Here is a 100,782-nt window from a genome sequence, read left to right as displayed (position 1 = left end):
AAAATGCCCGCCGCGCAATGCGGCGGGCTTGAGCAGACGCGCGAGCCCGCGCCGCGGCGTGGCCGCTCAGCCGCGTGCCGGGATGTTGAGCCCGCGCGCGACGGCCGGACGTGCGACGAACGCGTCGAGCGCGCGCTTGACGTTCCGGAATTCGCTGAAACCGACCAGGTCGCCCGCTTCGTAGAAGCCGACGAGGTTGCGCACCCACGGGAAGATCGCGATGTCGGCGATCGTATAGGTATCGCCCATCACCCACTGGCGGTTCGCGAGATGGGCGTCGAGCACGGCGAGCAGGCGCTTGGACTCGTCGACGTAGCGGTCGCGCGGGCGCTTGTCCTCGTAGTCGCGGCCGGCGAACTTGTGGAAGAACCCGACCTGGCCGAACATCGGCCCGATGCCGCCCATCTGAAACATCACCCACTGGATCGTCTCGTAGCGGCCCGCGAGATCCTTCGGGATCAGCTGGCCGGTCTTGTCCGCGAGATAGAGCAGGATCGCGCCCGATTCGAACAGCGGCAGCGGCTTGCCGTCGGGGCCGTTCGGATCAATGATCGCCGGGATCTTGTTGTTCGGGTTCAGCGACAGGAATTCGGGCGACAACTGGTCGTTCGTGTCGAAGCGCACGAGGTGCGGCTCGTACGGCAGGCCGGTTTCCTCGAGCATGATCGACACCTTGACGCCGTTCGGCGTCGGCAGCGAGTAGAGCTGGAGACGGTCGGGATGCTGGGCCGGCCACTTGTGCGTGATCGGGAAGGCGGACAGGTCGGGCATGAAGGTTCGCTCGTCGAAGTGAAGGATCCGCGCTCCGCCGCGCTGCCACGCGGATGGACCGCGGTGCGGCGGCGGGCCGGAGCGCGCCGAAAACGCCCACTGTAGCCGATCCCCGGAATCGATGCAGGCGTCGGCCCGCTCGTCCCGCGCCATCCCGCCTGAAGCAGCCCGAAGCCGTCAGAAGTTGTGCCGCAGCCCGATCATCGCGGCCGTCGTGCCGACGCCGGGCGCGACCGGCTGCCCGTACACGAGCATCTGGTCCATCGTGCCGCGGTTGTTCACGCGGCCGACCTGCGCATAGACCATCGTCCGCTTCGACAGGCTGTAGTCGGCTGCAAGCACGACCGCCGTCGAGCGGTTTTCCGAGCGGTTGCGGTCCTTCAGGTAGTACACGGCGGACGTGACCTGCAACGCGGGCGTGAAGCGATAGCCGACGCCGGCCGACAGCATGTCGAGGTTCACCTTGTCCGCGTGCGACGGATTCCTGCCGTTGCCGTACGACGCCGACACCGAAAAGTCGTGGATCGTGTACTTCGCGCCGACGTAAAAGAAGCGGTTGTTGTCGACGCCGGTCGGCGCGACGCCCGGCGCCGGATTCGTGTCGTGCCCGTTGTAGTAGACGGCCGACGCGTTCAACCCGTAGTTCGCATACCTGAGCACGACGGATTCGCGCGTGCCGCCCTGGAACTGCCCGGCGACGCCGCCCGGCGCGTATTCGAGCGCGATCGACGCGCCCGCGAACGTCGGCGACTGGTAGACGAGCGCGTTGCTGTCGTACAGCGCGCCGATCGCGCCGTTGGTGCTCGTGCCCGGCCAGCCGGCCGCGGTGTTCAGGCCGAGCCAGGCGGTCAGCACGCTGCCGAAGAACTGCGCGTTGCGCACGTCGGTGTCGGCCATCGCGTAGATCATCGGCACGATCTGGCGGCCGGCCGTGAACGCACCGAACGGGCCCGACACGCCGAGCGACGCGACCTGGTTGAAGATCGCGACGGCGCCCGGCGTGTCGCTCAGTTGCAATTTGCCGGTGCCGCTGTCGAACGAACCCTGCAGCTTGAAATTGACCTTGTAGCCGCCGCCGATGTCCTCGCTGCCGCGAATGCCCCAGAAGCTCGAATAGATGCCGCCGTCCTTCATGCGGAACACCTTGCCGGTATTCGGCGCGCTCGGGCTGAACGACGCGGCCGACGTGCTCTGGTACAGCAGGCCCGAGTCGATCACGCCGTAGAGCGTGACGGAGGATTGCGCGTGCGCGAGGGCCGAACAGCCGGCAAGCGCCGCGAGCGCGGCCAGTTTCGTCTTCATGGAGTCTCCGGGGTTGTCGTGGCCGGAACGGGTTCGAGCCCGCCCCGGTAAAGCGGGGAAACATCAAGGCAGGCGGGCAGGCGCGACATGGAGCGCCGGTGCGAGCCATGCGGAAAGACTACGCAACGGCGCGTGGCCGCTCCCCCCCATGCGCGGGGGGCAGGGTTGCGGAGAATCGAAGGAGGGAGGGCAGCTACGCTGCCGCGGGAGGCCGGCTCAAACGCGCGTCAGGGCGCGCTTTCGAGCAGCCCGAGCACCAGCGCACGGCGCACCGCATGCTTGCGCGAGCTGGCGTCGAGCTTGCCGAACAGGTTCTTCAGGTGCCATTTCACGGTTTCCTCGCCGACGGCGAGTGCGACCGCGATCTCCTTGTTCGACAGGTTGCGCGCGAGCAGCTCGAGGATCGCGCGCTCCTTCGGCGTCAGCACGACGCTCGGCACCGCGCGCGGGCTCGCCACGCCGCGCGGCGCGGGCGGCACGATGCGCGGCTGCGGCAGCGCGTGCCGCGCGGGGCCGGCGCCGGCGGCCGCCTCGTCGCCGACGCGACGCGCCCAGTCGGCGACGGCCGGATGCGCGTCGGCGAGCGTGCGGGTGAGCCCGAACATGTCGGCGAGATTCATCGCCTCGTCGAGGAGCGCGCGGCCGCCGCGCCCCGACTGTTCGAGCGCGAACGCGCTGAGCGCCATGATCTCGATGCGCTCGCGCCCCATGCTCATTTCACGCGCCAGCACGGCCGCTTCGTCGAGCGCCGCGCTTGCATCGTCCCAGCGGCGCGCGGCGAGCGCCGCGCCCGCGTGCGCGGTCGCCTGCAGCAGCACGACGGGGCGGCGCCACAGCGGCCCGTGCGCCGGAAACTCGGCCGCGGCGATCGCGTCGATCCGTTCGACGAGCGCATGGCAGGTCGCCTCGCGATAGCGCGCCGCGTGAATGCGCACCTGTTCGGCGAGGCTCGCGACCGACAGGCGCGGCAGCCGGCGCGCGACACCCATCGCATCGAGCGCTTCGAGCAGGTCGATCGCGCGGTGCTCGACACCGCGCAGCAACGCGATGCGCGCGGCCGTGCGATAGCCGAGCAGCACGGTGTCGGGCGTGCCGGCGTGTTCGAGCACGTCGAGCCGGTTCGCGAGCAACGCGGCGGCCTGGTCGACGCGGTCGGCCTCGTACGCGATCGCCGCGCACATCGCCGCGAGCATGCAGGTCAGCGGATGGCGTCGCCCGAGATCGGCTTCCGCGCGCGCCAGCGCCGGCGCCAGCACATCGTCCGCGAGCCGGATCTGGCCTTCGCGCAGGTAGCTCAGGCCCGTGATCAGCTCGCCCCAGCGCGCGACGTAGCCGAACCCGGCCGCCGTTTCACCGCGCGGCGCGGCCTGCTGGAACCGGCGTGCCTGCGCCGGTTCGCCAACGATGATCGCGCGCGCCGACAGCCGGTTCGCGTGCATCTGCGCGAGCCACGTCGCTGCCGGCGGCGTGAAGTCGGCCCACGGCTCGAACAGCTCGACGAAGCGATCGATTTCGTCGGCGTAATACGCGGCCGCGCTCAGGATCAGCGCGCATTCGTAGCGCATCGCGGCCGGTGTGCCGTTATCCGCGAGGATGCCCGCGATCTGGCGCCGCGCCTCGACATGGCGCTCGCCGAGCGCCAGCGCCCACGCAACCGCAATCCGCAGCGTCGGGCGCTTGTCGAGCTCCGCGTCGGGCAGCAGGGCCAGCCAGTCGAGCACGTCGTTGATGCGGCCCTGCTTGATCGCATCCTCGAGGCAGCGCTGCGCGAGCGCGTACGCGGTCTCGAACTGGCCGGCCGCGTACGCGTGGCGCGCGGCTTCCTCGGTCATCCCGTGGGCATCGAGCCATGCCGCCGCGCGCGCATGCAGCGTGCTGCGCTCGGCGTCGGCGCGGGTGGCCAGGCGGTCGCGCAGCGTGTCGCGCACGAGCGGATGCAGACGGCACCAGTCCGAATCGTCCGAGGCAATGAACAGCGGCGTGTCGCGCGCGAGCCGCGCGAGCCGGTCGGGCGCGTGCGCATCGTCGAGCAGCGCCGCGCACAGCGACGGATGCAGGCGATCGGCGACGCTCGTGCGCGTCAGGAACGCGGTGTCTTCCGCCGACTGGTTCGCGAGCAGCAGCTCGACGAGCCGGTCGCGCGTGCCGTCCATCCGTGCGGCGAGCGCATCGACCGCCTGGCGCGGGTCGGCCGAGCGCGCCATCGCGGCCATCGCGAGCTGCAGCCCGAGCGGCCAGCCGTCGACACGCTCGAACAGCCGTGCGCACGCGTCGGCGTCCACCCGTTGCGCAAAGCGTGCGCCAACCAGCGCGATCGTCTCGTCGAGCGTGAAGCGCAGCCAGTCGGGGCCCGCGAGCGTGCATTGGCCGCCGGCGAGCAGGTCGCCGGCCGCGTGATCGAGCCCGCGCCGCGCGGCGACGACGACATGCAGGTTCTGCGGCGCGTTGTGCAGCACGTAGGTCAGCGCCTCGAGGCCAGCGGCCGGCAGCCGCTCGGCGTCGTCGACGATCAGCAGCGCGTCGATCGACAGTTGGGCGACTTCGGCGAGCCACGCGGTCAGGCCGTCCAGCGCGCGTGCCGCACCGCCCGGGACCAGCCGCCCGAAGCCGGGCCGCGCGCAACCGGTGCGCACCGCCTGGACGAGCCCCTGCAGCAGCCGCGGTGTGTCGTCGCGCTCGTCGGCCGACAGCCACACGACCGCGCGGCCGAGTGCAAGGGCCTCGCGGCGCCACTGCGCGAGCAGCGACGTCTTGCCGTACCCGGCCGGCGCCTGCACGAGCGTGACCGGCCGGCCGTCGAATGCAGGCGCGGCGAGGCTCAGCCGCGCGCGGGCGAGCAACTGCGCCGGCACACGCGGCGCGGTCGTCTTCAGGACCAGTTCGGTGGGGGGCGCGTCGGCGCGATCGGGTGGGTGGGCCATCGGGCTGCTGTCGGAGTCCGGCGCCGGCCGTGCAGGCCAGCGTCCGGGGTGGGCGTGGGGGGAAGGATCGGTCGAACCGCGTTCGCCCGTCAATCCCCCCCGCGACGAGTGGGGCCGCCCCCGCAACGCGTCGATAGCATGGGTTCCAATGCATGACGAACACCACGAGGAGCCCACCCATGAAGATCGTATCGACCGGCACGCGGCGCAACGCGCCGACCGCCGGATAAGCGGAGCGGCACGATGTACCGCCATCTGCTCGTGATGGTCGACGGCGTGCCCGGCGGCATCGACGCGATCGGCCATGCGCTCGAACTGGCGCGCGCGGTCGGCGCACGCGTCACGTTCGTGCTGCCCGGCACCGCGCCGGACTCGCGTTTATCCGGAGCGCGGCTGCCGGAACACGGTGCGAAAGTGGAAGCCGCCGCCCGGGCGCAGGGCCTGTCCCATGCGATCGCGGGGGCCGGCCATCCGGCGGCCGGCGATCCGGCGGCCGGCCATCCGGAAAGCGGCGACGCATCGCCCGGCGCGCTTGCCGGCACGCTCGGCTGCGACCTGATCGGCGTCGCGGCGCTGCCGCCCGATGCCGATGCGGCGGCCTGTGCGCAGCGACAGCAGTTGCTCGCGACGAGCGGCGTGCCGGTGCTCGTCTGCACGTCGCACCGGACGCCCGCCGAGGCGCGCGTGATGGCGCGTTGTCTCGACGCGCATCGCATGGTCGGCGTGCTGCTGCAGGCGCTGATGGCGTCCGGCGCAGCCACGAGCGGGCCGCAGCGGCAAGCAGTCGACGCGCAGCGTGCGCTGGCCTCGCTCGCCGCGCTGCAGAACGCGCGTTTCGGCACGGACGCCGAAGCGCGGCTCTTCGCGGTATTACGTGTCCGCGCGGAGTGCGTCGCGGCCGAGCTGGACGAACTCGACCGCCAGCGGCAACGCGATGCGCAGGCGCTCGACGCGCTCGGCCGGATCGCCGCGGACGGGCTGCCGTCGGCCGCATTCGATGCGGCGCTCGCGCGCTATGCGCACGGCGCGTTCGAGCAGATGGGGCGGATGGAAGGCGTGATTTTTCCCGCCGCGCGGCGCTACCTGGGCGACGCCGACTGGAGCGACCTGGACGAACCGCCGGCGGACCGCGCAACCGCGCCGCCGCCCGGCATGAATGAACCCGACGATGCGCGACGCGCATCGGACTGACAACATACGGAGAACACGATGGCACATGCAGTGCGATTTCACGAAACCGGCGGCCCCGACGTGCTGCGCTGGGAAGCAGTCGACGTCGGCGATCCGGGCGCTGGCCAGGTGCGCCTGCGGCACGAGGCCGTCGGACTGAATTTCGCCGACACGTATTTCCGCAGCGGCCTGTATCCGGTGCCGCTGCCGGCCGGCATCGGCGTCGAGGCGGCCGGCGTGGTCGACGCAGTCGGCCCCGGCGTGACGAACGTCGCCGTCGGCGATCGCGTGACCTACACGGGCTTCCTGAACACGCTCGGCGCGTACAGCACCGAGCGGCTGATCCCGGCCGCGCCGCTCGTCCGGCTGCCGGCCGGCATCTCGTGCGAAACGGCCGCCGCGATGACGATGCGCGGACTCACGTCGGCCTACCTGCTGCGTCGCATCCACGCGTTCGCGCCGGGCGACACGATCCTGCTGCATGCGGCCGCCGGCGGCGTCGGGCTGATCGTGTCGCAATGGGCGAAGCTGCTCGGGCTCACGGTGATCGGCACCGTGTCGAGCGAGCACAAGGCCGCGATCGCCCGTGCCCACGGCTGCGACCATACGATCGACTACAGCCGCGAGGACGTCGCGAAGCGCGTGCGCGAACTGACGGACGGCGCGGGCGTCGACGTCGTGTTCGACAGCGTCGGCAAGGACACTTTCGAAGGCTCGCTCGATTCGCTGAAGCGGCGCGGGCTGATGGTGTGCGTCGGCACCGCGTCGGGCCCGATCCCGCCGTTCGATCCGCAGCGCCTCGCGATGAAGGGCTCGCTGTACCTGACGCGCCCGGCGCTGGCCGACTACATCGCCGATCCGGCCGAGAAGAACGACCTCGCCGGCGAACTGTTCGCGCACGTCGCGGCCGGCCGCATCAGGATCGAGATCAACCAGCGCTATGCGCTGCAGGATGCCGCGCAAGCACACCGCGATCTCGAATCGCGCAAGACGACCGGTTCGTCGGTGTTCATCGTCTGAGGAGACGCGCATGCGAGTCGAACCCCTGACCTGCGCGATCGGCGCGGAACTGCTGGATGTGAGCCTCGCCGACGCCGTGCACGACGACGGCCTGTTCGCCGAGCTCCGCGCGCAGTTGCTGCGGCATCGCGTGCTGTTCCTGCGCGATCAGGACATCACGCGCGCCGAGCACGTTGCGTTCGCGCGGCGCTTCGGCGAGCTCGAGGATCATCCGGTCGCCGGCAGCGATCCCGAGCACCCGGGGCTCGTGCGGATCTACAAGTCGCCCGACCAGCCGAACGACCGCTACGAGAACGCGTGGCACAGCGATGCGAGCTGGCGCGTGGCGCCGCCATTCGGCTGCGTGCTGCGCTGCATCGAGGGTCCGCCGGTTGGCGGCGACACGATGTGGGCGAACATGGTGCTCGCATACGAGAACCTGCCGGACCACGTGAAGCAGCAGATCGCCGACTTGCGCGCGCGCCACAGCATCGAGGCGAGCTTCGGCGCGGCGATGCCGATCGACCGCCGCCTCGCGTTGAGGGCGCAGTACCCGGACGCCGAGCATCCGGTCGTGCGCACGCATCCGGAAACCGGCGAGAAGGTGCTGTACGTGAACGCGTTCGCGACGCATTTCACGAATTTCCACACGCCCGGCCGCGTGCGCTTCGGCCAGGATGCGAACCCCGGCGCCGGCCAGTTGCTGCAGTACCTGATCAGCCAGGCCTATATCCCCGAATACCAGGTGCGCTGGCGCTGGAAGAAGAACAGCGTCGCGATCTGGGACAACCGCAGCACGCAGCATTACGCGGTGATGGACTACCCGCCGTGCGTGCGCAGGATGGAGCGCGCGGGCATCGTCGGCGACGTGCCGTTCTGAGCGCGCCCGCACCTTAACCGACTCGCAACCCTACATACGACGCGCCGGGCTCGCCGCCCGGCACGGCGGGATACGCACGCCCGTACGCCTGCACTAGAACGATTTCCACTGGAGGACGACATGCAATTTCTCGACGATTCGCTGCACCCGGAAAACCAGGACAAGGTGGTCATCACGGTCGCGCCGTATGGCCCGGAATGGATGCCCGCCGATTTTCCGGAAGACATTCCGGTGACGATGGACGAGCACGTGCAGAAGGCCGTCGACTGCTACAACGCAGGCGCGACGGTGCTGCACCTGCATGTGCGCGAACTCGACGGCAAGGGCAGCAAGCGACTGTCCAAATTCAACGAACTGCTCGGCCGGCTGCGCGAGGCGGTGCCCGACATGATCCTGCAGGTCGGCGGCTCGATCTCGTTCGCGCCGGAAGGGGACGGCGCGGAAGCGAAATGGCTGTCCGACGACACGCGCCACATGCTCGCCGAGCTGACGCCGAAGCCCGACCAGGTGACGGTCGCGATCAACACCGTGCAGATGAACATCACCGAGCTGATGAACCGCAAGGACATCGCCGGCACGTCGCTGAACGAAGCCGCGCTGTGGGACGCGTACCGCGAGATGACGGTGCCGGCCGGCCCCGGCTGGGTCGACGAACACCTGCGCCGGCTGCAGGCGGCCGGCATCCAGCCGCATTTCCAGCTGACCGGCATGCATGCGCTCGAAACGCTCGAGCGGATCATCCGGCGCGGCGTCTATCGCGGCCCGCTGAACGTCACGTGGGTCGGCATCGGCGGCGGCTTCGACGGTCCCAATCCGTACAACTTCATGGAATTCGTGCGGCGCTGTCCGGACGGTGCGTGCATCACGCTCGAATCGCTGATGAAGAACGTGCTGCCGATCAACACGGTCGCGATGGCGCTGGGCCTGCATCCGCGCTGCGGGATCGAGGACACCATCATCGACCAGAAGGGCAACCGGATGACGTCGGTGCAGCAGGTCGAGCAGTGCGCGCGGATCGCACGCGAACTCGGCCGCGACATCGCGACCGGCAAGGAAGCCAAGGCGATCTACCGGATCGGCGTGCAGTACGACGGCATCGACGAGACGCTCGCGCAGCTCGGGATGGCGCCGAACCGCCGGCCGGGCCAGGTGAGCGTGCCGCTGCGCGCGGCCTGACGCGCTGCGCATCCGGGCGGCTCGCCAGCGCGGCAGCCGCCTGCCGATCGTTGTGGCGCGGCACCCACCCCTGCGCATGGTGCAGGGCGGACTCCGGTCGACGGAGCGGGGCCGCGCAAGCCGCGCCGGCGCATTGTCGCCCCGGTGCCGGAGGAGACACGCATGTTGATTCATCATGTCGAGCCGTCGCTGCAGGACCTGACGGCCACCGAGCGGCGCGCGCCTGCGTATGCGTGGCTGGTGTTCGGACTGACCGTCGGGCTGCTGCTGTCGGACTACATGTCGCGGCAGGTGCTCAACGCGGTGTTTCCGCTGCTCAAGCACGCGTGGGCGCTGTCGGACACGCAGCTCGGTTCGCTCTCCGGCGTCGTCGCGCTGCTGGTCGGCCTGCTGACGTTTCCGCTGTCGGTCCTCGCCGACTGCTTCGGGCGCGTGCGCAGCATCGTACTGATGGCCGCGTTGTGGAGCGTCGCGACACTCGGTTGCGCGCTGTCGACCAACTACGCGGAAATGCTGGTCGCGCGCGGCCTCGTCGGGCTCGGTGAGGCCGCGTACGGCAGCGTCGGCGTCGCGCTGATCCTCAGCATCTTTCCGGCCCGGCTGCGCGCGACGCTGACCGGCGCATTCATGGCAGGCGGCGCGTTCGGCTCGGTGTTCGGGATGGCGCTCGGCGGGCTCGTCGGTGCACATCTCGGCTGGCGCTGGTCGTTCGGCGTGATGGCCGCGCTCGGCATCGTGCTGCTCGTCGCGTATCGCTGCGTGGTGACCGAGCGGCGGCTCGCCGCGTGCCGCATCGAACCGTGCCGTCGCGACGTCGACGCACCGCACGACCTGCGCGGCAGCATGCGTGCGCTGATGTCGGGGCTGTTCGCATCGCGCTCGGTGATCTGCGCGTATCTCGGCAGCGGGCTGCACCTGTTCGTGCCGGGCGCGCTGTTCGCGTGGCTGCCGAGCTACCTGAACCGCTACTACGCGATGGCGCCCGACCGCGCGGCCGTGCTCGCGGCCGGCTTCGTGCTGATCGCGGGTGTCGGGATGGTCGGCTGCGGGATCGTCACCGACCGCGTCGGGCGCGCCGACGGCTCGCGCAAATGGCTGACCGCGATCGCCTATTGCGTATTGACGGGCATCTGCCTCGCGATCGCGTTCCGGCTGCCGCCGGGGCCGCTACAGCTCGCGCTGATTTGCGCGGGCATGCTGGTCGGCGCGGGCGCGTCCGGCGCATCGGGTGCGATGGTCGCGAACCTGACGCCGGCCGCGATCCACGCGTCGGCTTTCGCGACGCTCACGCTCGCGAACAACCTGCTCGGCATGGCGCCGGGCCCGCTGCTGACGGGGTGGGTCGCCGATCGCGCCGGCCTCGTCGGCGCACTTCAATGGATTGCCGTCGTGCCGCTCGCGGCCGCCGTGCTGTTCGCGATCGGACGCGCAAGTTACGCGGCCGATCTCGCGCGCGTCGAACGTGAACGGCGCGCATCTCAACTTTCCTGAACCCTCCCGGAGGCAGCATGACCCTGGCGACCGCGCCCACCATCCTGATCGTGCCCGGCTTGCGCGATCACGTCGAAGACCACTGGCAGACGCATCTCGAACGGCGCTTGCCGAATGCGCGCTCCGTCGCGCCGCTCGAAGCCGACAAGCTGAGCCGCGCCGCACGCGTCGCGGCACTCGATGCGGCACTCGCCGAGATCGACGGCCCGGTGATCCTGGTCGCGCACAGCGCGGGCGTGATGATTACCGTGCACTGGGCGCGGCAGGCCACGCGCGCGATTCACGGCGCGCTGCTCGCGGCGCCCGCCGATCTCGATAGCCCGATGCCCGCCGGCTATCCGTCGCCCGACGCGATCGACGCACATGGCTGGACGCCCGTGCCGATGCAGCGGCTGCCGTTCCCGAGCATCGTCGCCGCGAGCCGGAACGATCCGCTCGCGCGCTTCGAGCGCGCCGAGGCGTTCGCGGCCGGGTGGGGCAGCCAGCTTGTCGATCTCGGCGAAGTGGGGCACCTGAACCCGGCGTCCGGCTTCGGCGAGTGGCGTGATGCGGAACGGTTGATCGAAGAGGTGATGACGCTGGGTGAAGGCGACTCACCCATGAGGAACTGATATTCGGGCATCGTTTGCCGGCCTTGGGCCGTTTTCGTCCATTCATCGGACGCCATGAATGACAGCGACGCGACCGCTACATCCGATTGACGGATAGTCGGCCGATCGCTGTCTTTTTTTTGGGGCGGAATGCTGTCATGGATACCAAACGAGAGCTGCTGTACGGCGTTGAGTTGAAACCCCGCCCGATCGTGCGTCTCACCAACGAGGTCAAGGCTTCGTCCGAAGCCGCGAAGAGCGACGTGCTACGCGCGGCGCGAAAAGTCATTTCCGAACACCGCGATGTGTTGATCGCTCTGAAGGGCCGCTGATCGAGCGGACCGGCCCAACGCTGACGGCGCCGAGCCACTGGGAGGCCCGTTGAATCCGCTTCGCCAGGATTGGCCCCATGGAGATATGACGTCGCAAGACGACAGGATGTCCAGTCGCGATCTCAGGCCTATCTTGTCCGGTAACCGAATTACCATCCACCGGAAGGTGTTTGTCAGGGAAAGTCCCGCCCCGGGCTGCTCGGGTTTTTGTTGACCGACATCGTATAACGCCGTCATGATTTCCTGAAAAGAAAGGTCCCATCCACCGACCGAAGTGAGGAGACATGAACACCACCACGATCGCTCGCCGTGTCCGCCGGATCGCACTCGCACTGGGTTTCACGCTGTCTGCCGCGGCGGCCGTCGCGGCTCCCGTGTCACTGAATATCGTCGACGTCGCAGGTAACCTGCAGCTCACGCAGAAGGCCATCGAGGCGTTCCGGGACAAGAACCCGACCCTCGTGTCGAACGTCACGTTCACGAATGCGCCGGCGCCGCAGCTGCCGGGCAAGATCAAGGCGATGCAGGCGGCGGGGCGCTCCGACATCGACCTCGTGCTGACGGGCACCGACGCACTCGCCGCCGGCATCGAACAGAACCTGTGGCGCAAGCTCCTGCCCGACGACGCGGCCGCGTTCCCCGGCGTGCTCGACAGATACGCACCCGGCCCGCGCAAGATGCAGGATCTCGCGCAAGGCTTCGGCCTCGAAGTCACCTACATGCCGGCCGGCCCGCTGCTCGAATACAACCCGGCGAAGGTCAGCGACCCGCCGAAGACGCCCGATCAACTGCTCGCCTGGTGCAAGGCGCACCCGAACAAGCTGATCTATGCGCGCCCGGCGAACTCGGGCCCCGGCCGCACGTTCCTGATGGGGCTGCCGTACGTGCTCGGCGACAAGAATCCGCAGGATCCGATCAACGGCTGGGACAAGACCTGGGCGTTCCTGAAGGCATTGAACGACTGCGTGCCGTACTACCCGGGCGGCACGTCGGCGGTGATGAAGGAGCTCGGCGAAGGTACGCGCGACATGACCGTGACCGTCACGGGCTGGGACCTCAACCCGCGCGCGCTCGGCATCGTGCCGGCCGAGTTCAGGATCCAGGCGTTCGACAACATGACGTGGGTCAACGACGCGCACTACATGGTGATCCCGAAGGGTGTGCCGAAGGAAAAGCTCGACGTGCTGTTCAAGCTGATGAACTTCCTGCTCGAACCGGCGCAGCAGGCCATGACGTACGACGACGGCTACTTCTATCCGGGCCCGGCGGTCAAGGGCGTGACGCTCGAGATGGCCCCCGCGCACAGCCAGGAAGTCGTGCGCAAGTTCGGCCGCCCCGAGTACGCGAAGCTGCTCGCCGAGCGCCCGCACGTGCAGCCGCTCAGTGCGCAGGCGATGGTTGCCGCGTTCCAGAAATGGGATCGCGAGATCGGTTCGCAGAAGTCGAAGTGACGCCTGAACCGGCGGGCGCCACGGCGCCCGCGTCGATGGAGTTCGCGCAATGAAGCACAGTTTCGAACGGTTGCGGCTCGACGGCGTGTGTCGCAGTTTCACCAATGCGCAAGGCGCGCAGGTCGCCGCGCTGAACGGGCTCGATCTCGAGATCCGGCGCGGCGAATTCATCGCGCTGCTCGGCCCGTCGGGCTGTGGCAAGTCCACCGCGCTGAACTGCATCGCGGGGCTCCAGCCGCTGACGAGCGGTGGCATCTGGCTCGACGACACGCGCATCGACGTGCTGCCGCCCGAGCGGCGTGGCTTCGGGATGGTGTTCCAGAACTACGCGCTGTTTCCGCACATGTCGGTGCTCGACAACGTCGGCTTCGGCCTCAAGATGCGCGGCATGCCTAAGCAGGAAGCGCGGCGGCGCGCGCACCAGGCGCTCGAACTCGTGCAGCTCGTCGGCCACGAGGGCAAGCTGCCGGGACAACTGTCGGGCGGGCAGCAGCAGCGCGTCGCGATTGCGCGCGCGATCGTGATCGAGCCGCCGCTCGTGCTGATGGACGAACCGCTGTCGAACCTCGACACGAAGCTGCGCATCGAGATGCGCGCCGAGATCCGCCGCATCCACACGCAGCTCGAACGCGCGACGATCTACGTGACGCACGACCAGGACGAAGCGTTGTCGATGGCCGACCGCATCGTCGTGATGAAGGAGGGCGTCGTGCAGCAGGTCGCGTCGCCGAAAGACGTCTATACGCGCCCGCACAACCTGCACGTCGCGCGCTTCATGGGCTACCGCAACGTGTTGCCGTTCGCGCTCGAAGGAATGGCCGGCGATCACGTCCGGGTCGCCGCCGGCGGCGTACGGCTCACGGGCGTACCGATGGCCGGCTTCGACGCGAAGGATGTCGTGGTCGCACTGCGCCCCGACGACATCGAGCGCGCCGACGAAAGCGGCGACAATGCGTTCGACGCGACCGTCGAAACGGTCGAATACGGCGGCCGCGACTCGCTGATCCGTGCGGTCACGCCGTTCGGCGCGATCTGGGCGCGCGTCGCCGGCGAATTCGCGGAAGGCGAGCGGTTGCGGCTGCGCATCGCGCCTGCCCGTACGCTCGTCTACGCAGCGGAGCCGACATGAGCACGCTCGCGTCCGGCACGCCGCGCGACGCGAAGGCGTGGCTCGTCACACCCGCGCTCGCGTTCATCGCCGCGCTGTTCATCTATCCGTTCGCGTACGGTCTCGTGCTGTCGTTCCAGCCGATGAACGGCGGCGGCGCGCTCGCGAACTACGTGCAGTTCTTCACCGATACCGCGATGTGGCCGACCGTGCTCGTCACGCTGAAGCTCGCGGTGCCGGCGACGCTGCTCAACGTCGGCATCGCGGTGCCCGTCGCGTTTGCACTGCGCCGCCATTCGCCGTACCAGAAGTTCGTCACGACGCTGCTCGTGATTCCCGTCACGCTCGGCACGGTGCTCGTCGCCGACGGGATGCTCACGTATTTCGGGCCGAACGGCTGGTTCCCGCAGGCGCTGCAGGGGCTGCACCTGTACACCGACGAAGTGCGCCTCACGCACAACTACTGGGGCGTGCTGCTGTCGCTTATCGTGTCGGGCTTTCCGTTCGCCTTCCTGCTGATGCTGTCGTACATCAGCGGCATCGACCCGACGCTCGCGCGCGCAGCGGCCACGCTCGGCGCGAACCCGTGGCAGCAGTTCCGGCAGATCTACCTGCCGCTGCTCGTGCCGGGGCTCACGATGGCCGCGTGCCTGTCGTTCGTGCAGGCGTTCTCGGTGTTCCCGTCGGCCGTGCTGCTCGGCGCGCCGGCCGGGCCGACGCGCGTGATCTCGATCGCGGCGGCCGAAGCCGCGTTCGAGAGCTACGACTATTCGCTCGCGTCGGCGATCGCGATCGTGATGGGCTTCGTCCAGTTGCTGGTGGTCGCGTCGATGCTCGGCGCGCGCCGCTTCTTCTATACGGGCGCGGTGACGGGAGGCAAGGGCTGATGGCGACCGACAATCATGCCGCTCGCGCGTGGCCGCCGAAACCCGACGCACCTGACACACGGCCCGTCGACGCTGGGAAACCGCACCGGATGAAAGGCAACCTCGCCGGTCGTGCGTGGAAGGCGCTCGTCTGGGGGCTGATGGCGTTCTTCCTGCTGAACGTGCTGCTGCTGATCGCGACCGTCGCGGTGAACTCGGTCGCGACGCGCTGGTTCGGCACGCCGCTGCCGCAAGGCTTCACGCTGCACTGGTACGCGAAGGCGTGGGAGGACTTCCAGCTCGCGAGCGTGCTGTGGGTGACCGTCGAGGTCGTCGGCGCGGTCGTGCTGCTGTCGATCGCGCTCGGCGTGCCGGCCGCGTATGCGCTCGCGCGCGTGCAGTTCCGCGGCAAGCGCTTCGCGCTGCTGGTGTTCCTGCTGCCGCTGATGGTGCCGCCCGTCACGTACGGGATTCCGATGGCGACCGTGATGTACAAGGTCGGGCTCGCCGGCACGCTGCCCGGCGTGATCCTCGCGAACCTCGTGCCGGCGCTGCCGTTCGTGATCCTCGTGATGACGCCGTTCATCGAGCAGATCGACCCGAACCTCGAAGCCGCCGCGCGCATCTTCGGCGCGAACACGTGGCGCTATTTCCGCTACGTGCTGCTGCCGCTGCTGGTGCCCGGCATGCTCGCGGCCGGGCTGCTCGTGCTGGTGCGCACGATCGGGATGTTCGAGCTGACGTTCTTCACCGCGGGGCCGAGCACGCAGACGCTCGTCGTCGCGCTGTATTACGCGGTGTTCTCGACCGGCGTGCGCGCGCCGCAGTCGATCGACGCGATGGCGATGATCTACATGGCCATCACGCTCGTATGGGTCGTGATCGCGCTGCAGTTCGTGAGCCCGACGCAGCTGGTCAGCCGCGTGAAGCAGGAGCGCCAGTAGGCGAGGGCGTCGCACGGTCGTGCCGGGCATCCGTGCAATTGGTTACAAATGGATACCGCGCCCGGCGCGCGGACGTTGCAGACTACGCGGCGTTCCCCCGATCGACGGATATCCATGAAGTTTCACACGCTGCTGACACTCGCCGGCGCCTCGACGCTGCTGGCTGCCTGCAACCTGCTCCACGACGGCCCCGGATCGGGCGACGTCGACGCGGCCGTGCGCCGCGCGCTCGAGGCGGAAAACCACGGCGGCCTGAATGCGCTGTTCGGCCAGCCGCTGCCGGTCTCGGCCGATGTCGTGTCGGCCAAGCCCGACGGCGACTGCAAGAAGCTCGGCGATCGCACGTACTCGTGCGATGTCGTCGTCACATGGCGCAATGCCGATTACTCGCCGTCGCGCGCGAACCTGACCTTCGTGAAGGCCGCCGACGGCTCGTGGCAGACGTCGGGCGTCGATGCGGCGCTCGTGACAGGCACCGCGAAATCGCTGATCGACCACATCGGCAAGGCGTGGCCGGGCAATGCAGCAAGCGGCGCGTCGACGCCGCAGTGACGCACTGACGCACTGACGCGCCGGCGGCCAGTCTTCTTTCCCTTCTCCCGGTACGCGACCTCGTCCTGGCGGGCGGCACCCGCTCGCGGTTCGCGCCAAAAAAGGGCGCGAGCATCTGGCCCGATCTCGATTGAATGCATCCTCGGTATGCGGGCTGACTTATAGGGAAAACCCTTATTTCGAGATATAATCACGGCCTAAGAGAAAGGTCGAACCATGCCTGAACGTTTCCAAACCCTTGAAAAATTTGTGTTTTCCCTCGTCGTGATGTCCGCCGTGATGTGCTCGGCATTCCTCGCGTACGAGCGTCACCCCGAGATCAAGATCGCGCTGCACGAAGGCGAAGCGCTGATGCGCGAGAGCGCCAAGTACTCGGTCATCTGCTCGCCGTCCAAGGTCGATCCTTGCGTCGAGATGTCCGCATACTGAGCGTCGTTTCGGCGTTGCCCCACGTCATCGTCGGTCTGAATTCCCTGAAGTAGCGCTCATCAGGTATTCGGAAACCGGTCGCGAGACAGGGCCGATGCACGAACCCGTTACGTGCCGAGTCGCTGGCGTAAGCAGCCCCCGAATTCAGCCGGCCCCGCTTCGAGCAATCGAGCGGGGCCGTTCTGTTTTTTGCGCGCGGCGCTACACGACATGCCGCGGCTCGCCGCCGACGAACGCCGCAACGTTGTCGACCAGCTGATCGGCGAGCGCCTGCATCGCCTCGTCGCTCGCCCACGCGACATGCGGCGTCAGGATGAACGCCGGATGCGACAGGATCGCGTGGAACGGATGCGCGGACGGCAACGGCTCTTGCGTGACCACGTCGAACCCCGCGCCCGCGATCTGCCCCGATTGCACTGCGTCGACGAGCGCGCTTTCGTCCACGAGCCCGCCGCGCGCGGTATTGATCAGCAGCGGCCGGCGCGCCATGCGCGCGAACGCGTCCGCATCGATCAGGTGCCGCGTCGCGGGCGTAAGCGGACAGTGCAGCGTGATCACGTCGCTGTCGCGCAGCAGCGTGTCGAGCGGCACATGGTCGCCACCCGTGGCATCGCCGTGCGCCGCGAACAGGACGCGCATGTCGAGCGCACGGGCGATGCCGGCCACCGCGCGACCGAGCACGCCGTCGCCGACGATCCCGAGCGTCGAGCCGGCCAGGTCGCGGATCGGGTGATCGAAGAAGCAGAACTGTCCGCTGTCGAGCCAGCGTCCCGCGCGCACCGCGTCGCGATAGGCAACGAGACTGCGGCGCAGTGCGAAGATCAGCGCGAACGTGTGTTCCGGCACCGTGCGGACCGCATAGCCGCGAATATTGCTCACGACGATGGCGCGCGCCGCACACGCATCGAGATCGACGATGTCCGTGCCGGTCGCGGCGATCGCGATCATCCGCAGTTGCCTGGCATCGGCCAGCGCCGCCGCGTCGAGCCGCACCTTGTTGGTCACGACGATGTCCGCGTCGCCGATGCGCGCGGCGATCTCGTGCGTGGCCGTCCGGTCGAACGTCTGCATCACGTGCGGAAACGGGAACGGCTTCAGCACGGTCTGCGGCGACAGCGTCGCGCGGTCGAGAAACACGATCTTCGCGGGAGAGGAAACAGAAAACATGGCGGGTCTCGCTGACAGGCGCCCGGTGGCGCGGAACGGCTTCGATTCTGCCGTTGGCGCGCGCGCCGTCGTTTGACCGTTGCGCGAGCGCGCTTTCCCGAATGGAAAGGCCAGCGCGCTGCACGACAGCCGTCGCGACGTGCGTGCGGACGCGCGCCTTTCCGTTTCGGAAAGGCTGGTTGAGCATCGATCGATTTTCGCTGCGCGCGAACGCCGTCATGATCGCCGTCATCGATCCCACGATTTCATCGGAGACAGCCATGACACGACCTCTCGACGGCATTCGCGTGCTGGAACTCGGCCAACTGATCGCCGGACCGTTCGCGGGCCGGATGCTCGCCGAATTCGGCGCGGACGTGATCAAGGTCGAGCCGCCCGGCGTCGGCGATCCGCTGCGCAAATGGCGACTGCTGCACGACGGCACGTCGGTCTGGTGGGCCGCACAGTCGCGCAACAAGACCTCGCTCACGCTCGACCTGCGCACGCCCGAAGGGCAGGACGTCGTGCGCCGCCTCGTCGCCGAGACCGACGTGCTGATCGAGAATTTCCGGCCCGGCACGCTCGAAGGCTGGGGGCTCGGCTGGGACGCGCTGTCCGCGATCAACCCGGGGCTCGTGATGCTGCGCGTGTCGGGCTTCGGTCAGACGGGCCCGTATCGCGACCGCCCCGGCTTCGGCGTGATCGCCGAGGCGATGGGCGGCCTGCGGCACCTGACCGGCGAGCCCGGCCGCACGCCGGTGCGCGTCGGCATCTCGCTCGGCGATTCGTTGTCGGCGCTGCATGGCGTGATCGGCGTGCTGCTCGCGCTGCGGCATCGCGAACAGCAGGGCGGCAAGGGGCAGGTCGTCGACGTCGCGCTGTACGAATCGGTATTCAACCTGATGGAAAGCCTGCTGCCCGAATACGCGGCGTTCGGCGCGGTGCGCGAGCCGGCCGGCAGCAGCCTGCCCGGCATCGCGCCGACCAACGCGTACCGCTGCCGCGACGGCAAGTACGCGCTGATCGCCGGCAACGGCGACAGTATCTTCCGGCGCCTGATGGAGTTGATCGGCCGGCCCGATCTCGGCAACGATCCCGCGCTCGCGCGCAACGACGGGCGCGTCGCGCAGGTCGAGCGAATCGACGCGGCGATCGGCGAGTGGAGCGCGCGCCACGATCTCGACGCTGTGCTCGCCGCGCTGAACGACGCGCGCATCCCGTCCGGGCGCATCTACGACGTGGCCGACATCGCGGCCGACCCGCATTACCGCGCACGCGACATGATCGTCGACGCGGCGCTGCCCGACGGCACGCCCGTGCTCGTGCCGGGCATCGTGCCGAAACTCGACGCCACACCGGGGCGCATCGACCGCCCGGCGCCCGCGCTCGGCGCGGATACCGACGCGGTACTCGCGTCGCTCGGCATCGATGCCGCGACGCGCGGCGACTGGCGCACGCGCGGCGTGATCTGAATCCGACCCAGGAGACAACAACATGAACGGGCAACGCAAACGGCTCTATATCCACGAGGTCGCGACGCGCGACGGTTTCCAGAACGAAGCGGCCTTCGTCGACACCGACGACAAGATCGCGCTGGTCGATGCGCTGAGCGCATGCGGCTACGCGAAGATCGAGGTCACGTCGTTCACGTCGCCGAAGGCGATCCCCGCGTTGCGCGACGCGGAGGCCGTGATGCACGGCATCGTGCGCGCACCGGGCGTCGTCTATACGGTGCTCGTGCCGAACGTGCGCGGCGCCGAGCGCGCGCTATCGTGCGGCGTCGACGAAGTGAACCTCGTGATGTCGATGAGCGAAAGCCACAACCGCGCGAACCTGCGGATGACGCGCGAGCAGTCGTTCGCGCAGTTGCGCGACGTGATCGACGCCGTACGCGGCTCGCAGGTCGCGATCAACGTATCGCTGTCGACCGCGATGGGGTGCCCGATGGAAGGCGACGTACCGGCCGAAACGGTGCTCGCCTGGATGCAGCGCTTCGCCGATCTCGGCGTGCACGGCTTCACGCTGTGCGACACGACGGGCATGGCCTTTCCGTCGCAGGTGCGCGATGTGGCCGAACGCGCGCGCGAGCGCTTCCGCGCGCTGCAGCTCACGCTGCATTTCCACAACACGCGCGGGATGGCGCTGGCCAACACGCTTGCCGCGCTCGACGCCGGCATCGACCGCTTCGACGCATCGCTCGGCGGGCTCGGCGGCTGCCCGTATGCGCCGGGGGCGACCGGCAACGCGTGCACCGAGGAACTCGTGCACATGCTCGAACTCGACGGCTACGATACGGGCATCGACCTCGCGGCCGTGCTCGCGGCGTCGGCACGGTTGCCCGCGCTGATCGGGCACGATGTGCCGAGCCAGATCCTGAAGGCCGGGCGCCGCTCGGACCTGCATCCGCCACCGCACGCCGATGCCGGCGACATGCCCGCGCAACGCGCGTTTTCATGAACAACAGGAGCGACATCCATGGCGTTGATTGACCACCTCGACCATCTCGTACTGACCTGCGTCGATCCGGACAAGACGAAACATTTCTACACCGAGGTGCTGCAGATGCAGCTCGAAACGTTCGGCGCCGGCCGGCTCGCGTTCCGCTTCGGCAACCAGAAGATCAACCTGCACGTGCGCGGCGCCGAGTTCGAGCCGAAAGCGCATGTGCCAGTGCCCGGCGCGCTCGACCTGTGCTTCATCGCATCGGTGCCGCTCGACGACGTGATTGCGCACCTGCAGCGCGTGGAATGGCCGATCGTCGAAGGGCCCGTCGAACGCACGGGCGCGACGCAGAAGATCCGCTCGGTCTACGTGCGCGATCCCGACCTGAACCTGATCGAGATCTCCGAGCTGATCTGACTCGGGCGACGACAGGCGGCGCGCCCATCAGTACACGGCGTTCGCAGTCCTTCGCCGAAAGCGGACAGGCGAACGCCGCGCCCGCCGATTCCGGATAGCAGGGCGCGGCCACGCTGCGGATAATGGTGCAACGGCGTCGGCCCGGCCGACGCCTTCGCAACGCGCACGGCGAAGCTGTCCCGCGCATCCGCAACCCGACCCAGGCGCTCCCGAATGACGATCCTCTATCGCGGCATGGACCGCGCGGCGCTCGACGCCGCCTACCTGAACACGAAGGCTGTTGCCGATTTCCCGGCGCTGCTCGCGTCGTGCCAGGCGCGTAGCGTCGCGCTGTACGACGCGACGCCCGGCCGCCGCAACCTGCGTTACGGCGCGCAACCCGCGCAACGCTTCGACTGGCTGTCGTGCGGGCAACCCGATGCGCCGCTGTTCGTGTTCATCCACGGCGGCTACTGGCAGCACTGCACGAAAGAGGATTTCGCGTATGCGGCGAGCGGGCCGCTCGCGCGCGGCTTCGACGTCATCCTGGCCGAATACACGCTCGCGCCGATCGCGACGATGACCGAGATCGTCGCCGAGATCGGCATGCTGCTCGATCATCTCGCCCGCGACCCCGACGGCCTCGGCACCGCGCAGCGGCCGATCCACCTGAGCGGCCACTCGGCGGGCGGCCACCTGACGGCCATGCATCGCGCGCATCCGGCCGTCGTGTCGGCGCTCGCGATCAGCCCGCTCGTCGATCTCGAACCGATCTCGCTGTGCTGCCTGAACGACAAGCTGCAGCTCACCGCGCGCGAGATCGACGCATTCAGCCCGTTGCATCATGTCGGGCCCGGTGCGCCGACCGTTGTGGCGGTCGGCGACGCCGAACTGTCCGAACTCATCCGGCAGGCAGACGAATACGCGACGGCGTGCGACGCGGCTGGCGAACGGATTGCACGGACGTGGCTGCCCGGCATGAAGCACTTCGCGGTGCTCGACGATCTCGCGCGGCCCGACGGTGCGATGCTCGCCGCGTTGCACGCCGTCGCATCGCGCTAGCCGCACGCCGTATCGCACGGGTCCGGCCGCGCGTATGATCGGCGTCAGGCCGGTGCAATATGGCGTGCGCCGCGCGGCCCTCCCAGGACCCACGACATGGTGAACCCGCTTCATTTCGATCTGCAGTCGTTGCGCGTGTTCGCGCTCGTCGCCGAGCACGGCAGCCTGACGAAGGCGGCCGAACACGGCCAGCTCACGCTTTCCGCGGTCAGCAAGCGGATTGCCGAACTCGAAAGCGTGACCAGCAGCGCACTGTTCGTTCGGCATGCGCGCGGCGTCGAGCTGACGCCCGCCGGCCGTGCGCTGCTCGATCACGCGACGAAAGTGATCGAGCAGGTCAACCGGATGGCGCACGAGATGAGCGACTACGTCGCCGGCGTGCGCGGCCACATCCACGTGTGGACCAACACGTCCGCGATCGTCCAGTTCCTGCCCGCCGACCTCGCCGCGTTCCTCACCGACAACCCGGGTATCAAGGTGAGCCTGGAGGAGCGGCTGAGCCACGAGATCGTCGACGCGCTCGCATCGGGCAAGGCCGATCTCGGCGTATTCGCCGACAACGTGCCGGCCCCCGGCATCGAGCGGCGGCTGTACCGGCGCGACGAACTCGTGCTGCTCGTGCCGCGCACGCACCGGTTCGCGTCGCGCGACAGCATCCGCTTCGCGGATACGCTCGACGAGGACTACGTCGGCCTGAGCGACGGCAGTTCGCTGCTCGCGCGCATGACCGACGCCGCATTCGCGGCCGAGCGCTCGCTGAAGCTGCGGATCCAGGTATCGAATTTCGACGGCGTGAGCCGGATGATCGAAGCGGGGCTCGGCATCGGCGTGCTGCCGCGCGATGCGGTGACGGGCGAGCGTGCGGCACGGCTCGGTATCGTGAAACTCGACGATGCGTGGGCGACACGCTCGCTGTGGGTCGGCGTGAAGGCGGGTGGCGTGCTGACCACCGATATCGCGAAGCTGTTCGATTTCATGTCGGCACGCTGAGTGCGATGAAACCGCGATGCACGGGGCACGCTTGCGCGCCACCCCGTGCTGATCGCCGCATTACACCGGATTGATCTCATCCTGGCTGCGCCGCGTGGTCAGCGGCCCGAGCACGCGCAGCGTCACCGCGACGATGCCGAGTGCGACGGAGATCACGCCGAACATCGCGCCCGCGCCGTAGCTGGCGAGCACCGGCAGCAGCACGAACGGCAGCGCACCGCTGACGATCCGCGACAGCGCATAGGTGCTGCCGATCGCCGTCGAGCGCACGCGTGCCGGGAAGATCTCTGCCTGGTATACGTGATACGCATTACTGAACACGTTCGACGCGCAGGTCGTGAGGAACCCGAAGCCGACGATCAGCACGGTATTGCCCGAATACGCGAAGCACAGCCCGAATACGGCGATCGACAGGATCGACACGATCACGAGCGTGCGGCGTTCGATCCAGTTGAGTAGCGGAATCGACAGCAGCGACCCGACTGGATAACCGATGAACGACAGCGCGATGAACAGCGTGCTGTCCGTCACGTCGAAGCCACGGCTCTTCACGACCGTGCCGGCCAGCGTGCCGAACCCGTAGTAGCCGAAGCCCTGGAACAGGTGAAAGATCGCGAGCATCACGTAGCGTGCGCCGTACGGTTCGCGACGCAACAGCGCGATGCGCTCGCCGAGACCGAGCGGCCGCTGCGGCTCGACCGGCTCCGCGAACTGCTCGGGCATGCGCACGCCGGCGCTTTCCGCGAAACGCCGCAGCGCCGCGTGCGCGTCGGCCGTGCGGCCCTGCGCGAGCAGCCAGCGCGGGCTCTCCGGCAGCCGGTGCTGGACGAGCAGCACGTACACGGCGCCGAGGCTGCCGATCGCGAGGATGATGCGCCAGCCGGCCACGCCAGCCACATGCAGCGGATTCAGCCACAGCGCGAGAAAGCCGACGAGCGGCACCGCGACATACGAAGTCGTGTAGGCCCATGCGGCAAGCCGCCCGCGCTTGTCCTTCGGCAGGATTTCGGACAGGAAACTGTCGGCGACGGGATAGATCGCGCCGACGCCGATGCCCGTCAGGAAGCGGCAGGCAACGAGCATGTCGGCGTTCACCGAAAATGCGCCCACCAGCGAGAACGCGCTGTACCACACGAGCGTCAGCAGGAACGCCTTGCGCCGGCCGATGCGGTCGGCGAGGCTGCCGAGGCACATCGCGCCGACGAACATGCCGATGAACGCGGACGCCAGCAGCAGCTTGAAATCGGCGCTTTGCCGGCTCAGCCCGTATTCGTTCTGCAACGCGGAGCCGATCGTGCTGACGAGGAAGATCTCGTACATGTCGAAGAACAGCCCGATGCCGATCACCCAGACGACGAACCGGTGCAATGCACCGACCGGCAGGTCGTCCATGAAATCGCCAAGTGTGATGCGACGGGCGGGGAGGGCCGCCGCGTCGGCGCCGACGCCGGAAGAAGCGGCCGGCAGTCGGGCGGACGCAGGTCCGCCCGCGTTGCCGCCGAGATCGAGGGATTGGCTGTTCATCGTGTCTCCTGATTGTCGATATGCCGTGGCGCGCGGCCCGGCCGTTTTCGGCCGGCGTGATGCGTCCGGCCACACGACACGGCGGCAGCCATTGCAGGGCCCGGGAAAGGGCCGGATGTGCACGCTGCGCCGATCGTCCGACACATGGTGGGCAAATCGGCTGCGCGTGATAATTGCGGATGTTTCAAGCGTCCTTTCCCGGGCAGAAAGGGTAGGAGCGCGCGGCAGCCCGGATTCGCGCGGCAGGCCGTTGCAGCCTGCGTCGCACGCGGTGGTGTACCGAAAGCGGTGCGTCACCTCGCAACCTGACGGACCGGGAAAACCATGAGACCTGTCGCGTGGCCGTCGGCGCAACAGCCGTCGGCAGCGACACGGTCATGCTCGATCGGCCGGCACGAAAGCCGACCCGTGAAACACGCGCAGGGGGTTCCCGCACGCCGGCGCAAAGTGCTGCATCCGCCGCTACGAATCGCGCGCTCGAGGCGATGCTGCTGCGCCTGGATCTGCCGCTGCCGACAGAAGCGCACGCTGTCCGGTACGAAGTCCGAGGCGGCGATGTCGTTGTGCGCGCCGGTACGCCGCGTGTCACCGCGCCGTACCGGCGACACGCATCATTTCAGCTCCGGAGCGCGGCGTCCCAGTCGCTTTCGGCCGAGGCATGTTGCGCGAACGCGAGGCAGGTAGCTACGCAGCCGATCCGGAACAAGTTTCGGGCAGGGGATTTCATCGTGGATTCCGGTCTCAATGCGCGACGATGATGAAGGCCGTGAGCGCGATCGGGAACAGCGCCACGCCGAGCAGGCCCACTGCGCCATCGGCCGCCATCGTAAGCGGCGACAGCGCGAGCTTCGCGCCCTGGCCGAGCAGCGACGGCCGCTCGATGACCTTGACGTTGTAAGGATGATTGAACGCCTGCGGAATAGACGACGGCGTGACGTCGTTCGGCTGGTAGCGCTTGCCGCTGATCGTGCCGCGCTCGGTCAGCTTGTAGCGCTCGTCCTTGAAACCGTCGGCGAGCGCGCGCGCCCGCAGTTCGGAGCCGGGCGGTGCGTCCTCGCTCGAAAGCTGCAACACGTAACGCCCGGAGATCTTGTCGCCATGCGTCTCGAAATCGTCGAAATCGGTGTCGAGCTTCGGACGATAGGGTGCCGTGAGGTTGACGGCAAGGGCCGGCGGCACATCGAAGATGTAGTGGTACTGCTTGCCGATCACGACGAGTGTTTTCCCGTCGGCGCTGATCAGGAATGCCGACAGCGTTTCCCGGTATTCCGGGTCCTTCATCATGCGATTGGTGATCGGGCCGATATCGGCGTTGGTGCAGCCGGCAAGCATGCCGGACGCCGCCACGGCGGGCAGCGCGAGGAATGTTCTTCTTTTCATGTGTGCTGTACTTGTGTTGTTGGTTATTCAGCTGAACCGCTTGAATGTCGGACCTGGCGTTCGATGAACGCGGTGCCCTGACGGCCGTTCGTGCGGTTTCTTCGTTCGCGCATTGTAGGGCCAAAACGACAAGTGCGGCATCCCCGCTGTCAGGCGGCCTGGCCGCGTGCGGTAGACTGCACGCTCGCTTGCCCGCCGCCCACACACACGCCATGGATCGAATCGATGCGATGAAGGTGTTCGTCGCCACGCTGGACGAGGGCAGCCTCGCGGGCGCGGGCCGGCGGCTTGGCCGCTCGCCGGCGGCAGTCAGCCGCGCGATCGCGTTTCTCGAGGAACACACCGGCACCGCGCTGCTGTACCGCACCACCCGGACGATCCGACTGAGCGAGGCCGGCGAACGCTACGCGGCCGCGTGCCGCCGCATCCTGTCGGATCTGGAAGAAGCCGACATGCTGGTCGCCGACGAACGCGCCGCACCGCGCGGCATGCTGACGGTCACCGCTCCGGTCGCCGCGGGCGAGGACGTGCTGCGCGCGTTGCTCGACGCATTCATCGAACGGCATCCAGCCGTGTCGATCCGCCTGCAACTGCTCGACCGTCCCGTCAGCCTGGTCGACGAAGGGATGGACGTCGCACTGCGCATCGCGCACCTGTCGGATTCGACGCTCGTCGCGATTCCGGTCGGTTCCGTGCGGCGGGTCGTCGTTGCATCGCCCGACTATCTCGCGAAGCATCCGGCGATCGACGCACCGGCCGATCTCACGCAGCACCGGATCATCTCGATGACGCACTTCGGGCTCGACTCGTGGAGCTTTCCACCGCCGGGGCCGTCGGCACTGCCGCAGGTCGTCCAGTTCGCCCCGCGCTTCATCATCAACACGATCCGCGGCGCGGTCGCGTCCGCCGTCGCTGGCCACGGCGTCACGCGGCTCTTTTCTTATCACGTCGCCGAACACGTGCGCGACGGCACGCTGCGGATCGTGCTGCGCGACAGCGAGCATGCGCCGCTGCCCATCCATCTCGTTACGCCTTACGGACGACTGTCCGTCCCCAAGGTACGCGCGTTTGTCGATTTCGCGGCGCCGCGCCTGCGCGAGCATTTCTCGCGGCTGGCGGCCATCACCGACGGCGATTGAACCGAGATGCGGAAGAATGGCTTTCGCGAGACGAGGATTCTACCGGTACTCGACTCAATCTAGACTTTCTTCAACCGACGGACGTGCACGGCACCCGTCCAGCGAATGGAGGTCGACATGAATCGGGCACTTCTGGATCAACCGCATGGGCGCGCAGTCAACGCGTCGCCCGGCACGGCGGACGCGATGAGCACGACCGCCCACGCACCGGCCACCACGCGCGCCGAGGGGCCCGCCGCGAGCTATGCCGAACGGAACGCGCGCTACTGGCGGCGCAATCTTGCCGTGTGCGTGTTCGGGTCGTTCACGACGCTCGTCAGCCTGAGCATGCTGCTGCCTTTCCTGCCACTGTACGTGCGGCAGCTCGGCGTCGATTCCCAGTCAGCCGTCATCCAGTGGTCGGGCATCGCATTCGGTGCGACGTTTCTCGGCACGGCCGTCACCGCCCCGCTGTGGGGGCGCCTCGCGGACCGCTTCGGCCGCAAGCCGATGCTCGTGCGCGCGGCGATCGGGATGGCGATCGTGATGTCGCTGATCGGCGTCGCGCACAACGTAGTCGAACTTGTCGCGCTGCGGCTGATCGCGGGGCTCGTCGGCGGCTACGCGTCGGCGTCGACCGTGATGGTCGGCACGCAGGCGCCGCGCGAGCGCGCGGGCTGGGCGCTCGGCATTCTGTCGACCGGCGCACTAGCGGGCAATCTGGTCGGCCCGCTCGTCGGCGGATTGCTGCCAGGCTGGGTCGGCATTCGCGGCACGTTCTTCGCCGGTGGCGCGATGATCGCCGTCGCCGCGCTGCTGACGATCTTCGTCGTGAAGGAAGACTTCCACGCGGGCACCGACGCGCAAGCACACACCGCCGGCACGGCCACGGTCTCGACGCACCGGACGAATCGCGCGGCGGTCGCCGCCTTGCTGGTGACGGCGATGATGGTGCTGCTCGCGAACATGTCGATCGAGCCGATCATCACGGTCTATATCGGCGGCCTCGGCGTCACCGGCGACCACCTCGCGCGGATCGCCGGCGTCGTGATGGCGTGTTCGGCGCTCGGTAGCATGCTGACCGCCGCGCGGCTCGGCGCGCTGGCCGACCGGATCGGCAGCTGGACCGTGATCATAGCCTGCCTGCTGCTGACCGCGCTTGCGATGGTGCCGCAAGCGTTCGTCACGCACTGGTGGCAGCTTGCCGCACTGCGCGGACTGATGGGCATGACGCTCGCGGGGCTGCTGCCGTCTATCGGCAAGCTCGTGCGGCAATCGGTCGACGAGCGTTCGACGGGGCAGATGCTCGGCTACCTGCAGTCTGCGCAATTCAGCGGGCAGGTGATCGGCCCCGTTATCGGCGGGCAGATCGGCGTCGCGTTCGGCCTGCATTCGGTGTTCTTCGTGACGGGCGCGCTGCTGGCCGCTTGCGCCGGGCTCGCTCACTGGGCACGCGGCCGCTAGCGGTCGGCCCGCGGATCGACGTCTGGCGTACGATGGCGCAGTTGCTGGTGCCGCGCCGGGACGCAGGTAGCGCCACACGGTCGCCCATCTATTTCTCATGGCCGGCTGCGCGCGCAGCACGATTCGCGCGTGCCGGTCCGAGCGCTGACCCACGCGCTTCGGTCCGCATGCGGCCGGCGCCTTTCGATCACGGATATCGCAGGAGACAAGCAACATGAATCAACCGACCCACAACCGGACGCTGCTGCGCACCCTCGGTATCCGCGCACCGATCGTCCAGGCGCCGATGGCCGGCGTCAGCACGCCGGCGCTGGCCGCCGCCGTGTCGAACGCGGGCGGGCTCGGCTCGCTCGGCGTCGGCGCGACGAACGCCGACGGCGCGCGCAAGATGATCCGCGACACGCGCGCGCTCACCGACCGGCCGTTCAACATCAACGTGTTCTGCCACAGTCCGGCCCACGCCGATGCGGCCGTCGAACGCGCGTGGCTCGACTGGCTCGCGCCGGTGTTCCGCGAATACGGCGCGACGCCACCCGCATCGCTGTCGGAGATCTATACGAGCTTTATCGCGGACGACGCGATGCAGGCGATGCTCGTCGAGGAGAAACCTGCCGTCGTCAGCTTCCATTTCGGGCTGCCTGACGCTGACGTAATCGCCGCGCTGAAGCGTGCGGGCATCACGCTGTTCGCGGCCGCGACGAATCTCGACGAGGCACGGCAGATCGCTGCCGCCGGCATCGACGCGATCGTCGCGCAGGGCATCGAAGCCGGCGGGCATCGCGGCCTGTTCGATTCGACCGCGCACGACGATCGGCTCGGCACGTTCGCACTGACGCGCCTGATCGTGCGCGAATGCGCGCTGCCCGTGATCGCCGCCGGCGGCATCATGGACGGCGAGGGCATTGCCGCCGCACTCGCGCTCGGCGCGCAGGCCGCGCAGCTCGGCACGGCGTTCGTCGCGTGCCCGGAGACGTCGATCGACGACGGCTATCGTCGCGCGATTCTTGGCGACGCCGCTCGACGCACGACGTTTACATCAGCGATCTCGGGCCGGATCGCGCGCGGCATCGCGAACCGGCTGACCGCGCTCGGCGACACCCCGGACGCGCCGGCCACGCCCGCGTATCCGATCGCCTACGACGCGGGCAAGGCGCTGCACGCGGCCGCGAAGGCGAAGGGCGAATTCGGCTACGGCGCGCAGTGGGCCGGACAGGCGGCGCCGCTGGCACGCGCGGTGCCGGCCGCCGAGCTGTTCGCGACGCTCGAACGCGAAACGCGCGCGGCGATCGAGCGGCTGCAGTACGCACTCGACTGATCGCGCGAGCCGCAGATTTGCAACGTTCTGTATCTGACAGAAACGCGGATACAGCGCGATACATACGCCGTGCGCGGGTTCGCTATAAAGCAGGCATGACCTCTTCCGGAGTCCATCATGTCTGCAACGTGGTTCAAGGGATCCTGCCATTGCGGGGCCGTCAAGTTCGAAGTCCGGGCGGCCATTACGCCGGCCGTTCGCTGCAACTGCAGCCTGTGCCGCCGCCGCGGCGCGCTGATGAGCCTGATGTTCGCGGCCGCCAACCTGAACATCGTCGAAGGCGAGGGCGCGCTGACGTGTTACCGCTTCAACACGCGCACGGCCCGTCACTATTTCTGCAGCCGGTGCGGCGTCTATCCGTTCCATCAGACGCGGAAAGACCCGGCATGCTGGCGCGTCAATCTCGGCTGCCTCGATGGCGTCGACCCGTATGCGCTCGACGCGACGATCGCCGACGGCGCGAGCCTGTCGGTCGTGGAGGACGCATGAAACGCTGGCTGATGATCCTGCTGTTTGCCGCAGGCGGGCTCGCGACCGAAATCGCGCATCCGGTGCAATGCTCGCTGCTGTCGGTCAGCCGTCAGCCAACCGGCAAGCGCCGCCGGCAGGGCTGAGGTCACATCGGTTCATCGAGAACGATTATCATGCTTCCGATAAGATCGCATGCGATATATAATGCGATCGTCTGCGACCGTTCACGTCGCTGGAGGAAGCCCATGAAACCGCCCGAAGCCCCATCGCCTGCCGCGCCGAAGCTGTCCGAATTCCTGTGTTTTGCGATCTACTCGGCGAACCTCGCGTTCGGCAAGGCTTACAAGCCGATCCTCGACGAGCTCGGCCTGACGTACACGCAGTACATCACGATCATCGCGCTGTGGGAGCAGGACAACCAGACCGTCGGCCAGCTCGGCGAGAAGCTGTTCCTCGAATCCAATACGCTGACGCCGATCCTGAAGAAGCTCGAAGCGATGGGCTACCTGGAGCGGCACCGCGATCCGTCCGACGAACGCCAGGTGCTCGTCAGCCTGACGAAGAGCGGCCGCCGCGTGCGCGAGAAGGGGCTCGACATGAATCTGGTCGAAGCCACCGGGTTGAAGCCGGACGAATTCGCGAAGGTGCAGAAGGCGATCGTCACGCTGCGCGGCAACCTGATCCGTTCGACCGAAGCGTAATCAGATGAACCATCAGCGGCCGGCGCGTGCCACGCGTCGGCCGCTTCGTCATGCGTGCGCGTCGCCCAGCACCAGCAGGCGCATCTCGCGACGCACGACGAAACCGAGCGCGACGTAGCGCTCGATCGCCACCTGGTTCGTCGTGAGGACGTGCAGGAAAGGCGTTTCCGAGCGTGCGCCGATCGACGCGATCAACGACCGGATCAGGCGCGCCGCGAGACCTTGCCGCCGGAATGCGGCATCCACGCACACGGCGCTGATCTCCGTATACCCGTCGAGCCGCATCCGCTCGCCAGCCATCGCGGCCAGCCGGCCTTCGCTGTGCACGCCGATATAGCGGCCGAGCTCGAACGTGCGCGCGCCGAACGGGCCCGGCTGCGCCGAGGTAGTCAACGCGAGCATGTCGGGCACATCGGCTTCACCGAGCGTGACATGCTCCGACTCATACGCCGGATCAGGCGTGCCTTGCCAGACCATTTGCAGCAATGTCGCGCGCCGGATGACCGGCAATCCCGCAGGCGGCTCGATCTCGTTCGGCGTGACAAGGGCCGTTGGCCCGTGCGCGGCGACCAGTTCGCGCAGCGCGTCGAACGAAGACGCGCTCGTGTCGGCGATCGCGGCGAATGGCGCAATGGCCGCCGGAAACCGCCACGCGCGGTCATTGCCGATTGCAAAGCGGCGCTGCTTGCCCGTGAGGGCGTTCCAGACAACCCGGTCGAGCACGTGCGTATCGCCTGTCGTGGTACCGGTCGTAGCATCCCGCATCGGGTGCTCCTCGATTGATGGTGGGGTGCCGCACAGCATAGACCGGTTCGGTCGCGCAGATCGCACTGTCGATCCGGATTCCGTTACCCTCAATAACAAAAGCGCACGCGATTACATCGCATGCGCTTTATATGACTGGGGTTGGCGACTGTTTTCGTCGCGCGACGCTCAATGACCGAAATAAATCGAGCGCTCGGCCGTGCGAACCACGTTGCGGCTGCCGGATTGCGTCGCGCTGCCGGCGTCGCTGCCGTAGCCGGCTGCCTGCGTATCGGCCTCGACGGCGCCACTGTCGTGAATCCGGCTCAGCGCCGCCTGGATATTGTCCGGATAGTTCGGATCGTTGGGGCGGTTCGGCAGGTAGCCGGCCTGCTGCAACGCAGCCAGTTCCGCCCGCACCTGCGCGCGCGTGACGCTGCTTTCGCCGGCGAACACCGGGGTGGCGACGGAAGCCGACACGGCAACGAGGAGGGCTGCAATCAGTTGGGTCTTCATCATTTACCTCGACAGGGAAACAGGGTTTCAGAAGTTGCGCACCGCACGCCGGCCATCGGCGCCGCTCGCGGTTTCATTCAATGGCCGAAGTAGATCGAGCGTTCGGCGATGCGCGTCGCAGGCCGGTTGCCTGACTGCGTCGTGGCCTCGGCGTCGCGGCCATAACCGGACGAAGCGGACGATGCGGACGAATCGGCCGCCACCGCATCGTTCGCGTGAATGCGCGTCAATGCGGCCTGCAGGTCGTCCGGGTAATGCGGGTCGTTTGCACGGCCCGGGCGATAGCCGGCTTGTTCGAGCTGGACGAGTTCGGCACGCACCTGTGCGCGGGACACGACGGCCTGGTCGGCGAATGCCGGTGCAGCAGCGGAAGCGGAAACAGCGACGAGCAGGGCAGCGATCAATTGGGTTTTCATCATTCACCTCGATAGAAAAGGAACCGGGAATTCGGACGGGCGGCGTTCAGCCGCCCGATACAACGTTCAGGCGATACGGATATCGACGTCGATGTTGCCGCGCGTCGCTTTCGAGTACGGGCAGGTCTGGTGCGCGGCATCGACGATCTGTTGCGCGACGTCGCGATCGAGCCCCGGCACGCTCACGTTCAGCCGGGCCTGCAGGAAGTACGCGTTGCCGCCGGTGCCGAGATCCACTTCGGCGTCGACCGCGAGATCGGCCGGCAGCGTGACCTTCGCGGCACGCGCCGCAAGCTGCATCGCACCGATGAAGCAGGCCGACCAGCCAGCTGCGAACAGTTGTTCCGGGTTGGTGCCGGTGCCGGCGCTGCCCGGCGACGACAGCTGGATGTCGAGGCGGCCGTCGGAACTGCGCGCCGCGCCGTCGCGGCCGCCGGAAGTCGTATGCGTCTTGCCCGTGTACAGCACTTTTTCGATCTTGCTCATCATTTACTCCGTCAGTTGAGGTTTGTTTCAGATGCGATTCGATCGCATGCGATGCAGTTTGGCCGCGTCGACCACTCACGTCAAGCGCATTCGATTAAATCGCATGCGATATTTTGTATTTCAATGTATCTGGAACGTGTCGAGCCTTTCTGGATAAGGATTTCGAGTGATCGCCCCCTGATATCGAACGGATCGATGAACGTGCCGGATTCCGGGCAGGGCACACGAAAACGCCCGCGAGACGGGATGACCGCCCTGCAGGGCGGCCGCTCCATCATGCTGCGTCGATCTCGGCGATCACGACGAGGATCACGGCCGCATCGGCCGGCAACTGGCGCTGGGAGAAGGCCGAACGCGCGTGTCCGGCCTTCTCGCCGAGCACGGCGGCGAACAGGTCGGATGCACCGTCGATCACGGCCGGCTGCCCGAAAAAGCCGTCGGCCGAGCTGACGTGCCCTTCCACTCGCACGATCTTGCGCAACCGGCCGAACCCGCCCAGATGTTTGCCGATCTGCGCAAGCACGTTCAGCGCCGCCAGCCGGGCCGCGAGCTTGCCTTCGTCGACATTCAACTGCTCGCCGACGCGGCCGGTGTAGGCGACCTTGCCGTCGACGAGCGGCAGCTGGCCCGACACGAACAGCAGGTTGCCGGCTTCGCTGACGGCCGTATAGCTGCCGAGCGGAGTCGGCGGTTCGGGTAACGCAAGGCCGAGTTCGGCCAGTTTCCGTTCGATGGTCATGTCGTGCTCCTGGTGGAAAAGGGTTCGGGCGATCGATATTGCCTGTCAGTCACTGTAGTCATGCGGCCCGAAGCCGGTAAATGTCAGCTGCGCAATTGATTCGGGACGCCGTGTAACGAATCGCGCGCGCGGCGCTGGCTGGTTTCCCGCGCGATATTCATGCACACTCGTTGCTCCATCGCGCGCCACATGCCGGAGCCGGCAGGATTCGCCCCATGCAACGTAAATTCGACGACCTGCTGCTGGGCAGCATCGAGCTGTTCTGCCTCGCGGCCGAACTCGGCAGCTTCACGCTGGCGGCCACCGCGGCGAGCGTCACGCCGGCCGCGGTCAGCCGGTCGGTCGCGCGGCTCGAAGAGCGTCTCGGCGTGCGGCTGTTCGTACGCACGACGCGGCAGATTCGCCTGACCGACTCCGGCCGGCGCTATTTCGAGCAATGCCGCGATGCGCTGTCGCAACTCGTCGACGCGGAGCGCGAAGCGACCGGCCAGCAGGCGACGCCCGCCGGCGTGCTGCGGATCAGCATGCCGACGCCGTACGGGCACTATCGCGTGCTGCCGCTGTTGCCCGCGTTCCGCGCGCAGTATCCGGACGTGCGCGTCGAAACCCACCTGAGCAACCGCAACATCGACTTCGCAGAGGAAGGCTTCGATCTCGCGATCCGCGGCCGCGCGCCGGCCGATTCGAACCTGGTCGCGCGCAAGCTGGAAGATGCCGAACTCGTGATCGTCGCGACACCCGGCTACCTGAAGCGGGCGGGCACGCCGACCGCGATCGACGATCTGCATGCACACGAATGCATCCAGTTCGAACTGCCGAGCAGCGGGCGGCCGGTTCCGTGGCTGTTCGACGACGGATCGGACGAACTCGACGTCGCGACCACCGGCAGCTACGGCACATCGGGCGACGTCCTGGCCGGCGTGACGCTCGCACGCAGCGGGGCGGGGCTGTTCCAGACCTACCGTTTCATCGTCGAACAGGACCTGCGCGCCGGCACGCTGGTGGAAGTGCTGCCCGGTCTCGGCGGCCGGTCGCGGCCGTTCATGCTGCTGTACCCGCATGCGCGCTATCTGTCGTCGCGCGTGCGTGTGTTCGTCGATTTTCTCGTCGAGCAACTGGCGCGTGCGCCCGCCAGGCAGGCGGGCAAACCACGCGCCAGGCGAGCTGCCGTACCGCGCTAGGCCGGCTCGGCGCCCCCGCGCCGAGGCTCAATGCCCGGCGCTCTGGCCACCGTCGACGTGCAGGATCTCGCCCGTCACGAACGGCGCCGAATCCAGATAGAGGATCGCGTCGACGATGTCGCTCATCTCGCCCATGCGGCCAACCGGATGCAGCGACGCGAGCGTCGCATGCGTATCGGGCGCATGCATCGGCGACTTGATGATGCCGGGCGACACCGCGTTCACGCGGATTCCGGCCTTCGCATACTCGATCGCGAGCGACTTCGTCGCCGCGTTCAATCCGCCCTTCGTCAGCGACGCGAGCACCGACGGCACGTTGCTGTTCGCGTGGTCGACGAGGCTCGTCGTGATGCTGACCACATGCCCGCCGCCATGCTTCTGCATCGCTTCGATCGCGCGCTGCGTGACGTGAAAGAAGCCGTTCAGGTTGACGTGCGTGATCTGCGCGTAGTCGTCCGCGGTGTATTGCGTGAACGGCTTAGCGATGAACACGCCCGCATTGTTGACGAGCGTGTCGACGCGGCCGAAACGTTCGATTGCTGCGTCGACGACGCGGCGTGCGACTGCCGGATCGCCGATGTCGCCCGCGACGGTGACGAGATCGGGGGCGCTCGACGGGCCGATCGAACGAGACGTCGCCACGACACGATGGCCGCGTGCACGGAATGCGTTGACGGTTTCCGCGCCGATGCCTTGCGACGCGCCGGTGACGATGATGACTCTGGATGTGCTCATGATGTACCTCGACAGGTGAATGGTGTTCGGCTTCAGTGCCGACCGGATCGATGAATCCGATGGGCAAACTGTAGGCGTGCCGGTCACGATTTCGAACACCCACCGTGGTGCAACAGTCTTGCGTCACAGGAACAAATGCGGGGGAGGCCGGTTGCCGCGCCGGCATCGGTGCTGCCGCCGAGGCGCCTGCGGCGTGGCAAATCGGCATGGGCACTCGACGCCGCGCTCAAGCGCCCCGATGCGCTGCGGGAGAACGTCGAAACGTGGCTCGACTGCGGCGAAGGGGCCGGTTTTCCGATGGCTAGGCGCTCCGATTTGTCGGCCACGAAACGCGAAGTTGGATAAAACGATGCACCTATCTGGATAACTTTTCTTATCACAATAGCTACATCATCAATGAAAACTTGCGCCCATGAAAACGCGCTCGACCCGACGCGCTCCCATGCGCTGATGCCAATTGTGATCCTCATCAGGGCAGGGGAATCGTTGTTGTCGGCACGCGATGAGCGTCAGCTGCCAGACCGGACACCGCCTATAATCGCTATCAACCTTCCAGGAAATCGCGGTTACAAGGTGAGGGGGTGTCCAAATGGGAGCGTGCCGTTACATCTGTTCGCGCTTCGTCCTCGCAAGCTCGATCACCGGTCTGGCAATGCTGGCGTGCCCGGTTCACGCGCACGCTGCGGATGGCCCTTCGAGTTCGCCGAACGGGCTCAACCCATCGGAGAGAACGCTCAACGTCTATGCGGTGTACGGCGACGGACGCGCGACCGAGGGTGGCGATATGCATTGGCGTGCGTACGAAGTCGGCTTCGGCGACGTCTTGAACGATTATTTGTCGGCCTACCTCGCGTACATGAACGAGGGACATCCGCTGGATCACCACCGTGACGGTTTTGCCGCCCTGGGTTCGTTTCGTTGGCCGGTCGGCAGTCGCGTGGCGCTCGAATTTTCGGCGGGCCCGTATTTCAGCATGGACACGACACATGTCGACGACCAGCCACGCAATGACAAGCGCTGGGGCGTGCGCGCGTCGGCAGCGGTGCGGTATTACGTCGTTCCCAAGCGCTTCTTCCTCAAGATGCAGTACAACCACGTCCAGATGATTGGCGGATTCAATTCCGACGCGGTGCTCTTCGGCATCGGCTCGGACTTCGGCGGCGATCCTGGCCCGGCGTTTTCGGACGGCAAAACGCAGGTCAGTGTGTGGGCCGGGACGTCGCAGACGAACCGTCCTCAAGTGCCGATCGAAAAGGGATACATGGCCGAAGTCAAGCGGCCGCTCGGCAAAGCGTGGGCCTATTCAGCGAGCTTCGTCTACGAAGGCAACAATGGCGTTGCCGGCCGACGAGGCGTGGCCGCGCAATTCTGGTACGTCGCGCCGATCAGGAGCAAATGGACGCTTTCGGCAGGTGTCGGGCCGTATCTCTCGCGGGATCGGGACGAGGCCTCGGGCAGGACGCGACTCAATGCGTTGCTCAGCGCGCAAGTGTCCTATCAGGTCACGAACGATTGGGCCGCGAGCTTGCGCTTCAATCGTGTCGCAACCGGCAACGACAAGGACCAAGACATGTTCATGGTCGGCGTAGCGCGCAATTTCTAGGCGCTCGTTCTTCTGCGCCGGCTCATTCTGCTGAGATGACGCCGATATTCGACGCGGCTCCGTTGCAGCCATCGCAGCCTCCGGCGCCGGACACCCGGCGGCCGGACAGCTTACTCGGCGCGAAAGCGGACATTTCTATGTAGCCAAAAGCGGACATTTCAATCTAGCCACTACAATCTGTTTTGGTGATAATTATGATTATGTCAAATACGATATTTCAGCCGAAAATGGCATCCGCCAACCCCTGATCCGACCGAAAAACAACCCGCTCCCACCTCAATCGACCTCCAGATCCCCGACCGTTTCCGTTCGCCGCGCGTCCCGCCGCATCCCCGCAGCCCGCCGGCCACGCCGACCGGCGGACACCACCAAACGAAACGCAACCGGCGCAAAAACCAGCCCGAACATCGTCGCCGCCAACACGCCTCCAAACGCACCCGTACCGATCGACCGCCGGCTTTCCGCGCCCGCGCCCGTCGCCAGCACGAGCGGCACGACGCCGAGCAGAAACGCCATCGACGTCATCACGATCGGCCTGAATCGCGCGGCGGCCGCGTCGATCACCGCCTGCCGCAGCGGCACGCCGCGTGCGGCCAGGTCCCGTGCGTACTGCACGATCAAAATCGCGTTCTTCGCCGCCAGCCCGACCACGGTGATCATCCCGACCTTGAAGTACACGTCGTTCGGCATGCCGCGCGCGAGCGCTGCCGCAATCGCGCCGATCATGCCGAGCGGCACGATCGTCAGCACGGACAGCGGAATCGTCCAGCTTTCGTACAGCGCGGCGAGCGCCATGAAAACCGCGAGCACCGACAGCCCGACGAGCAGCGGCGTCTGCCGCGCGGCGACCTGCTCCTCGCGCGCCGCGTCGACCCAGTCGAAGCCGATTCCGGCCGGCAGCCCGCCAGCGAGCCGCTCCATCTCCGCCATCGCCGCGCCCGAACTCGTGCCGGTCGCCGCCCGGCCGCTGATGTCGAGCGACGGATAGCCGTTGTAACGGTTCAGCATCACCGGGCCGATCGTCCAGTGCGGCGCGGCGATCGCCGACAGCGGCACCATGTCGCCGGTGCGGTTCGGCACGGTCAGCGCCATCAGTTGCGTGTCGGTCGTGCGGGCGCCCGGCTCGGCCTCGATGATCACGCGCCGCATCCGGCCCGACGCCGGAAAATCGTTGATGTAGTTCGAACCGAACGTGCCGCCCAGGAGCCCCGCGATCCGCTCGAACGGGACGCCGAGCGCATACGCCTTCGCGCGATCGACATCGAGCTCGATACGCGGCGCGTCCGGCAGGTCTTCGAAATGCACGGCGGCCAGCAGCGGATCCGCCTTCGCGCGTTCAGACAGTTGCTCGCGAGCCGCCTTCAACGCGTCGAGCCCGACCCCGCCACGATCCTCGAGCCGGAACGTGAAACCGTCGGAATGCCCGATGCCGCGCACCGAAGGCGGCAGCGACGCCTCGACGTCGCCGTCGAGAATCTCGCCGAAACGGCGGTTGAGCCGGTCGCGCAGCGTCATCGCATCGACGTCGCGCTGCGCCCAGTCCTTCAGCTCGACGAACGCCATCCCGACGTTCTGCCCGCTACCCGCGAAACTCCAACCGATTACGCTCGTCACGTTCGCGATCGCCGGCTCCGCGCGCAGGATCGTCTCGACACGCTCGACGGCCACGAGCGTGCGCGCCTGCGTCGCGCCGGCCGGCAACTGGATCATCACCTGCAGCTGCCCCTGGTCCTCGGTCGGCAGGAAGCCGCCCGGCATCATCCAGTACAGCAGCCCACAGGCGATCACGAGCGCCGCGTAGACCGCGATGACGATGCCGGTGCGGCGCACCGCGAACACGGCGACGCGGCGATAACCGGCCTCGACACGCGTAAAGCCCGCACCGAACCGGTCGGCCAGCCGCGCGCCGATGCCGCGGCGCCGCGCACGGGCGGCCCTGCCGTCGTGCCGCGCGACCGGCTTCAGCAGGTTCGCGCACAGCGCGGGCGTGAGCGACAGCGCCATGAACGACGACACCAGCATCGACGCGATCATCGCCACCGCGAACTGCCGGTAAATACCGCCGACAGTACCGGGGAAAAACGCCATCGGCACGAATACGGCGGTCAGCACCGCGGTCACGCCGACGATCGCCCCGCCGATCCGTTTCATGGCCCGGCGCGTGGCGTCGCGCGGCGACACGCCCTCCTCCATCACGCGGTGCACGCTCTCGACGACGACGATCGCATCGTCGACGAGGATGCCGATCGCCAGCACGAGACCGAACATCGTGAACACGTTGATCGACAGCCCGAACGCCCACATCGCAACGAACGCGCCCATCAGCGTGACCGGAATCACGACCGTCGGCACCAGCGTGTAGCGCAGGTCGCGCAGGAACAGCCACATCACGCAGAACACCAGCACGACCGCCTCGATCAGCGTCAGCACGACCTCGCGGATCGCGATCGTCACGAAATGCGCGCCGTCGAACGGAATCTCGATCGCCACGCCCGGCGGCAACGTCCTCGACAGCTCGGCGAGCCGCGCACGGATCGCGTTCGACGTTTCGAGTGCGTTGCCGCGCGGGCCGAGCTGGATGCCGACCGTCGCGGCCGGGCGGCCGTTCAGCCGCGAATAGAACGAGTAGTCGTCGCGACCGATCTCGACGCGCGCGACGTCGGCGACGCGCACCGCCGAGCCGTCCGTCTTCGACTTCAGCACGATCCGGCCGAACTCGTCCGGCGACGCGAGCTGCCCCTTGACGACGATCTGCGCGGTCAGCTGCTGGCCGCCCGGAAACGGCGCGTCGCCGATCGCGCCGGCCGTCACCGTCGCGTTCTGCGTGCCGATCGCCGCGATCACGTCGTCGGCGCCGAGGCCGTATTCGCGCAGCTTGTGCGGATCGAGCCAGACCCGCAGCGCCTCGTCGGCGTCCCACAGTTCGGCCGCGCCCACGCCGGGCGCGCGCTTCAGCTCGCGCAGCACGTAGCGGTTCAGGTAATCGCCGAGTTGCGCGGAATCGCGCTGGCCGTCGGTCGACGTCAGCGTGACGAGCATCAGGAACGTGTTCGCCGCCTTGAACACGCCGATCCCCTGCTGGACGACCTGTTGCGGCAACCGCGACTCGACCTGCTTCAGCCTGTTGTTCACGTCGACGAGCGCGATGTCGGGATCGGTGCCCGGCGAAAACGTCACGTCGATCTCGAGGTTGCCGTGACCGTCGCTGCTCGTCTCGTAGTACAGGAGCCCGTCGGCGCCGTCCAGGCTTTCCTCGATGATGCTGCCGACGTCGCCGTCGACCGTCTCGGTCGACGCGCCCGGGTACGCGGCGGTGATCACGACGCGCGGCGGCGCCAGGCGCGGATATTGGGCGATCGGAAGCTGTGGAATCGCGAGTACGCCCGCGACGACGATCGCAAGCGCGACGATCCACGCAAAGACGGGACGATCGATGAAGAACGACGGCATCGACATGCGTCAGCGCACCGCCGGTGTTTCGCCGCACGGCACGCGCGCGGCGTGGGCGCGCTGCGCCCGGTACACGTCATTCATCGGTTCTCTCTCGGGAACCGCGCACCGGCGCCAGCATCGACGACGCAAGCAGTGCACGCGTATACGGATGGGACGGCGCATGCAGCACGTCGAGCGTATCGCCCTCCTCGACCACGCGCCCCGCCTTCATCACGACGACCCGGTGAGCCATCGCACGCATGACCGCGAGATCGTGGGTAATGAACAGGTAGCTCAGTTTGTACTTCTTTTGCAGATTCGTCAGCAGATTCAGCACCTGTTTCTGGATCGACACGTCGAGCGCGCTCGTCGGCTCGTCCAGCACCAGCAGTTCCGGCTCGACCGCCAACGCACGCGCGATCGCGATCCGCTGCCGCTGGCCGCCGGAGAATTCGTGCGGATAGCGCAGCATCGACTCGGCCGGCAGGCCAACCTCCTGCAGCAGCGCGGCGATTCGCGCGCGCCGCGCGTCGCCGGCCACCTGCGGCCGGTGCACGATGAGCCCTTCGCCGACGATCTGCTCGACCGTCATCCGCGGCGACAGCGAGCCGAACGGGTCCTGGAACACGACCTGCATCCTGCCGTACAGCGTGCGCCGGCCGCCCGTCGTCCGCAGCGTGTCGAGCGGCATGCCGTCGATCTCGATCGCGCCTGCAGCCGGCCGCTGCAGGCCGAGCACCGTCGCCGCCAGCGTCGATTTCCCCGAGCCCGACTCGCCGACGATCCCGAGCGTTTCGCCGCGCTTGAGCGACAGCTTCACGTCGTGCACGGCGCGGAACGTCGTCTTGCCGAGCACCGCGCGCCAGCCTTTCGCCGCGATGCGGTAATCGACCGCGAGATCGCGCACGTCGAGGATCGTCTGCGCGCCGGCCGCGACGGGCTCGACGGCCCGCTGCGGCGCACTGTCGAGCAGTCGGCGCGTGTACGCATGCTGCGGCGCGGCGAACAGCGCATCGGTCGTGTTCGTCTCCACCAGCACGCCCTGCTCCATCACGGCCACGCGCTGCGCGAAACGCCGCACCAGGTTCAGGTCGTGCGTGATCAGCAGCACGGCCATGCCGCGCGCGGCCGCTTCCTGCTCCTGCAGCTCGATCAGCAGATCGACGATCTGCTGGCGCACCGTCACGTCGAGCGCCGTCGTCGGTTCGTCCGCCAGCAACAGCCGCGGCCGGCACGCGAGCGCCATCGCGATCATCGCGCGCTGGCGCTGCCCGCCCGACAGCTGATGCGGAAAACTGTCGATCCGCCGCTCCGGCTCTGGAATCCCGGTGCGCCGCAGCAGCGCGATCCCGCGTTCGCGCGCGTCACCCGGCCGCAGCCCCTCGTGCAACCGCAGGCTCTCCGCAATCTGCTTGCCGATCGTATACAGCGGATTCAGCGCGGTCATCGGCTCCTGGAACACCATCGCGATGTCGGCGCCGCGAATCCCGCGCATCTGCTGTTCGGTTTTCGCGAGCAGATCCTCGCCGTCGAACAGCATCCGCCCCGACAGCGTCGCCTGCTGCGCGAGCCGCAGGATCGACAGCGCCGTCACGCTCTTGCCCGAGCCCGATTCGCCGACGAGCGCGACCCGCTCGCCACGCCCGATCGACAGGCTCAGGTCCTGCACGGCGGGCTTCGCGCCGAAGCGCGCCGAAAACCCGTCGATCCGCAGCAACGCGTTCGCCATCATCGCCCCCCGCCGAACACCGAGCCGCGCGAACGCGTGTCGAGCGCGTTGCGCAACGCGTCGCCCATGAACGTGAGCAGCAGCAGCGTCACCACCAGCGCTGCGAAGGCGGAGATCGAGATCCACCATGCATCGAGGTTGTTCTTGCCCTCCTGGAGCAGCTCGCCGAGGCTCGGCGTCGGCGGCTGCACGCCGAGGCCGAGGAAATCGAGGCTCGTCAGCGACAGGATCGCGGCGCTCATCCGGAACGGCAAGAACGTGATCACCGGCGTGAGGCTGTTCGGCAGCACATGGCGCCACATGATCTGCGCATTCGTCAGCCCCATCGTGCGCGCGGCTTTCACGTAATCGAGCGTGCGGTTGCGCAGGAATTCGGCGCGCACGTAATCGGACAGCACGAGCCAGCCGAACATCGACAGCAGGATGAACAGCAGCCACAGCGACGGCGTGAAGATCGACGCGAAGATGATCAGCAGGTACAGGTCCGGCAGCGCGCTCCAGATCTCGATCAGGCGCTGGCCGATCAGGTCGGTACGCCCGCCGTAGAAGCCCTGCAGTGCGCCCGTCAGCACGCCGACCAGCACGCCCGACACGGTCAGCGCGAACGCCATCAGCACCGACAGCCGGAACCCGTACAGCAGCCGCGCGAGCACGTCGCGCCCGAACTGGTCGGTGCCGAGCCAGTTGCTCGACGACGGCGGTGCCGGATACGGCCGCGACGCAAAGTAGTCGATCGTGTCGTAGCGGTACGGGTTCGGCGGATAGACCGCGAAATTGCCGTGCGACTCGAGCTTCGCGCGAATGTACGGGTCGAGGTAGTTCGTCTTCGCGGGAAAGTCGCCGCCGAACTCGGTCTCCGGATAGTCCTTCACGATCGGAAAGTAATAGTGCCCGTCGTAGCGCACGAGCAGCGGCCGGTCGTTCGACAGGCCATCGGCGCACAGACTGAGCGCGAACAGCACGACGAAGATCACGAGGCTCGCATAGCCGAGCGGCTGCGCGCGAAAGCGTTGCCACGTGCGCCGCCACGGTGAAGGCGACGGCGCGCACGCGTGCTCAATGGTCCAGGCGGCTGAACTGGATACGGGGGTCGACGAGGACATAGCAGATATCCGCGATGAGCTTGGTCAGCAGACCGATCAGGGTGAACAGGAACAGCGAGCCGAGCACGACCGGATAGTCGCGACGGATCACCGCGTCGTACGACAGTTGCCCCATCCCGTCGAGCGAGAACAGCGTCTCGATCAGCAGGTTGCCGTTCAGGAACGCGCCGACGAATGCCGCCGGCAGCCCGGTGAGCAGCGGGATCGCCGCATTGCGCAGCACGTGCTTCCACAGCACGTCGCGCTCCGGCGCCCCCTTCGCCCGCGCGGTCAGCACGTACTGCCGGCCGATTTCCTCGAGGAACGTGTTCTTCGTCAGGATCGTGACGATCGCAAAATTGCCGATCACCGCCGCCGTGACGGGCATCACGATGTGCCACAGATAGTCGAGCGTCTTGCCGACCATCGTCAGGTCGTCGAAGTTGTCCGACGTGAGCCCGCGCATCGGGAACACCTGCCAGAACGTGCCGCCGCCGAACAGCATCAGCAGCAGCACGCCGAGCACGAAGCCCGGCACCGCGTAGCCGGTCAGCACCAGCACGCTCGTCACGGTGTCGAACCGCGAGCCGTTGCGGACCGCCTTCGCGATGCCGAGCGGCACCGACACGAGATACGTGAGGATCACCGTCCATAACCCGAGCGTGATCGAGACCGGCAGCTTCGAACGGATCACCGCCCACACGCTGCGATGCGCGAAGTAGGACTGGCCGAGGTCGAACGTCGCATAGCTTTTCAGCATCAGCAGGTACCGCTCGAACGGCGGCTTGTCGAAGCCGAACTGCTTGCGGATCTGCGCGATCTGCTGCGGGTCGACGCCCTGGCTGCCGTGATAGCCGCCCCCGCCTCCGCCCGCATCGCCTCCGCGTGCGCTGCCGTGCCGCAACTGCGCGAGGACCTGCTCGACCGGGCCGCCCGGCACGAACTGCGTGACCGCAAACGTGATCGTCACGACCCCGACCAGCGTCGGGATCATCAGCAGCAGCCGCCTGAGAATGTATGCCAGCATCGTTGCTCCCTCGTCAGGCTGCCGGTGCAGGTTGTGCGGCCGGCTTCTTCACGTACCAGTAGTCGATGATCCAGTCCTCATACTGATAGGAGTCCGGCACGATCGCCGGATGACCGAGCGTCGCCTTGTACCCGATCCGCGCATTCGGCAAGTAGTACTGCGGAATCAGCACGTACAGGTTGATCAGCACACGGTCGAGCGCGTGCGTGGCCGTCTCGAGATCGTCGAGCGTGTCGGCCGCGAGCGCCGCGCGGATCAGTGCATCGACGGCCTTCGACTTCACGCCCGGATAGTTCTCGGAGCCCGGCTGCGACGCAGCCGCGCTGCCGAAGCGGCGCGTCAGCTCCGCGCCGGGGATCGTCACGGGCAGGTAGATGTACGTCGTCATGTCGTACTCGAAATTGTCGAGCCGCTTCAGGTAGACGGCGCTGTCGATCTCGTGCAGGTACGCATGGATGCCGAGCGTCGCGAGCGCCTGCGTGTACGGCAGGATCAGGCGGTCCATGCCGGGCTGGTCGTCGATGATCTCGATCGTCATCGGCGTGCCGTTCGCATCGCGCAGCGCGCCGTCCCGGTAGTGCCAGCCGGCCTGCTCGAGCAGGTCGCGCGCTTCCTTCAGGTTCGCGCGCAGCGAGCCGGGCGGCAGCGTCGACGGCTGGCCGATCATCGGGCCGAACACGGTCGGCGGCAAGATCGACCGGTACGGTTCGAGCAGCGCGAGCTCCTTCGCGCTCGGCACGCCGGACGCCGCGAACGGGCTCGCCTCCCAGAAGCTGCTGGTGCGGCGGTACTGCCCGTAGAACATCATCCGGCTCATCCAGTCGAAGTCGAACGCCAGCGCGAGCGCATGCCGCACGCGCACGTCCTGGAACATCGGCTTGCGCAGGTTCATCAGGAAGCCCTGCATCTGCGCGGGCCCGTCCGGGAATTCACCCTTCTTCAGCATGCCGTTGCGGAAATTCTTGCCGACGTACTTGCGCGCCCACTGCGTCGAGCTGTATTCCATCCGCGCGTCGACGTCGCCGGCCTTGAACGCTTCGAGCGACGTGTACTGATCCAGGTACAGCTTGAACGACACGTGGGCGAAGCGGAACATGCCGCGCCGCGACGGCAGGTTCGCGGCCCAGTAGTGCGGGTTGCGCACGTAGCGGATCTGCTTGTCGTTCCTTCGCTGCTCGATCAGGTACGCACCGCTCGCGATCGGCGGCACGGTCGCGATCTGGTCGAACGGCGGCCGTGTGCCGTCCGCGCGTTGCCCCCATTTCGGCGAGAACACCGGCAGGTCGCCCGCGATCAGCGCCGCGTCGCGCTCCGCGTGCTTGAACTCGAAGCGGATCGTGTGGCCGTCGACCACCACCGCGCGCTTGATGATCGAGAACTGCGCGTTGTAGAGCGGCGACGCCTGCGGGCTCGTCAGCGTGTCGAACGAATACTTGACGTCTGCCGCGGTGATCGTGTCGCCGTTCGAGAAGCGCGCGGCCGGGTTGAGGTGGAACGTTGCGGACAACCGGTCCGGCGCGACCTCGACGTCATCGGCGATCAGCGCGTATTCGGACGCGAGTTCGTCCCAGCTGCGCTGCATCAGCGTGTCGAACATCAGGTTCTTGATGTCGGGCGCGGGCGAGCCGCGCACGAGGAACGGATTCAGCGAATCGTAGCTTTGCGCTTCGTCGTAGTTTTCGAAATCGAGCGTGCCGGTGTCGGGCGCATTCACGTCCGCGTAGTCGAAATGCGTGAAGTCCGGCGGATATTTCGGCTGGTCGTATTGCGAGATCGCCGGCACCGCGAGCGCGGCCCGCGGCATCGCAACGCCCGACGCGAGCAGCACCACGCTGGCGAACAGCGCGGCACGCACGCCGTCGCGCAGTCGCGCGTACGCACGCATCGGGCGCGTGTGGTGCGACACGCGTGCCCATCGCCATTTCAACAATGTCATGGTCAATCTGTCCGGAAGCGTGCGGGCGCGAATCCTGCGCGCGGTCGATGCCTGTGCCGGACGCCGCGTGCTGGCCGCGTCCCGCCGGTAGGTCATGGTGCAAACGATCAAAACACTGCGCCGTCGCGCGCCCCGGTTGCGGGCTCGCGTGGCGCCAGGCGAAAAAGGGCCGCTCCATTTAAAGGGGGGGTTGTGGACGTGGAGCGGCCCGTCCAAGCCTGTCAATCCATCGCGGCCTCCGTCAGAACTTGTACGTCGCGCCGACCTGCGCGAACCGGCCGATGTATGAATACACCGACGTGTCGTACCCGCTCTGATCCAGCGTGCCGTTCGCGAAGATCGGATCGTACGGCGGCGTGCGGTTGAAGATGTTGTTGATGCCGCCGTAGATCGTCCAGTTCTTGAAGCCCGTGTACGTCATCATCAGGTTGAACTGGCTGTACGAACCGACCTTCGACGGCGCGGGCGCCGGCAGCAGGTTCTGCGCATACGGGCCCGTAAACTCCCACGTCAGCGCCGCATCGAACTTCCGGTAGTTCCAGTCCAGCGTCGTGTTGCCGCGCCAGCGCGGGAAGCTGCCGCCGAACGGCTGCGTGATCGTGAAGTTGTTGCCCGCGCCGTTGACCGGCGTACCGCCCGGGAAGCCGATCTTGTAGCTGTTGATGTACGCCCAGTCGCCCGACAGCGTGATCGTGCCCCAGCCCTTGAGCGGCAGGCCCTGGCGGAACGTGCCCTCGAAGCCGTTCGTGTCGAGGTAGCCGAGGTTCTGGTACGGGATCACCTTGTACAGCAGCTGGCCCGTCGTCGGATCGGTCACGACCTGCGACGGCGTGCCCTGGCCGATCACGTTGTCGATGCGGATCTTGTACCAGTCGAAGCCGAGATCCGTGTAGCGGCTCGGCGACACCTGGAAGCCGATGTTGAAGTTACGCGTGCGCTCCGGCGCGAGGTTCGGGTTGCCGACGGTGATCGACGTGTAGTTCTGGCCCGTGGCCGGATCGACCTGGATGCCGAGCGTCTGCGACTTGCTGTCCTCGACGAAGGTCGGCGCGCGGAAGCCGCGGTTGTACGACGTATACAGCGTGAGCGCCTTGATCGGCTGGTAGCGCAACGCGAAGCGCGGCGAGAAGGCGCCGCCCACGTCCGTGTAGTGGTCGTAGCGACCGGCCTGGCTGAACGTCAGGTTCTCGAGGATCGGCACGTTGATCTGGTAATAGACAGCCGCGACGTTGCGCTGGCCGTTCACCGTCTCGAGGTCCGGCGTGATGACCGCCCCGCTCAGGTATTCGGAGCCCGGCGTCAGCACTTCGCTCTGGTGCGTGAACTGCGCGCCGAAGCCGATACCGACGTCGCCGGCCGGCAGATGGAACAGGTTCGGCGTCGACAGCGTCGCGTCGATCGTGTCGAGCTTCGAGATGCCGAGGTTGTTCGCTTCCTGGAACAGCCCGTTGAACGCGTTCGGCGTGGCCGCCGGGTTCGCGAAATTCAGCGTGCCGTTCTGGTAGATGTTGTTCAGCGCATTGACGTTCAGCTGGTTCGTGAACACGTTCGACACCGTGCTCTGCGAATGACTGACCGACGTCGCCCAGTCCCAGTCGCCGTACGGTAGCGTGAACGACCCCTTGATGCCGGCGGCCGCGCGCCAGTAGTTGGCCCAGGTCTTTTGCGCGACCGTGTTCGGAAACGCGTAGGTGAGCGGCGTGGCCGCGCCCGTCGTGTTGTACGGGTTGCTGACCGGTACCGTGTAGTTGAACGGCGACAGCAGCTTCGTCTGCGGATTCCAGACGAGCGCCGGATTCTGCGAGTTGCCGATCACGTTGTTCCACAGGCCGTCGTTGGTCGTGGTCGTGTTGTAGCTCTCGAGGAAATCCGCGAACGCGGTCGTCTTGTCATCGATCTTGAAGTCCGCATGGAGCTTCGCGTTCAGGCGCTCGGTCATCGGCAGGATCGACGTGCTTTCGGCGGTGTTGTACCCGCAGACCGTCCCCGGCGACCCGGCCGACAGCGAATTCGACGCGGCCGGATGGACCGAGCCGCCGAACGGGCAGCCCCCGCTGAGTGCCTGCGCGACGCCGCCGGGCATGTTCCAGTATGACGGCGCGAGCAGCGAGAAGCCACCCGGCTTGCCCGTGAAGTCCTGGTTGCGCGTCGAATCGCGGTCGGCCAGCGTGAAGCCGTTCGACTTGTAGTAGCTGAGCGCGGCCGTCACGTTGAAGCGGTCGGCGTTCAGGTCGCCGAAGCCGCCGAGCACGCCGAACTTCATCGTGCCGTCGCCATTACCGGCGTTGATCGCGCTGCCGAGGCTGCCGTCGAGCTGCAGGCCGCGGAAATTGTGTTTCGTGATGATGTTGACCACACCGCCGATCGCGTCCGAGCCGTACTGCGACACGGCGCCCGTCTTCACGATTTCGATCCGCTCGATGTCGTTGAGCGGGATCGTGTTGAGGTCGAAGAACGAATCGACGCTGTTCGAAAAGAACGCGTACGGCGCGACGCGCTGGCCGTCGACCATCACGAGCGTGTACTTCTCGGAGAGGCCGCGCAGCGCGATGCCGGCTGCGCCGGCCGCAAAGTTGCCCGATTGCCCTTCGCCCCAGCTGTTCGCCGAGTTGGCCGCCGCGTCGCGCAGGAAGTCGGTGACGGTCACCGCGCCACTGGCCTGGATTTCCTTCGGCGTGATCGTCTGCACCTGCTGGAAGCCCGTCTTGTCGGCCTGCCGGATCAGCGAACCCGTCACTTCGAAGCGCTTGATCTGCGCGACCTTGCCCTGCCCGTTCGCACCGGGTGCGGCGGGCGTTGCTTCGGCCGCTGCACCGGATGCCGCATCGGGCGCCGCAGCCCCCGTTGCAGCGGCGGTGCCCGCCGTCCCGCCCGCCTGTGCGACGGTCACGGGCGTGCCGTTCGCGACCGCATCCGCGACCGCGACGGCGCCCGGCGCCGGCTGGCTCTGGGCGAACGCCGACGGCGCCAGTGCGGCCGTCAACGCAAGTTCCGCCCAGACTATCCTCTTGATGGCCAACGCCAACACTCTCTGCTTCATCTTGTTCCCTCTCGCTCGTAGTAAGACCCCACCTGCTGTGCGCCGGAACCTTGTGAATTCCTTGCGCGTCCTGGGTGCCCGTGTACCGGAACCCGCGATTGCCACTCATTCGACCGCCATGACGCGAACGGATCGGCCTCGGGGCACCAGTGCCATTCAGCACGACCGGTTTTTCTGATTTTGATTCGCCATCCTAATTACCTACAATGAGCGCACTGCCTGCTTCTTCCCGATCCGACGGATGGCGCGTCCTGCTGCACACCCCTCCTTCGATCGGATACTTCTCCTTCGTCGCGGCCCGACGTGCGGCCGCCGCCGCTAGAACAGCCTCGGCGTGCCGACCCAGACGATCACCGCCTCTTCGTCGGCCGTGTTGTGCCACGCATGCGGCATCGTCGACTCGTAATGCGCGGTGTCGCCCTCGTTCAGCGTGAAGGTGCAGTCCTCGAGTGTCAGCGCGACCTGCCCGCGCATCACGTAGACGAACTCCTCGCCCGCATGCGTGGTCATCTCGGACGGCAACTGCCCCGCCGGCATCCTGACGAGGATCGCGTCGAGCTTGCGGCCATCGACCAGGTTCGTCAGCCGGGCGAACAGGCTCGTCGAGTTCGCGAACTGGAAATACTGCAGCGCATTGCCGCGACATACCGAACGCGCTTCCGTCGGCGTGTCGATGAAGTACTGCATCGTCACGCCCAGCGCCTTCGCGATCCGGACCAGCGACGTGATCGACGGCGTGGCCCGTCCGCGTTCGACCTGCGACAGGAACGGCTTCGAAATGCCGGCGATGCCGGCGGTTTCGTCGAGCGTAAGTTTCAGGCGCTGGCGCAGCGCCCGGATCTTGTTGCCCAGCGACACGGCGACGAGCACCGACTCATCAGGGGGCACAACCATGGATGAACTGAGCCTCGCAGTCGAAATCGGTTTGATGTCGGCGATCCTTGACCGATGCGACGATGCGCACCGCCCGGCGCGATACGCGCCCGCGCACGGCAGCCGCGTGCAGGCAGTGCGCGGCGCAGCACGGCACCGTCTCGGCCGGCCCTCGCTCGTCTCGCATATTTCATTCGGTTTACTAACTAACAAGATTGCCCCTTTTCCCCGTCGGACCTGACCGTCATGCATCGAAACGCTCGCGGCAGCACACCGCTTGCCGACGGCGCCCGCGGCGTGCGCCGGCGCCCTGTCGTTGCGTTACCGGGATGCCACCGCCGTCCACAGCCTGGCCAGGTCACCGGAACCGTCGGTCCCCTTGACCGTGCGCAGCACCTGGACCGCGTGCGCTTTCTGGCCGGCCACGTAGTACGCCTCGCCGAGCCGCAGTCGCGCCGCGTCGGGATGTTCGAGGCCACCCTTCGCGATTGCCTGCTCCATCATCGGCAGCCCCTGCTGCGCCTGGCCCGCAAAGACGAGATTCATGCCCGTGTCGAGCGGCGTCGCCGGCGTCGCGGCGTCTCCGCCCGATTGCGCGCGCTTCGCAGCAAGCGCCTGCAGCCGTTTCTCGCGGTCCGCCTGCGCGTCCTTGCCGAGTACGCCCGACGCGAACCCCTGGTCGATCACCTGCTTGCCTTCCGCCGGCGATCCCGCAACCAGCGCGAGCTGCGCCATCTCCATGTACGCGTCGGCCGTCGCGAGCGATCCCGTTGCGCGGCGCAACCGGTAGATATCGAGGTCGAGCGACGACAGATACCCGGGCGTGCCGCGAATGGCCGTGATCATTTCGTCCCAGTACGCGGGGCTCGGATGGTAGGCCACCAGCAGCCCGAGCGCACCGCGATACGCATTGCCGTCCTTCACTTTCTGCGCGCACGTCGCGAGCATCTGCAACTGCCCCTCGTCCGGTGCGTGCCCGCCGTTCGCCTGCGCATTGGTGCTCGCCTTCAACTGGCTCACGACCGGCGCGCAATCGTTCGACAGGTAATACGACTGCGTGAGCAGCGTGCGCATTTCGGGATCGGTGCCGCCTGCCTTCAGGTAGCGCTGGGCAATCCGGATCGCCAGCGGGTAATTCTTCTGCTGGAAGTAGATCCCGGCCAGCGCGGCCGTTGTCCGCTGCTCGTCCTCGCCCGACAGCCGCCCCGAGCTCAGTACCGTCTCGTACGCCTGCGCGGCCGTGCCCGTCTCGCCGGCCGCCATGGCTGCAGCGCCGCGCATCTCTTCCACCATGTACGTTTCGTACGGCGTCCGGTTGGGCACGGCAGCCGCCTGGGCGATCTTGCCAAGCGCGTCGCGATACTTGTGCGCGCGGTACAGCTCCTGCGCCGCCGCGAGCGGTTTCGCCACGTCCGGCCGCAGCGCGTCCGCCGGCAATGCCGGCCGGCCGAGCGTGCAGGCCGCGCCGAGCGTCGTCACCGCCATGATCCGTTTCCATCGTCGCTGGTTCATCGGCTCGTCCGTTTCGTCATTGCATGAACTGTTCGTTACCGATCAGGCCGATCTTGGTCGCGCCCACGCGTTGCGCCGACGCCAGCACGGCCGCCACGTCCTTGTACGGCACCAGCTTGTTCGGTCGCAAGTGGATCTCCGCCTGCACGGGTTCCGCCGCGACCTGGGTCAGTTTCGCCTCAAGCGCCGAACGGTCCGGCACCGGTGCGCCGTTCCATGTCGTCGTGCCGTCGAAGTCGATGTCGATCTGCACGACTTCCGGTGGCGTGGCCGGTGGCGGCGGGTTGCCGACCGGCAGGTCCATCTTCACCGAATGCATCTGGATCGGAATCGTGATGATCAGCATGATCAGCAGCACCAGCATCACGTCGATCAGCGGCGTGGTGTTGATGTCGACCATCACTTCCGGTTCCGCATTGCTCCCGCCCGAAGGCACGTTCATCCCCATCGTCGACTCCTGTCGACCCACGTTAGCGATTTAGCGCTTACGTGGGTCCCATGCTTTGCGGTCGACCCACGTTGGCGCTTTAGTGCTTATGTGGGTCCCATGCTTTGCGGTCGATCCGCGTTTGCGCTTTAGTGCTTACGCGGGCCCCATGCCTTGCAGCCGATCCACGTTGGCGCTTTAGCACTTACCCGGGCCCCATGCCTTGCAGCCGACCCACATTAGCGCTTTAGCACTTACCCGGGCCCCATGCCTTGCAGCCGATCCGCGTCGCCACCTAACCGCCGCGTGCCGGCGGCTCCGTAATGAACGACAGCTTCGCGATTCCCGCGCGCTCGCACATCGTGACCACCCGTCCGATGAACTCGTAGCGCGTGTTCTGGTCGCCCCGCACGTGCACGCTCGGCTGGGGCTGCTGCTGCGACACGCCCTTCAGCTTCGCGAGCAGCGTCGGCGCGTCCACCAGTTGCTCGCCCCAGAAGAAATCGCCGTCGCGATTCACCGCGATCTCGATGCTTTTCGGCGTCGTCTGCAGCGGCTGCACCGTCTCCTTCGGTAGCTGAAGCTGGATCGTGTGCGTCACGACCGGAATCGTGATCAGGAAGATGATCAGCAACACCAGCATCACGTCGACGAGCGGCGTCGTGTTGATGTTGGCGATCACCTCGTCGCTATCGTCCTGCCCGACGTTCATGGCCATCGCGCGTCTCCGTCAGCCGGTCAGTTCGCGAGCGAAGCCGCTGGCGACGCCGCGCGCACCGGGCGCCGGTTGCCGGCCAGCAGCACCGTGTGCAGCTGTGCGCCGAAGTTGCGAACCCGCTCCATCACCGACTTGTTGCGCCGGACCAGGAAGTTGTAGCCGAGCACCGCCGGCACCGCGACGGCAAGGCCGATCGCGGTCATGATGAGCGCCTCGCCCACCGGGCCCGCGACCTTGTCGATCGACGCCTGGCCCGCGATGCCGATCGCGGTCAGCGCGTGATAGATCCCCCAGACCGTGCCGAACAGCCCGACGAACGGGGCGGTCGACCCCACCGTGGCCAAAAATGCGAGCCCGTCCTGCATCCGGTTCGACACGTTCGTGATCGAGCGCTCGACCGACACGTCGATCCACGTGTTGCGGTCCACCGCTTCGAGCAGCGCGTCTTCGTGATGCTCGCCGGCTTCGATCGCGGTTTCGGCGATAAAGCGGAACGGCGACGCCTCGTCGAGCAGCCTGGCGCCCTCGGCCAGGGACGGCGCGGTCCAGAGCTGCGCGTCGGCCAGTTTTGCGCGCCGGTTCGCACGCAACTGCTCCAGGAACTTCGTGATCATGATGTACCAGCTTCCCATCGACATGATCACCAGCAGGATCAGCACGAAACGAGCGACGAAGTCGCCGTTCTTCCATAGCGCGCCGAGCCCGTACGGATTCTCGACCGCTTCCGTCGTGGCCGGCGCGGGCGGCGGCGCAGGCTCGGCGGCGGCCGGCACCGGAGCCGGTGCGGCCGACGGCGCCGCGGCCTGCGCCGATGTATTGGCCGCCCCGCTGGCCTGCGCATGGGCGAGCTGCGGCGCAACGAACCCGTCGACCACGGCGACGGACATCAACATGCTTGCCGCCAGCGCGGCCAGTGAACGCTTCGTCATACCCCACTCCAGTTCTTTCGTTGAACTTAATACATAAGTTCGAGACGGTTTTCCCCGACCCGGCTCGCGCCGGGTCGCCCACTGCATCAATTCAGATTGAACGAGAACGGCACCTGGACCCGCACCGACTGGCCCTGTGCGACGCATTTGAACCGTTTCACGGTGTTGAACGCGGCGCGATCGAGGATCGGATCCGCGGACTGCGCGACGCGCTCGTTCGTGATGTTCCCTTCCGCATCCACGACGAACTCGATCGTCACGTCACCCGTGATGTTGTTTTCCTGTGCTTCCTTCGGATACTGGATCGACGCGCGCAGCGTGTCCGAATTCGGGCAGACGACCCCGACGTCATGGCTCACCGGCTTGGCCGGCGCCGGAGGCGCCACCACCGGCGCCTGCACGGCCGGCGCGGACGGCACCGGGGCCGACTGGTGCGTGATCGTCGCCTGCGGCGGCGCCTGCACCTGCACTTCCGGCGGCGGCACGAACGGCGGCGGCGGCGGCGCGAATTTCGGCGGCGGGAGCTTGACCACGGGCATCGGCGGTGGCGGCGGCGGCTTGACCGGCTCGATGATGCGGGTTTCGATCGGATGCTGGATCACCTGCACGACTTTCGTCGCGAGGCCGTTGAGCAGCGCGTAGATCAGCACTGCATGCAGCACCAGGACGATCCCGATGCCGCCGAACCGGCGCACCGGGTTCTGCTGCTTCTTGCCGAACTCTCTCGGACGCCCCAGCGTGGCCAGTCCGCTGTTCGATGTAGCCAGATGTTCTTCGACTTTCATGCCCACCATCCATCCCCCAAGCGATTCGCCCAGTTTCGGGTTGCGGCCGGCAGCGTAGCCAGGTCGGCAGCGCCACCGCATCATCCCGAAAATTTCATTTCAAATTCAATTAGCAATCCGAATTGAAAGAATTACATTCGAATTCCAATTCATTCTTTTTCAAGGAATCGTTCCGGCCGGCGCGGCCCGGCTTTACACCGGAAAATCACGCGCCCGCACGGTCAGGCAATTGTCAGCTGAGCTGGCGCCACCTCGTATTTCGTATGACGATTCGCCGTTCGTTACGCGGTGATGTCAATGGCGCAGTTCACTTGGGTGCAGAAGATAGCAAGGAAAAAATTTTGTCGTCAAACTTTATTTGATGCCCAAATACAAAGTTTGGAGGGTTTATTCAAATAATATTCCGGTAAGCACAAATCAAGTTTTTATTATTCAAATGGTAATTGATTTGTATGGGTATATTCGAAACCGGATATTAAACCCTTCCGACATGGATAAACGCATATTTCCCGCGCCGCAGCAAAAGTGACCGGCACCGGAGGCAACGAACCGAACGCATTCCGTCACCTCGCCAATGCCGGCAGCGGTCGTTCGACGCCCTCGTCACCAGTGTGGAATCGCGCCAACATCGCATGCGGCGACACGTCGATGGCATGACGCATTACTCGAAATATAAATAGGAATCCGATACAACACAGGCAAGATGAAGATCGATCAAATCATCACAATACCGCTTCGCATATCAAATTAACTGGTTTGAACAACACGCCTTTGACAGGCACGCACCCCTTCATCGGCGCGCACGCATGCGCGCCGCCCTCGCACGTCACCGCATTCGCCGCCCCATCAGGACAGCATCATCCCCTGCATCTTGTGCGAAAAATGCGCACGCTCGGCCGTCTCCATCAGCATCAGGAATTCGTCCTGCATCATGTGGATCAGGGCTTCGTGGTCGCCGGCCTCGAAATAGACTTCCGGCTGCTGCGCGAGACGTTCCTCGAGGAACGTCTTCATCCCGTACGCCATGCAGACCGGCGGCAACGCGCCCATGTCGCAATCCTTGAACAGCTCGCGCAATTCGACCTCCCGGGCGAGCACGAGATGGCGTCCCGTCTTCACCCAGAGATCCGACAGGCGCACCGCGTGCGTCGTCGGCAATACGGCGGCGACGTAGCCCTCGTCGTCCTCGAGGAGCACGGTTTTCGCGAGGCGATCGCCGGGGATATGCGCGGCGGCGGCCGTCTCCATGCTCGTATGGCTATAGGGGTGGTACACGACTTCGTACCGGGATGACTTCTGGCGCAGGCAATCCTGCAGGGTGGCTGATACAGGCATGGCACACCTCGTCTGGGCGAATCGGGCGAACGGAGTTCGCTCCGGATTTGTTCAGCATAGGTCGCATTCCGGCCAATGGAAACGCCGTCGCGCAGCACCGGCCCGAGTAGCCCGACACGCGGTTCCGCTTCCTGTTCGCGCGGTCCACGCGCTGTCGCCGGCATGTGAAATCCGTGCCCGGAATATGCTTGGCGGCCCCTCTTTTCCTGCAGACGAATTCGGCTAGAGAATATGGCGGCGCGAATACCCCCATCAATGTGCGGGCGCCGCAAAACCGGACCGTTAGTTGCGTTTATGCGGAAACGCAAACCGATACCGCGCGCATGACGTCACGCCGTCCGACGTGCGAAAGCCCGCCGCAGCGTCCGGCAAACCGCGCCGCCCAAGGCCGCACGGTGCCCTATACTGAGCCGGCCGCCCGCGATCCGGCGGCACCCACCCACTCCGGGAGCGATCATGCATTACCAGTTGATCTACGAACTTGTCGACGATTACCTGTCGCGGCGCGAACCGTTCCGTGCGCAGCATCTCGCGCTCGCGCAGGCCGCGACCGAGCGCGGCGAACTCGTGCTCGCCGGCGCGCTGGCGGAGCCGGCCGACCAGGCCGTGCTCGTATTTGAAGGCGATTCGCCGGAAGCGGCCGAATCGTTCGCGCGCGCCGATCCGTACGTGCAGAACGGCCTCGTGAAATCGTGGCGCGTGCGGCCGTGGCGCGTCGTGATCGGCAAACACGCGCCGCGCTAGGTGCGCGGCGCGCCTACAGCCACCCTGCCCGCTTGAAACGCCACCACAGCGCGAAGTCGGCGACGACCATCACCGCGATGCAGCCGTAGAAGCCGTATTTCAGGTGCAGCTCGGGCATGTTCGCGAAGTTCATCCCGTAGATGCCGGCGATCATCGTCGGTATCGCGAACAGCGCGGCGAACGAGCCGAGCCGCTTCGTCACTTCGCTCTCGGCGAGCGAAATCATCCCGAGGTTGACCTGGATCGCCGTGACGACCATCTCGCGGCGCCCTTCGATCGTCTTCACGATCCGCTGCAGATGGTCGTACACGTCGCGAAAATACGCGGCCATCCCGCTGCAGACTTGCGGAACGCGCCCGCCGGTCAGCTTCGCGAGCGGTTCCATCAGCGGCGCCGTGTGCTGGTACAGCAACACGAGCCGGCGTTTCAGCGAATAGAGATCCTCGATGATCGCGCGCGACGACGCCGGCGTCGCCTTCGCGAAGATGCGGTCCTCGAGTTCCTCGAGCTCGGCGCCAAGCGTTTCGAGGATCGGGAAATAGCGGTCGACGACCTGGTCCATCAGCGCATAGAACACGAATGCCGACCCTTCCTGCAGCAGATGCGGCTCGCGCTCGCAGCGCTTGCGCACCTCGCGGAAATCCTGCTCGCTATGGTTGCGGATCGACAGTACGTAGTTCGGGCCGACGAATACATTCAGTTCGCCGACCTTGAATTCACCGTCCTCGTCGAGCTCGACCGTATGCAGCACGGCGAACAGCGAATCGCCATATTCCTCGATCTTCGGCCGCTGATGCCCTTTGCGGGCATCCTCGAGGGCGAGCTCGTGCAGCCCGAACTCCTCGCCCATCAGGTCGATTTCCTCGGGCGACGGATCCTTCAGCGCGACCCACACGAAGCACTCGGGCTTCGACACGTAGTCGCTGATGGCGTCGATATCGATGTCGGCCAGTTTGCGGCCATCCTGGTATGCAGCGCAGTTGATCAGCATGTTGTCCGTGATGTTGCGATTTGCGCATCAGTTTACCGGTTTGCTGCGCGGACGGCCCGGCTTGCACGGCACGCCGATATTGGTCATGATCGGGCTGCGTGCGCTGCAGCACGCACACCGGGGTACTTCGACAGGCCCGCGGCACCTGCGTTGCGCGACGCACAACGCCCGCGCGGCCCGACCGTCAAGGAGGCAGACCTATGTGGTATTTCTCGTGGATACTCGGCATCGGCGTGGCGCTCGGCTTTGGCATCATCAACGCGATGTGGCTGGAAGCGGAAGTGTTCTCGCGCGGCGACAAGCCCAACGACGCGTCGAGCCCGCGGCCGGGAGGCAAGGCTTCGTGACGCATCTGGTGTTCTTCTGCGGTCATGCCGGCACCGGCAAGACCACGCTCGCGAAGCGGCTCATCGGGCCGCTGATGCGCGCGACCGGCGAAGCATTCTGCCTACTCGACAAGGACACGCTGTACGGGCGCTACAGTTCGGCCGCGATGGGCGCGCTCACGGAAGATCCGAACGACCGCGACAGCCCGCTCTACCTGAAGCACCTGCGCGATCCCGAGTACCACGGCCTGCTCGACACGGCCCGTGAAAATCTCGCGCTCGGCATCGGCGCGATCGTCGTCGGCCCGCTGTCGCGCGAAGTACGCGACCGGCGCATCCTCGACCGCGCGTGGCTCGGCATCGCGCCCGACATCGCGCTGACGGTCGTCTGGGTCCACACGTCGGAAGACGTCGCACACGCGCGGATCGTCGCGCGCGGCAACCCGAACGATGCGTACAAGCTCACTCACTGGGACGAATACCGGCAGCGCCGCTTCGTGCCGACCGGCCACGAATGCGACGGCATCGTGATGTTCGACAACACCGCGCCGTCCGACGCGGACGTCGACGCACTGCTGTATCGCATCGTGCCGCCCCCGCAACCCTCGACGATCGTCCCGCCGCTACCGGCCTGAGCGCGCCGCCCGGCCCGCTTCCCGCTTTCTGCTTCCCCAAAAAACAACGCCGGAAGCGCTGCTGCGCTCCCGGCGTCGTACGGCCCTCGTGCCAGAGGCTGGCGGTCGGTCAGGCAACCGCGTGCGCGCGCTCCATCGTGCCGCCTTCGTACAGCTTGCCGAAGCGGTTCGACAGGAACGCCTTCAGCGATACCTTTTCCTGCGGGATGAAACCGCTCTGCGGCAGCTTCTTCTCGCGGAACAGATCGAGCACCGCGCACATCGCGCCGGCCGTCGTGATCTGGATCGCGCTCATGTGCATCCCGCACACGTCCTTCGCGAAGATCTTGCGCGTGAACACGTCCTGCACGAGCTGGCCGTCCTTCACGCCCGTCACCGTGATGAACACGAGCACGACGTCCTGCTTCGTCGACGGCACCGCGCGGCGCATGATCGACTTCAGCGTGTCGCGGTCGGTCGACAGGCGCAGGTCTTCGAGCAGGAACTGCACGAGATCGCGGTGGCCCGGGTAGCGCACCGACTTGTAGTCGAGCGTCTCGACCTTGCCCGACAGCGTCTCGCACAACGTGCCGAGGCCGCCCGACGTGTTGAACGCTTCGTATTCGGTACCGTCGAGCGAGAAGTGCTCGAGGCCTTCGAGCGGCTGCACCCACTGCTTGCGGCCGTCGCGGATCGCTTCGCACGGCTGGCAGTATTCGTTGATCAGGCCGTCGACGCTCCACGTCAGGTTGTACTTCAACGCGTTGGTCGGATACTCGGGCAACGCGCCGACGCGCATCTTCACGTCGCGCACTTCGCTGAAGCCGTTCACCAGTTCATGCGCGGCGAGACCGATGAAGCCCGGTGCGAGGCCGCACTGCGGCATGAACGCACGGTCGGAGCCTTCAGCCAGTTCGCGGATCGCGTGGGTCGCGCGCACGTCTTCGGTCAGGTCGAAGTAATGGACGCCGGCGGCCTTCGCGGCAGCGGCGACGTTGACCGCGAGGTAGTACGGCAGCGCGTTGACGAGCGCATCGAAGCCCTTCACTGCTTCGCGAATCGCGTTCGCGTCGGCCGAATCGACCCGTTGCGTCGCGATGCCTTCGCGCGACAGCTTCGCGAGCGCATCCGCGTCGCGGTCGAACGCGACGACTTCGTAGTCGCCCGTTTCACGCAGCATGTGAGCAATGGTGTGGCCGATCAGACCTGCGCCGACGATGGCGATTTTCATGCGCTTATCTCCTGATGATGGGTTGGTGTTGTGAACGGCGTTGAGCCATGAACACAGTTTAGGGACGCGCAAAATCAGTTCCAAGACGAAGAATGATGCGAAACGACTGATAATTTCGACGTTATGACGACACTTTTCGTCGAAACGTCGAAACAGGGGTTTTTCACCCGCCGTCGGCCCGCTATGGCTGGCCTAAGTCTCGCGATTCAGACTGCATGCCGATCACCCGATTTCCAAGGAGGCATCGCATGCAATCCCTGCCCGTCAACCGCACGTCGCACTGGCTGAACAAGGTGCCCGACGTTGCGCTGTCGTTCTGGATCATCAAGATCATGTCGACCACGGTCGGCGAAACCGGCGCCGACTTTCTCGCGGTCAACGCGGGCCTCGGCCAGAACGTCACGTGCATCGCGATGGCGTCGCTGCTCGCGATCGCGCTGTGGCTGCAGTTGCGCACACGCCGCTACGTGCCGTGGATCTACTGGCTCACGGTGGTGCTCGTCAGCATCGTCGGCACGCAGATCACCGACCTGCTCACCGACGGCCTGAACGTCAGCCTCTATGCGAGCACCGCCGCGTTTGCCGTCGCGCTCACCGCGATCTTCTTCGTCTGGCATCGCGTAGAAGGCACGCTGTCAATCGAAACGATCGTCACGCCGCGGCGCGAGTTGTTCTACTGGGCCGCGATCCTCTGCACGTTCGCGCTCGGCACCGCCGCCGGCGATCTCGCGACCGAGGCGCTCGGGCTCGGCTTCACGCTCGGCGCGCTGTGCTTCGGCGCATTGATCGCGGCCGTGTTCGCGATGTGGCGGCTCGGCGCGAACGCGGTGCTGGCGTTCTGGATCGCCTACATCCTGACGCGCCCGTTCGGCGCGTCGCTCGGCGATCTGCTCACGCAGGCCCGCACGTATGGCGGGCTCGGTTTCGGCGCCGCGTGGACGAGCCTGCTGTTCCTGACCGTGATCGTGCTGCTCGTCGCCGTCGCGCAATTCGGCAGCGGCGCGCACACGCGTGCCGGCGCCGCCGAATGACACCCTTTTCCTTCCGTTCATTGCATCGAGGACACCCCATGCCCATCCCGAATTCCGTTTCCCGTCTCGTCACGGCCGCAGCCGCGATTGCCCTGCTCGGCGCCGCCGCCGGCTGCTCGAAGCAGCAGGATGCGAACGCATCGACTCCGGTGCCCGCAACGGCCGCCGCTTCGTCCGCCGCGCCCCGCGCGTCGAAGCTCGGCGATCTGTCGCAGTTCCGCACGATCGCCGCCGACGTGAACACGCTGGTCGGCAAGGGCGACCTGCCCGGCGCAAAAACACGCATCAAGGATCTGGAGATCGCGTGGGATTCGGCCGAGGCCGGCCTCAAGCCGCGTGCGGCCGCCGACTGGCACATGGTCGACCAGGAAATCGACCGTGCGCTCGCCGCGCTGCGCGCCGACCATCCGACCCAGGCCGATTCGGCCGCCGCGATGAAGAACCTGCTTGCCGCCTTCGACCGGTTCGGCAGCCATTAAGCGCAGATCGGCGATGGGCCGGGCGCGCCGCGCGTGACGCGCGCGCCGGAATCGCATACGCTGGCGGCGATCGCGCGGCACGGAGAACACGCATGCGAATACTGCTCGTCGAGGACGACCCGATGATCGGCGAGGCCGTCCATGCCGCGCTGAAGGATGCGTCGTACGCCACCGACTGGGTCACCGACGGCGGGCACGCGCTGACCGCGTTCGCCGCGCAGCCCTACGACCTGGTCCTGCTCGACCTCGGCCTGCCTGGCCGCGACGGGCTCGACGTGCTGGCCGGCATCCGCGTGAAGGACACCGGCACGCCGCTGCTGATCGTCACCGCGCGCGACGGGCTCGACGATCGACTGCGTGGCCTCGACGGTGGCGCCGACGACTACATCGTGAAGCCGTTCGACATGGCCGAACTGCTCGCACGGATTCGCGTCGCGATCCGGCGCCGGGCCGGTTCGGCCGCGCCGCTGCTGGGCAACGGGATCGTGTCGCTCGACCCGGCGACGCGCGAGGCAACCGTCGACGGACAAGCGCCGGTCGCGCTGTCGAACCGCGAATTCTCGCTGCTGCGAGCGCTGCTGGTGCGCCCCGGCGCGATCCTGTCGCGGCGTGAGCTCGAGGATCGCCTGTACGGCTGGGGAGAAGAAGTCGAAAGCAACGCGGTCGAATTCTTGATCCATTCGCTGCGCCGCAAGCTCGGCAGTACCGTGATCAAGAACGTCAGGGGGGCGGGATGGATGGTTTCAAGAAACGCCTGAACGAGTCGATCGGGTTCCGCCTGTCGGTCGCGCTGTCGGCCGCGATCCTCGTCGTCGCGACAGTCGCGGCCGCGTTTGCGTTTTCATCGGCATTCGACGAAGCGCATGAATTGCAGGACGATGTACTGCGCGAGGTCGCGACGCTGCTCGATCGCCAGCGCGCGCCTGCGGCGCATGCAGCGGGCACCGGGCCCGCACGCGAAAGCGACGAACTGTCGCGCGTGATCGTGCAGCCGCTCGGCGGCGATCCGCAACCACACACCGACGGCTCGCCCCGGCTCGCGCTGCCGCCGACGCTCGCCGACGGGCTGCATACGGTCGATGCGGGCGGCAATGCCTATCGCGTGATGGTCCGCACGTTCGAGAACGGCGAGCGCATCGCGGTCGCGCAGGAGGCCGGCATGCGCGACGACGTCGCGCGCGAGAGTGCATGGCGCACTGCGCTGCCGCTGCTGATCCTCGTGCCGATCCTGCTGCTGCTCGTTGCCGATCTCGTGCGCAAGCTGTTCCGCCCGGTCGCCGCGCTGTCCGCCGGGATCGACGCACGCGACGAACACGACCTGCGCCCGGTATCGGCCGAGCACGTGCCGGTCGAGGTGCGGCCATTCGTCGTCGCGATCAACCGGATGCTCGCGCGCGTCGCGCAATCGGTCGATACGCAGCGCCGCTTCGTCGCCGATGCGGCCCACGAGCTGCGCTCGCCGCTCACCGCGATGTCGCTGCAGGCCGAGCGCCTGGCCGACACCGATCTGCCGGACGATGCGCGCGCGCGGCTCGCCGCGCTGCGCAGCGGGCTCGACCGCAGCCGCCACCTGATCGGGCAGCTCCTCGCGCTGGCGCGTGCGCAAAGCGCGCCGGCCGCCCCGCCCGGCGCCGTCTCCGTGCATGCGATCTATCGCCGCGTGCTGGAAGACCTGATGCCGCTCGCCGATGCGAAGACGCTCGACATCGGCATCGACGACGGCCCGGACGCCCGCGTGCCCGCCGACGAACTCGAACTCGTGTCGCTGGTCATGAACCTGGTCGACAACGCGATCCGCTACACGCCGGCCGGCGGTCGCGTGGACCTGTCGACGTCAGGCACGGACACGCACGCGTGCGTGACGATCATCGACAGCGGGCCGGGCATCGCGCCGCAGGAACGCGAGCGCGTGTTCGATCCGTTCTACCGCGTGCCCGGCAACGCGCAGATCGGTTCGGGGCTCGGCCTGTCGATCGTGAAGATCCTCGCGGACCGGATGGGTGCCGACATCACGCTCGCATATGCGGACGAACCGGCTTCGCGCGGGTTGCGCGTATCGGTGCGGATTCCGCTCGCGCGGCCGTCAGGCGCGGCGCAGCCCCGCGACCGGACCGACGGCTGATTGGTCCGCTACGCGCGACCGGAGCGTCAGCCGCCGATCGTCCCGCGATCGATCTTGCGCGACAGGATGATCGACGTCGTCGTGCGCTCGACGCCTTCGAGCGTGCCGATCTGGTCGAGCAGGTCGTTGAGCCGTTCGGGCGAATCGGCGCGCAGCCACGCGACGTAGTCGTACTCGCCGCTCACCGCGCACAGCAACTGCACTTCGGGCATCCGGTCGAGCTTGCGCAATACGTCCTTGCCGAACTTCGGCGTGAGGATGATGCCGACATACGCGTAAATGCTCGCGTCGAGCACGTCCTGCCCGAGCCGGACGCTGTACCCGGCGATCACGTTGGTGCGTTCGAGCCGCGCGATGCGTGCGACGACCGTCGTGCGCGCAACGTCGAGCTGGCGCGCGAGATCCGCGACACTGGCGCGCGCATCGGCTTGCAGCAGCGCGACGAGTTGCCGGTCGAGATCGTCGAGTTGGTCGAGGCGGGGTGGACGCATGAGGCTGGGCCGGTGCGCGACGCGCCGGCTGAGTGGAAGGTGACGCGATGATAGCGCCGAACGCCGGTGCGCCCAACCGGCATCGCCCGGGTTCGAACCTTTCAATTTCGATTCGTATCGGATGTAAGCAAGTGTCGCATTCACCGCTGCACTGCACGCAACGTGCTACTAATAGCATGCGACGCGAGATGCGCGCTTGCGGCAGTTGCCGCCGCGCCCGCTCGCACGACACCACCCCGGAGAGCCAACCATGAAGAAAATCTCGCTCACCCTCGCTACGCTCGTCGTTGCAGCCAGCGCGTTTGCGCAAACCCCGGCCCAGCCGCAAGCGCCCGCCCAGGCCGCGGCCACGACGGCCGCTGCGTCGGCCCCGAGCGCCGAGCAGCGCGCGGCACACCACGAAGCGCGCATCGAGCAGCGCATCAAGTACCTGCACGACCAGCTGAAGATCACGTCGGCGCAGGAACCGCAATGGAAGACGTTCGCCGATACGATGCGCGACAACGGCGCGACGATGGGCCGCCTCTACAGCGAACGGATGGCCAAGCACGACGTCTCCGCGATCGACGACATGAAGCAGTACGCGGAACTGTCGCAGGCGAACGCCGACGGCGCGAAGAAGCTCGCCGACGCCTTCGCGCCGCTCTACGAGAGCTTCCCGGCCGAGCAGAAGGCGCTGGCCGACACGACGTTCCGCAGCTGGCTGCACCACGGCGGCGAGCACCGCGGCAAGGGCAAGGCGAAGGGCAAGGAAGGCAAGGCGGCAGCCGCGCCGGCCGCCAGCGCACCCGCACAGCCCTGACGCCCACTCCGCCGACGCCGTACCTGCCCGCCCGGGCCGGACGGCGCCGCGCGTCTGTCGGCGATCGGCGCGCCACACGGCGCGCCGAATTCGGGATAAGCTCCCGGCTTTTCCAGCTTTCCCGCACCTCCCCGCCATGCTCGAACTCAAGCACCTCGACCTGCGTACCGATCCGCAGGCCCGTCGCGTCGTCAAGGACGAAACCGTCGCCGTGGCTTTCGCGGATGCCGATGGCGAACTGATGAGCCTCGAAGGCCCGAACCGCTATGTGGCGGGCGATGCGCTGATCACCGGCTCGACCGGCGATCGCTGGGTCGTGTCGCGCGCACGCTTCGACGCCAAATACCTGCCCGCCGATCCGGCACTCGCGCACGGCGCGCCGGGCGCCTACCGGAACCGGCCGGCCGTCGTGCTCGCCCGCCGGATGGACGAGCCGTTTGCGATCGCCCGCTCGGAAAACGGCGACACGCTGCGCGGCGTCGCCGGCGACTGGGTCATGCAATACGCGCCCGGCGACTATGGCGTCGTCCAGGCGCAGCGCTTCGCGCAGGTCTACCGCGACGCATGATCCGCCGCGCCGGCACGAGGCCGGCGCCGTCGCTCACGCAAAGTCTTCGTCGAGTTCGAGTTCCGCGTCGCGCTCGACGGCCTCACCGGCCGCGTGCCGCTCCTCGAGCGACCCGAGCATCGCTTCCGTATAGGCATGCAGCACCGCATGGCTGCGCGCGCGCTGCATCGGCTTGAGCACCAGGTAGCGCGCCAGCGCCGCCGGCACGATGCGGATCGCGAGCGTCATCCGCTTCGGCGTCGCGCCGAAACGCATCGCAAGCCAGTGCACGGACAGGAAACGCCCGCGCGCATCGCTGCTTTCGGCAAAGCGCGTCTGCTCCGGGAAGAGATCGCAGATCACGCGCGCGAGCACGTCGAATTCCGCGCTCTGGCATTCGATCAGATAGTCGTCCATTGCGCTCTCCCGTCAGGCCGCCGCACGCGACGGCCGGCACGTCTTCACCAGCACGACGACCAGCACCGCGGCCATCACGAAATACGCGGCCTCGACCCACGCGGCCGGCAGCACGCGCACCTGGTACAACAGCGTCGGCGCGGCCGCCAGCGCATGCAGCACGATCGCCAGCGGCAACACGGCCGCGCGGCCGGCGCGCACGCCGCGCCAGACCAGCACCGACAGCGCGAGCTGCACCGCGAACGCCGCGCAGCGTTCGAGCAGCAACAGCAGGATCGACTGTGCCGACAACGTGGCGAGCATCATGTGCAGCCGCACCACGGTGTCGACCGGCAGATCGGACAGTTGCGTCTCGAGCTGGCCGCGGCTCGCGAGCCACGCGAGATACGACCACTGGCCCCACACGAGCACGCCGACGAACCAGGCTTCGGCACCGGCGTGACCGATCCCGTAGCCGATCCCGCGACCGTCGCCGGCCGATTCGCCATAACGACGGTTCAGGAAACGCATCCCGAGATAGCGGCCGACTTCCTCGAATACGGCGGTCGCGAGCGCGCCGTACGCGACGAACGCAAGCGGCTGCGTCAGCCAGCCGTCCTCCGGCGTGTGGCTCAGCACGAGCCCGTGGAACGCGCGCTCGACGATCATCGCAAACAACGTGAAGACGGCGACACCGACGATCGTGTCGCGGCGGTTGAGCGCAAGCGGCTTGCGCAGGATGCGGTAGAGGACGAGCGGCAGCAGCGCGATGATCAGCGTGGCGGCGATCAGCAGCGCCAGCGTGACGGGAGCGACAGTCATGTATTTCCTTGTTCGGGGCAGCGCACCTGACGCGCTGCGTGCCCCGAATGATACTCAGCTTGCGGTCGACGCGCGCGCACACAGCTCGCCGGGCAGCATCGCGACCCGCACGTCGCCCGCCGCGCCGTCGATCCGCTCGTGCACGAACTCGACGGCCTTGTAGCCGATTTCGTAGGTCGGCTGACGGATCGTGGTGATGCCGATCAGCTCGGCCCATTCCGGATCGTCGATCGACAGCAGCGCCGCCTTCTGCTGCCACGCAGCGCCGAAACGCGCGCGCAGGTGGCGCGCGATCGCGAGCGCGACCGGCGCGTTCGCGGCGAACAGCGCCGCGCGCACGCCACGCCGTGCCGCGTCGTCGATGCGGGTGTCGACGTCGGCAAGCGCCGCCGCGGCGGCATCGGGCGCGTTCAGGTCGAGCACGACCGTCGGCGGCACCGGCAGCCCGCGCGCGTCCAGAGCCGCACGGAACGCGGCCTCGCGCACGCGCCGCGAGCTGACGCGCTCGAACGGCTGCACGACGAAATGGATCGCGTCGAAGCCGTGTTCGACCAGGTGCGCGAGCGCCATCTCGATCGCATCGGCGTTGTCGAGACCGATCAGGTCGGCCTCGAAGCCCTCGACCGTCCGGTCGACGAGCACGGCCGGGATGCCCGCGCCGCGCAGCGGGCGCAGCACGTCTTCGTCGGCGCCGAGCGCGTTGACGATCAGCCCTTCGACACGGTAGGTCGTGAGCAGCTGCAGGAAGCGCCGCTCCATCTCGACCTCGTTCGCCGCGTGACAGATGAGCGGCATGTAGCCGAGCGCATGGCACGCAGCCTCGACGCCCTGCAGCACTTCGACGGTGTAAGGATTGGTCAGGTCGGCCGCGAGCATGCCGAGCAGCCGGTTGCGGCCGCGCTTGAGCCCGCGCGCCATCTGGTTCGGCCGGTAGTTGAGCCGCGCGATCGCGGACTCGATCCGCTGGCGCAGATCGACGGACAGCACATGCGTCTCGCCGTTCAGATAGCGCGAAACGCTGGTCTTGCCCGTGCCGGCCTCGCGCGCGACGTCGCTGATCGTCGCCGGACGCGTCGTGGAAGGTTGCGAATCGGTCACTGTCGTGCCTCGCGACGTACGATCCGCGCCGCTTCGTGAGCAGACGGACCTTTGTTGTTGGAAACGTAAGCCACCCGGCGGACTCCTCTGTCTGAGCGCTTCTGCGCCTGCGCTGGCCCCGTGTCTGGCGGTCGATCCGCGCAAGTCAGTCGCGTGCAACGGCAGTCGGCCGCCCGGACCTGGCGCGGATCCCCGCCGCGCGACGCCACCGGCAGTGTAGCCGGGCCGTCGATGCGACGAGAGCGGGCGATCATAACGCAGCCAGCCCTCCCGCACCACGATCATCGACTCTAACCGCGCCGGCGCCGCACCGACCGGTTGCCCGAGGCCGCTCAGGCGTGTGCGAGCGCGTCCGGATTGACGAGATTCGTGCGCAGCGTGCCGGCCAGCGCGCCGACCAGGTTTTCCGCGGCGCAGCGCGCCATCGCATGGCGCGTCTCGTGCGTCGCCGAGCCGATATGCGGCAGCGCGACGACATTCTTCATCTGCAGCAACGGCGAATCCGCCGGCAGCGGCTCCTGCTCGAACACGTCGAGCCCCGCGCCACGGATCGTGCCCGCGCGCAGCGCGTCGGCCAGCGCGGCTTCGTCGACGACGGGCCCGCGCGACGCGTTGATCAGGATCGCGCCACGCTTCATCTTCGCGAATTCGGGCGCGCCGATCAGGTGACGCGTGTCCGGCGACAGCGGCACCTGCAGGCACACGAAATCCGACTGCGCGAGCAGTTCGTCGAACGTCACGCGCCGCGCGCCGTATTGCGTCTCGGCTTCAGCGTTCGCCGAGCGGTTCGCGTACAGCACCTGCATCCGGAAGCCGAGCGCCGCGCGGCGCGCGACCGCGCCGCCGATCCGCCCGAGGCCGACGATGCCGAGCGTCTTGCCCTGCACGTCGGTACCGTACAGGTCGGGGCCGATGCTGCGATGCCAGTTCCCGGCCTTCACCCACTCGGCCAGTTCGACCACGCGCCGCGCGGACGCCAGGATCAGCGAAAACACCGTATCGGCGGTCGACTCGGTCAGCACGTCCGGCGTATGCGCGAGCACGATGCCGCGGCGCGTCAGATCGGCGACGTCGAAGTTGTCGTAGCCGACCGAGATCGTCGACCACGCCTTCAGCCGCGGCGCGCGGTCGAGCATCTGCGACGTGACCTTCAGGCTCGCGCCGATCGCGCCGTCCGCGTCGCCGAGTGCCGCGGCCAGTGCGTCGGCGCCGTCGGCCTGCACGACGTCCGCATGCTCGCGCAGGTACGCGAGAACGTCATCGGGCAGCGGCTTGTACGCGACGATACGGGGCTTCATGTTTCATTTTCCTTGCAGCGGCGCGGCGAGCGGATGCGCATCGCGCGCCTGGGGTTTGACGGACAGCGTGAGGATCACCGCGGCGACGAGCGCGGCGCTCATGAATGCATACGACGCGACGGGCGACCCGGTCGCACCGTTCAGGTAACCGACGAAGTACGAGCCGACGAACGAGCCGAGCGCGCCCATGCTGTTGATCAGCGCCATTGCGCCACCGGCGACGTTCTTCGGCAGCAGTTCCGGCACGATCGCGAAGAACGGGCCGTACGGCGCATACATCGCGGCGCCCGCGACGACCAGCAGCGCATACGAGATCCAGAAATGCGACGAGCCGAGCGCGTACGACGCGGCGAACGCAGCCGCGCCGATCAGCAGGAACGGCCACACGAAGCCGCGGCGCGAGCCGACCTTGTCGGACGCCCACGATGCCGCGATCATCGCGATCGTCGCCGCGAGATACGGCAGCGCGGACAGCCAGCCGGTCGCGACCATCCCGAGGTCGGAACCGTTCTTGACGATCGACGGCAGCCACAGCACGAAGCCGTACACGCCGATGCTCCAGCAGAAATACTGCGCGCACAGCTTGATCACGGCCGGCGAGCGGAATGCCTCGCCATAGTTGCGCACGGGCTTGATCGCTGCCTGCTCGGCCACGAGCGCGGCGTCGAGGTCGCGTTTTTCCTGCGCGGTGAGCCACGGCGAATCGGCCGGCTTGTCCTGCACGAGGAACCACCAGCACACGGCCCAGATGACGGCCGGCACGCCTTCGGCGATGAACATGTGGCGCCAGCCGAATTCATGCACGAGATAACCCGACACGATCGACATCCACAGCACCGTGACCGGGTTGCCGAGGATCAGGAACGTGTTCGCACGCGAGCGCTCGTTCTTCGTGAACCAGTTGCTGATGTAGATCAGCATCGCCGGCATCACGGCCGCCTCGACCACGCCGAGCACGAAGCGGATCGCCATCAGCGACGGGATGTTGCTGACCACGCCCGTGAGCGCCGCGCAGCCGCCCCACAGGATCAGGCTGACGAACACGAGCTTCTTCACGCTGCGGCGTTCCGCATAGATCGCACCGGGGATCTGGAAGAAGAAGTAACCGAGGAAGAACAGCGCGCCGATCAGCGACGACAGGCCCTTGCTGATCCCGAGGTCCTGGTTGATGCCGGCCGCCGCCGCGAACCCGTAGTTCGCGCGATCGAGGTAAGCGAGGCTGTACGTGATGAAGACGATCGGCATGATCGTCCACCAGCGTCGGGCTGCAAGATTGGCTGCCATGAGAGTGTCTCCGTATGTCGGCCGGACCTGGCGCTTCAGCGCCCGGCACGGCCCCATCCTTTAGGGAGTCGGCCGGGCCTGGCGCTTCAGCGCTGGTTCCGGCCTCGAACAAAACTACGTGTGCGTCGCGCACGAAATGGATCCGCGGATTGTGCCGTGTCCGGCCTCTCATTGCGCGGTGACGGTTTCCTCTAAGCGATCGGCGCGATTGCTGACATTTTCGAGCCGGTCGAGGGCTTCACGCGTCGGCAGCCCTTCCGAATCGCCGATCACCTGGATCGCGAGCGCGCCGATCCGGTTGCCGCGCGCGACGGCCTGCTCGACGCTCCGGCCTTCCAGCAATGCGCTGACCACGCCGACCGCGAAACCGTCGCCGGCGCCGACCGTGTCGACCACCCGCTCGACACGCTCGCCCACGACCGTGCCCTCGCGGCCGTCAGCCGTGCGGAAATACGCGCCTTGCGCGCCGAGCTTGATCACGACGCCACGCGCGCCCTGTGCGAGATAGAAGCCCGCGATGTCGGCAGGCGTGTCGTGCCCGGTGAGCTGCCGCCCTTCGGCGAGGCCCGGCAGCACCCAGTCGGCGAGCGTCGCGAGCGCGTTCAGCGTCTTCGCCATCACGTCGGCGGACGGCCACAGCGTCGGGCGCAGATTCGGGTCGAACGAGATCCTCTTGCCGGCCGCGCGCATCTCGCGCGCGAGCCGGAACGCCAGCTCGCACGACGTCGCGGAAATCGCCGGCGCGACGCCCGTCAGGTGCAGGTGGCGCGCGCCGAGCACGTAGTCGGCCACGTAGTCGTCGCACGACAGGTGGCTTGCGGCCGAGCCCTTGCGGAAATATTCGACGGTCGGATCGCTGCCGTCGTCGTTGCGCGACTTCAGCTGGAAACCGGTCGGGTAACGCGGATCGACGGTCACGCACGACGCATCGATGCCTTCGCGCGCCAGCGTGTCGAGCACGTAGCCGCCGAACGAATCGCTGCCCACGCGGCTCATCCAGCCGACCCGGAAGCCGAGCCGCGACAGGCCGATCGCGACGTTCAGGTCGGCGCCCGCGATCCGCTTCGTGAATTGCCCCGCGTGCGCGAGATGGCCGGGCTCGGTCGCGACGAACATCGCCATCGCCTCGCCGTAGGTCACGACATCGAGTGCTGCTTTCATGAATGAACTCCTCGGGATCCTTCTGCCATCACGCGGTCGCGAGCCACGCGACACGGCGGCATGCATCGCCCGCCAGGTCGGCCGCGTCGAACGGAAACTCGATGCCGCGCGGCGCGTACGGCGGCAGCGCCGCGAGCACGCCGGTCACGAGCGCGTCGTCCGGCGCCGGCGCGGCCGCGAAACGGCGCGCGCCCTCGCCTTCGACGGCCTTGCAATGAATGTATTCCACATGCGGCGCGAGCACCTGTGCGCAATCGAGCGGCGCTTCGCCCGGCCACTGCCAGTTGCCGATGTCGAACGTCATCCCGAGCGCGTCGCGCAGGCCGGCCGCGGCCAGCGCGTCGAACAGCCCGCGGAACTGCGCGAGCGCGCCGCCGACCGGAAGCTGACCATTCTCGACCACCACGCGGGCCTTCGCGACGCGCGACAGCGCGACGATGTCGGCCGCGTGCGCATCGCCGGTAAAGCCGCCGAGCTGGAATTTGACGAAGCGCGCGCCGAGCGCGTCGGCTTCCGCGAGCGCGTCGCGCAATGCATCCGCGTCGAGCGCGCCCGTTTCCGTGTACAGCGTCGCCGGCGTCGAGTAGACCGACCACAGCCCATGGGCGGCGATCTGCGCGCCGAGCGTGGCCAGCGCGCCGGGAGTCGCGTCGTCGTCCGACGCGAACAGTTCGCGCCGCACCTCGAAACCGGTCGCACCAGATGCCGCCACGGTTGCGACGAATGCGCTGTGGCCTTCCTGACGCACGCGGTCCATCCCGAATGCGCTCGCCACGATCACGATGTCTGCCATTTTGCCCTTTTTAACCGGAATGGAACCGGTTCCATTTGCTTGAGACGGATGGTGCGCCTCGCGTCAGGCCCACGCCATAGAGGAAATCCCTAAGATAGTGCACCACGCAGGACCTGGCCCGACGGCGCGCAACACGTGTTCCCGGGGCGGCTTCGGCCGCTCAGGCGAGATCCTGCGCGAGACTCATGTCGAGGAATTGGGCGGCCACGCGCGACGGCGCGCCGCCGTGCGGCACCAGAATGGAGAAATGTCGTGTGAGCGGGGCCGGCGCGAACGAGCGCAGCACCAGCGCCGCATCCTGATGACGCAGCGACATCGCGGACACGAACCCGACGCCCATCCCTGCGCGCACGGCCTCCTTCACGGCCTCGACACCGGCGATCTCGAACGCGACGCGCATCGGCGCGCCGCCCTGCGCGAACGCGCGCTCGACGAGCTGCCGCACGGCGGAGCCCTCCTCGCGCAACACGAGCGGATGCGCGGCGAGCGCGTCGAGCGTCACCCCCGCGTCGTAGCCGGGCGCGGCCAGCGGATGGCCGGCCGGCACAATCGCGACGATCTCGTCCTCGTGCCACGCATGGACGGCCGTGCCGGGCGGCAGCGCCTCGCCGGGCGGCCCCTCGATCAGCGCGATGTCGAGCGACGCCAGCGCGGCCACCACGTCGGCCGTATTGCCGCTCATCGTCTGGATCGTCACGCGCGGCGCGAGCGGCTGGAACGCCGCGATCAGATAAGGCAGCAGGTAGCTCGCGGGCGTCGTGCTCGCGCCGATGCGCAGCGTGCCGGCCTCGAGGCCGCGCACCGCGTCGCGAAACGCACGCGCCTGCGCGAACGTGTCGCGCTGCGCCTTCGCGTACTGCGCGAGCTGCTCGCCGACCGGCGTCAGGCGGATGCCGCGGCCGTCGCGCTGGTACAGCGGCTCGCCGAATTCGTCCTGCAGCAGCCGCAACTGGCCCGACACGGCCGGCTGCGACAAATGCAGCGCCACGGCGGCGTGGCTGATGTTCAGGTGTTCGGCAACGGCGGCGAACGTTATCAGTTGATCCGGGGTCATTGGGATAAATTATCGGCTTTCCGGATAGTTTACGTCACAAATCACAATTTTTCATATAGATATAACGAAATTAGGATTACAGCATCGCAACACGTTCCATCACGGTGCTTCCATGTCCACTGCTCCGACTCCCCATCTCAGCCATGCCGCGCCGTCGGTGCGCGGCCAGTTGAACGGCGTGCTGTTCGTCGCGCTGTTCGCCGCCGCCGTCACGAGCCTGTCCCAGCTTCCCGCGATCGCGGGGCTCGGCCTGTCGCCGCTGATCGTCGGCATCGTCGCCGGCGCGCTGTACGGCAACGCGCTGCGCGACGGCATGCCGGCCAGCTGGGCGGCCGGCGTCAACTTCTCCGCGCGCAAGCTGCTGCGCATCGCGGTCGCGTTCTTCGGGTTGCGCGTGAGCCTGCAGGAAATCGCGCAGGTCGGCCTGCCGGGCCTCACGGTGTCGGTGCTGGTCGTCGTCAGCACGCTCGTGATCGGCACCTGGGCCGGCATGAAGATCATGAAGCTCGACCGCGATTCCGCCCTGCTGACCGCTGCCGGCAGCGCGATCTGCGGCGCGGCGGCCGTGCTCGCGTTCGAATCGACGCTGCAGTCGAAGCCGCACCAGAGCGCGATGGCCGTGGGCAGCGTCGTGCTGTTCGGCACGCTGTCGATGTTCCTGTACCCGATCGCCTATCACGCCGGGCTGCTGAACCTCGATCCGGCCGGCCTCGGGCTGTTCTTCGGCGGCACGATCCATGAAGTCGCGCAGGTGGTCGGCGCGGCGAGCGACATCAGCCCGCAGGTCGCGCACGTCGCGACGATCGTCAAGATGACGCGCGTGATGCTGCTGGTCCCCGTGCTGCTGGTGCTCGGCTGGTGGCTCGCCCGCTCGGCTCGCGCAACGGCCGGCGGCGCGCAAGACAAGCGCAAGGTGGCGGTACCCTGGTTCGCGCTCGGTTTCCTCGGCTTCGTGATCGTCAATTCGCTGAACGTGCTGCCGACGGACGTCACGCATACGCTGAACGTGCTCGACACCTTCGCGCTGACGATGGCGATGACCGCGCTCGGCATCGAAACCCGCGTGGCGCAGATCCGCGCCGCCGGCCCGCGGGCGCTGATGACCGGCCTGATCCTGTACGTATGGCTGATCGTCGGCGGCTACGGGATCACCTGGGGCGTCCAGCACTGGCTTGGCTGAGTTGCCCGCCCGTGACACTTCGCGCGCCGCGCCCGACGGGATGGTCCCGCGGGCGCGGCGCAATGCTATGCTTCGCGTCGTTTTCCATCGCCCTCTTTCAGCCGTGCTCTCGTTCCTGCTGAAGCTGCGCACTCGCGCCCAAAAGCTGTTCCGCCTGTCGGACGCCCATACGATGCTGATCTGGTCGGCCATCGTCGGCGTCGGCGGCGCCTTTGCCACGATCGCGTTCCGCGAAGGCATCGACCTGATGCAGCACCTGATCTCCGGGCAAAGCGGCAGCTTCGTGCAGATGGCCAAGCGCCTGCCGTGGTACGTGCGGTTCTGGATGCCGGCCGCGGGCGGCTTCCTCGCCGGCTGCGTGCTGCTGCTCGCGACGCGCGGCGACAAGCAGGCCGGCAAGACCGACTACATGGAATCGGTCGCGCTCGGCAACGGCGTCGTCCCCGTGCGGCAGAGCCTGTGGCGCAGCGTGTCGTCGCTGCTGACGATCGGCAGCGGCGGCTCGATCGGCCGCGAGGGCCCGATGGTGCAGCTCGCGGCGCTCGCCGCGTCGCTCGTCGGCCGCTTCGTGCACTTCGACCCGCCGCGCCTGCGCCTGCTGGTCGCCTGCGGGGCGGCCGCCGGCATCACGTCCGCGTACAACGCGCCGATCGCCGGCGCGTTCTTCGTGTCGGAAATCGTGCTCGGCACGATCGCGATGGAGAGCTTCGGGCCGATGGTCGTCGCGTCGGTCGTCGCGAACATCGTGATGCGCGAATTCGCCGGCTACAAGCCGCCGTACGAGATGCCGGTGTTTCCGGCCGTCACGGGCCCCGAGGTCCTGCTGTTCGTCGTGCTCGGCGCGCTGTGCGGCGTGCTCGCGCCGCAGTTCCTGCACCTGCTCGACGCGTCGAAGAACCAGTTCAAGCGGCTGCCAATGCCGCTGCCCGCGCGGCTCGCGCTCGGCGGCCTCGTCGTCGGCGTGATCTCGGTGTGGACGCCGGACGTATGGGGCAACGGCTACAGCGTCGTGAACCAGATCCTGCATTCGCCGTGGACCTGGCAGGCGCTCGTCGCGGTGCTCGTGTTCAAGGTGATCGCAACCTCCGCCACGGTCGGCTCGGGCGCGATCGGCGGCGTGTTCACGCCGACGCTGTTCGTCGGCGCGGTGTTCGGCTCGCTGTTCGGTCTTGCAATGGAAGCGGTGTGGCCCGGCCATACGTCGGCCTATTTCGCTTACGCGATCGTCGGGATGGGCGCGTTCATGGCGGGCGCCACGCAGGCGCCGCTGATGGCGATCCTGATGATCTTCGAGATGACGCTGAGCTATCAGGTCGTGCTGCCGCTGCTGGTGTCGTGCGTGTTCGCGTATTTCGTCGCGCGCGCGACGGGCACGACGTCGATGTACGAAATCATGCAGCATCACCAGCAGGATGCGCAGGAGCGGCTGCGGCTGCGCACCACGCAAATGCGCGAGCTGATCCAGCCCGCGCAGACGGTCGTACCGCTCACGGCGAGCGTCGCCGACATGACGCGCGTGTTTCTCGAATATCCGGTGAAGTACCTGTACGTGACGGACGATGCCGGGCGGTTTCGCGGCGCGGTCGCGCTGAAGGACATCACGTCGGACCTGCTCGACAAGCGCGACACGACCGACAAGACGGCCGCGCACTACGCGCATACGCCGTTTCCGCTCCTCACGCCCGACATGCCGCTCGCCACCGCGCTCGAACGCTTCATGGCGTTCCAGGGCGAACGCCTGCCGGTGATCGAAAGCGAAGCCGAGCCGACGCTCGCGGGGGTCGTCTACAAGACCTCGCTGCTCGACGCGTACCGCAGGATGACCGGCGAGCGCTGACGCGCGCCGCCGCATCGCCCGCGCCGGTCAGTCCGGCGCGCGCCCCAGCACGACCCGCGCGAAGAATCCCGCCAGCACCGATTCGGCCACGTCGGCCGATACGTGCTGCGGATCGGCCGTGTAGTACGACTGCACGCCGTCGCACAGGCACATCAGCCCGAACGCGAGCGTGTCGGCCGGCAGCAGCAGCGGCGTACCGGCCCGTTCGGCGAAGCGCTGGATGAACTCGGCCATCTGCACGCGCTTGCCATGCAGGAACTGGTTGAAGCGCACGCGGAACTTCGCGTCGCGCGCCGCCTGCAGCTTCGCCTCGCCCCACAGCAGCGAATATTCGTCGTCGCGAAACAGCGTGCGGTAATACGCGAGCGACATCGATTCCATCTGCTCGCGCGATCCGCCACCTTCGAAAATCGCCTCGAAGTCGGCCCGCACCTCCGCGTGATCGCGCTCCAGCAATTCCAGCAGCAGGTCGGACTTGCTGCGGAAGTTCGAATAGAACGCGCCGCGCGTATAGCCGGCCGCCGCCGCGATGTCCTCGACGCTCGCGGCCACATAGCCTTTCTTCAGAAAAATGCGATGCGCGGCTTTCAGCAGACGTTCGCGCGTCTGGTCCCTGCTCTGCTCGCGAGTTAAGCGCTGTGGTTTCATGGCGCGCAGTCTAGCACCCTTTCCCTTTCAGATTCATCTTTGCATTCAGATACAGGTATGTATTAGAATTCGCCACAGTTTCTGAATCTGTTGTGCGCGCGCCCTGCCGGCGCCGCTTGGGGCAAGCGCCCGCCGCGCTTGCCGGCTTCGTTCCGCTCCACCTCACCTGGGGGTTTCGTGAATCGCTCCGGTTCCCGCGCCGCGCTGCTGATCGGCGCCGCGCTCGTCCTTGCCGCCTGCCACCCGAAAGAATCCGCGCCGCCCGCCCCGCGCCCCGTCGTCGCGCTGCCCGCGCAGGCCGACACCGCCGGGGCCGCGCGCACGCTGCCCGGCGACATCCAGCCGCGCTACGCCACCCCGCTGTCGTTCCGCATCGCCGGCAAGATCGTCGAGCGCAAGGTCCGCCTCGGCGACACGGTCAAGGTCGGCCAGGTCGTCGCACTGCTCGATCCGTCCGATGTCGAGAAAAACGCCGCGAGCGCACAGGCGCAGCTCGATGCCGCAACGCACAGCCTCGCGTTCGCGAAGCAGCAGCTCGACCGCGATCGCGCGCAGGCGCAAGAAAACCTGATCGCGACCGCGCAACTCGAACAGACCCAGAACAGCTATACGTCGGCGCTCGCGCAGCGCGACCAGGCGCAGCAGCAGCTCGCGCTCGCGAAGAACCAGCTCCGCTACGCGACACTCGTCGCCGATCACGCTGGCTACATCACCGCCGAACAGGCCGATACCGGCCAGAACGTGTCGGCCGGCCAGCCCGTCTACCAGCTCGCGTGGTCGGGCGATGTCGACGTCGTCAGCGACGTGCCCGAGGCTGCGCTCGCGTCGCTCGCGCCCGGCCACGCGGCGACCGTCACGCTGCCGTCGCTGCCGGGCCGCCAGTTCGCGGCGAAGGTGCGCGAAATCGCGCCGGCGGCCGATCCGCAAAGCCGCACCTATCGCGTGAAGCTGACGCTCGCCACACCCGACCCGGCCATCCGGCTCGGGATGACCGCGAACGTCGCGCTCGACGGCGCGCCGGCCTCCGGCGACGCACAGCCGGTCACGCTGCCCGCGACCGCGCTGTTCCACGACGGCGCGCAACCGGCCGTATGGGTCGTGCGCACGAAGGACGACACGCTCGAATTGCGCCGCGTCGAGGTCGCGCGCTTCAACGAGCGCACCGTGACCGTGTCGCACGGGCTGCAGCCGGGCGAGCGCGTCGTGCTGCAGGGCGTGCATACGGTCAGCGCGGGCGAGAAGGTACGCCCGATCGCGCCGCTGCATCCGGAGGACTTCGCATCGTGAGTACGCCGCACGAAGAAGGCCGTTTCAATCTGTCGGCGTGGGCGTTGCGCCACCAGGCGCTCGTCGTCTACCTGATCGCGCTCGCGACGCTCGCGGGCATCCTTGCCTACACGCGCCTCGCGCAGTCCGAAGACCCGCCATTCACGTTCCGCGTGATGGTGATCCGCACGTTCTGGCCCGGCGCGAGCGCACGGCAGGTGCAGGAACAGGTGACCGACCGGATCGGCCGCAAGCTGCAGGAAACGCCGGCCATCGACTTCCTGCGCAGCTATTCGCGCCCCGGCGAATCGCTGATCTTCTTCACGATGAAGGATTCGGCGCCGGTGAAGGACGTGCCCGAGACCTGGTACCAGATCCGCAAGAAAGTCGGCGACATCGGCTATACGTTGCCGCCCGGCGTGCAGGGCCCATTCTTCAACGACGAATTCGGCGACGTCTACACCAACATCTGGACGCTCGAAGGCGACGGCTTCACGCCCGCGCAACTGCACGACTACGCCGATCAATTGCGCACCGTGCTGCTGCGCGTGCCGGGCGTCGGCAAGGTCGACTACTTCGGCGACCCCGACCAGCGGATCTTCATCGAGGTGAACAACGCGCAGCTCACGCGCCTTGGCATTTCGCCGCAGCAGCTCGGGCAGGCGATCAACGCGCAGAACGACATCTCGTCGGCCGGCGTGCTGACGACCGCCGACGATCGCGTGTTCGTGCGGCCGAGCGGCCAGTTCGACAACGTCGACGCGATCGCCGATACGGTGATCCGCATCAACGGCCGCACGTTCCGGCTCGGCGATCTCGCGACCGTCAAGCGCGGCTACGACGACCCGGCCGTCACGCAGATGCGCGCAAGCGGCCGTGCCGTGCTCGGCATCGGCGTCACGATGCAGCCAGGCGGCGACGTGATCCGGCTCGGCAAGGCGCTCGACGCCGAATCGAAGGACCTGCAGGCGCAACTGCCGGCCGGCCTCAAGCTGGTCGAGGTGTCGAGCATGCCGCACGCGGTCGCACATTCGGTCGACGACTTCCTCGAAGCCGTCGCCGAAGCCGTCGCGATCGTGCTGGTCGTGAGCCTCGTGTCGCTCGGACTGCGCACCGGGATGGTCGTCGTGATCTCGATTCCGGTCGTGCTCGCGGTCACGGCCCTGTTCATGTACATGTTCGACATCGGGCTGCACAAGGTGTCGCTCGGCACGCTCGTGCTCGCGCTCGGGCTGCTCGTCGACGACGCGATCATCGCGGTCGAGATGATGGCCGTGAAGCTCGAACAGGGTTACACCCGTGCGCGCGCCGCCGCGTTCGCATACACCAGCACCGCATTCCCGATGCTGACCGGCACGCTCGTCACCGTATCGGGCTTCCTGCCGATCGCGCTCGCGAAATCGAGCACCGGCGAATACACGCGCTCGATCTTCGAGGTGTCGGCGATCGCACTGATCGCGTCGTGGTTCGCGGCCGTCGTGCTGATCCCGCTGCTGGGTTATCACATGCTGCCCGAGCGCAAGCGGCACGCGCACGAGGCGCACCTGCCCGACGACCACGAGCACGAAATCTACGACACCCGTTTCTACCGGCGGCTGCGCGGCTGGATCGACTGGTGCATCGAGCGGCGCTTCGTCGTGCTGCTGATCACGGGCGCCCTCTTCGTCGTGTCGCTGATGGGCTTCTCGCTGGTGCCGCAGCAGTTCTTCCCGAGTTCCGACCGGCCCGAGCTGCTGGTCGACCTGCGGTTGCCCGAAGGCGCGTCGTTCGCGGCGACGCTGCGCGAGACCGAGCGCCTCGAGAAAGTGATCGACAAGCGCCCCGAGATCGACCATTCGGTGAACTTCGTCGGCAGCGGCGCGCCGCGTTTCTACCTGCCGCTCGACCAGCAGCTGCAGTTGCCGAACTTCGCGCAGTTCGTGATCACCGCGAAATCGGTCGAGGATCGCGAGAAGCTCGCGACCTGGCTCGAAACCACGCTGCGCGACCAGTTCCCGGCCGTGCGCTGGCGCCTGTCGCGGCTCGAAAACGGCCCGCCGGTCGGTTATCCCGTGCAGTTCCGCGTGAGCGGCGACAGCATCGCGACGGTCCGCTCGATCGCCGAGAAGGTCGCGGCGACGATGCGCGGCGACGCGCGCACGGTCAACGTGCAGTTCGACTGGGACGAGCCGGCCGAGCGCTCGGTGCGCTTCGAGATCGACCAGAAGAAGGCGCGCGAGCTGAACGTCACGTCGCAGGACGTGTCGAGCTTCCTCGCGATGACGCTGTCCGGCACGACCGTCACGCAGTATCGCGAGCGCGACAAGCTGATCGCGGTCGACCTGCGCGCGCCGAAGGCCGATCGCGTCGACCCCGCGAAGCTCGCCGGCCTCGCGTTGCCGACGCCGAACGGCCCCGTGCCGCTCGGCTCGCTCGGGCGCTTCAAGCCGACGCTCGAATACGGCGTCGTGTGGGAGCGCGACCGCCAGCCGACCATCACCGTGCAGTCGGACGTGCGCGCCGGCGCACAGGGCATCGACGTCACGCACGCGGTCGACGCGAAGCTGAACGCGCTGCGCGCGCAGCTGCCGGTCGGCTATCAGATCAACATCGGCGGCTCGGTCGAGGAAAGCGCGAAGGCGCAGAAGTCGATCAACGCGCAGATGCCGCTGATGGCGATCGCCGTGTTCACGCTGCTGATGATCCAGCTGCAGAGCTTCTCGCGCGTGCTGATGGTCGTGCTGACCGCACCGCTCGGGCTGATCGGCGTGGTCGCCACGCTGCTGCTGTTCGGCCAGCCGTTCGGCTTCGTCGCGATGCTCGGCGTGATCGCGATGTTCGGGATCATCATGCGCAACTCGGTGATCCTTGTCGACCAGATCGAGCAGGACATCGCCGCCGGCCACGGCCGCATCGACGCGATCATCGGCTCGACCGTGCGGCGCTTCCGCCCGATCACGCTGACGGCCGCGGCCGCCGTGCTCGCGCTGATCCCGCTGCTGCGCTCGAACTTCTTCGGGCCGATGGCGACCGCGCTGATGGGCGGCATCACGAGCGCGACCGTACTGACGCTGTTCTACCTGCCCGCGCTGTATGCGACGTGGTTCCGCGTGAAGCGCGACGAGCGCGACCCGCAGGATGGCCCGCCACCAGGCGGCAGCACGCCGGCCGCGCCGTCGGGAGCCTGACCATGGATCGATCGATGACCCTGAAAACGAAAGCCGTGCGGGCGCTCGCGGTGGCGAGCCTCGCCGGCCCGCTCGCGGGCTGTTCGTGGTTCGCGCCGAGCGGCGAGCCGCCCGCGATGCCGTCGCCCGCGCACTACGGCAGCGTGCCGCAAGTACAGCAGACCGTGGCCGCGCAAGGCGTCGCGCAGCAGTTCGAGGTCGGCGCGCAGCCGGTGCCCGACTGGTGGAAACAGTACCGCTCCGATGCGCTGAACGCGCTCGTCGACGAAGGGCTGCGCAACAGCCCGACGCTCGGCGCGGCGTCGCATTCGCTGGATGCCGCGCGCGAACAGTTGCGCGGACAGATCGGCAGCTCGATGCTGCCGTCGATCGACGCGGGCGGCCAGGCCACGCGCCAGCGCGCGCTCGGCGTGCCGATTCCCGCGCTCGGCGCGCCGACGCTGCTGTACGACACCTTCGTCGGGCAACTGCAGGCGAGCTACACGGTCGACCTGTTCGGCGTGTCGCGCTTCGCGAACCGCGCGCTCTCGAAACGCGTCGACGTCAGCGCGTTCCAGCTCGAATCCGCGCGACGCGCGCTGGCCGCCAATATCGTCACCGCGTCGATCACGGTGTCGGTGCTCAACGCACAGATCAATACGACCGAGCGGCTCGTCGCGCTCGCGAACGACCAGGCGCACGATGCCGAACGCCGCTACGCGCTCGGTTCGGCATCGCGCAGCGACGCGCTGAACGCGCGACAAAGCGCCGACGCGTTCGCGGCGAGCCTGCCCGCGCTGCGCCAGCAGCGCGACTCGGCGCGCCACGCGCTCGCGGTGCTGGTCGGCCGCACGCCCGACCAGCCGCCGGCCGACCTCACGCTCGCCGATCTGCACCTGCCCGAACAGGTGCCCGTCGTCGTGCCGTCGGACCTGCTGAAAAGCCGCCCGGACATCCAGGCGGCCGATGCGGGGCTGAAGGCAGCGGCGGCCGAAGTAGGCCTCGCGACCGCGCAGATGTTCCCGCAGCTGTCGCTGTCGGCGGCGATGGGACAAGGCGGCTTCAGCTGGCCGACGATGCTGTCGGGCGCCGGCGCGATCTGGAACGTCGGCGCGTCGCTGAGCCAGCCGATCTTCCACGGCGGCGCGCTGCTCGCGCAGCGTCGCGCGGCGAAGGCGACCTACGAGGCCGCGGTCGACCAATACAAGCAGGCCGTGCTCGGCGCGTTCCAGAACGTCGCCGATTCGCTCGCGGCGCTCGAACACGATGCGGAAGCCCTCGATGCGTCGTCGCGTGCCGCGCTTTCCGCGCGCGGCGCATACGACGACGCGGCCGCCCGCGTGCGGCTCGGCGCGTTGCCGCCGTCGGCTGCGCGCGCGAGCGAGCTGCAGTACCGCAATGCGCGGCTCGACGAGATCCGCGCGACCGGCGCGCGGTTCGCCGATACCGCACGGCTTTACCAGGCAATGGGCACGCCGCCGACCGGCAAGGACGGCAAAACCGATAAAACCGGCAACACGGCCGGCGACAGCGCGACCGCCCACGAAGCACGCGCCGCCACGCCCGACGCCGCGCCTTCGCCGCAATAAGCCGGCCCGTCGATCGGGCGCGTGCGGCACCCCTGCGCGCGCCCGAATGCCGAACTTCCGCTTGACCCTCACGTAGCGTAACGTTCGAGACTCCAGTGTGCGTACCGAACGGAGGAACGAATGCGACTGAAAGTGGGAGAACTGGCGAAACGCAGCGGGCTGACCGTCCGCACGCTTCATCACTATCACGCGATCGGTTTGCTGACGCCTTCGGCGCGCGCCGACAACGGCTACCGGCTGTACGACCGCCACGACATCGCCCGGCTCCACCAGATCCAGGCGTTGCGTCGCTTCGGCCTGTCGCTCACCGAAATCGGCGATCACCTTAACCAGCCTGGCACCCCGCTCGTCGAGCTCGTCGCGAAGCAGATCGCGCTGCTCGACCGTCAGCTTGCGCAGACCGCGCAGCTGCGCGAACGGCTCGTGACGCTGCATGCGCAGCTCGCGGCGGGCACGGAGCCGGAACTGGCCGATTGGCTCACCACACTGGAGTTGATGACCGTGTACGACAAATATTTCTCCGAGGAAGAACTCGCGCGCATGCCGATGTACCGGAAGAGCCAGGCGGGCGACGCGGAATGGATCGCGCTCGTCGGCGAGGTCCGTGCGCTGCACGACGCGGGCGTGCCTGCCGAAGACGAGCGCACCCGTACGCTCGCCGCGCGCTGGATGGCGCTGCTCGTGCGCGACACGAACAACGATCCGCGGCTGCTGGCGAAGCTGAACCTGATGCATCAGCACGAACCGGCGATGCAGTCGAAAATCGGCATTTCGACCGAGCTTCGCGACTATGTGCTGCGTGCGTCGTCGGAAACGAAGATGCGGATCTTCGAGAAGTATCTTGCCCCGGACGAGATCCGTTTCATGCGCGCGCACTACGGCGAACGCGCGATGGAATGGCCGCAGCTGATGGGCGACGTGCGCGACGCGCTCGAGTCCGGTGTGAAAGCCGATTCTCCGCAAGGCCGCGCACTCGCGCAACGCTGGCTCGAGCTGTTCTGCAGCTACGCGGGCCACGATCCGGCCACGCATGCGAAATTCCGCGCGGCGCTGGTGAACGAGCCCGCGCTGACGAAGGATTCGTGGACCGACGAAACGCTGATCGGTTTCGTGCGCGAGGCGATGGCGCAGCTGGCGCCTGCGCGCTGAGCCTGTGACGAAACGGGCGGCACGCGGATTTCGCGCGCCGCCCGCCTCGCATGGACGAGCGGCGATTCATTATTGCCCGACATGCTCACCGTGTTTCAACCTGTGCGTTGCGCGCGCCACGCCCCGATACCGGCCTAGTCGTAATCGCGCGCGCTGATCTCGCGCCAGTGCTTCGTCATGTAGCGCAGAAACGCCGGTTGCGCCTTCAGGTCCGCGTTCGGCACGGGCGCCGCGCCGCCGTCCATGAACTTGCCCTTGACCGTGACGGTTTCCTCGCCGCGCAGCACGTACTTCGTGCCTGCGTCGATCAGGAAGTATTTCACCTGATCGGCACTGACATCGCCGCGGCAGCCGATCTTGTACGCGAACAGGAACTGCTTGCGCCCGTTGCCGAGCACGTCGCGCATTTCGATCGACTTCGGCACGACATCGAGGATCACGTCGACCGGGCATGCCTTCACATAGTCGCGCACGGTCCAGTCGGGCCGGCCGTCGAGCGTCGCCGTCACCTTCAGCTCGACGTCGTCGCCCGACTCGGTTCTGGCCAGCGTCACCGCGTGCGCGCCGGCCGCATCGGTCCACGCGTATTCAGCGGCCTGCGCCGGGTTGCACAGCACCGCGGCCGCGAGAAACAGGCAAGGCGAAAGGTAACGTCGTTTCATCGGCGAAGAGGCAGGAACGGAACGCGCCATTATCGGCAAACCCGCGCACCGCTGCCAGCCGCGTGCAACACGCCCGATCAGCGCTCGCGCGAGCCGAGCCCGAGCGCCTTCATCCGCCGGTACAGCGTCCGCTCGCTCATCCCGACCTGCTCCGCGAGCGCCTTGCGCGTACCGTCGAACGTGCGCGCGATCCGCACGAGCTCCGCGTCCGACACGCCGCGCGCATCCTCCGCACGATCTTGCGGCGCGGCCGCTGCCGCGACGAGTTCGGCCGGCAGATGCTCGACGCGGATCGTCCCGTCGTCGGCGAACAGGCACGCGCGTTCGAGCACGTTGCGCAGCTCGCGAATGTTGCCGGGCCATGCATACGCATCGAGGCATGCACGCGCGCGCTCGGTCAGCACGTACGGCCGGGCCGCGAACGGCCGCGCGCTCGCATCGCCCGCCTTGGCGCGCGCATTCGCGATCCGTCGCAGGATCGATTCGGCCAGCAGCGCGACGTCGCCGCGCCGTTCGCGCAGCGCCGGCAGCGGAATCGGAAACGCGTTGATCCGGTAGTACAGATCCTGGCGGAACCGGCCGTCGTCGATCATCTCGCGCAGCGGCTTGTGCGTGGCTGCGACGAGCCGGAAATCCGCGCGCAGCGCCTCGACACCGCCGACGCGCCGAAACGTGCCGGATTCGATCAGCCGCAGCAGCTTCACCTGCATCGGCAGCGGCACGTCGCCGATCTCGTCGAGAAACAGCGTGCCGCCCTGTGCGGTTTCGACGAGGCCCGGCTTGCGCTGGTTCGCGCCCGTAAACGCGCCCTTCTCATAACCGAACAATTCGCTTTCGAACAGCGTCTCGGCAATCCCCGAACAATCGACAACGACGAACGGCCCCATCGCGCGATCGCTCGCCTCGTGCAGCGCGCGGGCGAACAGCTCCTTGCCGGTGCCCGATTCGCCGAGCAACAGCACCGGCAGCGTCGACGGCGCGACGCGCTGCAACGCGCCGAGCGCCGCATTGAACGCGTCGGCGCCGCCGACGAGCCCCTCCGCGCTCGGCTGCGCGGACGCGCTGCGCACCGTCGTCAGCCGCTCGACATAGGCGATCACGTTGCCGTCCGCATCGAAGATCGGCCGCAGCTCGACGTCGACATGCTCGGGGCCGCGCGGCGTGTGATGGATGTGCAGCACGCGGTTCAGCCCGCGCGACTCGAGCGCCTGCTTCATCGGGCAATGCTCGCCGGCCTGGTCGCACGGCACGTCGTAGTGATGCGAGACCTGGAAGCAGTGCCGGCCCACGTGCTCGACGCCCGCCACGCCGAACTGGCGCCGGTACGCATCGTTCGCCGCGAGGATGCGGTAGTCGGGATCGACGACGATCATCGGCTGCGGGTCCTGCTCGAGATATGCGACGAGCGCGCGCACGTCGGGCATCGCGTCGCGACGCGGCACGGGGACGATCGGAATGGTGTCGTGCGGATTCATGCGAAGGCTCGCTCGGTGAGGAAACGCCCGGGCGGACTGCCAGGCCGACTGCCAATTCTGCCACGACACTGCCAGTTATGGCAGTCACCATTCTCGACCGGCCCCCGATCGCACCGTCACATCGCTGCCGGGACGCCGAAAACCCGAGCCGAATCAAGCCGCTGGCGCATCGGCCGGTACCGCATCGCCGGCTGGCACGTTTCTTGAGTGAAAGGTCCCGATTGCAGATGCAGAACCCGATCGAGGACACCCCGTGAGCAACGCACCCGCCCTGTCGGTCGAAGGCTTTTTCGATCCGGCGACCCACACCGTCAGCTATCTCCTGCTCGATACCGAGAGCCGCGCGTGCGCGCTGATCGACAGCGTGCTCGACTACGACCCGAAATCCGGCCGCACGCACACGGCCAGCGCCGACCGGCTGATCGCCCGCGTCGCCGAACTCGGCGCGGACGTGCACTGGCTGCTGGAAACCCACGTGCACGCCGACCACCTGTCGGCCGCGCCGTACCTGAAGGAACACGTCGGCGGCCAGATCGCGATCGGCTCGCACGTGCGCCGCGTGCAGCACGTATTCGGCACGCTGTTCAACGCGGGTCCAGGCTTCGCGGAGGACGGCCGCCAGTTCGACCGGCTCGTCGACGACGGCGACACGCTCGCGCTCGGCGCGCTGACGATCCGCGCGCTGCATACGCCGGGCCACACGCCCGCTTGCATGACCTACTGCATCGACGACGCGACGCAGCGCGCGGCGTTCGTCGGCGACACGCTGTTCATGCCCGACTACGGCACGGCCCGTTGCGACTTCCCCGGCGGCGACGCGCGCACGCTGTACCGCTCGATCGCGCGCGTGCTCGCGCTGCCGCCCGACACGCACCTGTACCTGTGCCACGACTACCAGCCGGGCGGCCGCGACGTGCAGTTCGTGACGACCGTCGCCGAGCAGCGCCACGCGAACGTGCACGTGAAGGACGGTGTGACCGAGGACGATTTCGTCGCGATGCGCACCGCGCGCGACGCGACGCTGGCCATGCCCGTGCTGATGTTGCCGTCCGTGCAGGTCAACATGCGCGCCGGCCACCTGCCCGAACCCGAGAACAATGGCGTGCGCTACCTGAAGATCCCGCTCGACGCGATCTGAGCCGCACGCCCCGCCCCATCCGGAGAACCCCGACATGACCATCCGCAAGCTGACCGACGCGCTGTCGGTCTCGCCGCAGATCGCGGCGGCCGACCTGCCCGCGCTTCACGCGGCCGGTATCCGCGCGATCATCTGCAACCGGCCCGACGGCGAAGGCGCCGACCAGCCGACCGTCACCGAGATCCGCGCGGCCGCGGCGCCGCTCGGCATCGACGTGCATTACCTGCCGGTCGATACCGGCAAGGTCACCGACGACCAGGCCGCGCAGTTCGGCGCGCTCGTCGCGTCGCTCAACGGCCCCGTGCTCGCCTACTGCCGCAGCGGCACGCGTTCGGCCACGCTGTGGGCGCTGTCGCAAGCAGGGCTGCGACCGCTGAACGACATCGTCGCCACCGCCGGCGCAGCCGGCTACGACTTGAGCGCGCTCGCGTCGCGTGTCGCGCAGGGCGGCCGCCACGCGGCGCCGGCCGTCGACGCGCGGCACGACATCGTGATCGTCGGCGCGGGCGCGGCCGGCATCGCGGTCGCGTCGAGCCTGCTCGCGCGCGACGCGTCGCTCGACATCGCGGTCATCGATCCAGCCGACGTCCACTACTACCAGCCGGGCTGGACGATGGTCGGCGCGGGCGTGTTCCAGCCGGAAACCACAGCACGCCGGATGACCGACGTGCTGCCGCGCGGCGTGCACCGGATCCAGGCCGCCGTCGCGGGCTTCGAGCCCGACACGCACACGGTCGTGCTCGAAGGCTGCCGCCGCATCGGCTATCGCAAGCTCGTCGTGTGCCCGGGGCTCAAGCTCGACTGGCACGCGATCGACGGCCTCGCCGACACGCTCGGCCGCAACGGCGTCACGTCGAACTACCGTTACGACCTCGCGCCCTACACGTGGGAGCTCGTGCGCGCATTCCGTGGCGGCAATGCGCTCTTCACGCAGCCGCCGATGCCGATCAAGTGCGCGGGTGCGCCGCAGAAGGCGATGTACCTGTCGTGCGACCACTGGCGGCGCACCGGCCGCCTCGAAGCCGCGAACGTCGAGTTCCTGAATGCGGGCGCTGCGCTGTTCGGCGTCGCCGACTACGTGCCCGCGCTGATGGAGTACGTGAAAAGCTACGACATCGCACTGTCGTTCGGCCACAACCTCGTCGCGATCGACGGCCCCGCGCGCCAGGCGACGTTCACGCGCGCGCTGCCGGACGGCGGCAAGGAAACCGTCGTGCGCGCGTTCGACATGATCCACGTCGTCCCGCCGCAGAAGGCGCCCGACTTCGTGCGGTCGAGCCCGCTCGCGGACGCGGCCGGCTGGATCGACGTCGATCCGGCGACACTGCGCCACAAGCACTTTCCGGACATCTACGCGCTCGGCGATGCAACCAGCACGACCAACGCGAAAACGGCCGCGGCCGCCCGCAAGCAGGCGCCCGTCGTCGCGCACAACCTGCTCGCGTCGCTCGGCCGCGCGCACGGTGATGCCGCGTACGACGGCTACGGCTCGTGCCCGCTCACGGTCGAGCGCGGCAAGATCGTGCTCGCCGAGTTCCTGTACGGCGGCAAGGTCGCGCCGACCTTCCCCGCGTGGCTGATCGACGGCAAGCGCCCCTCGCGGCTCGCGTGGCTGCTCAAGGAACGCGTGCTGCCGCCGCTCTACTGGAAGGCCATGCTCAAGGGCCGCGAATGGCTCGCGAAGCCCGCCGTCGCACGTTGACCGGAGCGCGATGACGTCATGTTGATTTCTCTCGTACTGGGCGGCTTCGTCGGCGCCGTGCTCGGCCTGACCGGCGCTGGCGGCGGCATTCTCGCGGTGCCCGCGCTCGTCGTCGGGATGAGCTGGCCGATGCAGCAGGCCACGCCCGTCGCACTCGTCGCGGTAGCGGGCAGCGCCGCGCTCGGCGCGCTCGAAGGTTTCCGCCGCGGGCTCGTGCGCTATCGCGCCGCGTTGCTGATGGCCGTGGCCGGCGTGCCGCTGACCACGCTCGGCGTGCGCCTCGCGCACCTCCTGCCGCAGCGCCTGCTGCTCACGCTGTTTGCGTTGACGATGCTGGTCGTCGCCGGCCGCCTGCTGCGGCAGGCGTTGCGGCACGCACCCGTCGACGCGGAAGCGTCGCCGCTGTGCGTCGGCCGCGTGAATCCCGATACGGGTCGGCTCGTATGGTCCTGGCCGGTCGGTGTCGCGCTGGCGTCGACCGGCGCGATGACGGGCCTGATGACGGGGTTGCTCGGCGTCGGCGGCGGTTTCGTGATCGTGCCGATGCTGCGCAAGTTCACGAACGTGTCGATGCATGGTGTGGTCGCGACGTCGCTGATGGTGATCGCGCTGGTCGGCACCGGCGGTGTGCTCGCGACGCTCGTGTCGGGCACGCGCGCGCCGCTCGACGTGACGCTGTGGTTCACCGTCGCGACCGCGCTCGGCATGGCCGCCGGCCGCGGCGCGTCGCGCCACCTCGCCGCGCGGCATGTGCAGGCCGGCTTCGCGGCCGTGCTCGTGTGTGTTGCGCTCGGGCTGCTGGCGAAGGCCTCATTCGGCGCATAAGCCGGACGCGGCGACGGATCCGCGTCCCAAAACGAAACGCCCGGCCCGACTCGTCGTCGGCACCGGGCGTTTTTCATTGCTGCCAGCAACGCAGCCGTCAGGTCGCGTACCCCGCCATCCGCTTGCGTTCCTGACGCAGCATCACGAAGTTCGCGATCACGACACCGGCCGTCACCGCGACGATGAACAGCGTCGCGAGCGCGTTCATCTCCGGGTTCAGACCGAGGCGCACGCGCGAGAACACGACGAGCGGCAGCGTCGTCGAGCCGGGGCCCGACAGGAACGCCGACAGCACGAGGTCGTCGATCGACAGCGTGAACGACAGCAGCCAGCCTGCGATCAGCGCCTGCGAGATCAGCGGCAGCGTGATCGTGAAGAACACCTTCAGCGGCGTCGCACCGAGATCGAGCGCGGCTTCTTCCAGCGACGGGTTCAGTTCGCGCACACGCGACTGCACGATGATCGCGACGTACGAGATGCACAGCATCACGTGACCGAGCCAGATCGTGAACACGCCGCGCTCGGCCGGCCAGCCGATCCACTTCGCGAGCTCGATGAACAGCAGCAGCAGCGAGATCCCCTGGATCACCTCGGGAATCACGAGCGGCGCGTTGATCATCCCGCTGAACAGCGCGAAACCGCGAAAGCGCCCCATCCGCGCGAGCACGAAACCGGCCCACGTGCCGATGAACACCGATGCAAACGCCGTCAGCACGCCGATCTTCAGCGACAGCCACGCGGCCGTCAGCAGTTCGTCGTCCTCGACGAGCGCCGCGTACCAGCGGAACGAGAAACCCGACCACACGGTAACGAGCTTCGACTCGTTGAACGAATAGACGATCAGGCTGAGGATCGGGATGTACAGGAACGCGAAGCCGGCAAACAGCGCCGCGAACTGCAGGTAACGATTCGGCTTCATCGACGGCCTCCCTGTTCCTTCGCCTGGAAGTGCTGGAACATCGCCATCGGCACGAGCAGCAGCAGCACCATCGCGCAGGTCACCGCCGACGCCATCGGCCAGTCTGCGTTGTTGAAGAACTCATTCCACATCACGCGGCCGATCATCAGCGTATTCGCGCCGCCAAGCAGCTCGGGAATCACGTACTCGCCAACCGCCGGGATGAACACCAGCAGGCAGCCCGCGATGATCCCGTTCTTCGACAGCGGCAGCGTGATCTGCACGAACGCCTTCCACGGCTTCGCGCCGAGGTCGTACGCGGCCTCGAGCAGGCGCAGGTCCATCTTCACGAGGTGCGCGTATAGCGGCATCACGAGGAACGGCAGGTACGAATACACCATCCCGATGTACACCGCGTAATTCGTGCGGTACAACTCGATCGGCGTATGCGTGAGGCCGATCCACATCAGGAAGTTGTTCAGCAGCCCGTTGTTCTTCAGGATGCCGATCCATGCGTACACGCGGATCAGGAACGACGTCCAGAACGGCAGCATCACGCCCATCATCAGCAGGTTGCGGGTCGCCGGATTCGAGCGCGCAATGTAGTACGCCATCGGATAGCCGACCAGCAGACACAGCAGCGTCGTGATCGCGGCCACCCACACCGAGTTCACGTAGGTCGCGAAATACAGGCTGTCCGTGAACAGGAACGCGTAGTGCGACAGGTTCAGCGCGATGTGCACGACGCCATCGGTGTACGACCCGAGTTCCGTGTACGGCGGAATGCCGAGCTGCAGTTCCGCGAAGCTGATCTTGACGACCAGCACGAACGGCACGAGGAAGAACAGCACGAGCCACGTGAACGGCCCGGCGACCACCGCCGACGCGCCCGTCAGGTTGAAGCGCCGCACCGGCCACTCGAGCAGGGACTTGAACGCGTTCATGACGTCAGCACCACGCCGGCCGTCGCGCTCCAGCGCACGTAGATCTCGTCGCCGAGCACCGGCGTGTCGAGCTCGGAAATCGCGAGGCTCGACACGTTCGCGATCACCGTCTTGCCCGCGTCGAGCTTCACGTGATACAGCGAGTAGCCGCCCATGTACGCGACGTTGCTGATCTTGCCGCGCGCCCAGTTGAACGCGCCTTCGGGCGGCTTGCGCGTGAGCGCGATCCGTTCGGGGCGCACCGACACCGTGACCGGCATCCCGAGCGGGCCCGAAATCCCGTGGCTCACGTACAGCCGGCTCGGCAGCTCCGGCGATTCGATGTATACGTGGTCGGGTTCGTCCTCGACGGTCACGCCGTCGAACAGGTTCGTCGAGCCGATGAACTCGGCCGAGAAGCGGCTGTTCGGGTATTCGTAGACTTCGTTCGGCGAGCCGATCTGCACGATCTGGCCTTCGCTCATCACCGCGAGCCGATTGGCCATCGTCATCGCTTCTTCCTGGTCGTGCGTGACCATGATGCAGGTGACGCCGACCCTGTTCAGGATGTTGACGAGCTCGATCTGCGTACGCTGGCGGATCTGCTTGTCGAGCGCGGACATCGGCTCGTCGAGCAGCAGCAGCTTCGGGCGCTTGACCAGCGAGCGGGCGAGCGCGACGCGCTGCTGCTGGCCGCCGGACAGCTGGTGCGGCTTGCGCTTCGCGTACTTGCTCATCTGCACGAGTTCGAGCGCATCGGCGACGCGTTCCTTCAGCTCGGCCTTCGGCGTGCCTTCCTGCTTCAGCCCGAACGCGACGTTCGACTCGACCGACATGTGCGGGAACAGCGCATACGACTGGAACATCATGTTCACGGGCCGCTTGTACGGCGGCATCTGCGCGAGGTCCTCGCCGTCGATCAGGATCTTGCCCGACGTGACCGTCTCGAGGCCCGCGAGCATCCGCAGCAACGTCGACTTGCCGCAGCCCGAGCTGCCGAGCAGCGCGAACAGCTCGCCCTGGCGCACGGTCAGGTTGACGCTGCGCACGGCTTCGGTGTCGCCGAATTTCTTGACGACGTCGACGATCTGGACAAAGTTCTCGGCGCGCGCATCGGCGCCGGAGGAGGAAACGGAGAACGGCGCGCCCGCAACCGGCGCACCCGACTGGCTATTCATGATGTGCTGCTTCTCTCCTGCGTTAGACGAACAAAGCCCCCGGGGGCACCAGGGGCTTCATGACTGCTGGTTCACTTCGGCTCGCTTCAGCGGCCCGACTTCAGCTCGGTCCACAGACGCGTCTGCAGACGCTGGATTTCAGGCGGCAGCGGCTTGAGCAGGAACAGCGTCTTCACGACGTCGGCCGGCGGATAGACGGCCGGGTCGTTCGCGACGTCGGGCCGTACGTACTTGCGGGCCTCGGCGTTGGCGCTCGGGTAGTACACCGCGTTCGTGATCGCCGCGTGCACCTTCGGATCCTCGATGTAGTTGATCCACTGCAGCGCGGCATCCTTGTTCTTCGCATCCTTCGGGATTGCCATCACGTCGAACCACACCGGCGCGCCGCCCTTCGGAATGTAGTACTCGACCTTGTACGACTTCTTCGCCTCGATCGCGCGATGCTTCGCGATCACGACGTCGCCCGACCAGCCGAACGCGAAGCAGATGTCGCCGCCGACCAGGTCGTTGATGTAGCCCGACGAGTTGAATTGCGTGATGTACGGGCGGATCTTCTTCAGCACTTCCATCGCGGCCTTGTAGTCGGCCGGGTTCGTACTCATCGGATCCTTGCCGATGTAGTGCAGCGCCGCCGCGAACATCTGGTCGGGCGCGTCGAGCACGGACACGCCGCAGGTCTTCAGCTTCGAGATGTTTTCCGGCTTGAACAGGATGTCCCAGTTGTCGAGCGGCACCTTGCCGAGCGCCTGCTGCGCTTTCGTCACGTTGTAGGCAAGACCGGTCGTGCCGTACGCCCAGGGCACCGAAAACTTGTTGCCCGGATCCGCGCCGGCGACGAGCGCCATCAGTTGCGGATCGAGGTACTTGAGGTTCGGCAGCTTCGACTTGTCGAGCGGCGCAAAGATGCCGGCGGCGATCTGCTTGCCCGCGTAGTTGCTGGTCGGCACGACGATGTCGTAGCCCGAGCTGCCCGTCAGCAGCTTCGCCTGCAGCGTGTCGTCGCTGTCGTAGTTGTCGTAGCGGACCTTGACGCCCGACTGTTTCTCGAAGTTCGGGATCGTGTCCTTCGCAATGTAGTCCGACCAGTTATAGACATTGAGCTGCGTATCCTTCGCCGCTGCCGCCGACGCACCCACGCACAGCGCGAGCGCTGCGAACCGGCCCACTACCTTTGCTTTCATCCCGTTCTCCCTCCGGCCGGACGCGTTGCCCGGCTGCCGTCTGCCTCGTCATGACGGCGCATTCTGGCGCGCCGCCCCTCGAAAACCCCGAAAACTACCATCATTCGCGCCCCGTCACAAAAAAATCATGCCGGTGTCGCGCAAACGGAACAGATTCCCGCCGCGGGCCCGTCGGGCCGCCCGTGCAGCGGGGCGTTCCGGAAGAATTCTATCGGGTAATCGGCGGCTGTCCACCGGGAAAAACGGACGGCGGCGAAACTGCGTTCGCGTGCCGGGCGCGCGGCCGGACAGTCGTGCGTGCGCACCGGTACAGCATGCCGGCCCGCGCCGGCCGACCCGGCGGCCGCGATGCATTAAAATGGCGGTTGACGATTCAACTGCGCGAACCCTTCCGATGGCCTCCAATCTCCACGACCTGCCCGACAGCCCCTGCATCGGCGTGTGCTCGACCCTCTTCGACGAAGTCTGCAAGGGCTGCGGCCGCACGGCCGCAGAAGTATCGAACTGGGTGTTCCTGAGCGACGACGAAAAGCGCGCGGTGTGGGAGCGCATAACACGCGAAGGCACCGCGATGCGCTTCCAGTACGACAAGCTGTAAGCCGGCCGCACATAAAAAAAGCGGCATGCCGACCGACATGCCGCCAACCCCAACTCTGTTCTTTTCCTGCCGCGTCAGAACTTCATCCCGACGCCCACGCCGACGATCAACGGATCGATGTGCAGCGTGCCGATGCCCTTGTCGCCCAGCGTCGCATCGGTGCTCATCCAGATCTTCTTCACGTCGACGTTCATGAACACCTTCTTCGTCACCTGCACGTCCACGCCGAACTGCAGTGCGGGGCCGAAGCTGCTCTTGTTGATCGACACGCCCTGCCCGCCGACGTTGAGCCCGTTGTTGTAGAAGTACGTGTAGTTCAACCCGGCGCCGACGTACGGGCGCACCTTGCCTGCATGGTTGAAGTGATACTGCAGCAGCAGCGTCGGCGGCAGCACGCCGACGCCGCCGAGATTGCCGAGGCTCGACGTCATCTGGTGCCGCGACGTGCCGAGAATCAGCTCGACCCCGAGGTAGTCGCGGATCATGTACGTGAAGTCGAGCTCCGGCACGATCGCGTTGTTCACGCCCGTGTTGATTGCGCCGAGCGTGTCGCTCGCGCGCTCGTTCGGCTGGATGCTGATCGCGCGAAGCCGAACCAGTACGTCACCCTGGTTGATGCCGTCTCCCGGCGACGCCGCGTGCGACAGCGAAGGCATCGCGAGAAGACTCGCCGCGGCAGCGGCAGCGGTGACACAAGTTCGAATCGTTTTATGCATGGTGCGGACCCCCAAAGAATGGTTTCCATTCTCCCTGTAGGGTCTTTTCGCCATCTTGATATTGGTCAAGCCAGCGTAAACGTGGGACGGTTTGCCGCAGGCTCGGTCGTACTGCCGGTCAGCAGCAGGTCGAGCAGGTCGCGCACGCTGCGGATCGCACGGCCGAACGGCAACGCTTCGCGGCCGCGGAAGAACAGCCCGTTCGCGACGTCGCCGCGCAGCGCGGCCGCGAGCCGCGTGTCGATGCAGAAGTGGCCGAACTTCTCGATGCCGTCGCGCAAGCCGCATACGCTCAGGCATTCGAGCGCGGTCGGGCAGCGCTGCTTCAACGCGCCGAGCTTGGTGCGGATGCGCGTCTCGTTGCGCAGGTAACGATCGAGCCACGGCGTTTTCACCGCACGTGCGGGCAGCCCCGTCACGCTGACGAATTCGACGATGTCGTCGGGTGTCGCATCGGCGAGCACGCGCTTGAAGTGCGGATGCGCATCGCCCTCTTCCGTCACCGCGAACGGCGTTCCGACCTGCACACCGTTAGCGCCGGCCGCGAACGCCGCGCGCACCGTGTCGTGACTGTTGACGCCGCCCGCAACGATCAGCGGGATCGTTTCGCGCTCGAGACCGAGCGACGCCATCACTTGCGCGGTCTCGTCGAGCACGCGCGCAAAGTCGAAACGGTGGTCGTGCATGTCGTCGATCTGCGTGACGCCGAGGTGGCCGCCCGCGTGCGCCGGATGCTCGATCACGATCGCATCGGGCAGGCGCCCCTTCTTCATCCACTTCTTCAGCACGAGCGCGATCCCGCGACTGTCCGACAGGATCGGGATCAGCGCGATGTCGTGTCCTTGCGTGAGGTCGGGCAGATCGAGCGGCAGGCCGGCCCCCATCACGATCGCGTCCGCGCCCTCGTCGCACGCAACGCGCACGTAGTCCGCATGCGCGCTCACCGCCTTCATCACGTTGACCGCGATCATCCCGCGCCCTTCGCTGTAAGTCTTCGCGAGACGGATCTCGCGTGCGAGCGCGTCGAGGTTCGCGGCTTCGAGCGTCGTGCGATCGGGTTGCGCGCGGCAGCGTGCGAGCAGGTCCGCATGATGGTGGCGCAGGTCGATGCTCGCGATCGTGCCGACCGCGCCTTCGCGCGCGACGCTGCCCGCCAGCCGGTGCGCGGAGATGCCGACGCCCATGCCGCCCTGCACGACGGGCAACAAGGTGCGGCCGCGAATCGTCAGCGGCGGAAAGGAAGTGCGTACGGTCATCTGAAACCTCGTCGGAACATCGGAACCGCGATGATCGGCGATCCACCGATGCGCACCTTGACGGCCGTCAATAAAAAAACGGCACGCGAGCGTGCCGTTTCCGTTTCATGCCACGAGAAGTGCTCAGGCAGGCTTCGCCGGCTTCAGTTGCATCGACTTGTACTCGAGATACTCTTCGAGCCCATACACGCCGTTCTCGCGACCGTGCCCCGACTGCTTGTAGCCGCCGAACGGCGCGGCACCGTTCCACATGCCGCCGTTGATGTCGACCTGCCCGGTGCGAATGCGGCGCGCGACGCGCATCGCGCGTTCGTCGCTGCCGGCCCACACCGCGCCGCCGAGCCCGTACGGCGAATCGTTCGCGATGCGCACGGCTTCGTCTTCATCGCGATACGTGATGATCGACAGCACCGGCCCGAAGATCTCTTCCTGCGCGATCGTCGATTTCGGATCGACGCGACCGAACACCGTCGGCTTCACGAAGAAGCCCTTCGCGAGCCCTTCCGGCAGGCCCGTACCGCCCGTCACGAGTTCCGCGCCTTCGTCGATGCCGCGCTGGATGTACGCCTGCACGCGCTGCTGCTGCACGGCCGACGCGAGTGCGCCGAGGCGCGTCGCGTCCTGCCGCGGATCGCCCGCGACGTACGTTTCGGCCGCGGCTTTCGCGATCTCGCGCGCTTCGTCGTAGCGTGCTTCCGGCACCAGCATGCGCGTATGCGCGGAGCAGGTCTGCCCCGCGTTCAGGTAGCACGCGTTGACCGTGCCCTTCACGGCCGTCGCGAAATCGGCGTCGTCGAGGATCACCGACGCCGACTTGCCGCCCAGCTCCAGCGCGACGCGCTTGACGCCCGCGGCCGCCAGCTCGGCCACGCGCTTGCCGGCACGCGTCGAGCCCGTGAACGACACCATGTCGACGTCCGGATCGGTGGCCAGCACTTCGCCGACGACCGGCCCGTAGCCGCACACGAGGTTGAACACGCCGGCCGGCAGCCCGGCTTCGTGAATCGCTTCGGCGAGCATGAACGCGTTGAGCGGTGCGACTTCGGACGGCTTCAGGACGACCGTGCAGCCGGCCGCGAGCGCCGGCGCGACCTTCAGCGTGACCTGGTTCAGCGGGTAGTTCCACGGCGTGATCGCCGCGACGACGCCGACCGGCTCGCGCACGACGAGCGAGTTGCCGACCTGGGCCTCGAATTCGAACGACTCGGCGAGCTTCGCGTACGCCTTCCAGTTGTAGATCGGGCCACCGACCTGGATCGCGCGCGACAGCTTGATCGGCATCCCGACTTCGCCGGTGATCGACTGCGCAAGCTCCTCGCTGCGCGCCTGCAGATGATCGACGATCTTGCGCAGGTAGCCCGCGCGCGTCGCGGCCGGCGTGGCCGCCCAGGCGTCGAAGGCCGCGCGCGCGGCGCGGATCGCGTCCTGCGCGTCGGATGCGACGCCTTCGGGAATCCGGCCGATGACGGCCTCGGTGCCCGAGTCGATCACGTCGATCGTGCCGGTTCCGGCCGGTTTGCGCCATGCGCCGTCGATGTAGAACTGGTCGTAGATTTTCATCGTTTTCCGCCTCCAGGGAAGCCGACATTCTAGCGATCGTTTCGGTCGGCCGGGGTGACGATTGACAGCCATTCGAAAGGACTTTGGCCTCGGCGCCTCATTCATCACAAGAAAGAAGAATGCCGTGAGCATCCTGACCAAAATCGAGGGCGGCTATCTTCAGGTACTGCACGTGACCGTGCTGTTGTTCGCGACCGCGGTGCTGATCGGCGGGGTCATTTTCGGCGCGATCGCACTCGACGCGCACCTGTCGAAGCCGTCGAAGATCGACCCGGCCATCCAGGTCGACCCGGCGACGTCCTCGTGGGAAAGCGACGGGCCCGCCAAGGCCGCACCGGCCACCGGCAGCCCGACTGCGACGGACGACGCCGCGTCGCCCGCACAGCGCCTGTCGGCGCAACTGTCGGCCATCGTGCAGAAACACGGCCGCGTGGCACTGACTCCGGACTTCACGCTCGACCGCAACGTGTACGAACCGTCGTTCCAGCGCGTGCTCGGCGAAGACGGCCATCCGCCCGTCGCGTACTACGAACACCAGATCGCCTATCTCGACAAGGTGCTGTCGCGCCAGGACGTCGCGGCCGACATCAAGAAAAAGATCGCCGCGCACGGCGATGCGTACGCGCGCGACCAAGCGTATATCGACCTCATAACGGCCATCACACGCGACTTCGCCCAGCGCTACGACGCACGCCGCACCGCGATCGAGAACGAGAAGAAGGCCGCGGAAGACACGGCTGCCGAGAACGGCCAGACCGCGCGCTACGCCGGCGCCGCCGCGCTCGTCGCGCTGTATTCGTTCGTGTCGCTCGCGGTGCTGATCATCCTGATCCGCGTCGAGCGCAGCATCCGCTCGATCGCGCGCGCCACGCACACTCCGACCTGAACCTTACGCGTCGGCAGCCCGCCCGCCGGGCTGCGGCGGGCCCGGCAACGGGCCCGCTTCGCGGCGAACGCGGCCGCTCCTGGCCGCCCGTTCCCCCGTTCCCCCGCTTTCGCGCAGTTTCCGTTTCCGCCACACCCTCCCTCCGCCGCCGGCCGTGAACGCACGCGCCGCGTCCGTCTCGCCGCCGCCACGTCAGCATCCGCCCGGGTGCGCGGGCAGGCCCGCATCGTGCTATGTTTTTATTATCGGCACCGGCCCATTGCAACCGGCGCCGCCCGGAATCGACGCATTTCGTGAGCGCTGCCATGACCGACGCATCCCATACCCTCGGCTCGCAAGACCGCCTGGAGCTGCTTTGCTGGCTCACCTGCGGCAACCTCGGCGCGTTTTACCTCAACGAATCGTGGCCGGACGCCTCGTTCCAGGTCCAGGCCGCGCACCGCTGGCTCGACCGCCATCACCGCCAGGCCGACTGGCTCGCGGTCGCCAAGCTCGCGGCGCTCGCGCAGGACATCGCAAAACGGCATGCGGGATTCGTCGACGCGTCGTGGGCGCGCGACGCAGTCGAGGAAATCGTCGATACCGACGATCTCGACTACCGCGCGAAACTCGTGCAATGGGTGTACGAAGACTGCTGCAAGGCGCTCGCGGACAAGCGGCTGGCCGATTGAGCCGCCTGCGGCGCCGCGTGCGCGCGGCCACGGCATCGCGTTGCGCGATGGCCTTTCCGCCGCTCCGGACGTAACGGTCCGAATAGCTGACGGGGTACGGCGCACGCGCACCGCCCCCGCCGATACCGGCACGCACGAGGCGTGCCGTTGTGCTTACAGCAGCGACTTCGCCTGCGTCAGCACCTTGTCGCAGATCTGCTTGGTCACCTGCTGCTTCAGGCCGCCGCCGCTCAGATCGAGCTTGCTGCCGCCCCCGGCGTCGAGGATCCCGCTCGCGCCGCTCGTATAGCCGCTGTCCGACGACGCATTGCCGCCGAGCTTGCCCATCAGCGCGTCCTTCACCGACGCTGCGCCGCCACCGGACGCACCGCCGAGATAGTTGTTCTGGATGCAGAACTGCAGCAGGCCCGCGACGTTGCCGGTGCTGCCCGGCGTCAGCGACGCACCGCCGCCGCCCGTCAGCGCGCCGCCGAGGCCGCCGAGGTTGCCGAGCGCACCGCCCGCGCTGCCGCCCGAATCGCCGCCGCCGCCGACCTGTTTCAGGACATCGCCAAGCTGCGCATGGGCCACCGAAAACGGTGCAAGCAATCCGATCAACGCGCCGGCAACGGTCGCGCGGCATAGACGTGCATTCATGTGAAGCCTCCCGGTTGTGACTGCGTGAGTACCGCGAATCGAATCCAAGGATACTCAATCAACCCGTACATGACAGCCTTCATGCACGGTCTGAAACGTCAGGCATCGTGATATCGCGGCGATTTGACAATGCTTGACGGCA

General features: G+C 67.4%; 95 protein-coding genes. 48 read left to right on the top strand and 47 right to left on the bottom strand.

The genetic code is table 11. The features are described 5' to 3' along the window. Positions 1-66 precede the first annotated feature (66 nt). The 3 genes from U5809_RS25020 to U5809_RS25010 form a co-directional block, all read right to left on the bottom strand. Complete coding sequence (locus tag U5809_RS25020) at positions 67-771, bottom strand: glutathione S-transferase N-terminal domain-containing protein (protein WP_322088488.1); 705 nt, start codon at positions 769-771, stop codon at positions 67-69. A 177-nt stretch (positions 772-948) separates the two neighbouring features. Continuing rightward, positions 949-2,073 (bottom strand): porin, encoded by a 1,125-nt coding sequence (locus U5809_RS25015; RefSeq protein ID WP_322088487.1) that lies wholly within the window; start codon positions 2,071-2,073, stop codon positions 949-951. Between the two features lie 227 nt (positions 2,074-2,300). Beyond that, positions 2,301-4,994: a LuxR C-terminal-related transcriptional regulator gene (locus U5809_RS25010; RefSeq protein ID WP_322088486.1), complete on the bottom strand. Its 2,694-nt coding sequence runs from the start codon at positions 4,992-4,994 to the stop codon at positions 2,301-2,303. 243 nt (positions 4,995-5,237) lie between these two features. On the opposite strand from U5809_RS25010, the gene U5809_RS25005 reads away from it, so the two are divergent. The 13 genes from U5809_RS25005 to U5809_RS24945 all read left to right on the top strand — a co-directional run bounded on the left by U5809_RS25005 (position 5,238) and on the right by U5809_RS24945 (position 16,982). Further along, entirely contained in the window at positions 5,238-6,185 is a 948-nt protein-coding gene (locus U5809_RS25005) for a universal stress protein (protein ID WP_322088485.1), read from the top strand. 18 nt (positions 6,186-6,203) lie between these two features. Continuing rightward, entirely contained in the window at positions 6,204-7,184 is a 981-nt protein-coding gene (locus U5809_RS25000) for a quinone oxidoreductase family protein (RefSeq protein ID WP_021159633.1), read from the top strand. Between the two features lie 10 nt (positions 7,185-7,194). Further along, positions 7,195-8,043, top strand: coding sequence for a TauD/TfdA dioxygenase family protein (locus U5809_RS24995; RefSeq protein WP_322088484.1), 849 nt, complete (start codon positions 7,195-7,197; stop codon positions 8,041-8,043). Positions 8,044-8,163: 120 nt separating this feature from the next. Next, a complete protein-coding gene (locus U5809_RS24990; RefSeq protein WP_282504977.1) occupies positions 8,164-9,219 on the top strand; it encodes a 3-keto-5-aminohexanoate cleavage protein in 1,056 nt (351 codons plus the stop codon). A 162-nt stretch (positions 9,220-9,381) separates the two neighbouring features. Next, a complete protein-coding gene (locus tag U5809_RS24985) occupies positions 9,382-10,710 on the top strand; it encodes an MFS transporter (RefSeq protein ID WP_322088483.1) in 1,329 nt (442 codons plus the stop codon). A gap of 17 nt (positions 10,711-10,727) precedes the next feature. Further along, positions 10,728-11,321 (top strand): RBBP9/YdeN family alpha/beta hydrolase, encoded by a 594-nt coding sequence (locus tag U5809_RS24980; protein WP_322088482.1) that lies wholly within the window; start codon positions 10,728-10,730, stop codon positions 11,319-11,321. 137 nt (positions 11,322-11,458) lie between these two features. After that, complete coding sequence (locus U5809_RS24975) at positions 11,459-11,632, top strand: hypothetical protein (RefSeq protein WP_322088481.1); 174 nt, start codon at positions 11,459-11,461, stop codon at positions 11,630-11,632. Between the two features lie 284 nt (positions 11,633-11,916). Beyond that, entirely contained in the window at positions 11,917-13,083 is a 1,167-nt protein-coding gene (locus tag U5809_RS24970; protein ID WP_322088480.1) for an ABC transporter substrate-binding protein, read from the top strand. A 49-nt stretch (positions 13,084-13,132) separates the two neighbouring features. Beyond that, a complete protein-coding gene (locus U5809_RS24965; RefSeq protein WP_322088479.1) occupies positions 13,133-14,212 on the top strand; it encodes an ABC transporter ATP-binding protein in 1,080 nt (359 codons plus the stop codon). Further along, entirely contained in the window at positions 14,209-15,078 is an 870-nt protein-coding gene (locus U5809_RS24960) for a sugar ABC transporter permease (RefSeq protein WP_322088478.1), read from the top strand. The genes U5809_RS24965 and U5809_RS24960 overlap by 4 nt, the downstream gene beginning before the upstream one ends. Continuing rightward, positions 15,078-16,001, top strand: coding sequence for an ABC transporter permease (locus tag U5809_RS24955; protein ID WP_322088477.1), 924 nt, complete (start codon positions 15,078-15,080; stop codon positions 15,999-16,001). Before U5809_RS24960 ends, U5809_RS24955 begins: the two co-directional genes overlap by 1 nt. Before the next feature lie 114 nt (positions 16,002-16,115). Further along, entirely contained in the window at positions 16,116-16,553 is a 438-nt protein-coding gene (locus U5809_RS24950) for a hypothetical protein (RefSeq protein WP_322088476.1), read from the top strand. Positions 16,554-16,769: 216 nt separating this feature from the next. Continuing rightward, positions 16,770-16,982 (top strand): hypothetical protein, encoded by a 213-nt coding sequence (locus U5809_RS24945; RefSeq protein ID WP_047900698.1) that lies wholly within the window; start codon positions 16,770-16,772, stop codon positions 16,980-16,982. A gap of 201 nt (positions 16,983-17,183) precedes the next feature. Here the strand turns inward: U5809_RS24945 and U5809_RS24940 are convergent, their stop codons facing one another. Then, positions 17,184-18,149, bottom strand: a complete 966-nt coding sequence (locus U5809_RS24940; RefSeq protein WP_322088475.1) for a D-2-hydroxyacid dehydrogenase — start codon at positions 18,147-18,149, stop codon at positions 17,184-17,186. Between the two features lie 260 nt (positions 18,150-18,409). On the opposite strand from U5809_RS24940, the gene U5809_RS24935 reads away from it, so the two are divergent. From U5809_RS24935 to U5809_RS24915, 5 genes are all read left to right on the top strand, one after another. Then, positions 18,410-19,600, top strand: a complete 1,191-nt coding sequence (locus tag U5809_RS24935) for a CaiB/BaiF CoA-transferase family protein (protein ID WP_322088474.1) — start codon at positions 18,410-18,412, stop codon at positions 19,598-19,600. Positions 19,601-19,622: 22 nt separating this feature from the next. Next, positions 19,623-20,585, top strand: a complete 963-nt coding sequence (locus U5809_RS24930; RefSeq protein WP_322088473.1) for a hydroxymethylglutaryl-CoA lyase — start codon at positions 19,623-19,625, stop codon at positions 20,583-20,585. 18 nt (positions 20,586-20,603) lie between these two features. Beyond that, positions 20,604-20,987 (top strand): VOC family protein, encoded by a 384-nt coding sequence (locus U5809_RS24925; protein ID WP_282504997.1) that lies wholly within the window; start codon positions 20,604-20,606, stop codon positions 20,985-20,987. A 213-nt stretch (positions 20,988-21,200) separates the two neighbouring features. Next, positions 21,201-22,028, top strand: a complete 828-nt coding sequence (locus tag U5809_RS24920) for an alpha/beta hydrolase (RefSeq protein WP_322088472.1) — start codon at positions 21,201-21,203, stop codon at positions 22,026-22,028. 96 nt (positions 22,029-22,124) lie between these two features. After that, complete coding sequence (locus U5809_RS24915; protein ID WP_322088471.1) at positions 22,125-23,018, top strand: LysR family transcriptional regulator; 894 nt, start codon at positions 22,125-22,127, stop codon at positions 23,016-23,018. Positions 23,019-23,078: 60 nt separating this feature from the next. Here the strand turns inward: U5809_RS24915 and U5809_RS24910 are convergent, their stop codons facing one another. Both U5809_RS24910 and U5809_RS24905 read right to left on the bottom strand, forming a co-directional pair. Beyond that, positions 23,079-24,542: an MFS transporter gene (locus U5809_RS24910; protein ID WP_322088470.1), complete on the bottom strand. Its 1,464-nt coding sequence runs from the start codon at positions 24,540-24,542 to the stop codon at positions 23,079-23,081. 741 nt (positions 24,543-25,283) lie between these two features. Further along, entirely contained in the window at positions 25,284-25,922 is a 639-nt protein-coding gene (locus tag U5809_RS24905; protein ID WP_322088469.1) for a 5-formyltetrahydrofolate cyclo-ligase, read from the bottom strand. 212 nt (positions 25,923-26,134) lie between these two features. Here U5809_RS24905 and U5809_RS24900 point away from each other — a divergent pair, with 212 nt between their 5' ends. From U5809_RS24900 to U5809_RS24875, 6 genes are all read left to right on the top strand, one after another. After that, complete coding sequence (locus U5809_RS24900; RefSeq protein WP_322088468.1) at positions 26,135-27,061, top strand: LysR family transcriptional regulator; 927 nt, start codon at positions 26,135-26,137, stop codon at positions 27,059-27,061. Between the two features lie 186 nt (positions 27,062-27,247). After that, complete coding sequence (locus U5809_RS24895) at positions 27,248-28,504, top strand: MFS transporter (protein ID WP_322088494.1); 1,257 nt, start codon at positions 27,248-27,250, stop codon at positions 28,502-28,504. A gap of 214 nt (positions 28,505-28,718) precedes the next feature. After that, a complete protein-coding gene (locus tag U5809_RS24890) occupies positions 28,719-29,819 on the top strand; it encodes a nitronate monooxygenase (protein ID WP_322088467.1) in 1,101 nt (366 codons plus the stop codon). Positions 29,820-29,936: 117 nt separating this feature from the next. Then, on the top strand, positions 29,937-30,308 hold the full coding sequence (locus tag U5809_RS24885) for a GFA family protein (RefSeq protein WP_322088466.1): 372 nt from the start codon (positions 29,937-29,939) through the stop codon (positions 30,306-30,308). Beyond that, on the top strand, positions 30,305-30,433 hold the full coding sequence (locus tag U5809_RS24880) for a hypothetical protein (protein WP_282505006.1): 129 nt from the start codon (positions 30,305-30,307) through the stop codon (positions 30,431-30,433). Before U5809_RS24885 ends, U5809_RS24880 begins: the two co-directional genes overlap by 4 nt. A gap of 102 nt (positions 30,434-30,535) precedes the next feature. Continuing rightward, positions 30,536-30,991 carry a MarR family transcriptional regulator gene (locus U5809_RS24875; protein ID WP_322088465.1) on the top strand — a complete coding sequence of 152 codons (456 nt, stop codon included), beginning with the start codon at positions 30,536-30,538 and terminating at the stop codon, positions 30,989-30,991. A 48-nt stretch (positions 30,992-31,039) separates the two neighbouring features. On the opposite strand, the gene U5809_RS24870 is transcribed toward U5809_RS24875, so the two are convergent. The 5 genes from U5809_RS24870 to U5809_RS24850 form a co-directional block, all read right to left on the bottom strand. After that, the gene (locus U5809_RS24870) at positions 31,040-31,756 is read right to left on the bottom strand and encodes a GNAT family N-acetyltransferase (RefSeq protein WP_322088493.1); all 717 of its coding nucleotides are present in this window, start codon (positions 31,754-31,756) and stop codon (positions 31,040-31,042) included. A 168-nt stretch (positions 31,757-31,924) separates the two neighbouring features. Beyond that, positions 31,925-32,254, bottom strand: a complete 330-nt coding sequence (locus U5809_RS24865) for a DUF4148 domain-containing protein (RefSeq protein WP_322088464.1) — start codon at positions 32,252-32,254, stop codon at positions 31,925-31,927. A 74-nt stretch (positions 32,255-32,328) separates the two neighbouring features. After that, complete coding sequence (locus tag U5809_RS24860) at positions 32,329-32,667, bottom strand: DUF4148 domain-containing protein (protein ID WP_322088463.1); 339 nt, start codon at positions 32,665-32,667, stop codon at positions 32,329-32,331. A 66-nt stretch (positions 32,668-32,733) separates the two neighbouring features. Then, entirely contained in the window at positions 32,734-33,153 is a 420-nt protein-coding gene (locus tag U5809_RS24855) for an organic hydroperoxide resistance protein (protein WP_322083086.1), read from the bottom strand. Positions 33,154-33,427: 274 nt separating this feature from the next. Beyond that, complete coding sequence (locus tag U5809_RS24850) at positions 33,428-33,892, bottom strand: RidA family protein (RefSeq protein WP_322088462.1); 465 nt, start codon at positions 33,890-33,892, stop codon at positions 33,428-33,430. Between the two features lie 215 nt (positions 33,893-34,107). Between U5809_RS24850 and U5809_RS24845 the strand changes: the two genes are divergently transcribed. Then, positions 34,108-35,073 carry a LysR family transcriptional regulator gene (locus U5809_RS24845; protein ID WP_322088461.1) on the top strand — a complete coding sequence of 322 codons (966 nt, stop codon included), beginning with the start codon at positions 34,108-34,110 and terminating at the stop codon, positions 35,071-35,073. A gap of 27 nt (positions 35,074-35,100) precedes the next feature. On the opposite strand, the gene U5809_RS24840 is transcribed toward U5809_RS24845, so the two are convergent. Further along, entirely contained in the window at positions 35,101-35,808 is a 708-nt protein-coding gene (locus tag U5809_RS24840; protein ID WP_322088460.1) for an SDR family NAD(P)-dependent oxidoreductase, read from the bottom strand. Positions 35,809-36,397: 589 nt separating this feature from the next. On the opposite strand from U5809_RS24840, the gene U5809_RS24835 reads away from it, so the two are divergent. Next, entirely contained in the window at positions 36,398-37,411 is a 1,014-nt protein-coding gene (locus U5809_RS24835) for a hypothetical protein (protein ID WP_322088459.1), read from the top strand. Between the two features lie 276 nt (positions 37,412-37,687). Here U5809_RS24835 and U5809_RS24830 read toward each other — a convergent pair whose 3' ends face one another. The 7 genes from U5809_RS24830 to U5809_RS24800 all read right to left on the bottom strand — a co-directional run bounded on the left by U5809_RS24830 (position 37,688) and on the right by U5809_RS24800 (position 50,551). Next, positions 37,688-40,861 (bottom strand): multidrug efflux RND transporter permease subunit, encoded by a 3,174-nt coding sequence (locus U5809_RS24830; protein ID WP_322088492.1) that lies wholly within the window; start codon positions 40,859-40,861, stop codon positions 37,688-37,690. A gap of 76 nt (positions 40,862-40,937) precedes the next feature. After that, positions 40,938-42,572: a dipeptide ABC transporter ATP-binding protein gene (locus U5809_RS24825; RefSeq protein WP_322088491.1), complete on the bottom strand. Its 1,635-nt coding sequence runs from the start codon at positions 42,570-42,572 to the stop codon at positions 40,938-40,940. Further along, positions 42,572-43,675 carry an ABC transporter permease gene (locus U5809_RS24820; protein ID WP_322088458.1) on the bottom strand — a complete coding sequence of 368 codons (1,104 nt, stop codon included), beginning with the start codon at positions 43,673-43,675 and terminating at the stop codon, positions 42,572-42,574. Before U5809_RS24820 ends, U5809_RS24825 begins: the two co-directional genes overlap by 1 nt. After that, complete coding sequence (locus U5809_RS24815) at positions 43,629-44,681, bottom strand: microcin C ABC transporter permease YejB (protein WP_322088457.1); 1,053 nt, start codon at positions 44,679-44,681, stop codon at positions 43,629-43,631. The genes U5809_RS24820 and U5809_RS24815 overlap by 47 nt, the downstream gene beginning before the upstream one ends. A gap of 13 nt (positions 44,682-44,694) precedes the next feature. Next, positions 44,695-46,617 (bottom strand): extracellular solute-binding protein, encoded by a 1,923-nt coding sequence (locus U5809_RS24810; protein WP_322088456.1) that lies wholly within the window; start codon positions 46,615-46,617, stop codon positions 44,695-44,697. 241 nt (positions 46,618-46,858) lie between these two features. Then, positions 46,859-49,657 (bottom strand): TonB-dependent receptor, encoded by a 2,799-nt coding sequence (locus tag U5809_RS24805; protein ID WP_322088455.1) that lies wholly within the window; start codon positions 49,655-49,657, stop codon positions 46,859-46,861. A 318-nt stretch (positions 49,658-49,975) separates the two neighbouring features. Continuing rightward, positions 49,976-50,551 (bottom strand): helix-turn-helix domain-containing protein, encoded by a 576-nt coding sequence (locus tag U5809_RS24800; protein ID WP_176047947.1) that lies wholly within the window; start codon positions 50,549-50,551, stop codon positions 49,976-49,978. On the opposite strand from U5809_RS24800, the gene U5809_RS24795 reads away from it, so the two are divergent. Further along, on the top strand, positions 50,550-50,771 hold the full coding sequence (locus U5809_RS24795) for a hypothetical protein (protein ID WP_322088454.1): 222 nt from the start codon (positions 50,550-50,552) through the stop codon (positions 50,769-50,771). The genes U5809_RS24800 and U5809_RS24795 overlap by 2 nt on opposite strands. A gap of 80 nt (positions 50,772-50,851) precedes the next feature. Here the strand turns inward: U5809_RS24795 and U5809_RS24790 are convergent, their stop codons facing one another. The 6 genes from U5809_RS24790 to U5809_RS24765 all read right to left on the bottom strand — a co-directional run bounded on the left by U5809_RS24790 (position 50,852) and on the right by U5809_RS24765 (position 56,236). Continuing rightward, complete coding sequence (locus tag U5809_RS24790) at positions 50,852-52,042, bottom strand: tetratricopeptide repeat protein (protein WP_322088453.1); 1,191 nt, start codon at positions 52,040-52,042, stop codon at positions 50,852-50,854. 16 nt (positions 52,043-52,058) lie between these two features. Beyond that, positions 52,059-52,490: an ExbD/TolR family protein gene (locus tag U5809_RS24785; protein ID WP_059663605.1), complete on the bottom strand. Its 432-nt coding sequence runs from the start codon at positions 52,488-52,490 to the stop codon at positions 52,059-52,061. Between the two features lie 274 nt (positions 52,491-52,764). Continuing rightward, complete coding sequence (locus tag U5809_RS24780; protein ID WP_048250972.1) at positions 52,765-53,187, bottom strand: ExbD/TolR family protein; 423 nt, start codon at positions 53,185-53,187, stop codon at positions 52,765-52,767. Between the two features lie 20 nt (positions 53,188-53,207). Next, complete coding sequence (locus U5809_RS24775; RefSeq protein WP_282505056.1) at positions 53,208-54,116, bottom strand: MotA/TolQ/ExbB proton channel family protein; 909 nt, start codon at positions 54,114-54,116, stop codon at positions 53,208-53,210. An 86-nt stretch (positions 54,117-54,202) separates the two neighbouring features. Beyond that, on the bottom strand, positions 54,203-54,901 hold the full coding sequence (locus tag U5809_RS24770) for an energy transducer TonB (protein ID WP_124451891.1): 699 nt from the start codon (positions 54,899-54,901) through the stop codon (positions 54,203-54,205). An 846-nt stretch (positions 54,902-55,747) separates the two neighbouring features. Further along, positions 55,748-56,236 (bottom strand): aminoacyl-tRNA deacylase, encoded by a 489-nt coding sequence (locus tag U5809_RS24765; RefSeq protein WP_059234117.1) that lies wholly within the window; start codon positions 56,234-56,236, stop codon positions 55,748-55,750. 456 nt (positions 56,237-56,692) lie between these two features. Between U5809_RS24765 and U5809_RS24760 the strand changes: the two genes are divergently transcribed. Next, a complete protein-coding gene (locus U5809_RS24760; protein ID WP_176047942.1) occupies positions 56,693-56,980 on the top strand; it encodes a YciI-like protein in 288 nt (95 codons plus the stop codon). A 13-nt stretch (positions 56,981-56,993) separates the two neighbouring features. Here U5809_RS24760 and corA read toward each other — a convergent pair whose 3' ends face one another. Beyond that, positions 56,994-57,971 (bottom strand): magnesium/cobalt transporter CorA, encoded by a 978-nt coding sequence (corA, locus tag U5809_RS24755; protein ID WP_322088452.1) that lies wholly within the window; start codon positions 57,969-57,971, stop codon positions 56,994-56,996. A 200-nt stretch (positions 57,972-58,171) separates the two neighbouring features. On the opposite strand from corA, the gene cydX reads away from it, so the two are divergent. Both cydX and U5809_RS24745 read left to right on the top strand, forming a co-directional pair. Then, positions 58,172-58,318, top strand: coding sequence for a cytochrome bd-I oxidase subunit CydX (gene cydX, locus U5809_RS24750; RefSeq protein ID WP_176047940.1), 147 nt, complete (start codon positions 58,172-58,174; stop codon positions 58,316-58,318). Further along, positions 58,315-58,932 carry an AAA family ATPase gene (locus tag U5809_RS24745; protein WP_282505064.1) on the top strand — a complete coding sequence of 206 codons (618 nt, stop codon included), beginning with the start codon at positions 58,315-58,317 and terminating at the stop codon, positions 58,930-58,932. The genes cydX and U5809_RS24745 overlap by 4 nt, the downstream gene beginning before the upstream one ends. Positions 58,933-59,041: 109 nt before the next feature. Here U5809_RS24745 and U5809_RS24740 read toward each other — a convergent pair whose 3' ends face one another. Next, positions 59,042-60,142, bottom strand: a complete 1,101-nt coding sequence (locus U5809_RS24740) for a saccharopine dehydrogenase family protein (RefSeq protein WP_043182990.1) — start codon at positions 60,140-60,142, stop codon at positions 59,042-59,044. A 248-nt stretch (positions 60,143-60,390) separates the two neighbouring features. Between U5809_RS24740 and U5809_RS24735 the strand changes: the two genes are divergently transcribed. The 4 genes from U5809_RS24735 to U5809_RS24720 all read left to right on the top strand — a co-directional run bounded on the left by U5809_RS24735 (position 60,391) and on the right by U5809_RS24720 (position 63,774). Next, positions 60,391-61,173, top strand: coding sequence for a hypothetical protein (locus U5809_RS24735; RefSeq protein ID WP_322088451.1), 783 nt, complete (start codon positions 60,391-60,393; stop codon positions 61,171-61,173). Between the two features lie 38 nt (positions 61,174-61,211). After that, positions 61,212-61,652 carry a hypothetical protein gene (locus tag U5809_RS24730; protein ID WP_322088450.1) on the top strand — a complete coding sequence of 147 codons (441 nt, stop codon included), beginning with the start codon at positions 61,212-61,214 and terminating at the stop codon, positions 61,650-61,652. 92 nt (positions 61,653-61,744) lie between these two features. Beyond that, complete coding sequence (locus tag U5809_RS24725) at positions 61,745-62,410, top strand: response regulator transcription factor (RefSeq protein WP_322088449.1); 666 nt, start codon at positions 61,745-61,747, stop codon at positions 62,408-62,410. Then, positions 62,386-63,774, top strand: a complete 1,389-nt coding sequence (locus tag U5809_RS24720) for a HAMP domain-containing sensor histidine kinase (RefSeq protein WP_322088448.1) — start codon at positions 62,386-62,388, stop codon at positions 63,772-63,774. Before U5809_RS24725 ends, U5809_RS24720 begins: the two co-directional genes overlap by 25 nt. Positions 63,775-63,800: 26 nt before the next feature. On the opposite strand, the gene U5809_RS24715 is transcribed toward U5809_RS24720, so the two are convergent. Continuing rightward, the gene (locus U5809_RS24715; protein ID WP_006481526.1) at positions 63,801-64,265 is read right to left on the bottom strand and encodes an Lrp/AsnC family transcriptional regulator; all 465 of its coding nucleotides are present in this window, start codon (positions 64,263-64,265) and stop codon (positions 63,801-63,803) included. Between the two features lie 250 nt (positions 64,266-64,515). Between U5809_RS24715 and U5809_RS24710 the strand changes: the two genes are divergently transcribed. Further along, positions 64,516-65,067 carry a Spy/CpxP family protein refolding chaperone gene (locus U5809_RS24710; RefSeq protein WP_176047934.1) on the top strand — a complete coding sequence of 184 codons (552 nt, stop codon included), beginning with the start codon at positions 64,516-64,518 and terminating at the stop codon, positions 65,065-65,067. Between the two features lie 136 nt (positions 65,068-65,203). Then, complete coding sequence (locus U5809_RS24705) at positions 65,204-65,635, top strand: PGDYG domain-containing protein (RefSeq protein WP_282505072.1); 432 nt, start codon at positions 65,204-65,206, stop codon at positions 65,633-65,635. A 33-nt stretch (positions 65,636-65,668) separates the two neighbouring features. On the opposite strand, the gene U5809_RS24700 is transcribed toward U5809_RS24705, so the two are convergent. From U5809_RS24700 to U5809_RS24665, 8 genes are all read right to left on the bottom strand, one after another. Beyond that, positions 65,669-66,031, bottom strand: coding sequence for a DUF3022 domain-containing protein (locus U5809_RS24700; RefSeq protein ID WP_322088447.1), 363 nt, complete (start codon positions 66,029-66,031; stop codon positions 65,669-65,671). A gap of 12 nt (positions 66,032-66,043) precedes the next feature. After that, complete coding sequence (locus U5809_RS24695) at positions 66,044-66,832, bottom strand: YhfC family intramembrane metalloprotease (RefSeq protein WP_322088446.1); 789 nt, start codon at positions 66,830-66,832, stop codon at positions 66,044-66,046. A gap of 54 nt (positions 66,833-66,886) precedes the next feature. Beyond that, positions 66,887-67,930: a LacI family DNA-binding transcriptional regulator gene (locus U5809_RS24690; protein WP_322088445.1), complete on the bottom strand. Its 1,044-nt coding sequence runs from the start codon at positions 67,928-67,930 to the stop codon at positions 66,887-66,889. Positions 67,931-68,262: 332 nt separating this feature from the next. Further along, positions 68,263-69,228, bottom strand: coding sequence for a D-glycerate dehydrogenase (locus U5809_RS24685; protein WP_322088444.1), 966 nt, complete (start codon positions 69,226-69,228; stop codon positions 68,263-68,265). 3 nt (positions 69,229-69,231) lie between these two features. After that, entirely contained in the window at positions 69,232-70,512 is a 1,281-nt protein-coding gene (locus tag U5809_RS24680) for an MFS transporter (RefSeq protein ID WP_176047928.1), read from the bottom strand. Positions 70,513-70,680: 168 nt separating this feature from the next. Then, positions 70,681-71,673: a sugar kinase gene (locus tag U5809_RS24675; protein WP_322088443.1), complete on the bottom strand. Its 993-nt coding sequence runs from the start codon at positions 71,671-71,673 to the stop codon at positions 70,681-70,683. A 28-nt stretch (positions 71,674-71,701) separates the two neighbouring features. Beyond that, complete coding sequence (locus tag U5809_RS24670) at positions 71,702-72,466, bottom strand: sugar phosphate isomerase/epimerase (protein ID WP_322088442.1); 765 nt, start codon at positions 72,464-72,466, stop codon at positions 71,702-71,704. A 160-nt stretch (positions 72,467-72,626) separates the two neighbouring features. Continuing rightward, positions 72,627-73,520, bottom strand: a complete 894-nt coding sequence (locus U5809_RS24665; protein WP_322088441.1) for a LysR family transcriptional regulator — start codon at positions 73,518-73,520, stop codon at positions 72,627-72,629. 112 nt (positions 73,521-73,632) lie between these two features. On the opposite strand from U5809_RS24665, the gene U5809_RS24660 reads away from it, so the two are divergent. Continuing rightward, a complete protein-coding gene (locus tag U5809_RS24660; RefSeq protein ID WP_322088440.1) occupies positions 73,633-74,700 on the top strand; it encodes a YeiH family protein in 1,068 nt (355 codons plus the stop codon). 103 nt (positions 74,701-74,803) lie between these two features. Then, positions 74,804-76,537, top strand: a complete 1,734-nt coding sequence (locus U5809_RS24655) for a ClcB-like voltage-gated chloride channel protein (protein WP_322088490.1) — start codon at positions 74,804-74,806, stop codon at positions 76,535-76,537. A gap of 27 nt (positions 76,538-76,564) precedes the next feature. On the opposite strand, the gene U5809_RS24650 is transcribed toward U5809_RS24655, so the two are convergent. After that, positions 76,565-77,185, bottom strand: a complete 621-nt coding sequence (locus U5809_RS24650; protein WP_282505085.1) for a TetR/AcrR family transcriptional regulator — start codon at positions 77,183-77,185, stop codon at positions 76,565-76,567. Between the two features lie 177 nt (positions 77,186-77,362). Here U5809_RS24650 and U5809_RS24645 point away from each other — a divergent pair, with 177 nt between their 5' ends. The 4 genes from U5809_RS24645 (at position 77,363) to U5809_RS24630 (ending at position 84,335) form a co-directional block, all read left to right on the top strand. Then, entirely contained in the window at positions 77,363-78,472 is a 1,110-nt protein-coding gene (locus U5809_RS24645) for an efflux RND transporter periplasmic adaptor subunit (RefSeq protein WP_322088439.1), read from the top strand. Further along, entirely contained in the window at positions 78,469-81,618 is a 3,150-nt protein-coding gene (locus U5809_RS24640; RefSeq protein WP_322088438.1) for an efflux RND transporter permease subunit, read from the top strand. Before U5809_RS24645 ends, U5809_RS24640 begins: the two co-directional genes overlap by 4 nt. A 2-nt stretch (positions 81,619-81,620) precedes the next feature. Next, positions 81,621-83,186: an efflux transporter outer membrane subunit gene (locus U5809_RS24635; RefSeq protein ID WP_322088437.1), complete on the top strand. Its 1,566-nt coding sequence runs from the start codon at positions 81,621-81,623 to the stop codon at positions 83,184-83,186. A gap of 120 nt (positions 83,187-83,306) precedes the next feature. Next, entirely contained in the window at positions 83,307-84,335 is a 1,029-nt protein-coding gene (locus U5809_RS24630) for a MerR family transcriptional regulator (RefSeq protein WP_322088436.1), read from the top strand. 134 nt (positions 84,336-84,469) lie between these two features. Here the strand turns inward: U5809_RS24630 and U5809_RS24625 are convergent, their stop codons facing one another. Together U5809_RS24625 and U5809_RS24620 are read right to left on the bottom strand one after the other, a co-directional pair. After that, positions 84,470-84,997, bottom strand: a complete 528-nt coding sequence (locus tag U5809_RS24625) for a M949_RS01915 family surface polysaccharide biosynthesis protein (RefSeq protein WP_322088435.1) — start codon at positions 84,995-84,997, stop codon at positions 84,470-84,472. 77 nt (positions 84,998-85,074) lie between these two features. Further along, entirely contained in the window at positions 85,075-86,472 is a 1,398-nt protein-coding gene (locus U5809_RS24620; protein ID WP_282505092.1) for a sigma-54 interaction domain-containing protein, read from the bottom strand. A 253-nt stretch (positions 86,473-86,725) separates the two neighbouring features. On the opposite strand from U5809_RS24620, the gene U5809_RS24615 reads away from it, so the two are divergent. From U5809_RS24615 to U5809_RS24605, 3 genes are read left to right on the top strand one after another with little or no spacing between them, the layout of a single operon-like run. After that, on the top strand, positions 86,726-87,610 hold the full coding sequence (locus tag U5809_RS24615) for an MBL fold metallo-hydrolase (RefSeq protein WP_322088434.1): 885 nt from the start codon (positions 86,726-86,728) through the stop codon (positions 87,608-87,610). A 34-nt stretch (positions 87,611-87,644) separates the two neighbouring features. Then, positions 87,645-89,312 (top strand): TIGR01244 family sulfur transferase, encoded by a 1,668-nt coding sequence (locus U5809_RS24610; protein ID WP_322088433.1) that lies wholly within the window; start codon positions 87,645-87,647, stop codon positions 89,310-89,312. A gap of 18 nt (positions 89,313-89,330) precedes the next feature. Then, positions 89,331-90,137 (top strand): sulfite exporter TauE/SafE family protein, encoded by an 807-nt coding sequence (locus U5809_RS24605; protein WP_322088432.1) that lies wholly within the window; start codon positions 89,331-89,333, stop codon positions 90,135-90,137. A gap of 97 nt (positions 90,138-90,234) precedes the next feature. On the opposite strand, the gene U5809_RS24600 is transcribed toward U5809_RS24605, so the two are convergent. From U5809_RS24600 to U5809_RS24585, 4 genes are all read right to left on the bottom strand, one after another. Further along, positions 90,235-91,056 carry an ABC transporter permease subunit gene (locus U5809_RS24600; RefSeq protein WP_176047911.1) on the bottom strand — a complete coding sequence of 274 codons (822 nt, stop codon included), beginning with the start codon at positions 91,054-91,056 and terminating at the stop codon, positions 90,235-90,237. Beyond that, a complete protein-coding gene (locus U5809_RS24595; protein WP_322088431.1) occupies positions 91,053-91,979 on the bottom strand; it encodes an ABC transporter permease subunit in 927 nt (308 codons plus the stop codon). Before U5809_RS24595 ends, U5809_RS24600 begins: the two co-directional genes overlap by 4 nt. Continuing rightward, a complete protein-coding gene (locus U5809_RS24590; protein ID WP_322088430.1) occupies positions 91,976-93,136 on the bottom strand; it encodes an ABC transporter ATP-binding protein in 1,161 nt (386 codons plus the stop codon). The genes U5809_RS24595 and U5809_RS24590 overlap by 4 nt, the downstream gene beginning before the upstream one ends. Before the next feature lie 86 nt (positions 93,137-93,222). After that, entirely contained in the window at positions 93,223-94,317 is a 1,095-nt protein-coding gene (locus U5809_RS24585) for a polyamine ABC transporter substrate-binding protein (RefSeq protein WP_282505104.1), read from the bottom strand. 394 nt (positions 94,318-94,711) lie between these two features. Here U5809_RS24585 and U5809_RS24580 point away from each other — a divergent pair, with 394 nt between their 5' ends. Then, the gene (locus tag U5809_RS24580) at positions 94,712-94,915 is read left to right on the top strand and encodes a DUF1289 domain-containing protein (protein WP_006493160.1); all 204 of its coding nucleotides are present in this window, start codon (positions 94,712-94,714) and stop codon (positions 94,913-94,915) included. 74 nt (positions 94,916-94,989) lie between these two features. On the opposite strand, the gene U5809_RS24575 is transcribed toward U5809_RS24580, so the two are convergent. The 3 genes from U5809_RS24575 to U5809_RS24565 all read right to left on the bottom strand — a co-directional run bounded on the left by U5809_RS24575 (position 94,990) and on the right by U5809_RS24565 (position 98,447). Beyond that, positions 94,990-95,631, bottom strand: a complete 642-nt coding sequence (locus U5809_RS24575; RefSeq protein WP_282505106.1) for an OmpW/AlkL family protein — start codon at positions 95,629-95,631, stop codon at positions 94,990-94,992. A gap of 65 nt (positions 95,632-95,696) precedes the next feature. Further along, on the bottom strand, positions 95,697-96,887 hold the full coding sequence (locus U5809_RS24570; RefSeq protein WP_322088429.1) for a nitronate monooxygenase family protein: 1,191 nt from the start codon (positions 96,885-96,887) through the stop codon (positions 95,697-95,699). A 123-nt stretch (positions 96,888-97,010) separates the two neighbouring features. Next, positions 97,011-98,447, bottom strand: coding sequence for an aldehyde dehydrogenase family protein (locus U5809_RS24565; protein WP_322088428.1), 1,437 nt, complete (start codon positions 98,445-98,447; stop codon positions 97,011-97,013). Between the two features lie 124 nt (positions 98,448-98,571). On the opposite strand from U5809_RS24565, the gene U5809_RS24560 reads away from it, so the two are divergent. Together U5809_RS24560 and U5809_RS24555 are read left to right on the top strand one after the other, a co-directional pair. After that, positions 98,572-99,333 (top strand): hypothetical protein, encoded by a 762-nt coding sequence (locus tag U5809_RS24560; RefSeq protein ID WP_322088427.1) that lies wholly within the window; start codon positions 98,572-98,574, stop codon positions 99,331-99,333. A gap of 305 nt (positions 99,334-99,638) precedes the next feature. Then, positions 99,639-100,004 (top strand): hypothetical protein, encoded by a 366-nt coding sequence (locus tag U5809_RS24555; protein ID WP_069745285.1) that lies wholly within the window; start codon positions 99,639-99,641, stop codon positions 100,002-100,004. A 153-nt stretch (positions 100,005-100,157) separates the two neighbouring features. Here U5809_RS24555 and U5809_RS24550 read toward each other — a convergent pair whose 3' ends face one another. Beyond that, positions 100,158-100,640 (bottom strand): DUF2501 domain-containing protein, encoded by a 483-nt coding sequence (locus U5809_RS24550; protein WP_322088426.1) that lies wholly within the window; start codon positions 100,638-100,640, stop codon positions 100,158-100,160. Positions 100,641-100,782 lie beyond the last annotated feature (142 nt).

Origin of the sequence: Burkholderia sp. BCC1999 (assembly GCF_905339975.1) — a bacterium.
Lineage (GTDB): Bacteria > Pseudomonadota > Gammaproteobacteria > Burkholderiales > Burkholderiaceae > Burkholderia.
Note: the sequence above shows the minus strand (reverse complement) of the source record. Positions and strands in the feature narration are given on the sequence as shown.

Coding starts and splice junctions, on each gene's coding strand:
- U5809_RS25020 (WP_322088488.1), bottom strand. CDS start 771: ATGCCCGACCTGTCCGCCTTCCCGATCACGCACAAGTGGCCGGCCCAG.
- U5809_RS25015 (WP_322088487.1), bottom strand. CDS start 2,073: ATGAAGACGAAACTGGCCGCGCTCGCGGCGCTTGCCGGCTGTTCGGCC.
- U5809_RS25010 (WP_322088486.1), bottom strand. CDS start 4,994: ATGGCCCACCCACCCGATCGCGCCGACGCGCCCCCCACCGAACTGGTC.
- U5809_RS25005 (WP_322088485.1), top strand. CDS start 5,238: ATGTACCGCCATCTGCTCGTGATGGTCGACGGCGTGCCCGGCGGCATC.
- U5809_RS25000 (WP_021159633.1), top strand. CDS start 6,204: ATGGCACATGCAGTGCGATTTCACGAAACCGGCGGCCCCGACGTGCTG.
- U5809_RS24995 (WP_322088484.1), top strand. CDS start 7,195: ATGCGAGTCGAACCCCTGACCTGCGCGATCGGCGCGGAACTGCTGGAT.
- U5809_RS24990 (WP_282504977.1), top strand. CDS start 8,164: ATGCAATTTCTCGACGATTCGCTGCACCCGGAAAACCAGGACAAGGTG.
- U5809_RS24985 (WP_322088483.1), top strand. CDS start 9,382: ATGTTGATTCATCATGTCGAGCCGTCGCTGCAGGACCTGACGGCCACC.
- U5809_RS24980 (WP_322088482.1), top strand. CDS start 10,728: ATGACCCTGGCGACCGCGCCCACCATCCTGATCGTGCCCGGCTTGCGC.
- U5809_RS24975 (WP_322088481.1), top strand. CDS start 11,459: ATGGATACCAAACGAGAGCTGCTGTACGGCGTTGAGTTGAAACCCCGC.
- U5809_RS24970 (WP_322088480.1), top strand. CDS start 11,917: ATGAACACCACCACGATCGCTCGCCGTGTCCGCCGGATCGCACTCGCA.
- U5809_RS24965 (WP_322088479.1), top strand. CDS start 13,133: ATGAAGCACAGTTTCGAACGGTTGCGGCTCGACGGCGTGTGTCGCAGT.
- U5809_RS24960 (WP_322088478.1), top strand. CDS start 14,209: ATGAGCACGCTCGCGTCCGGCACGCCGCGCGACGCGAAGGCGTGGCTC.
- U5809_RS24955 (WP_322088477.1), top strand. CDS start 15,078: ATGGCGACCGACAATCATGCCGCTCGCGCGTGGCCGCCGAAACCCGAC.
- U5809_RS24950 (WP_322088476.1), top strand. CDS start 16,116: ATGAAGTTTCACACGCTGCTGACACTCGCCGGCGCCTCGACGCTGCTG.
- U5809_RS24945 (WP_047900698.1), top strand. CDS start 16,770: ATGCCTGAACGTTTCCAAACCCTTGAAAAATTTGTGTTTTCCCTCGTC.
- U5809_RS24940 (WP_322088475.1), bottom strand. CDS start 18,149: ATGTTTTCTGTTTCCTCTCCCGCGAAGATCGTGTTTCTCGACCGCGCG.
- U5809_RS24935 (WP_322088474.1), top strand. CDS start 18,410: ATGACACGACCTCTCGACGGCATTCGCGTGCTGGAACTCGGCCAACTG.
- U5809_RS24930 (WP_322088473.1), top strand. CDS start 19,623: ATGAACGGGCAACGCAAACGGCTCTATATCCACGAGGTCGCGACGCGC.
- U5809_RS24925 (WP_282504997.1), top strand. CDS start 20,604: ATGGCGTTGATTGACCACCTCGACCATCTCGTACTGACCTGCGTCGAT.
- U5809_RS24920 (WP_322088472.1), top strand. CDS start 21,201: ATGACGATCCTCTATCGCGGCATGGACCGCGCGGCGCTCGACGCCGCC.
- U5809_RS24915 (WP_322088471.1), top strand. CDS start 22,125: ATGGTGAACCCGCTTCATTTCGATCTGCAGTCGTTGCGCGTGTTCGCG.
- U5809_RS24910 (WP_322088470.1), bottom strand. CDS start 24,542: ATGAACAGCCAATCCCTCGATCTCGGCGGCAACGCGGGCGGACCTGCG.
- U5809_RS24905 (WP_322088469.1), bottom strand. CDS start 25,922: ATGAAAAGAAGAACATTCCTCGCGCTGCCCGCCGTGGCGGCGTCCGGC.
- U5809_RS24900 (WP_322088468.1), top strand. CDS start 26,135: ATGGATCGAATCGATGCGATGAAGGTGTTCGTCGCCACGCTGGACGAG.
- U5809_RS24895 (WP_322088494.1), top strand. CDS start 27,248: ATGAGCACGACCGCCCACGCACCGGCCACCACGCGCGCCGAGGGGCCC.
- U5809_RS24890 (WP_322088467.1), top strand. CDS start 28,719: ATGAATCAACCGACCCACAACCGGACGCTGCTGCGCACCCTCGGTATC.
- U5809_RS24885 (WP_322088466.1), top strand. CDS start 29,937: ATGTCTGCAACGTGGTTCAAGGGATCCTGCCATTGCGGGGCCGTCAAG.
- U5809_RS24880 (WP_282505006.1), top strand. CDS start 30,305: ATGAAACGCTGGCTGATGATCCTGCTGTTTGCCGCAGGCGGGCTCGCG.
- U5809_RS24875 (WP_322088465.1), top strand. CDS start 30,536: ATGAAACCGCCCGAAGCCCCATCGCCTGCCGCGCCGAAGCTGTCCGAA.
- U5809_RS24870 (WP_322088493.1), bottom strand. CDS start 31,756: ATGCGGGATGCTACGACCGGTACCACGACAGGCGATACGCACGTGCTC.
- U5809_RS24865 (WP_322088464.1), bottom strand. CDS start 32,254: ATGATGAAGACCCAACTGATTGCAGCCCTCCTCGTTGCCGTGTCGGCT.
- U5809_RS24860 (WP_322088463.1), bottom strand. CDS start 32,667: ATGAAAACCCAATTGATCGCTGCCCTGCTCGTCGCTGTTTCCGCTTCC.
- U5809_RS24855 (WP_322083086.1), bottom strand. CDS start 33,153: ATGAGCAAGATCGAAAAAGTGCTGTACACGGGCAAGACGCATACGACT.
- U5809_RS24850 (WP_322088462.1), bottom strand. CDS start 33,892: ATGACCATCGAACGGAAACTGGCCGAACTCGGCCTTGCGTTACCCGAA.
- U5809_RS24845 (WP_322088461.1), top strand. CDS start 34,108: ATGCAACGTAAATTCGACGACCTGCTGCTGGGCAGCATCGAGCTGTTC.
- U5809_RS24840 (WP_322088460.1), bottom strand. CDS start 35,808: ATGAGCACATCCAGAGTCATCATCGTCACCGGCGCGTCGCAAGGCATC.
- U5809_RS24835 (WP_322088459.1), top strand. CDS start 36,398: ATGGGAGCGTGCCGTTACATCTGTTCGCGCTTCGTCCTCGCAAGCTCG.
- U5809_RS24830 (WP_322088492.1), bottom strand. CDS start 40,861: ATGCCGTCGTTCTTCATCGATCGTCCCGTCTTTGCGTGGATCGTCGCG.
- U5809_RS24825 (WP_322088491.1), bottom strand. CDS start 42,572: ATGGCGAACGCGTTGCTGCGGATCGACGGGTTTTCGGCGCGCTTCGGC.
- U5809_RS24820 (WP_322088458.1), bottom strand. CDS start 43,675: ATGTCCTCGTCGACCCCCGTATCCAGTTCAGCCGCCTGGACCATTGAG.
- U5809_RS24815 (WP_322088457.1), bottom strand. CDS start 44,681: ATGCTGGCATACATTCTCAGGCGGCTGCTGCTGATGATCCCGACGCTG.
- U5809_RS24810 (WP_322088456.1), bottom strand. CDS start 46,617: ATGACATTGTTGAAATGGCGATGGGCACGCGTGTCGCACCACACGCGC.
- U5809_RS24805 (WP_322088455.1), bottom strand. CDS start 49,657: ATGAAGCAGAGAGTGTTGGCGTTGGCCATCAAGAGGATAGTCTGGGCG.
- U5809_RS24795 (WP_322088454.1), top strand. CDS start 50,550: ATGGATGAACTGAGCCTCGCAGTCGAAATCGGTTTGATGTCGGCGATC.
- U5809_RS24800 (WP_176047947.1), bottom strand. CDS start 50,551: ATGGTTGTGCCCCCTGATGAGTCGGTGCTCGTCGCCGTGTCGCTGGGC.
- U5809_RS24790 (WP_322088453.1), bottom strand. CDS start 52,042: ATGAACCAGCGACGATGGAAACGGATCATGGCGGTGACGACGCTCGGC.
- U5809_RS24785 (WP_059663605.1), bottom strand. CDS start 52,490: ATGGGGATGAACGTGCCTTCGGGCGGGAGCAATGCGGAACCGGAAGTG.
- U5809_RS24780 (WP_048250972.1), bottom strand. CDS start 53,187: ATGGCCATGAACGTCGGGCAGGACGATAGCGACGAGGTGATCGCCAAC.
- U5809_RS24775 (WP_282505056.1), bottom strand. CDS start 54,116: ATGACGAAGCGTTCACTGGCCGCGCTGGCGGCAAGCATGTTGATGTCC.
- U5809_RS24770 (WP_124451891.1), bottom strand. CDS start 54,901: ATGAAAGTCGAAGAACATCTGGCTACATCGAACAGCGGACTGGCCACG.
- U5809_RS24765 (WP_059234117.1), bottom strand. CDS start 56,236: ATGCCTGTATCAGCCACCCTGCAGGATTGCCTGCGCCAGAAGTCATCC.
- U5809_RS24760 (WP_176047942.1), top strand. CDS start 56,693: ATGCATTACCAGTTGATCTACGAACTTGTCGACGATTACCTGTCGCGG.
- corA (WP_322088452.1), bottom strand. CDS start 57,971: ATGCTGATCAACTGCGCTGCATACCAGGATGGCCGCAAACTGGCCGAC.
- cydX (WP_176047940.1), top strand. CDS start 58,172: ATGTGGTATTTCTCGTGGATACTCGGCATCGGCGTGGCGCTCGGCTTT.
- U5809_RS24740 (WP_043182990.1), bottom strand. CDS start 60,142: ATGAAAATCGCCATCGTCGGCGCAGGTCTGATCGGCCACACCATTGCT.
- U5809_RS24735 (WP_322088451.1), top strand. CDS start 60,391: ATGCAATCCCTGCCCGTCAACCGCACGTCGCACTGGCTGAACAAGGTG.
- U5809_RS24730 (WP_322088450.1), top strand. CDS start 61,212: ATGCCCATCCCGAATTCCGTTTCCCGTCTCGTCACGGCCGCAGCCGCG.
- U5809_RS24725 (WP_322088449.1), top strand. CDS start 61,745: ATGCGAATACTGCTCGTCGAGGACGACCCGATGATCGGCGAGGCCGTC.
- U5809_RS24720 (WP_322088448.1), top strand. CDS start 62,386: ATGGATGGTTTCAAGAAACGCCTGAACGAGTCGATCGGGTTCCGCCTG.
- U5809_RS24715 (WP_006481526.1), bottom strand. CDS start 64,265: ATGCGTCCACCCCGCCTCGACCAACTCGACGATCTCGACCGGCAACTC.
- U5809_RS24710 (WP_176047934.1), top strand. CDS start 64,516: ATGAAGAAAATCTCGCTCACCCTCGCTACGCTCGTCGTTGCAGCCAGC.
- U5809_RS24705 (WP_282505072.1), top strand. CDS start 65,204: ATGCTCGAACTCAAGCACCTCGACCTGCGTACCGATCCGCAGGCCCGT.
- U5809_RS24700 (WP_322088447.1), bottom strand. CDS start 66,031: ATGGACGACTATCTGATCGAATGCCAGAGCGCGGAATTCGACGTGCTC.
- U5809_RS24695 (WP_322088446.1), bottom strand. CDS start 66,832: ATGACTGTCGCTCCCGTCACGCTGGCGCTGCTGATCGCCGCCACGCTG.
- U5809_RS24685 (WP_322088444.1), bottom strand. CDS start 69,228: ATGAAGCCCCGTATCGTCGCGTACAAGCCGCTGCCCGATGACGTTCTC.
- U5809_RS24680 (WP_176047928.1), bottom strand. CDS start 70,512: ATGGCAGCCAATCTTGCAGCCCGACGCTGGTGGACGATCATGCCGATC.
- U5809_RS24675 (WP_322088443.1), bottom strand. CDS start 71,673: ATGAAAGCAGCACTCGATGTCGTGACCTACGGCGAGGCGATGGCGATG.
- U5809_RS24670 (WP_322088442.1), bottom strand. CDS start 72,466: ATGGCAGACATCGTGATCGTGGCGAGCGCATTCGGGATGGACCGCGTG.
- U5809_RS24665 (WP_322088441.1), bottom strand. CDS start 73,520: ATGACCCCGGATCAACTGATAACGTTCGCCGCCGTTGCCGAACACCTG.
- U5809_RS24660 (WP_322088440.1), top strand. CDS start 73,633: ATGTCCACTGCTCCGACTCCCCATCTCAGCCATGCCGCGCCGTCGGTG.
- U5809_RS24650 (WP_282505085.1), bottom strand. CDS start 77,185: ATGAAACCACAGCGCTTAACTCGCGAGCAGAGCAGGGACCAGACGCGC.
- U5809_RS24635 (WP_322088437.1), top strand. CDS start 81,621: ATGGATCGATCGATGACCCTGAAAACGAAAGCCGTGCGGGCGCTCGCG.
- U5809_RS24630 (WP_322088436.1), top strand. CDS start 83,307: ATGCGACTGAAAGTGGGAGAACTGGCGAAACGCAGCGGGCTGACCGTC.
- U5809_RS24625 (WP_322088435.1), bottom strand. CDS start 84,997: ATGAAACGACGTTACCTTTCGCCTTGCCTGTTTCTCGCGGCCGCGGTG.
- U5809_RS24620 (WP_282505092.1), bottom strand. CDS start 86,472: ATGAATCCGCACGACACCATTCCGATCGTCCCCGTGCCGCGTCGCGAC.
- U5809_RS24610 (WP_322088433.1), top strand. CDS start 87,645: ATGACCATCCGCAAGCTGACCGACGCGCTGTCGGTCTCGCCGCAGATC.
- U5809_RS24605 (WP_322088432.1), top strand. CDS start 89,331: ATGTTGATTTCTCTCGTACTGGGCGGCTTCGTCGGCGCCGTGCTCGGC.
- U5809_RS24600 (WP_176047911.1), bottom strand. CDS start 91,056: ATGAAGCCGAATCGTTACCTGCAGTTCGCGGCGCTGTTTGCCGGCTTC.
- U5809_RS24595 (WP_322088431.1), bottom strand. CDS start 91,979: ATGAACGCGTTCAAGTCCCTGCTCGAGTGGCCGGTGCGGCGCTTCAAC.
- U5809_RS24590 (WP_322088430.1), bottom strand. CDS start 93,136: ATGAATAGCCAGTCGGGTGCGCCGGTTGCGGGCGCGCCGTTCTCCGTT.
- U5809_RS24585 (WP_282505104.1), bottom strand. CDS start 94,317: ATGAAAGCAAAGGTAGTGGGCCGGTTCGCAGCGCTCGCGCTGTGCGTG.
- U5809_RS24580 (WP_006493160.1), top strand. CDS start 94,712: ATGGCCTCCAATCTCCACGACCTGCCCGACAGCCCCTGCATCGGCGTG.
- U5809_RS24575 (WP_282505106.1), bottom strand. CDS start 95,631: ATGCATAAAACGATTCGAACTTGTGTCACCGCTGCCGCTGCCGCGGCG.
- U5809_RS24570 (WP_322088429.1), bottom strand. CDS start 96,887: ATGACCGTACGCACTTCCTTTCCGCCGCTGACGATTCGCGGCCGCACC.
- U5809_RS24565 (WP_322088428.1), bottom strand. CDS start 98,447: ATGAAAATCTACGACCAGTTCTACATCGACGGCGCATGGCGCAAACCG.
- U5809_RS24555 (WP_069745285.1), top strand. CDS start 99,639: ATGACCGACGCATCCCATACCCTCGGCTCGCAAGACCGCCTGGAGCTG.
- U5809_RS24550 (WP_322088426.1), bottom strand. CDS start 100,640: ATGAATGCACGTCTATGCCGCGCGACCGTTGCCGGCGCGTTGATCGGA.